Origin of the sequence: Burkholderia sp. NLJ2, assembly GCF_049487195.1 — a bacterium.
Lineage (GTDB): Bacteria > Pseudomonadota > Gammaproteobacteria > Burkholderiales > Burkholderiaceae > Burkholderia > Burkholderia pyrrocinia.
The window spans coordinates 916781-1032123 of the sequence record NZ_CP137810.1 but is presented as its reverse complement, the minus strand read 5'-3'; the positions used below and the strand labels follow the sequence as shown (position 1 = coordinate 1032123).

General features: G+C 67.6%; 98 protein-coding genes and 2 pseudogenes (2 of these 100 running past the window's edge). 32 read left to right on the top strand and 68 right to left on the bottom strand.

Annotated features, from left to right (window positions below):
* From tssI to tssM, 12 genes are all read right to left on the bottom strand, one after another.
* Positions 1–738, bottom strand: partial view of a type VI secretion system tip protein TssI/VgrG gene (tssI, locus tag R9B84_RS26955; protein ID WP_423763047.1) — the beginning only. It extends 1536 nt beyond the left edge of the window; the window shows 738 of its 2274 coding nt (coding positions 1–738); it begins with the start codon at positions 736–738; its stop codon lies off the left edge, out of view.
* Positions 735–3386 (bottom strand): type VI secretion system ATPase TssH, encoded by a 2652-nt coding sequence (gene tssH / locus R9B84_RS26950; protein ID WP_423763046.1) that lies wholly within the window; start codon positions 3384–3386, stop codon positions 735–737. The genes tssI and tssH overlap by 4 nt, the downstream gene beginning before the upstream one ends.
* A gap of 12 nt (positions 3387–3398) precedes the next feature.
* Positions 3399–4520 (bottom strand): type VI secretion system baseplate subunit TssG, encoded by a 1122-nt coding sequence (gene tssG, locus R9B84_RS26945; protein WP_423763045.1) that lies wholly within the window; start codon positions 4518–4520, stop codon positions 3399–3401.
* A complete protein-coding gene (tssF, locus tag R9B84_RS26940) occupies positions 4517–6388 on the bottom strand; it encodes a type VI secretion system baseplate subunit TssF (RefSeq protein WP_423763044.1) in 1872 nt (623 codons plus the stop codon). The genes tssG and tssF overlap by 4 nt, the downstream gene beginning before the upstream one ends.
* 4 nt (positions 6389–6392) lie before the next feature.
* Positions 6393–6941, bottom strand: coding sequence for a type VI secretion system baseplate subunit TssE (gene tssE, locus R9B84_RS26935; RefSeq protein ID WP_423763043.1), 549 nt, complete (start codon positions 6939–6941; stop codon positions 6393–6395).
* Between the two features lie 26 nt (positions 6942–6967).
* A complete protein-coding gene (locus tag R9B84_RS26930; RefSeq protein WP_027791618.1) occupies positions 6968–7459 on the bottom strand; it encodes an Hcp family type VI secretion system effector in 492 nt (163 codons plus the stop codon).
* A 71-nt stretch (positions 7460–7530) separates the two neighbouring features.
* On the bottom strand, positions 7531–9039 hold the full coding sequence (gene tssC, locus R9B84_RS26925) for a type VI secretion system contractile sheath large subunit (RefSeq protein WP_423763042.1): 1509 nt from the start codon (positions 9037–9039) through the stop codon (positions 7531–7533).
* Positions 9032–9586: a type VI secretion system contractile sheath small subunit gene (gene tssB / locus R9B84_RS26920; RefSeq protein ID WP_096475619.1), complete on the bottom strand. Its 555-nt coding sequence runs from the start codon at positions 9584–9586 to the stop codon at positions 9032–9034. The genes tssC and tssB overlap by 8 nt, the downstream gene beginning before the upstream one ends.
* Before the next feature lie 97 nt (positions 9587–9683).
* Positions 9684–10799, bottom strand: coding sequence for a type VI secretion system protein TssA (gene tssA / locus R9B84_RS26915; RefSeq protein ID WP_423763041.1), 1116 nt, complete (start codon positions 10797–10799; stop codon positions 9684–9686).
* Positions 10786–13125 (bottom strand): protein kinase domain-containing protein, encoded by a 2340-nt coding sequence (locus R9B84_RS26910; protein WP_423763040.1) that lies wholly within the window; start codon positions 13123–13125, stop codon positions 10786–10788. The genes tssA and R9B84_RS26910 overlap by 14 nt, the downstream gene beginning before the upstream one ends.
* A 52-nt stretch (positions 13126–13177) precedes the next feature.
* A complete protein-coding gene (gene tagF / locus R9B84_RS26905; RefSeq protein ID WP_423763039.1) occupies positions 13178–13873 on the bottom strand; it encodes a type VI secretion system-associated protein TagF in 696 nt (231 codons plus the stop codon).
* Complete coding sequence (gene tssM / locus R9B84_RS26900) at positions 13855–17481, bottom strand: type VI secretion system membrane subunit TssM (protein ID WP_423763038.1); 3627 nt, start codon at positions 17479–17481, stop codon at positions 13855–13857. The genes tagF and tssM overlap by 19 nt, the downstream gene beginning before the upstream one ends.
* An 88-nt stretch (positions 17482–17569) precedes the next feature.
* On the opposite strand from tssM, the gene R9B84_RS26895 reads away from it, so the two are divergent.
* Positions 17570–18622 carry an RNA-guided endonuclease InsQ/TnpB family protein gene (locus R9B84_RS26895; RefSeq protein ID WP_423763037.1) on the top strand — a complete coding sequence of 351 codons (1053 nt, stop codon included), beginning with the start codon at positions 17570–17572 and terminating at the stop codon, positions 18620–18622.
* 18 nt (positions 18623–18640) lie between these two features.
* On the opposite strand, the gene R9B84_RS26890 is transcribed toward R9B84_RS26895, so the two are convergent.
* The 3 genes from R9B84_RS26890 to tssJ are packed head-to-tail and all read right to left on the bottom strand — an operon-like array spanning position 18641 to position 21932.
* The gene (locus tag R9B84_RS26890) at positions 18641–19981 is read right to left on the bottom strand and encodes a DotU family type VI secretion system protein (protein ID WP_423763036.1); all 1341 of its coding nucleotides are present in this window, start codon (positions 19979–19981) and stop codon (positions 18641–18643) included.
* A gap of 14 nt (positions 19982–19995) precedes the next feature.
* On the bottom strand, positions 19996–21420 hold the full coding sequence (gene tssK / locus R9B84_RS26885) for a type VI secretion system baseplate subunit TssK (RefSeq protein WP_423763035.1): 1425 nt from the start codon (positions 21418–21420) through the stop codon (positions 19996–19998).
* Positions 21417–21932, bottom strand: coding sequence for a type VI secretion system lipoprotein TssJ (tssJ, locus tag R9B84_RS26880; RefSeq protein WP_423763034.1), 516 nt, complete (start codon positions 21930–21932; stop codon positions 21417–21419). The genes tssK and tssJ overlap by 4 nt, the downstream gene beginning before the upstream one ends.
* Before the next feature lie 632 nt (positions 21933–22564).
* Here tssJ and R9B84_RS26875 point away from each other — a divergent pair.
* The 3 genes from R9B84_RS26875 to R9B84_RS26865 all read left to right on the top strand — a co-directional run bounded on the left by R9B84_RS26875 (position 22565) and on the right by R9B84_RS26865 (position 25798).
* A complete protein-coding gene (locus tag R9B84_RS26875) occupies positions 22565–22951 on the top strand; it encodes a TssQ family T6SS-associated lipoprotein (protein WP_423763033.1) in 387 nt (128 codons plus the stop codon).
* 48 nt (positions 22952–22999) lie between these two features.
* Positions 23000–24478, top strand: a complete 1479-nt coding sequence (tagH, locus tag R9B84_RS26870; RefSeq protein WP_423763032.1) for a type VI secretion system-associated FHA domain protein TagH — start codon at positions 23000–23002, stop codon at positions 24476–24478.
* A 90-nt stretch (positions 24479–24568) separates the two neighbouring features.
* The gene (locus tag R9B84_RS26865) at positions 24569–25798 is read left to right on the top strand and encodes a phosphotransferase family protein (RefSeq protein WP_423763031.1); all 1230 of its coding nucleotides are present in this window, start codon (positions 24569–24571) and stop codon (positions 25796–25798) included.
* A gap of 152 nt (positions 25799–25950) precedes the next feature.
* Here R9B84_RS26865 and R9B84_RS26860 read toward each other — a convergent pair whose 3' ends face one another.
* The 7 genes from R9B84_RS26860 to R9B84_RS26830 all read right to left on the bottom strand — a co-directional run bounded on the left by R9B84_RS26860 (position 25951) and on the right by R9B84_RS26830 (position 34082).
* Positions 25951–27396, bottom strand: coding sequence for an NAD-dependent succinate-semialdehyde dehydrogenase (locus tag R9B84_RS26860; protein ID WP_423763030.1), 1446 nt, complete (start codon positions 27394–27396; stop codon positions 25951–25953).
* A 151-nt stretch (positions 27397–27547) separates the two neighbouring features.
* Positions 27548–28846, bottom strand: coding sequence for a c-type cytochrome (locus R9B84_RS26855; RefSeq protein ID WP_423763029.1), 1299 nt, complete (start codon positions 28844–28846; stop codon positions 27548–27550).
* 15 nt (positions 28847–28861) lie between these two features.
* A complete protein-coding gene (locus tag R9B84_RS26850; RefSeq protein ID WP_423763028.1) occupies positions 28862–31096 on the bottom strand; it encodes a molybdopterin cofactor-binding domain-containing protein in 2235 nt (744 codons plus the stop codon).
* Between the two features lie 84 nt (positions 31097–31180).
* A complete protein-coding gene (locus R9B84_RS26845; protein WP_128843452.1) occupies positions 31181–31636 on the bottom strand; it encodes a (2Fe-2S)-binding protein in 456 nt (151 codons plus the stop codon).
* Positions 31637–31775: 139 nt separating this feature from the next.
* On the bottom strand, positions 31776–32075 hold the full coding sequence (locus tag R9B84_RS26840; RefSeq protein WP_047903281.1) for a putative quinol monooxygenase: 300 nt from the start codon (positions 32073–32075) through the stop codon (positions 31776–31778).
* A gap of 93 nt (positions 32076–32168) precedes the next feature.
* Positions 32169–33227 (bottom strand): NADP-dependent oxidoreductase, encoded by a 1059-nt coding sequence (locus R9B84_RS26835; RefSeq protein WP_423763027.1) that lies wholly within the window; start codon positions 33225–33227, stop codon positions 32169–32171.
* A 234-nt stretch (positions 33228–33461) separates the two neighbouring features.
* Complete coding sequence (locus R9B84_RS26830) at positions 33462–34082, bottom strand: TetR/AcrR family transcriptional regulator (RefSeq protein ID WP_423763026.1); 621 nt, start codon at positions 34080–34082, stop codon at positions 33462–33464.
* Positions 34083–34391: 309 nt separating this feature from the next.
* Between R9B84_RS26830 and R9B84_RS26825 the strand changes: the two genes are divergently transcribed.
* Positions 34392–35963 (top strand): hypothetical protein, encoded by a 1572-nt coding sequence (locus tag R9B84_RS26825; protein ID WP_423763025.1) that lies wholly within the window; start codon positions 34392–34394, stop codon positions 35961–35963.
* Between the two features lie 157 nt (positions 35964–36120).
* Here R9B84_RS26825 and R9B84_RS26820 read toward each other — a convergent pair whose 3' ends face one another.
* Positions 36121–37140 carry a DNA-binding protein gene (locus R9B84_RS26820; protein ID WP_423763024.1) on the bottom strand — a complete coding sequence of 340 codons (1020 nt, stop codon included), beginning with the start codon at positions 37138–37140 and terminating at the stop codon, positions 36121–36123.
* 364 nt (positions 37141–37504) lie between these two features.
* Here R9B84_RS26820 and R9B84_RS26815 point away from each other — a divergent pair, with 364 nt between their 5' ends.
* Both R9B84_RS26815 and R9B84_RS26810 read left to right on the top strand, forming a co-directional pair.
* Positions 37505–38689 carry a thiolase family protein gene (locus tag R9B84_RS26815; RefSeq protein ID WP_423763023.1) on the top strand — a complete coding sequence of 395 codons (1185 nt, stop codon included), beginning with the start codon at positions 37505–37507 and terminating at the stop codon, positions 38687–38689.
* Positions 38690–38909: 220 nt separating this feature from the next.
* The gene (locus tag R9B84_RS26810) at positions 38910–39575 is read left to right on the top strand and encodes a cation diffusion facilitator family transporter (protein ID WP_423763022.1); all 666 of its coding nucleotides are present in this window, start codon (positions 38910–38912) and stop codon (positions 39573–39575) included.
* A 217-nt stretch (positions 39576–39792) separates the two neighbouring features.
* On the opposite strand, the gene R9B84_RS26805 is transcribed toward R9B84_RS26810, so the two are convergent.
* Positions 39793–40983 carry a helix-turn-helix transcriptional regulator gene (locus tag R9B84_RS26805; protein WP_096475620.1) on the bottom strand — a complete coding sequence of 397 codons (1191 nt, stop codon included), beginning with the start codon at positions 40981–40983 and terminating at the stop codon, positions 39793–39795.
* Positions 40984–41263: 280 nt separating this feature from the next.
* Here R9B84_RS26805 and R9B84_RS26800 point away from each other — a divergent pair, with 280 nt between their 5' ends.
* The 5 genes from R9B84_RS26800 (at position 41264) to R9B84_RS26780 (ending at position 46835) form a co-directional block, all read left to right on the top strand.
* Positions 41264–42202 (top strand): alpha/beta hydrolase fold domain-containing protein, encoded by a 939-nt coding sequence (locus R9B84_RS26800; RefSeq protein WP_423763021.1) that lies wholly within the window; start codon positions 41264–41266, stop codon positions 42200–42202.
* On the top strand, positions 42199–43323 hold the full coding sequence (gene ribBA, locus R9B84_RS26795) for a bifunctional 3,4-dihydroxy-2-butanone-4-phosphate synthase/GTP cyclohydrolase II (RefSeq protein ID WP_423763020.1): 1125 nt from the start codon (positions 42199–42201) through the stop codon (positions 43321–43323). The genes R9B84_RS26800 and ribBA overlap by 4 nt, the downstream gene beginning before the upstream one ends.
* Before the next feature lie 157 nt (positions 43324–43480).
* Complete coding sequence (locus R9B84_RS26790; RefSeq protein WP_423763019.1) at positions 43481–43912, top strand: helix-turn-helix domain-containing protein; 432 nt, start codon at positions 43481–43483, stop codon at positions 43910–43912.
* 2 nt (positions 43913–43914) lie between these two features.
* Positions 43915–45246, top strand: a complete 1332-nt coding sequence (locus R9B84_RS26785; RefSeq protein ID WP_423763582.1) for a type II toxin-antitoxin system HipA family toxin — start codon at positions 43915–43917, stop codon at positions 45244–45246.
* A gap of 353 nt (positions 45247–45599) precedes the next feature.
* Positions 45600–46835 carry an NADH:flavin oxidoreductase gene (locus R9B84_RS26780; protein WP_423763018.1) on the top strand — a complete coding sequence of 412 codons (1236 nt, stop codon included), beginning with the start codon at positions 45600–45602 and terminating at the stop codon, positions 46833–46835.
* 32 nt (positions 46836–46867) lie between these two features.
* Here R9B84_RS26780 and R9B84_RS26775 read toward each other — a convergent pair whose 3' ends face one another.
* Positions 46868–47995 (bottom strand): 4-hydroxyphenylpyruvate dioxygenase family protein, encoded by a 1128-nt coding sequence (locus tag R9B84_RS26775; RefSeq protein WP_423763017.1) that lies wholly within the window; start codon positions 47993–47995, stop codon positions 46868–46870.
* A 356-nt stretch (positions 47996–48351) separates the two neighbouring features.
* Here R9B84_RS26775 and shiA point away from each other — a divergent pair, with 356 nt between their 5' ends.
* Positions 48352–49659 carry a shikimate transporter gene (gene shiA / locus R9B84_RS26770; protein ID WP_423763016.1) on the top strand — a complete coding sequence of 436 codons (1308 nt, stop codon included), beginning with the start codon at positions 48352–48354 and terminating at the stop codon, positions 49657–49659.
* 203 nt (positions 49660–49862) lie between these two features.
* The gene (locus R9B84_RS26765; RefSeq protein WP_423763015.1) at positions 49863–51164 is read left to right on the top strand and encodes a UDP-N-acetylglucosamine 1-carboxyvinyltransferase; all 1302 of its coding nucleotides are present in this window, start codon (positions 49863–49865) and stop codon (positions 51162–51164) included.
* 127 nt (positions 51165–51291) lie between these two features.
* Here the strand turns inward: R9B84_RS26765 and R9B84_RS26760 are convergent, their stop codons facing one another.
* The 3 genes from R9B84_RS26760 to R9B84_RS26750 are packed head-to-tail and all read right to left on the bottom strand — an operon-like array spanning position 51292 to position 52596.
* Entirely contained in the window at positions 51292–51903 is a 612-nt protein-coding gene (locus R9B84_RS26760) for a hypothetical protein (RefSeq protein WP_423763014.1), read from the bottom strand.
* Between the two features lie 59 nt (positions 51904–51962).
* Entirely contained in the window at positions 51963–52376 is a 414-nt protein-coding gene (locus R9B84_RS26755) for a PIN domain-containing protein (protein WP_423763013.1), read from the bottom strand.
* Positions 52363–52596: an AbrB/MazE/SpoVT family DNA-binding domain-containing protein gene (locus tag R9B84_RS26750; RefSeq protein ID WP_262544652.1), complete on the bottom strand. Its 234-nt coding sequence runs from the start codon at positions 52594–52596 to the stop codon at positions 52363–52365. Before R9B84_RS26750 ends, R9B84_RS26755 begins: the two co-directional genes overlap by 14 nt.
* Positions 52597–52759: 163 nt before the next feature.
* On the opposite strand from R9B84_RS26750, the gene R9B84_RS26745 reads away from it, so the two are divergent.
* The gene (locus R9B84_RS26745) at positions 52760–53530 is read left to right on the top strand and encodes an IclR family transcriptional regulator domain-containing protein (protein ID WP_423763012.1); all 771 of its coding nucleotides are present in this window, start codon (positions 52760–52762) and stop codon (positions 53528–53530) included.
* A gap of 96 nt (positions 53531–53626) precedes the next feature.
* Here R9B84_RS26745 and R9B84_RS26740 read toward each other — a convergent pair whose 3' ends face one another.
* The 5 genes from R9B84_RS26740 to R9B84_RS26720 form a co-directional block, all read right to left on the bottom strand.
* Entirely contained in the window at positions 53627–55927 is a 2301-nt protein-coding gene (locus R9B84_RS26740) for an ATP-dependent DNA helicase (protein ID WP_423763011.1), read from the bottom strand.
* On the bottom strand, positions 55924–57618 hold the full coding sequence (locus R9B84_RS26735) for a VRR-NUC domain-containing protein (RefSeq protein WP_423763010.1): 1695 nt from the start codon (positions 57616–57618) through the stop codon (positions 55924–55926). Before R9B84_RS26735 ends, R9B84_RS26740 begins: the two co-directional genes overlap by 4 nt.
* Before the next feature lie 91 nt (positions 57619–57709).
* Positions 57710–58588 (bottom strand): MipA/OmpV family protein, encoded by an 879-nt coding sequence (locus R9B84_RS26730; RefSeq protein WP_423763009.1) that lies wholly within the window; start codon positions 58586–58588, stop codon positions 57710–57712.
* A gap of 203 nt (positions 58589–58791) precedes the next feature.
* Positions 58792–59103 (bottom strand): hypothetical protein, encoded by a 312-nt coding sequence (locus R9B84_RS26725; protein ID WP_423763008.1) that lies wholly within the window; start codon positions 59101–59103, stop codon positions 58792–58794.
* Between the two features lie 324 nt (positions 59104–59427).
* The gene (locus tag R9B84_RS26720; RefSeq protein ID WP_423763007.1) at positions 59428–59727 is read right to left on the bottom strand and encodes a hypothetical protein; all 300 of its coding nucleotides are present in this window, start codon (positions 59725–59727) and stop codon (positions 59428–59430) included.
* Positions 59728–59865: 138 nt separating this feature from the next.
* Between R9B84_RS26720 and R9B84_RS26715 the strand changes: the two genes are divergently transcribed.
* The 3 genes from R9B84_RS26715 to R9B84_RS26705 all read left to right on the top strand — a co-directional run bounded on the left by R9B84_RS26715 (position 59866) and on the right by R9B84_RS26705 (position 61509).
* Entirely contained in the window at positions 59866–60114 is a 249-nt protein-coding gene (locus tag R9B84_RS26715; RefSeq protein WP_423763006.1) for a hypothetical protein, read from the top strand.
* 338 nt (positions 60115–60452) lie between these two features.
* Entirely contained in the window at positions 60453–60884 is a 432-nt protein-coding gene (locus R9B84_RS26710) for a CBS domain-containing protein (protein ID WP_423763005.1), read from the top strand.
* Positions 60885–61002: 118 nt separating this feature from the next.
* The gene (locus R9B84_RS26705; protein ID WP_423763004.1) at positions 61003–61509 is read left to right on the top strand and encodes a PRC-barrel domain-containing protein; all 507 of its coding nucleotides are present in this window, start codon (positions 61003–61005) and stop codon (positions 61507–61509) included.
* A gap of 22 nt (positions 61510–61531) precedes the next feature.
* Here R9B84_RS26705 and R9B84_RS26700 read toward each other — a convergent pair.
* Positions 61532–62160: pseudogene (locus tag R9B84_RS26700) on the bottom strand (DUF4142 domain-containing protein).
* A gap of 121 nt (positions 62161–62281) precedes the next feature.
* A complete protein-coding gene (locus R9B84_RS26695; protein ID WP_423763003.1) occupies positions 62282–64252 on the bottom strand; it encodes an ATP-binding protein in 1971 nt (656 codons plus the stop codon).
* A 398-nt stretch (positions 64253–64650) separates the two neighbouring features.
* On the opposite strand from R9B84_RS26695, the gene R9B84_RS26690 reads away from it, so the two are divergent.
* A complete protein-coding gene (locus tag R9B84_RS26690; protein ID WP_423763002.1) occupies positions 64651–65682 on the top strand; it encodes a sigma-54 interaction domain-containing protein in 1032 nt (343 codons plus the stop codon).
* Positions 65683–65712: 30 nt separating this feature from the next.
* On the opposite strand, the gene R9B84_RS26685 is transcribed toward R9B84_RS26690, so the two are convergent.
* Both R9B84_RS26685 and R9B84_RS26680 read right to left on the bottom strand, forming a co-directional pair.
* The gene (locus R9B84_RS26685; RefSeq protein WP_423763001.1) at positions 65713–67512 is read right to left on the bottom strand and encodes a methyl-accepting chemotaxis protein; all 1800 of its coding nucleotides are present in this window, start codon (positions 67510–67512) and stop codon (positions 65713–65715) included.
* Positions 67513–67855: 343 nt separating this feature from the next.
* Positions 67856–68110, bottom strand: a complete 255-nt coding sequence (locus tag R9B84_RS26680; RefSeq protein ID WP_423763000.1) for a DUF3562 domain-containing protein — start codon at positions 68108–68110, stop codon at positions 67856–67858.
* Between the two features lie 564 nt (positions 68111–68674).
* Here R9B84_RS26680 and R9B84_RS26675 point away from each other — a divergent pair.
* Complete coding sequence (locus R9B84_RS26675) at positions 68675–69109, top strand: hypothetical protein (protein ID WP_423762999.1); 435 nt, start codon at positions 68675–68677, stop codon at positions 69107–69109.
* Positions 69110–69644: 535 nt separating this feature from the next.
* Here R9B84_RS26675 and R9B84_RS26670 read toward each other — a convergent pair.
* Together R9B84_RS26670 and R9B84_RS26665 are read right to left on the bottom strand one after the other, a co-directional pair.
* Positions 69645–70580: a universal stress protein gene (locus R9B84_RS26670; RefSeq protein ID WP_423762998.1), complete on the bottom strand. Its 936-nt coding sequence runs from the start codon at positions 70578–70580 to the stop codon at positions 69645–69647.
* A gap of 202 nt (positions 70581–70782) precedes the next feature.
* On the bottom strand, positions 70783–70914 hold the full coding sequence (locus R9B84_RS26665; protein WP_423762997.1) for a hypothetical protein: 132 nt from the start codon (positions 70912–70914) through the stop codon (positions 70783–70785).
* Positions 70915–71229: 315 nt separating this feature from the next.
* Here R9B84_RS26665 and R9B84_RS26660 point away from each other — a divergent pair, with 315 nt between their 5' ends.
* A complete protein-coding gene (locus R9B84_RS26660) occupies positions 71230–72180 on the top strand; it encodes an IS110 family transposase (protein ID WP_423761012.1) in 951 nt (316 codons plus the stop codon).
* A gap of 440 nt (positions 72181–72620) precedes the next feature.
* Here R9B84_RS26660 and R9B84_RS26655 read toward each other — a convergent pair whose 3' ends face one another.
* From R9B84_RS26655 to R9B84_RS26620, 8 genes are all read right to left on the bottom strand, one after another.
* Positions 72621–73388 carry a hypothetical protein gene (locus R9B84_RS26655; protein WP_423762996.1) on the bottom strand — a complete coding sequence of 256 codons (768 nt, stop codon included), beginning with the start codon at positions 73386–73388 and terminating at the stop codon, positions 72621–72623.
* 107 nt (positions 73389–73495) lie between these two features.
* Entirely contained in the window at positions 73496–73783 is a 288-nt protein-coding gene (locus R9B84_RS26650) for a PAAR domain-containing protein (RefSeq protein ID WP_423762995.1), read from the bottom strand.
* Between the two features lie 8 nt (positions 73784–73791).
* Positions 73792–75135 (bottom strand): type VI immunity family protein, encoded by a 1344-nt coding sequence (locus R9B84_RS26645; protein WP_423762994.1) that lies wholly within the window; start codon positions 75133–75135, stop codon positions 73792–73794.
* Between the two features lie 38 nt (positions 75136–75173).
* Entirely contained in the window at positions 75174–76439 is a 1266-nt protein-coding gene (locus R9B84_RS26640; RefSeq protein WP_423762993.1) for a VRR-NUC domain-containing protein, read from the bottom strand.
* 25 nt (positions 76440–76464) lie between these two features.
* Entirely contained in the window at positions 76465–79317 is a 2853-nt protein-coding gene (locus R9B84_RS26635) for a type VI secretion system Vgr family protein (RefSeq protein ID WP_423762992.1), read from the bottom strand.
* 473 nt (positions 79318–79790) lie between these two features.
* Entirely contained in the window at positions 79791–80816 is a 1026-nt protein-coding gene (locus R9B84_RS26630; RefSeq protein WP_423762991.1) for a DedA family protein/thiosulfate sulfurtransferase GlpE, read from the bottom strand.
* Positions 80817–81003: 187 nt separating this feature from the next.
* On the bottom strand, positions 81004–81510 hold the full coding sequence (locus R9B84_RS26625; RefSeq protein ID WP_423762990.1) for a cupin domain-containing protein: 507 nt from the start codon (positions 81508–81510) through the stop codon (positions 81004–81006).
* A gap of 371 nt (positions 81511–81881) precedes the next feature.
* Positions 81882–82352 (bottom strand): universal stress protein, encoded by a 471-nt coding sequence (locus R9B84_RS26620; RefSeq protein ID WP_423762989.1) that lies wholly within the window; start codon positions 82350–82352, stop codon positions 81882–81884.
* A gap of 317 nt (positions 82353–82669) precedes the next feature.
* On the opposite strand from R9B84_RS26620, the gene R9B84_RS26615 reads away from it, so the two are divergent.
* Together R9B84_RS26615 and R9B84_RS26610 are read left to right on the top strand one after the other, a co-directional pair.
* Entirely contained in the window at positions 82670–84784 is a 2115-nt protein-coding gene (locus tag R9B84_RS26615; protein WP_423762988.1) for a PAS domain S-box protein, read from the top strand.
* Complete coding sequence (locus tag R9B84_RS26610) at positions 84781–85428, top strand: response regulator (RefSeq protein WP_047903312.1); 648 nt, start codon at positions 84781–84783, stop codon at positions 85426–85428. The genes R9B84_RS26615 and R9B84_RS26610 overlap by 4 nt, the downstream gene beginning before the upstream one ends.
* Positions 85429–85497: 69 nt before the next feature.
* Here R9B84_RS26610 and R9B84_RS26605 read toward each other — a convergent pair whose 3' ends face one another.
* Entirely contained in the window at positions 85498–85902 is a 405-nt protein-coding gene (locus tag R9B84_RS26605) for a lysozyme inhibitor LprI family protein (protein WP_423762987.1), read from the bottom strand.
* 341 nt (positions 85903–86243) lie between these two features.
* On the opposite strand from R9B84_RS26605, the gene R9B84_RS26600 reads away from it, so the two are divergent.
* Genes R9B84_RS26600 through R9B84_RS26590 form a run of 3 tightly spaced genes read left to right on the top strand, consistent with a single transcriptional unit; the run spans position 86244 to position 88560 of the window.
* Positions 86244–86846, top strand: coding sequence for a DUF1326 domain-containing protein (locus R9B84_RS26600; RefSeq protein ID WP_262544635.1), 603 nt, complete (start codon positions 86244–86246; stop codon positions 86844–86846).
* A 23-nt stretch (positions 86847–86869) separates the two neighbouring features.
* The gene (locus R9B84_RS26595) at positions 86870–87658 is read left to right on the top strand and encodes a DUF2182 domain-containing protein (protein WP_423762986.1); all 789 of its coding nucleotides are present in this window, start codon (positions 86870–86872) and stop codon (positions 87656–87658) included.
* 8 nt (positions 87659–87666) lie between these two features.
* Positions 87667–88560 carry a DMT family transporter gene (locus tag R9B84_RS26590; protein WP_423762985.1) on the top strand — a complete coding sequence of 298 codons (894 nt, stop codon included), beginning with the start codon at positions 87667–87669 and terminating at the stop codon, positions 88558–88560.
* Positions 88561–89001: 441 nt separating this feature from the next.
* Here the strand turns inward: R9B84_RS26590 and R9B84_RS26585 are convergent, their stop codons facing one another.
* The 9 genes and pseudogenes from R9B84_RS26585 to R9B84_RS26545 form a co-directional block, all read right to left on the bottom strand.
* On the bottom strand, positions 89002–89595 hold the full coding sequence (locus R9B84_RS26585) for an SCO family protein (protein WP_423762984.1): 594 nt from the start codon (positions 89593–89595) through the stop codon (positions 89002–89004).
* Positions 89588–90020 (bottom strand): annotated as a pseudogene (locus R9B84_RS26580) (hypothetical protein); the annotation flags it as partial. The gene R9B84_RS26585 and the pseudogene R9B84_RS26580, both read right to left, overlap by 8 nt.
* A 26-nt stretch (positions 90021–90046) precedes the next feature.
* On the bottom strand, positions 90047–92419 hold the full coding sequence (locus R9B84_RS26575; protein WP_423762983.1) for an RICIN domain-containing protein: 2373 nt from the start codon (positions 92417–92419) through the stop codon (positions 90047–90049).
* A gap of 226 nt (positions 92420–92645) precedes the next feature.
* The gene (locus tag R9B84_RS26570) at positions 92646–92975 is read right to left on the bottom strand and encodes a DUF4148 domain-containing protein (protein WP_047903317.1); all 330 of its coding nucleotides are present in this window, start codon (positions 92973–92975) and stop codon (positions 92646–92648) included.
* A gap of 224 nt (positions 92976–93199) precedes the next feature.
* Entirely contained in the window at positions 93200–94075 is an 876-nt protein-coding gene (locus R9B84_RS26565; RefSeq protein ID WP_423762982.1) for a PilZ domain-containing protein, read from the bottom strand.
* A gap of 81 nt (positions 94076–94156) precedes the next feature.
* Positions 94157–96748, bottom strand: coding sequence for a penicillin-binding protein 1A (locus tag R9B84_RS26560; RefSeq protein WP_423762981.1), 2592 nt, complete (start codon positions 96746–96748; stop codon positions 94157–94159).
* Positions 96749–96921: 173 nt separating this feature from the next.
* The gene (lhpH, locus tag R9B84_RS26555) at positions 96922–97929 is read right to left on the bottom strand and encodes a trans-3-hydroxy-L-proline dehydratase (RefSeq protein WP_128842558.1); all 1008 of its coding nucleotides are present in this window, start codon (positions 97927–97929) and stop codon (positions 96922–96924) included.
* A gap of 65 nt (positions 97930–97994) precedes the next feature.
* Positions 97995–99116, bottom strand: coding sequence for a branched-chain amino acid ABC transporter substrate-binding protein (locus tag R9B84_RS26550; RefSeq protein ID WP_423762980.1), 1122 nt, complete (start codon positions 99114–99116; stop codon positions 97995–97997).
* Between the two features lie 121 nt (positions 99117–99237).
* On the bottom strand, positions 99238–99975 hold the full coding sequence (locus R9B84_RS26545) for a FadR/GntR family transcriptional regulator (protein ID WP_423762979.1): 738 nt from the start codon (positions 99973–99975) through the stop codon (positions 99238–99240).
* A 264-nt stretch (positions 99976–100239) separates the two neighbouring features.
* On the opposite strand from R9B84_RS26545, the gene lhpI reads away from it, so the two are divergent.
* The 3 genes from lhpI to R9B84_RS26530 all read left to right on the top strand — a co-directional run bounded on the left by lhpI (position 100240) and on the right by R9B84_RS26530 (position 102554).
* Positions 100240–101175 (top strand): bifunctional Delta(1)-pyrroline-2-carboxylate/Delta(1)-piperideine-2-carboxylate reductase, encoded by a 936-nt coding sequence (lhpI, locus tag R9B84_RS26540; protein ID WP_423762978.1) that lies wholly within the window; start codon positions 100240–100242, stop codon positions 101173–101175.
* A 178-nt stretch (positions 101176–101353) separates the two neighbouring features.
* Entirely contained in the window at positions 101354–101758 is a 405-nt protein-coding gene (locus R9B84_RS26535; protein ID WP_423762977.1) for a response regulator, read from the top strand.
* A gap of 16 nt (positions 101759–101774) precedes the next feature.
* Positions 101775–102554, top strand: a complete 780-nt coding sequence (locus R9B84_RS26530) for a helix-turn-helix domain-containing protein (RefSeq protein ID WP_047903324.1) — start codon at positions 101775–101777, stop codon at positions 102552–102554.
* 69 nt (positions 102555–102623) lie between these two features.
* Here the strand turns inward: R9B84_RS26530 and R9B84_RS26525 are convergent, their stop codons facing one another.
* The 6 genes from R9B84_RS26525 to R9B84_RS26500 all read right to left on the bottom strand — a co-directional run bounded on the left by R9B84_RS26525 (position 102624) and on the right by R9B84_RS26500 (position 106993).
* A complete protein-coding gene (locus R9B84_RS26525) occupies positions 102624–102974 on the bottom strand; it encodes a metal ABC transporter ATPase (RefSeq protein ID WP_423762976.1) in 351 nt (116 codons plus the stop codon).
* A 165-nt stretch (positions 102975–103139) separates the two neighbouring features.
* Entirely contained in the window at positions 103140–103379 is a 240-nt protein-coding gene (locus R9B84_RS26520; RefSeq protein WP_034179571.1) for a hypothetical protein, read from the bottom strand.
* 16 nt (positions 103380–103395) lie between these two features.
* A complete protein-coding gene (locus tag R9B84_RS26515) occupies positions 103396–103686 on the bottom strand; it encodes a DUF1488 domain-containing protein (RefSeq protein ID WP_423762975.1) in 291 nt (96 codons plus the stop codon).
* A 111-nt stretch (positions 103687–103797) separates the two neighbouring features.
* Entirely contained in the window at positions 103798–104196 is a 399-nt protein-coding gene (locus R9B84_RS26510) for a DUF488 domain-containing protein (protein WP_423762974.1), read from the bottom strand.
* 162 nt (positions 104197–104358) lie between these two features.
* Positions 104359–105561, bottom strand: coding sequence for an amino acid aminotransferase (locus R9B84_RS26505; RefSeq protein WP_423762973.1), 1203 nt, complete (start codon positions 105559–105561; stop codon positions 104359–104361).
* 46 nt (positions 105562–105607) lie between these two features.
* Positions 105608–106993 carry an amino acid permease gene (locus R9B84_RS26500; RefSeq protein ID WP_423762972.1) on the bottom strand — a complete coding sequence of 462 codons (1386 nt, stop codon included), beginning with the start codon at positions 106991–106993 and terminating at the stop codon, positions 105608–105610.
* Positions 106994–107316: 323 nt separating this feature from the next.
* On the opposite strand from R9B84_RS26500, the gene R9B84_RS26495 reads away from it, so the two are divergent.
* Entirely contained in the window at positions 107317–107790 is a 474-nt protein-coding gene (locus R9B84_RS26495) for an Lrp/AsnC family transcriptional regulator (RefSeq protein WP_263345195.1), read from the top strand.
* Between the two features lie 39 nt (positions 107791–107829).
* Here the strand turns inward: R9B84_RS26495 and R9B84_RS26490 are convergent, their stop codons facing one another.
* Entirely contained in the window at positions 107830–108741 is a 912-nt protein-coding gene (locus R9B84_RS26490; RefSeq protein ID WP_423762971.1) for an EamA family transporter, read from the bottom strand.
* A 339-nt stretch (positions 108742–109080) separates the two neighbouring features.
* Here R9B84_RS26490 and R9B84_RS26485 point away from each other — a divergent pair, with 339 nt between their 5' ends.
* Together R9B84_RS26485 and R9B84_RS26480 are read left to right on the top strand one after the other, a co-directional pair.
* Entirely contained in the window at positions 109081–110754 is a 1674-nt protein-coding gene (locus R9B84_RS26485) for a phospholipase C (protein WP_423762970.1), read from the top strand.
* A gap of 94 nt (positions 110755–110848) precedes the next feature.
* Positions 110849–112270, top strand: a complete 1422-nt coding sequence (locus R9B84_RS26480; protein WP_423762969.1) for a cytochrome-c peroxidase — start codon at positions 110849–110851, stop codon at positions 112268–112270.
* A 24-nt stretch (positions 112271–112294) separates the two neighbouring features.
* On the opposite strand, the gene R9B84_RS26475 is transcribed toward R9B84_RS26480, so the two are convergent.
* From R9B84_RS26475 to R9B84_RS26460, 4 genes are all read right to left on the bottom strand, one after another.
* On the bottom strand, positions 112295–113026 hold the full coding sequence (locus R9B84_RS26475; RefSeq protein WP_423762968.1) for a class I SAM-dependent methyltransferase: 732 nt from the start codon (positions 113024–113026) through the stop codon (positions 112295–112297).
* A 78-nt stretch (positions 113027–113104) separates the two neighbouring features.
* A complete protein-coding gene (locus tag R9B84_RS26470; RefSeq protein WP_423762967.1) occupies positions 113105–114415 on the bottom strand; it encodes an NAD(P)/FAD-dependent oxidoreductase in 1311 nt (436 codons plus the stop codon).
* A complete protein-coding gene (locus R9B84_RS26465) occupies positions 114412–115167 on the bottom strand; it encodes an amino acid ABC transporter ATP-binding protein (protein ID WP_047903334.1) in 756 nt (251 codons plus the stop codon). The genes R9B84_RS26470 and R9B84_RS26465 overlap by 4 nt, the downstream gene beginning before the upstream one ends.
* Positions 115164–115343, bottom strand: the final stretch of a protein-coding gene (locus R9B84_RS26460) for an amino acid ABC transporter permease (RefSeq protein ID WP_262544591.1). Its footprint extends 477 nt past the window's final position; 180 of the gene's 657 nt are visible here — the last part of the coding sequence; its start codon lies off the right edge, out of view — the gene reads right to left on this strand; its stop codon occupies positions 115164–115166. Before R9B84_RS26460 ends, R9B84_RS26465 begins: the two co-directional genes overlap by 4 nt.

Genomic DNA, 115343 nt, shown 5'->3' with positions numbered 1-115343 from the left:
GTGGCCGCGCGGGTCGACCTTCTGCGACGAAAGATCGGCGCGCGGCTTCGTGTAGTCGTAGTCGGTGGTCTGGTGCTTGCCGACGCTCACTTCCTGCGCGGGCAGCCAGCCGTCGATATGCTCCTCGTCGGCGATCGCGGTGCGGTCACGCGCGATGTACGGAATCGTCTCGTAGCCGGGCAGCGCGGTATGCGACGACATTGCGTCGCTGAGCATCAGCGTATGCGTGTCCTCCGCATGCCGGAACCAGTAATAGATGCCCTCGAACTCCATCAACCGCGACACGAACGCGGCATCGGTCTCGTTGTATTGCACGCAGTACTCGCGCGGCACATACGATTCGGCGAGGTGGTTCTCGATCGGAAAACCGTACGTCGACAGCACCTCCTGCACGATCTCGGGCACGGTCTTGTTCTGGAAGATCCGGCAATCGGAGCGGCGCGTCGCGAGCCACAGCCACGGGCGCACGACCAGCTCGTAGCCGTAGTACCGCTCGGCACGCCGGCCGGCAAGCGATGCTCGCGCAACGATCCCGTTCAGGTAGCGCGTCGACTGGTCCTGCTGTTCGATCCGGACGGTCACGGGCTTGCCGAGCATGTCCTTCAGCGACAGGCTGTGGCTGTCCGCGAGCGCCTCGATCCGGAATTCGAACAACCGGCCGAGTTCGTCGCTGCCGTCGAGCGTGTGGAATTTCAGGTCGTCGCCGTGCGGGCTGTCGAGGGTGAATACGCGATTCACGTCGTTGCCTCCTCGTCGAACCGGTAAGCGAATTCGCCGTCGGCCGCGCTCACCTCGATCGACGACAGCGTGCGACCTCCGAGCGTGGCCTGCAGGATCGCGCGGCTGATGCGCGGCATCACGGTATGCGTGAGGATCGCGTCGACCATCCGGCCGCCTGATTCGATCGTCCGGCAGCGCTCGACGATCAGCGCGGTCGCCGCGTCGGTGCAGCGCAGCCGGATGCCGTGATGCGCGTCGATCCGCTTCTCGATCCGTCGCAACTGCAACGCGACGATCCGCGCGAGCGTCGCATCGGTGAGCGGGTAATACGGCACGACGGTCAGCCGACCGAGCAGCGCGGCCGGGAACACGTCCAGCAGCGGCGCGCGCAGCGCATCGGCGAGCGTCTGCACGTCGGGCAGGCGCTCGGGGTCGCGGCATAGCTCCATCACACGATCGGCGCCGACGTTCGACGTCAGCAATATCACGGTATGGCGGAAATCGATGTCGCGCCCTTCGCCGTCCTCCATCCAGCCCTTGTCGAACACCTGGAAGAAAATCTCGTGCACGTCGCGGTGCGCCTTCTCGATCTCGTCGAGCAGCACGACGCTGTACGGCCGGCGGCGCACGGCCTCGGTGAGTACCCCGCCCTGCCCGTAGCCGACATAACCGGGCGGCGCGCCCTTCAGCGTCGATACGGTATGCGCTTCCTGGAACTCGCTCATGTTGATCGTGATCGCGTTGTGCTCGCCGCCGTACAGCGTGTCGGCCAGCGCGAGCGCGGTCTCGGTCTTGCCGACGCCGGACGGCCCGCACAGCAGGAACACGCCGTGCGGTTTCGTCGGATCGTCGAGCTTCGCGCGCGCGGTCTGGATCCGCTGGGCGATCAGTTCGACCGCGTGCCGCTGGCCGACGACGCGTTCGCCGAGCGTATCGGCGAGCTTCAGCACGGCTTGCGTCTCGTCGCGCACCATCCGGCCAAGCGGAATGCCGGTCCAGTCGGCGACGACGGCCGCCACTGCGTGCGTGTCGACCGCGGGCAGCACGAGCGGCGCATCGCCCTGCAGGTCGGTCAGTGCCTGCTGGGCGGTCGCGAGGTGCGCCTGGATATCGGCGCGCGTGGCGGCGTCGAGTTCGCGCGACGGATCGTCGTCGAGCAACGCGGCGCGCGATTCGACGATCGCCACCAATGCATTGCGTTCGGTTTGCCAGCGCACGTCGAACTGGTCGAGCGCGGCCTGCGCGGCGGCAATGTCGGACTCGATCGCGTCCCGCCGCGCGACTTCGCCGGTGCCGAGCGCGCACTCGCGACCGATCCGCTCCTGCTCGACGCGCAGGCTGTCGATGCGGCGGCGCGCGTCCTCGATCGGCGCAGGCACCGCGTGCTGGCTGACGGCGACGCGCGCGCAGGCCGTATCGAGCAGGCTGATCGCCTTGTCCGGCAACTGCCGGGCGGGAATATACCGGTGCGACAGCGTGACGGCGGCCTGCAGCGCGTCGTCGAGCACGAGCACGCGGTGATGGGCCTCGAGCTTCGCGGCGAGGCCGCGCAGCATCGTCAGCGCAGCCGCTTCTTCCGGCTCGTGCACGTGGACGAGCTGGAAGCGCCGCGTCAGCGCGGGATCCTTCTCGATGTACTGCTTGTACTCGGACCACGTGGTCGCGCCGATCGTGCGCAGCAGGCCGCGCGCGAGTGCGGGCTTCAGCAGGTTCGCGGCGTCGCCGGTGCCGGCCGCCCCGCCCGCGCCGACGAGCGTATGCACTTCGTCGATGAACAGGATCGCCGGCCGCTCGGACGACATCGCCTCGTCGATCACGCCGCGCAGCCGGCTCTCGAATTCGCCCTTCACGCTCGCGCCGGCCTGCAGCAGCCCGATATCGAGCAGGTACAGCGCAACGTCGCGCAGCGACGGCGGCACGTCGCCGGCGGCGATCCGCAACGCGAAGCCCTCGGCGACGGCCGTCTTGCCGACGCCGGCCTCGCCGACCAGCAGCGGGTTGTTCTGGCGGCGCCGCAGCAGGATGTCGACGATCTGGCGGATCTCGGCGTCGCGCCCGACGACGGGATCGATCTCGCCGGCCCGCGCGCGGGCGGTCAGGTCGACGGCGAAGCGCGCGAGCGCCGAGCCTTCGGCGGGCGCGGCGCGCGAAGCGTCGCCACCCTTCGAAGCCTGCGCGGCCGGTTGCGCCTCCGGCGAGCCGTCGACGATCGATTCGAGTTCATCGGCGAGCACGTCGGGCACGATGCGCTCGAATTCGCGCGTGATCGCAATCAGCACATTGCGCAACTGCGGCGTCTTCAGGATCGCGAGCAGCAGCATCGCGCCGCGAATGCATGTCGCGTCGTACTTCAACGTCGCATAGACCCACGCGCGTTCGACCGCGTCGTCGATGTGCACGGACAGGTCCGACACCGAGCCCGCGCCGCGCGGCAGCCGGTCGAGCGCGGCGACCAGCGCGCGGTCGATCGCGGCCTCGTCGATGTCGAAGCGGCGCAGCACGCGCTGCAGGTCGCCGTCGGGCCGCTGCAGGATCTGCTTGAACCAGTGCGCGAGCTCGACATACGGATTGCCGCGCAGCCGGCAGAACCCGGTCGCCTGCTCGAGCGTCTCGTAGAGGAACGGATTCAGTTTTCCGAACAGGTTGATGCGGCCGATATCGGACATGACGGTTCCCGTTTAGGCGGTTTCGCGATGAGGGTTGGCGCCTGCGCGCAGCGTGCCGCCACGGCGCACGTCGTAGCGGACGACGAGGTCGCGCGCGGGGCCCGGTTCGAGCCGCTGCCCGAGCCACGCGGTGCGGCCGATCCCCTGCGGCGCGCCGAGCGCGATCGCCGGCACGGCATTGGCCGCCAGTTCGAGCTGCACGTCCCAGTCGAACTCGATGCCGACGTATTCGCGCACCCATAACGCGAGCTGCCGCGCATGCGGGCCGCCCGGCAGGAAGCCTCGGTACGCGTCGAGCGACAGCGGGCCGAGCACGATCCGGAAACGCGACTGAGCGTCGCGCACCGCGACGCCGAGCGCAACGGCGCCGACGCGCAACGTCGGCCGCGTCGCGCGGATCGTGCAGCGCTGCGAGCGTTCGATTGCGACCCATTGCGGCACGTGCTCGACGATGCGCGCGTCGACGCCGAAATGTTGGCGCAGGATCTGCACGAGCCCTTCCGGGTTGCGTGTGTGCCGCACGAGATGACCCGCATGGAAATAGCGTGCATGCGGCGCGAGCGTGTCGGCGGTTGCCGTGGCTAACGCACCGGCTTGCGCAACCGGCCGGTCGCCGTGCGCCGCACGCCCGATCAGGCTTGCGATATAGCCGTCGAACCGTGCGCGCCCGGGGCGATCGAGGCTCACCGTCGGCTGCGCGTCGGCCCACGCACGGTAGAACAGCAGGATCAGCCGGTGATGGAACAGGTCCGCAAACGCGGCAAACGTCGGGTCGTCGTGCTGCGCCGCGCGCTCGTGCGCGTATTCGGTCAGGTGCGTCGGCAGCGGCCCGTTCGGCCCGAACAACCCGAAACCGTGGATCGCGATGCGTGGTGGCGCGGTGCCGTTCTCGTGCACGCCGGCCAGCATCGACGCCGCGAATGCGAGCGTCGGCTGCTGCCCGAGCCGCACGGGCTCGTCGCGCGGCCGCGCGGCATGGCCGAGCGGCGCGCGGCCGGGCGACAACGCGTCGAGCCAGCGCAGCGCCTGGAACAGGTCGTAGCCGTGCGGTGCGGCCCGCAGCCGTGCCCACCACGCATCGCGGCGCGCGGCTTCATCGGCCGGTCGAGTGCCGGGTGACGTGTCGCGTTTCATATCGCAGGTCGCCTGCCGATGCGCGCGGGCCAGTGCGCGAGCGTGCCGCGCTGCACGCTGGTCAGCACGCATTCGGCGAACGCGTTGATCGACACGTGACGCGCGAAGAACTGTTCGAGCACCGCGCCGAGCAGGAACGGGCTGTCGCCGGAGAACGCATGATCGTCGACGGTCACGTCGACCTGCACGCCGCGCCCGAACATCAGCGGCCCGGACGCCGGCAGCCGGCGGAACACCGGCGAGAACGCGACGCGTTGCACGCCGTCGATCTGCCGGCGCATCGCGGCATCGGCCGGGTCGGCATGCAGGCCGAGCAGCTCGCGCAGCGCATGCGCGCCTTCGTCGTCGTCGAGATCGGTCAGCGTGTGGCGTGCGAGCCCGAGATGGCGGATCAATCGCCACGCGGTTTGCGCGTCGGCGATCGGCGGGCGCGGCCGCGACGGGCCGCGGATCGCGACGATGCGCTCGATCGGGGCCGACACGCGCAGCGTGAACGTGTTCGCGTCGCCGGGCGGCTGCAACAGCACGAGATCGCGGTTCGTGCACAGCGTATCGGCGGACAGGTAGCGCATCGATTCGTCGTACGGCGCGCACTGGCTGTCGACGAGCGACACGTAGGTCTCGCTGCCGACGTAACCGGTGCGCGTGCCGTTCGCGCGCGCCGGCGCGGACACGAGCCGCGGCTCGCGCCGCACCGTGTAGTACGCGCCGTGGTTGCCGTCATCGCGGGCGAACGATGCGTGAAACGGCCGGAATTCGCGCGACTGGCCGTCGTCGCGCTGCTCGCTCGCGAGCCGCTGCACCGCATAGACCTCGTAGTCGAGCGGCCGGCTGCGGTCGACCACGACATGATGCTCGCGCGCGCCCGGCTGCAGCGGAATGCGGTCGGCGCGGCGCGCGAACAGGTTCACGGCCGGCGTGCAGTTCAGCGCGAGATGGCGCGCGTCGACGGCCGCTTCGAGCGCCGCGTCGTGGCGATCGAACAGCACGGTCAGCTCGCATTCGTCGCCGGTCGCGCGCGCGAGCGCGGCGCGCAGCCCGCCGATGCTGAAGAACAGGAAGCGCGCCGGAAACGCGAAATACTCGCGCAGCAGCCGGTAGCCGTGGAAGCTGCGGCCGTCGTCGGGCAGGATCGCCTGCGCCGGATCGAAACCCTCGTGGACGATCGCGTCGGCGTCGAGCGTATGCAGCCAGCGCGGCGGCTGCGCCGGGTCGTGGCACACGACGCCGAGCGCATGCGCGGCAATCAGTTCGAGCAGATGCAGCGCATCGCGCTCGGGGCCCGCGAGATGGAACGTCAGCCGGTCGAGCGGCAACTGCGCGAGTTTGGCGCCGCCGCGTGCCTTCAGCCGGATGCGCAGCGCGCCGCGCACGTCCTGCCGCGCGGCGACGGCGCCGCGCGGCAGCCACGACGGCGCACCGGTGACGGTCGCGTCGGTGAGTTCGAGCGGCCACAGCGTCAGATCGTGCGCGGTGCGGAATTCGCACGCGGTCTGCTCGGACGCGGCCGGCCGCGCGCGCAGCGCGGTGCCGGCCTGCAGCCGCCAGCCCTGCGCAAGGCTGCCCTCGTTCATCATCGGCGCGAACCGGACGATCGCCATCGACGGCAGTGGCGCGATATAGCCGGGGTACACGGCGTCGAGCAGCGCCTGCGTGAAGCGCGGGAATTCGGCGTCCATCTTCAGCTGCACGCGCGCGGTGAGGAAGCTGAAGCCTTCGAGCAGCCGTTCGACGTACGGGTCGGGCGGCCCCGATTCGTGCAGCCGCAGCCGCGCGGCGACCTTCGGGAACTGCTGCGCGAATTCGCCGCCGAGCTCACGCAGGTACGCGAGTTCGCGGTTGTAGTAGTCGAGCAGGCGCGTATCCATCGCGTCAGGCCCCCGCCGCGGATTGCAGCGACATCGCGCCCGTCTCGAGATCGAGGTCGGAGCGCAGCACGAATTCGAGCGGATGCGGGATCGACCACAGCGTGCCGCGGATCTCGAACAGCAGCACGTTGTGGCGCCGCTCGCCGGCCCGGCCGCCCGGCGCGTCGATCACGCTGCGGACTTCGACGCTGTCGGGCGCGATGCGCGGCTCGAAGCGCACGATCGCGTCGCGGATCGACGCCTCGACCGACATCCGCTCGACGCCCGACATCGGCTTGCCGACGAGCGGCCGCATCCCGTAGTTCAGCACCGACGCCTGCGCGTGCGCGAACGCGGACCAGTCGACGAAACCGTCCTCGGCGTTGCGCGTGTTGAGCAGCCACGCGAGATCGCGCAGCACGGCGGCGCGCAGCCGCTCGGTGCCGATCCATTGCGCGCCGGGCGCTTCGGCCGCGCGTTGCGGTGCGTCGTCGGTGAGGCGGTCGAGCAAGGCGGGCTGCAGCCGGTCGCGCAGGTTGCCGTCCCGGCCGTCGCGGGTTCGCGGGTCTTCCATGGTTGTCTCCGTGCCTGCTCGACCCGTCACATCTCGGTGTTTTCCTTGATGTTCCAGCCGACTGTCACCTCGGCGCCCTTGCCGCCGTTGTCGTTCTGCTGCCAGTACTGCTTCTTCACCTTCGCGGCCTGGAAGCCGTAGTGCATCATCAGCCGGTCGGCGACGTCGCCCGGATCGATACCCGCGACCTGCGCGGACGTGACGAGCACCTCCTGCAGCGTCACGCGCATGAACTCGACCTGCGTGCCGCCCGTCTTGCACGCGGATATCTCGACCGACGACAGGTGCTTGCCGTTCGCGCAGTTCTTGATGATCGCGGGCGCGCCCTTGTCCATGTACGCGGCGACGACGAGATCGTTGAAGCTCGCCTTGCCCGCGTTGCCGCCGCTGCCGCTCGCCATCGCGCCCGGCTGGCTCGCGCCCCACGTGAACGACTGGATGTCGGTCCAGCCCTTGTGCTGCGCGTCCGCCGATTCGCCGGTCACGCCGTCCACCTTCATAAACATTGCTACGCCCATTGCCGTCTCCGTTTCGGTTCGAGGTCAGGTTGAATGCCGTGTTGAATGCCGGTTGCCGCTCGTTTTTTCGCTCACTCGTTCGCCGCCTTCGCGGTCGGTAGCCGCGAGATCAGCCGCAGCGACACGGTGAGCCCTTCGAGTTGGTAGTGCGGCCGCAGGAAGAATTTCGACGAGTAGTAGCCGGGGTTGTCCTCGACCTCGTCGACGACCACCTGCGCGGCTGCGAGCGGCTTGCGCGCCTTGGTTTCCTGCGACGAGTTCACGGGGTCGCCGTCGACGTAGTTCATGATCCAGTCGTTCAGCCAGCGCTCCATGTCGTCGCGCTCGCGGAACGAGCCGATCTTGTCGCGCACGATGCACTTCAGGTAATGCGCGAAGCGGCAGCAGGCGAACAGGTACGGCAGGCGGCCGGACAGCCGTGCGTTCGCAGTCGCGTCGGGATCGTGGTATTCGGCCGGCTGGTACAGCGACTGCGCGCCGATGAACGCCGCGAAATCGGAGTTCTTCCGGTGCACGAACGGCATGAAGCCGTTCTTCGCGAGCTCGGCCTCGCGGCGGTCGCTGATCGCGATCTCGGTCGGGCATTTCTGGTCGATGCCGCCGTCGTCGGTCGGGAACGTGTGGCTCGGCAGCCCTTCGACCGCCCCGCCCGATTCGACGCCGCGGATCGACGAGCACCAGCCGTACTGCTTGAACGAGCGGTTGATGTTCGCGGCCATCGCGTAGGCCGAGTTCGCCCATGTGTAGCGGTCGTGGTTCGCGGCGTCGGTGTCTTCCTCGAAGTCGAATTCGTCGACCGGATTGGTGCGCGCACCGTATGGCAGCCGCGCGAGAAAACGCGGCATCGCGAGGCCGACGTAGCGCGAATCCTCCGACTGCCGCAGGCTGCGCCACGCCGCGTATTCGGTGTTCTGGAAGATCTTCGTCAGGTCGCGCGGGTTCGAAAGCTCCTGCCAAGAATCCATCTGCATCAGCTCCGGCGACGCGCCGGCGATGAACGGTGCGTGCGCGGCCGCCGCGATCTTCGACAGCTCGCCGAGCATCTCGACGTCGGGCGGGCTGTGGTTGAAATGGAAATCGCCGACGAGGCAGCCGAACGGCTCGCCGCCGAATTGCCCGTACTCTTCCTCGTAGATCTTGCGGAACAGCGGGCTTTGGTCCCACGCGACGCCCTTGTAGCGCTTCAGCATCCGCGCGACCTCGTTGCGCGACGCCGGCAGCGCCTTGATCTTCAGCAGCTCGTCGGTCTCGGTGTGCGTGACCAGGTAATGCAGGCCGCGCCACGCGCCTTCGAGCGTCTGGAACTCGTCGTGATGCAGGATCTGGTTGATCTGGTCGGACAGTTTCCGATCGATCTCCGCGATGATCTGCTTCACGCTGCCGTACGCGTCGGTCGTCATGCCGACCGTATGTTCGAGCGCCTGCTGCGCGAGCGTGCGCACCGCACGCTCGACCGATTCGCGCGCCTCGGCCGTCTTCGGCTTGAACTCCTTCTGCAGCAGCGCGGCGAACTCGTCGTGCGCAACGGCCGGCTGCGTGGCGTCGCGCGTGTCGGCGCGGGATTGGACGGGGTCATTCATCGCGGGCCTCCGGTTGGGTCGCAGCGCCGCCCTGCGCGGGTTCGTGCGGATTGCGCACGAGCGTCTTCAGCAGGTCGGGATCGTTGATCGCGCGCTCGATCAGTTGTTCGGCGCCGTGCTTGCCGTCCATGTACGACAGCAGGTTCGACAGCTCGGTGCGCGCTTCCAGCAGCCGGCGCAGCGCGTCGACGTTGCGCGCGATCGCGGCCGGCGAGAAATCGTCGATCTGCTCGAACGTCATGTCGACGTTGAGCATCCCTTCGCCCGTCAGCGTGTTCGGCACCTGGAACGCGACGCGCGGCGCGACCGACTTCATCCGCTCGTCGAAGTTGTCGACGTCGATCTCGAGAAACTTGCGCTCAGGCAGGTCCGGCAGCGGCTCGGCACGCTTGCCCGCCAGGTCCGAAATCACGCCCATCACGAACGGCAACTGCACCTTGCGCTCGGCGCCGTAGGTTTCGACGTCGTACTCGATCTGCACGCGTGGCGCCCGATTGCGCGCGATGAACTTCTGTCCGCTGCCTGCTGCCTTGGTTCTGTCAGTCATCGTCCACTCCTTCACTTTCACGTCGATCAGGTTGCGCAGTACGTTGCCGCCGCCCGCGTGGCGGCTTCCTTCGTTCGGTTCGTGCGTCCGGTTCGTGTCATTCGCTTCGCTCGCCGCTCAGCAGGTCCAGCTTCGGCAGGCTCTCCGGCGCAAGATCGCGGATGATTTCGTAGAAGTCGAGCGCAAGCAGCCGCTGCGCGCGCCGCAACAGCAGCGGCGCCGGATGGCTCGGCTCGTGCAGCTCGAAATAGCGGCACATCTTGTCGAGGCCGAGCCGGACGTCGTCGCGGCTCGTTACCTCGGCATCGCGCCAGGCGTGCGCGTTGGGCATGGCTGCGGAAGCAGCTGGTGCGATGCCGGCTTGCGATGCGTCACCGGATGCGGTCTGCGGCGTGGAACCCGGAACGTCCGGCGCACCCGGTTGCGGCTCGGGCATCGGCACTTCGCGCACGATCCGCTGCAACGCCTTTTCCGCATCGCCGGCATCGGGCGCCCACTCGCGGCCGAGCCTGTCGGTCACGGTCGCGCGGATCGAGTCGAGCGCTTGCAGCGCGGCGCGCGCAGCATCGAGCGGCGTCGTGCCGTCGCCGCGCACGGCCAACAACGCGGCAATCAGGCCGGCGCGGCCACCGGCTTCGTCGCGGCCGTCGAGCTGCCGTTCGGCATCGCGCACGCTCGGGCCGCCGTCGAACAGCGGCTGGCGCCGTGCTGCGCGTGCGCAGTCGTGCGCGCCGGCCACGTCGGCGAGCGCGTTCATCCGCGGCGTCGGGTCCGGTTCGCCGTCGGCGTCGAGCCGTGGATGCAGGTCGTCCCACCGGCGCTCGAGCAGGTTCGCGACGACCGCGAGCGCGTCCGCATAGCCGGGCATGCCGTGCTGCTCGATCCAGCTGCGCGCGAGATACGCGACGACGCGCAGGTCCTTCGTGCGCGCGGACAGCGCAACCGCGAGCCGCTCGACCGCGCCCCAGTCGGGCGCCTCGGCCGGGATCACGGTGTCGCCGTACTGCTGCTCGGCGCGCGGCGTCGCGCGCTCCTGCAACTGCAGGAACTCGGCGTCGTATTCGAGATTCGCGCCGCACGGTGCATCGGGCGCGACGTCCGCGAGCAGCCGGCCGATCAGGTCGGCGCGCGGCGACGCCGCCGGCAGGCCCGGCGACGCAGGGGAAAGCGCGGCGGCAGCGAGTGCCGTCTGGCTGACGTCATTCGAATGCATAGTCGATGTTGATCGGTTTGCTGCCGAAGTCGATCGCCACGGTGCGGCGCAACGGCGGCAGCGAGCCGTTGCGGATCTCGATCTGGTAGACGCCCGGTGTCAGCGACACCGAGCGCAGCGGCGGGCTTGCACCGCGCCGCGCGCCGTTCACGTACACGTCGCCCCACGGCTGCACGTTGAAGCGCACCTGGACGGTTTCCTGCGTCTTCGGCGGGCGCGGCTCGGCAGGCAGCACGTTCACAGCGGCGATGGCTGTCTCGGCTTCAGGCGGCGGCTTGGGCGTCGGGGTGGGCGTGGTCGCCGGTAATGCGGTGGCCTCCGACGGCGGCACGTTGACGACGCGCTCCGTCGCGTCGAGGCTGCCGGCCGGCGCGATGGCGGAACGGGAGCCGGCTTGCGCCGGCGCCGGGTTCGTGACGGTGGTCGCGACCTGCGGTGCGGCGGCGGTGGCGTCGACGGCCGGTGTGCTGGCCGGCGCGACGGCGACGGGCGGCGGCGGAACCTGCGCCGACGATCCGGCCGGCAGGCTCGACGGCGGCACGACGGTCGGCGTGGGCCCGTGCTGGGCCAGCGTGGCGTCCGGCGTGCTGGCGGGCGATGTCGCGCCGGCCAGCGACTGGCTCGCGCCGGGTGAGGTTTCGTCGGCGACGCGCGCGGGACGCGACAGATAGGTCGCGGCGAGGCCGACGGCAATCAATGCGACGAGCGCTCCGCCGACGTAGACCGGAATGCGGCGGTTGCGCGATCCGCTGGGTGCGGAGCCGCGTTGGGTGCCGGTCGGCGCGGATGCGCCGCCGGATGTCGATGCCGATGCGGCCGGAGGCGGTGCGGTCGTGCCGGCGGCGGCGTTCCCGTTCGTGTTCCCGGAATCCGCTGGGCTGCGCTTGCCGATGTCTGCGTCGGCATGCGTGGCTCGCGTATCTGCTTCGTCGTGCGCGTCGGTTCTTGCGACGGGCGATTCATTTGCACGCTCGGCGTTTCCGTTCGGCGCACCGGATTCAACCGGCTTCGCCGCCGGCTGCGAAGCATGCGATGCGGACGATGCCGACGCCGCCAGCGCGCCCGCAGTCGCAATCGCGGCGCCCTGCGCAGCTGCCTTCGACGCTGAAGGCTCACCCGCCTCCGGCTTGGCACCGAACACGGCAGACGAAGCCGATGCGGGATCCGATGGTGCGGACACATCGTCCGGACGTTCGCCCTTCGACGACGGCACATCCGACGCAGTGTTGCCCGCAGCGGCCCCGCCCTCGCCGATTGCCGCCGCGGCAACAGCCGACGCGGTGCCCGACGCAGCGGACGCATCGCCCTTCCGTTCCCCGCCGCTGCCCGCATCACCCACCGGCGGCACGACTGCCGCACCATATCCGCCGCCCGTGCGGTCGAAGTCCCGCAACCCGAGTTCCGCCGCGAACGCCGCGACCGATTCCGGCCGATCCGGAATCCGCAACTGCAGCGCATGATCGACGGCCGCGAGAAACGCCGGGCTGTACACCTCGCCGGCCGGCAATTCCCGTGACACGAGCGGGCGGTACGTGTCCTTGATGCTGCGCACGACGGCCGCGGGCGGCAACTCGCCGGCGATCATCGCGTGCATCACCGCGCCGAGCGCATAGAGATCGGTCCACGGCCCCTGGCTGAACGCCGGATCGTCGGTGTACTGCTCGATCGGCGCGTAGCCGGGCTTGATCATCATTGCGCCGTCGTCGACGAGATCGCCGATCCGTTTGCGCGCCGCGCCGAAGTCGAGCAGGATCGCGCTGCCGTTCGGACGGATCAGCACGTTGTCGAGCGCCACGTCGCGATGGAAGCATTGCGCGCGATGCAGCGTGTCTAGCGCGCCGAGCAGCGCGGCGACGATGTTGCGCAGTTGCGTCTCGCTGATCCGCATGCCGCCGTCGAGCAGTTGCTTGAGCGTGCGCCCCTCGTAGAACGGCATCACCATGTACGCGGTGCCGTGGCTTTCCCAGAAGTGCAGGACCTTGACGAGCCCCGGGTGATCGAATTGCGCGAGCAGGCGCGCCTCGTTGAGGAACGCGCCGCGCCCCGCGTCGAACGCCTGCGCGAACCGCTCGGAACGCAGCGACACCGTGTAGTCGCCGCCGCGCGTCGCGAGCATCGACGGCATGTACTCCTTGATCGCGACCGCGCGCCGCAACGTGCGGTCGAACGCGCGATAGACGATCCCGAAACCGCCGATCCCCAGCACCTCGTCGAGTTGCAGTTCGCCCAGGCGATGGCCGAGCGGCAGCGGCCGCACCGTGAATTCGGATGCGTCGCCGCGTGTCGCCGTGTCGTACTCGTTGTCTCTCGATCCAGCGTCCTTCATGTCCACCTCTTGAAACCGTGTGCCTTCTGCCCGCCGCGCTTCAGCCGGGCCGCTAACCGCCGCCGAACAGCGTCAGGAACAGCGCGTTGTCGGGCGTGCCCGTATGCGCATGCGTGCGCAGCGGCGATCCGTCGGCGCGGTTGGTCCACCAGAAGCTGGTCCCGCCGTGCGGATCGAAATAACCGGACAGCCCCGGCCACGCGGCGGGCGCCGGCTGCGCCGGCAGCGTCGCCGGCGGGCTGTCGACGCGATCCGCGTACCTGGCGCCGCCCGGCAAGAGCCGCACACGTTCGAGCGTCTGTTCCAGATGGCCCGGCGCGTGCGCATGGCGGATCGCATCGAGCAGCGCATGACCGACCTGCCAGTAGTACGCGTCGGCGGCGTCCGGCAGCCCGTTCCAGTAATCGGCCGCGCGCATCGGCAGCGTGACGATCACCGGGTAGTAGCGCCCCACGCGGTCGCAGCTCGGCGCGAGGCAGCCCGGCTGCACGCACGACGCGCCGGCGCCCGCCGGGATCAGGAAATTCCAGACCGGCGCGACCGTGTAATGGCGCTCGATCTCGTCCGCGCCGCGCTGGCGCATCGCGGCCATCCCCTGCTGGAGCCAGCGTTCCCACCACAGCGCGAGCGCATGCGGCAGCCGGCTGTTCACGAAGTCGCCGGCGCCGGGAATCTTCCCGTACCAGGCCGGCGCGTCGCCGGCGATGCTCGTGAGCGGCGGTATGGGGCTCATTGCTTCGGAGGGCATGTAAAGGACTCCATCTGGGCCAGCCTGAACGGGTTGCGGACGCTGCCCGCATTCACCTGCAGCACGATCGGTTTGCCGTCGACCGTGAAGCGCGCAATCATCTGGTCCGAGCCGCGCCCGGCCGATACGGCCGCGCGGTCGAACAGCCGGTGCAACGCCCACGGCCCGTCGGTCGTGTAGCCGTCGGCCGCGCCGGCCTGCCCCGACACCTGCAGCCGCACCTGGCTGCTGCCGCGCGGGCCCGGCCAGTCCACCGCGCTCTGTACGAGCGGGCCGTGCGCGTAGCGGACGATCTGCCCGTCGACGTCGAGCACCATCTCCGTGATCGACGGGTCCATTTCGAGCGGCTGGATCTGCACCTTCAGTTGCGCGGTGCGCGCCCCGCCGCCGAAATACGCGTCGCGGATCACCGCGGCCTTCTCGAACGACGCGAGCATCGCGGCCGCCGCCGGATCGGCGTCCGCATTGCGGTTCGCGAAGCGCCACGGGTGCGACGTCGTATCGACGATCGACTGCAGGTTCTTCTGGAAGAAATCGTCCATCAGGCCGCCCGGCGCGAACATCTGCGCGAAATCCGCCGGCGCGACGTCGCGCGACGATCCGCGCGCGAACGGATAGCGGCCCGCGATCGCCTGCCGGCAGAAATCGCCGACATTCGTGCCGGCCCGCAGCGCGACGGTGCGCTGCTCGACGGTCGCGACGCTGCCGTTCGCGACGTTCGACAGGTCGTCGAGCACTTCGCGGAACGGCGTCGGCAGGCGGCCGGCCTGCGCGCGCAGCCGCGCGGGCGCGTCGGACGGCGGCGGCTGTGCGCCGCTGCGCAGCGCGTCGTCGGTGGCCGTCAGGGTCGTGTACAGCGCGTCGATCGACTTCAGCACCGCGTCGAATCCCTGCGCCTGGTCGCCGCTGCCCGGCGCGAACGCACGCAGCCCGGCGAAGTGGCTGTCGACCACCTGCTCGGCGCTCGCGGGCGCCGCCGCGGACGGATTCGCGTCGCTGGCCTGGCCCGCGAAGATCTGCGACAGCGAACTGCGCGCCTCGTCGACCTTGTCCTGCGCACGCGCCGCGAGATTGCGCGCCCCGCCCGGCGCATCGCCGAGCGCCGTGTCGCGCGCGAGCGCGACCATCAGCCGCGTGAGCGGCGAATCGGCCGACGACAGCGCGCGCGCCACCTGGATGCTCTGTGCGAGTGTGGCCGTGCGCTGCAGCTTGATGTCCGCGAGATAGTCGTCCCAGATCTTCAGGTAGTCGTTCAGGTAGAGCTGGCGGATGTCGCGCGCCCACGCGGCCGCGTCGTTCGGCCCGGGGATCTCCGACAATCCGAGGTTCAGCACCCACACCTCCTCGCGCCCATACGCTTCGACTTCGCCGGCCAGGCGCGGCGCGAACACGTTGCGATAGCCGTTGCGCGTATAGAGGCCCGGCACGCCTTCCGACAGCGGCTTGCCGCTCTGGCGCCGGAACACCAGCGTCGCGTCGGGGCCGACCGCGCGCGCGACGCTGAAGTCGAACGCGGACGTCGCCGGGCGCAGCGTGCGCGTGAGCTGCCGGTACAGCCGCTGCGAAAACGGCACCTGCCGCAGCCGGTCGCGCACGTCGGCCACGAGCCGCTCGTTCATCGGATACGGCGACACCGCGACGCGGTTGCCGAACAGCGCGGCCAGATGCGCGCGCAGCGCGGAGCGTTCGGCCGGCGAGAAATCGGGCGGCAGCGAGCGCTCCATTTCCAGATCGACGACGGCCTGCACGAACGCGGGATCGTAGTGCGCGCTGTCGTACAGCATCAGGTACGCCTTCAGCGCCGCATACGCGTAGTCGGTTTCGTCGGGCCGCGCGTCGCGCAGCGCGGCCTCCATCCGGCTCGCGGCGATCGGCAGCAGCACGTCGTTGAGCGCGCGCCGGTACACGCCATCGACGGCCTCGTCGATCTTCTCGCCCTGGAACAGCCCCCACCGATACGCGAGCGGCGGATGCTGCAGGTCGACGCCGCCCGCATTCGCGAGCCCGCCGAGCGCGTCGAGCACCGGCAGCAGCCGGGCGATGTCGGATGCGTCGGAGAACTTCGCACCGGCGATCTGCGAATCGACGGCCGGCACGCGCGCGGCGATCTGGTCGAGATATGCGCGGTTGTTCGCATAGCTGCGCAGCCACGCGACCAGCACGGCCACGCATACCAGCGCAAGCAGCACGTAGCCGGCGATCTGCAGCACGCGCCGCTTCTGATGCCAGCGCAGGTCGCTGCCCGCGAGCGCGGCTTCGCGGAAGATGTGCTCCTGCAGCAGCGACTTCAGGAAGAAGCTGCGCCCGGTCGAGCCGACCTGCGCGACCGGCGGCACGCCCTCGATCTTCAGGAAGCGCTTGATGCCGCTCATCACGCGATCGAACGCGGTGCCCTCCTGCGTGCCGCTCGTCAGGTAGACGCCGCGCAGCATCGGCATCGGCTCGTAGCTCGATACGGAAAACACTTCGGCGACGAACTGGCCGAGCATGTCCTGCAGGTCGGCGATCTGCTGCGGCAGCAGGTACGTCATCTCGCGCTGGTGCGCATCGGTCTGCGCGGCGAGCAGTTCGGGCAGCGCGTCGTTCAGCCGCTGGTGCAGCAGCCGGTATTCGCGGTCGAATGCCGCGCGCAGGTCGAAGCCGGGCGCCTCGCTCTGCGCGAGCGGGAACGTGAAGCCCCACACCTGCGCGCATTCCGCGCGGCCGTAGTTGCCGAAATACTCGGCGAAGCCCGCGAGCAGGTCGGCCTTCGTCACGAGCAGGTACACGGGAAAGCGGATGCCGAGCTGCGCGCGCAGTTCGAGCAGCCGCTTGCGCAGCACCATCGCGTGCTGCGTGCGTTCGGCTTCCGACGCGCCGAGCAGGTCGGCCACGCTGATCGTCAGCATCGCGCCGTTCAGCGGCTGGCGCGTGCGGTATTTCTTCAGCAGGTCGACGAAGCCCTTCCACTCGGCTTCGTCGAGTGCGCGGTTGCCTTCGTGCGTCGTATAGCGGCCGGCCGTGTCGATCAATACCGCGTCGTTCGTGAACCACCAGTCGCAGTGCCGCGTGCCGCCCACGCCGCGAATTGCCGCGCGGCCGAACTGCTCGGCGAGCGGAAAGCTGAGCCCGGAATTCACGAGCGCGGTCGTCTTGCCCGAGCCCGGCGCGCCGATGAACACGTACCACGGCAGTTGATACAGATACTGGCGCGACATCCGGTCGAACCAGTGCGGCAGGCCCTTGCGCACCGTGTCGGCCTGCCCGAAACGGACTTTCTTCAGCAGCATCGCGGCTTCGTCGAAGCGGCTGCGCAGTTCGTCGAGCTGTGCCTTCGCAGGATCGTCGGCGGTAGCCGGCCCCGGTGCGGCCTCGCGCAACTGGTTCAGCAGTTGCGCGTTGAGGCGACCCGCGCGCCAGCTTCGCCACGCGACACGCGCGCCCCACGCGGCGAACAGCACCGCGATCGTCAGCCCGCGCGCCCAGGCGCTTTCCAGCGGCCGGACTTCGGCAAACGCGAACAGCGGGCCCGCGAGCCACACGAAGCACGCGAGCACGACCAGACCGGCGAAGGTCCAGATCTCCCGCGACGGCAACGGCCGGACGAAACGCGCGACAGCCTGGTTCATGTCAGTTGCTCCGAGAAATCTCGCCACTTATGGCGAAGATGAACGGAGCACCGTTGACAGACGGCATCCCAACGTTAGAGTGATCAGCATGATCCTTGTCTACCGATACCGCGTGAAGTCGCTTAACGGACTGCTTAACAAGCAGAGCCGTGCGGTGAACTATGTCTGGAACTTCTGCAACGACACGCAGAAGCACGCGCTCAAGTGGCGCAAGAAGTGGCCGACGGGTTTCGATCTGAACAGGCTGACGACCGGCAGCAGCAAGGAACTCGGCATCCATTCCGGTACGGTCAATGCAACGTGTGAGCAATACGCGAAGTCGCGCAGCCAGCACCGTCGCCCTTACTTGCGCTATCGCGGCAGGAAGTCGCTTGGCTGGTTGCCGCTGAAGGGCCGTGACCTGAAGCGTGAAGGCGATGCGTTTCGCTTTGCCGGCAACACCTTCCGCGTGTTCAACAGTCGGCCGCTTCCAGAAGGCAAGATCAAGGATGGGACCAATTTTGCGCAGGATGCGCGCGGCAACTGGTTCCTCAACATCGTGATCGAGATGCCCGATGTTCCGGCGCGCCCGATCCGTTCCGGCGTCGGCATCGATCTCGGCCTGAAAGACTTCGCCACACTTTCGACTGGCGAGAAGGTGCCCAACGACCGGTTCAGCCACCGCGCGGCCGAAAAGCTGGCGAAAGCCCAACGGGCGCGAAAGCACAAGCGCCATATCGCGAAGCTGCATGCGAAGGTGGCAAATGCCCGCGCCGATTTCCAGCACAAGCTCGCGCTCGCCCTGGTGCGGCGCTTCGATTACATCGCGGTCGGCAACGTATCGCCCACCAGCCTCGCCAAAACCAGGATGGCGAAGAGCGTCAACGACGTATCCTGGTCGTCCTTCCGCCACAAGCTCCGTTACAAAGCGACAGCGCACGGGGTCACGTTCGAGGAAGTGGACGAAAGCGGTTCTACCCAGTCCTGTTCGGCGTGCAGGTCGAAAGACAGCACGACGCGGCCGAAAGGTATCGCGGGGCTGCGAATAAGAGAGTGGGCCTGCAGTGGCTGTGGTGTCGTGCATGATCGAGATACCAACGCTGCGTTGAACATTCTCCGATGCGGACGTGCATCGCCAGTTGTGGGAATCCCCTGCCTTTAGGCGGGGGAGGACGTCAAGTCAGTTGGCCCCCTGCGTCGCGCCGACGGCGGCGCTGCCGGGCGCCGGCAGCAGCGTGATCTCGACGCGCCGGTTCAGCGCGCGGTTCGCCGGCGTATCGTTCGGCGCGACCGGATCGAGCGTGCCGCGTCCTTCCGCCGCGAGCCGCTCCGGACGGTCGAGCCGCGCGGCGATCATGCTGCGCACGGCTTCCGCGCGTTCGCGCGACAGGTCCCAGTTCGACGCGAAGCGCGCGGTATGCACGGGCGTGTCGTCGGTATAGCCGGTCGCGCGCACGTTGCCGGGCACCTTGTTCAGCGCATCGGCGACGCGCGCGAGCACCGGCACGTAGCGGTCGATCACCGACGTCGAGCCGGACTTGAACAGCCCGTCGCCACGCAGCACGATCACGCTGCGATCGGCATCGTCGCGCACCGACACGAGGCCGGCCGCGATCTCGGGTTCCAGGAACTTCGCGATGCGCGGCGCCGGCGCCGGGCGCGGCGGCGCCTGAGCGGGCTGCAGCTTCGGCACGTGCAGGGCGTCGATCGACGCGAACAGTTGATCCGAATGCCCGGCGAGCGCGATGCGCAGCCCGACGAACACGCCGAAGCCGATCAGCAGCGCGAGCGCCACGCACACCCACAGCGGCACGACGAAACGGCGCGCGACGTCGCGCGTGACGACGTCGCGCCAGTGCGGCGACAGCGCGGGATCGAATTCGCCGCGCACCGAGCGGATCGTCAGCGCGAGCTGGTGGCGCAGCGCATCGAGTTGCGCGTGGCCGTTGTCCAGCACGCGATAGCGGCCCTCGAAGCCGAGCGCCAGACAGAAATACAGCAGCTCGAGCAGGTCGAGATGCTGGCGCGGCTGCTGCGACAGGCGTTCGAGCAGGTGGAAGAATTTCTCGCCGCCCCAGGTTTCGTTGTGGAACGACACGAGCAGGCTGTGCGACGACCACACGCTGCCGCCCCACGGCGTCAGTGCGGCCGCCTCGTCGAGCGCCGTGCACAGGCAGTAGCGCGCGCCGATGATCGCCTCGGACGGCACGCCGGCTTCCTGCGCGCGTGCCTCGAACTGGCGGATTTCGACGACGAGATGCTCGCGCAGCCACGCCGGGTTCGGATGATGGACCGTCGAGCGGATCTGCGGCACCAGGTTGAGCAGCGGGTTCGCGGCTGCGACGAGCGGGTTCGTGCCGCTCGCGGCCCAGCGGCCGGGGCGCGGCTGCGTGGCCGTCGGCCCGGCCGCGCCGGACGCACCGGATGCGGCGGCCGGATGCATGCCGCCCGGATTAGGCGGCACAAAACCGCCCGCGCCCGCGCCTGCGCCGGTGGCGATCGAATCGGAGGAAGTATTCATCTCGATGCCCGCCCTCACCCGCGTATCGCCCAGAACTCCATCGAGAGCCCAGGGAATTCGCCGGCGAAATGAAATGCGAGACCGCCGGAACGCGCCAGCTGCTTCCACAGGTCGCTGCCCTTGTCGATCTCGAAGTACGTATGACCCGCGTGATACGGGATCTGTCGCGGCGCGACCGGCAACTGGCGCATCGTGATGCCCGGCAGTTGCAACTGCACCAGATCGCGGATCCGCTCGACGGGCCCGAGCTTGGCCTGCGCGGGAAAGCGCGCGCGCAGGCTGTCGGCCGGCACGTCCGCGCGCACCGCGAGCACGAAGCCGGCCGTGTCGCGCAGCGCCGGGTCGGCCAGCGTCGCGACGCGGATGCCGTTGCCCGCGTCGCGCAGTTCGATCTGGATCGCGTTCTGTTCGAGCACCGTCGACAGCGACCGGCGCAGTTCCGTCATCAGTTCCGCGAAGCTCGTCCTCAGGTCGTCGTGCACGTAGACCGCGAGCGACTGCGGGCGCCGGCCGGCCGCCGTGAACGTGCTCAGGTCGCACGCGAGCTTCAGCCAGTCGCAGAACAACGCTTCCGGATGCGTCGACACGTGCTGCTGCGCATGCCAGGTCAGCGCGAGATAGCGGTTCACGAGTTGCAGCAGCAGGAAGTCCGCGACTTCCGACACGCCGCCGCGCCCCGGCTCCGACAGCCGTTCCGCGAGCGCCTCGCTGCGCTGCGTGAGCAGCCCGTGCAGCTCGCGCGCATACGCCAGCAACACGGCATCGCGCTGCGCGACGAGCCGCGGCGGAATGTAGCCGTCGTCGACGAGCAGCCGCGCGTCGGTGCGCCGCTCGACGACCCGTGCGACGCCGAGCGCGTGCCAGTCGCCGGTCAACTCGGCTTCGAGCATCAGCCGCACGTTCAGGCGCCCCGTCTGCAGCAGCGCGGGGCCGAGCGCGACCGCGTTCGCGTCGGCCACTTCGTATTCGCGCACGACGTAGCGTGCGACGTCCGCGTTGCCGATTCCACCGTTTCCACCGATTCCACCGTTTGCGCCATGGCTATCGGTTGCTGCGCCCGCGCCGAACGACACCTCCTCGCCGCCGCCGCGCCACAGCGGCAGCGCGAGCATGACGAGCTGGTCCTTCGCGTCGGCCGGTACGTCGAGCGGTTCGGGGAGATCGTCCGGATGCGACAGGTCGAACGGCGTACCGTCGCGCATCACGCCCGACGCGGCGCGCAGCGCGACCTTGCCGAGCGCGAGTTGCTCGCGATCGATTTCCAGCGTGTCGAAGCCCCAGTAGAACCCTTGCAGCGGCAGGCAGCGCAGTGCGACGTAGCGTTCCCAGTGCCGTTCGAGCTGCTGGAAATGCTGCGGCCGCAGGAACATCCCCTCGGTCCACACCACGCGCTGGCGGAGTGCCGCGACCGGCGTCGCGGACATCGTCGGTTCGGTCATGGGCGCCCCCGGGCGTCGTTCAGTGCGATGCCGCCGTTCCGGACCGCGATCGCCAGCTTCAGCTCGCCCGGCGACGTCTGCCAGAACTTGTAGAGGTTGAGCTGCTTCGCGCGCGGCAGCGGCACCGTCAGCCGCCAGCGGTTCTTTTCGAGCATCCGGTATTCGGCGATCACGCCGATCGCGCCAGCCTCGACGTTGCCGCGATAGTGCAGCGTGCGCGATTCGCCCGGCCGCAGGATCACGCGGTCGGTGCCGAGCAGGTCCGCGCCGAGTACGTTCTCGGGCTTGTCCTGCAGCGAGAAGAAGTCCGCGCTGTCGAACACCGACGCCGCGCGAAGCTGGAACACCTTCAGCACGATCGGCGAAGGCTTGCGGTTCAGGTCAGGGTTGACGTCCGGCGCAACGTCGACCGTGATCGCATACGGCACCGCGGCCGCGTGCTCCGTCGCGCCGCATCCCGGAAACAGCAATACGCATCCCCATACGATGAAACTGCTCGACCGCCATTGCATATTCCACCCTCGCCACCCAATAGCCATCCGCCGGTTTCCAAGTTCGAAACCGGTTGATCGGATTAAAAAAAGGGACAATTAATTGACCGGTAATTATGTTGTTTACATATCCTTCCGTTGAAATTTTTTCCGGCACATTGTTCTCTTGGAAAAGCCGGGACAAATCATCCAGGGTTTATGAAAGTTGAATTATCGAGATGACAGGCAATTGAATCGGGATTGGTGAATAATCGAAAAAACTTGCCCGACCGGTTCGCCCTGGCGGCCCGGTTCTACGGCGTGGACACCTGTCGGATGGTCGCGGGGCGCAAGCCGGCCGGCCGCCGGGCAAGGGGTGCTCGCGACGCTGATGGTGTGCCAGGCTGTTCGTGCCGCCCGAACGGACGGTCCGGTTTTTCGTGCATTGACGCGCGCTGACAAAACAACTGACGAATCGGAAAAACACAGCGAACTATAGGTTGTTTTTTCGGATTAACAAGCCCTGAAATTCGTAGTCTATTTTCTGATTCAAATGGATTCGGGTCGGCCAGTTGAAACAAAACGTAACAGCGACTTCGGCGCCGATGATTGGCACTAGAATCCAACAGCGCTTGTGTGCCACCTTCCAATTACGCCAATTCTTCATTTCAAAAATGAAAGGCCGTTCATTGCTCGTTATTTTCCTCGGCGCCTTGTTGCTGGGGGCCGGCGGGTGCAGCACGTCCCCGACGCAGTCGGCCGCGCATGCGACGGTCGACAGCGCGCGCGCCGCGTACGCCGCCGGCGATTACGGGCGCACGATCGTGCTGCTGAGCCACGCGAAGGAGATCGACGGCGCCGACACCGACACGCAGGTCGCCGCGCACAAGCTGCTCGCGTTCAGCTATTGCGTGACGAACCGCGTCACGCCGTGCCGCGCCGAGTTCTCGAAGATTCTCGACCTCAACCCGCGCTTCGACCTGTCCCCCGCCGAGAAGGGGCATCCGGTCTGGGGGCCCGCGTTCGAGTTCGCGCGCCGCAGACATGCGTCGTCATCCTGAACGAACCGGTTTCCACGCGAGCGCTACATCCACCGAGCGACGTATGACATGCAACTGATCGTGATCGAACATGCCGGCGAACCGGTCGAAAACGACTCCTACGACGCCGTCGTGTTTCATCCGCCGGGCGGCACCATCGGCCGGGCCAACGACAACCATCTGGTGCTGCGCGACGACACGCGGCAGATTTCGCGGCTGCAGGCGCTGCTGCAGGTCGGCGACGACGCGTGCCTGCTGAAGAACCTGAGCAGCGTCTCGACGATCGAGGTGAATCGCGAGCCGGTCGGCTATGCGCAGGAACGCCCGCTCAATACCGGCGACATCATCCGCATCGGGCCGTACGTGCTGCGCGCCGAACGCGACGATGGCGGCGACGCGCCGGTCATCGACATGGCGCCCGATACCGATGTGCACATCGACAGGCGCGGCGCGCCGGCGGGTGCCGCATCGACGCAACCTTCACCCACGCACTCGCCTTCGCCTTCACCCTCGCCTTCGCGCGACGACACGAAAAGCGCCGGCAACCGGCTGTGGGGATTGCTCCAGGATCGTCTCGCTCCGCGCGGCAAGGCGGCGGATGCCAGTGCCACGCCGGGTGGTCCTGCCCGCGCGGACGCGGCGCAGCCCGCGAACCGTGCCGCAGCACAGCAGCCCGTGCCATCCGCACCGTCGCAGCGCGACCTGAATCAGCTATCGACCGATCCGCTCGACCTGTTCGCGCAGTCGTCGGCCGATATCGGCGCGTCGGGTACGGTGCCGTCGGGCGATCGCGGCAATGCGGATCGCGAAGCGTCGTCCGCGACGCAGGCCGACCACGCGCCAGAGTGGACGCAGCACGTACGCGTGCAGCCGGCGGCCGCGCGCGCCGATGCGCGGCCGGCCGACGAACCGGTGCCGCATGCCGCGCGTGCGCCGGCGCCGCCGACACCCGACGAACTGCTGAACGCGTTCTTCGAAGGCGCGGGGCTCGACACGGCCGCCGAATCGCACCAGTGGTCGGCCGAGCAGCTCTATATCGCGGGCCAGTTGCTGGCGCTGTTCGCGAACGGCACGGTCGAGCTGCTGTCGTCGCGCAGCATCCTGAAGCGCGAGGTGAAGGCGCACATGACGATGCTGCTCGATCGCGAGAACAACCCGCTGAAGCTGCTGCCGGACGGCGGCGCCGTGCTGCGGCAGATGTTCGGGCTGCCGCTGCCGGGCTTCATGTCGCCGCAGAGCGCGGTCAGCGATGCGTTCCAGGATCTGCACGCGCACCAGATCGGCATGGTCGCCGGCATGCGCGCCGCGCTGATGGACCTGCTGACGCGCTTCTCGCCGCAACGGCTGCGCGAACGCGACGATGCGATGCGCTGGTACGAAAAACGCGTGCCCGCGCTGTACAAGGCGCGGATGTGGGATCGCTACGCGGCGATCCATCGCGATACGGTGTTCGCAATCGAGGACGATTTCGCGTCGGTGTTCGGCAAGGCGTTTCTGGCGGCGTACGACGCGGAAGTGGAAAGCTATCGGGGCAGCAGCCGGCACTGAGTCGCGTCACCGCGTAACCCCCGTAGCCGCGCATTCGCGAATTGGGATACGCTCGCCCTGCACAGGCAACCGACGCCGGTCAGGAGCGAAATGAGCACGATGACGGGGACCCTCGATCCAGCGGCACCGCCGCCGCGCGTCGCGCGGCTGGTGCTGGTGACGCCGGATGGCGCGGTGGTCGGTTGCCTGCCGCCGATGCCGGTCGCGATCCCGTGGTGGCAGGAAGTCGAGTCGGTCGTGCGGGCCGCGCGCGAACGCCATGGCGTCGACGTGACGATCCTGCGCCTGCTGGAAACCGTTCGCGACCGCGCGCCCGGCGGCGAAGTCACCTATCTGGCCGAGATTGCGGAACCGGTGGCGGCCGAATCCTGGACAGGGAACATCGAGCCCCATTCGCTGCGCCGAAGTTACGCGCGGCCGGGCGGCCCGGCGGACGATCTCGGCTGGGCGGCGCGCGTGCTTGCCGGTCATGGCCTGTCGCCTACCGCCAAACCCGTGCAGGTCCGAACCTGGAACCTTTCGAGCGTCTGGCGTATTCCGATCGGGGCGCAATCGGCCTGGCTGAAAGTGGTGCCGCCCTTCCTCGATCACGAGGGCCGCGTCATCACGGCGCTGGCCGGCCGGCGCGTGCCGACGCTGCTGGGGCACGACGAATGCGGACGCATCCTGCTCGCGGAGATCCCCGGCAATGACCTGTTCGACGCAGCGCTGCCGCAACTGCTCGGCATGGTGACGCTGCTGGTCGACATCCAGGCTTCGTGGATCGACCGCGTCGACGAATTGCACGCGATGCGATTACCCGACTGGCGCGGCGCGGGTCTGGCTGCCGAGATTGCCGATGTCGTCGCACGGACCGGCGAAGGACTATCGCGCGCCGAACGTGCGTCGCTACGGCATTTCGTGAGCGGCCTTCAAGCGCGGTTCGCCGGGATCGATGCATGCGGACTGCCGAATACGCTGGTCCATGGCGACTGCCATCCCGGCAATTTTCGCGGCACGCGATCGGAACTCACGCTGCTGGATTGGGGCGACAGTGGAATCGGCCACCCGCTGCTCGACCAGTCCGCGTTTCTCGACGCCGTTCCGCGCCACTACGCGGCGGCGATCAAGGATCACTGGAATCGCGAATGGCTGGCGAGGCTGCCCGGCAGCGACCCGGTGCGTGCCGCCGCCCTGCTTGCACCGATCGCCACGGCCAGACGGGCGGTGATCTACCAGCGATTCATCGACAATATCGAGCCGTCGGAGCAGATCTACCATCGCGGCGATCCGGCCGACTGGCTAGGCCAGACGGCGGCGCTGGTCGCGACGCAGGATTGAACGCGGGATGGTCTTTGCCGATGCCGTGAATCGCCACGGCATGGAGATGTGAAAACAAAGAAAAAACGGCGCAGGCCGGGCACGATACCCGACCTGCGCCGTTCATGCGCGCCGCACCAACGGCGGGTGGCGCACACACGGACGATGGACCGTCAGACGGCCATCACCGTCACCGACTTCGTGACGAGGTACGGCTCGAGCGCTTCCGGCCCGCCTTCCGACCCGTAGCCCGAGTCCTTCACGCCGCCGAACGGCATTTCCGGCCACGGCGTCGCCGGCTGGTTGATCCACAGCATCCCGACTTCAAGGCGCTGCGTGAGCAGGTGCACGTTCGCGAACGAACGCGTGAACGCGTAGCCGGCCAGCCCGAACGGCAGACGGTTCGCTTCCGCGATCGCGTCTTCGAGCTTGTCGAAGCCGCGAATCGCCGCGACCGGGCCGAACGGCTCGTTGTTGAACACGTCCGCTTCGAGCGGCACGTTCGCGATCACGGTCGGCGCGAAGAAGTTGCCTTCCGAGCCGATCCGCTCGCCGCCCGTCTCGATGCTCGCGCCGACCTTGCGCGCGTTGTCGACGACCGATGCCATCGCGGTCAGGCGGCGCGGGTTCGCGAGTGCGCCGAGCGTCGTGCCTTCCTCGAGGCCGTTGCCGATCTTCAGACTTTCGGCATGCTTGACCAGCGCGCGCGTGAATTCGTCGCGGATGCTGTTGTGCACGAGGAAGCGCGTCGGCGAAATGCAGACCTGCCCCGCGTTGCGGAACTTCGCGCCGCCGGCGGCCTTCACCGCGAGCGTGACGTCGGCGTCTTCGGCGACGATCACCGGCGCGTGCCCGCCCAGCTCCATCGTTGCGCGCTTCATGTGCTGGCCCGCGAGCGCGGCGAGCTGCTTGCCGACCGGCGTCGAACCCGTGAACGTGACCTTGCGGATCACCGGGTGCGGGATCAGGTACGACGAGATTTCGGCCGGATCGCCGTACACGAGGCCGATCACGCCGGCCGGCACGCCTGCGTCGACGAACGCGCGCAGCAGCGCGGCCGGCGATGCGGGGGTTTCCTCCGGCGCCTTCACGAGGAACGAGCAGCCGGTCGCGAGCGCGGCGCTCAGCTTGCGCACGACCTGGTTGACCGGGAAATTCCACGGCGTGAACGCCGCGACCGGGCCGACCGGCTCCTTGACGACCGTCTGCTGCGCGCCGAGGTTGCGCGGCGGCACGATCCGGCCGTACACGCGGCGGCCTTCGTCCGCGAACCATTCGATGATGTCGGCCGCCGACAGCACTTCGACGCGCGCCTCGGTGAGCGGCTTGCCCTGTTCCTGCGTCATCAACTGTGCGATCGCGTCGGCGCGCTCGCGCACCAGTGCGGCCGCCTTGCGCATCGTCGCCGCGCGTTCGTGCGCGGGCACCTTGCGCCATGCTTCGAAGCCGCGCTGCGCGGCGGCGAGCGCGCGGTCGAGATCGGCGATGCCCGCGTGGGCCACCTTGCCGATCGTCTTGCCGGTCGCCGGGTTCACGACGTCGATCGTCTTGCCGCTCGCGGCGTCGACCCACTCGCCGTCGATCAGCAGCTGCGTATCCGTATAAGTCACGTTAGCCATCCAGACACCCCTACATTGCGTCGATAAAACGCGCGCTGCCGCGAGGCCGCACGCAGGTTGACAGAAAGAGCCAAGCCGCCGGGGGAGACAACCACCCGGCGGTGCAGACGGCAGGCGCATCGGCCTGCCTTCGTTCCGCATGGAGCCGCGCTCAGCGCGCGGCCGCCGTCGCCTTGCGGAGTTTCGCGACGTCCGCCGCCTGCACCGGCGGCGCGCCGTTGTTCCAGCCGGCGCGCATGAACGTCAGCACGTCGGCGATCTGCCGGTCGTTCAACTGGTTCGAGAACGCCGGCATCGGATACGCGGAAGGCACGCCGTCGATCACGAGCGACTCGCTGCCGTTCAGCGTCACGTTGATCAGCGACGATGCATCGGTTTCGAGCACGTTCGGATTGCCGGCGAGCGGCGCGAGCAGCGGCGCGTAACCGCGCCCGTCCGCGCCGTGGCAATGCAGGCAGTAAGCGTTATACACCTTCGCGCCCGGATCGGCTGCCGGCCGGCCCAGCACCACCTGCGTCGCCTTCGGATCATAGCTGTACGGCGGCGCGCCCGTGCCGCCCGCGGCCGGCAGCGATTTCAGATAGCGGGACATCGCCGCGAGATCGTCGTCGGTCAGCGCCTGCGTGCTGTGGTTGATCACGCTCACCATCGAGCCGAACGCGGTCGCGTGCCGGTTCGCGCCGGTCTTCAGGAACTGCGCGACGTCGGCCTCGTTCCAGCGGCCGAGCCCCGTGTTGTGCTCGCCCGTCAGGTTCGACGCGAACCAGCTGTCGATCGCCGCGCCCGACAGGAACGCCGTGCCGCCTTCGTCCAGCGCCTTCTCCTGGAAGCCGACACCGCGCGGCGTGTGGCACGACCCGCAATGCCCGAGCCCCTGCACGAGATACGCGCCGCGGTTCCACACTGCATCCTTGGCCGGCTTGTCCGCATACGGCGTCGTGTCGAGGAACACCGCGTTCCACAGCGCGAGCGGCCAGCGCATGTTGAGCGGCCACGGGATGTCGGAGGGCCGGTTCGCCTGCTTCACCGGTTCGACGCCGTGCATGAAGTACGCGTACAGCGCCTTCACGTCGTCGTCCTTCAGCTTCGCGTATGACGGATACGGCATCGCCGGATACAGGTTGTGGCCGTCTTTCGCGACGCCCTTGCGCAACGCGCTCGCGAAATCGGCTTCCGTATAGCCGCCGATGCCCGTCTCCGGATCGGGCGTGATGTTGGTCGTGTAGATCGCGCCCATCGGCGTGACCATCTTCAGGCCGCCCGCGAACGGCGTGCCGCGCGGCGCGGTGTGGCACGCGACGCAGTCGCCGGCTTTCGCGAGATACGCGCCGCGCGCGACGAGCGTGCTGTCGGCCGGTGCCGTCTGCGCGGCGTGCGCGACCGGGCCGGCCAGCAGCGCGGACAGCGCGAGCAGCGATGCGCCGATCGTGTTCAGGGTCAGGTTTCGCATGTTCGTTCCCGCCCCTCAGGCCGTCTTCAACTGGTTGCCGACCGGTAGCTTGCGCAGCCGCTTGCCGGTTGCCGCGAAAATCGCGTTCGACAGCGCCGCCGCGGTCGCGGCCGTGCCCGGTTCGCCGATCCCGCCCGGCGCTTCGCCGCTCTTCACCAGATGCACCTCGATCGGCGGCGTCTCGTTGATCCGCAGCATCCGGTAGTCGGAGAAGTTGCTCTGCGTCACGCGGCCGTCCTCGATCGTGATCTCGCCGTACAGCGCGCCCGTGATCCCGAAAATGATGCCGCCCTGCACCTGCGCCTCGATCGTGTTCGGGTTGACGACCATCCCGCAGTCGACCGCGCACACGACGCGCTTGACCTGGACCTCGCCGTCGTCCACCGCGACGTCGACGACGATCGAGAAGAAGCTGCCGAACGCATGCATCACCGACACGCCGCGCCCTTGCCCCTTCGGCAGCGACGGGCCCCAGCCGGCCGCCTTGGTCGCGACGTCGAGCACGTTGCGCGCGCGCGGCGTCTTGCCGAGCAGCGCGCGGCGGTATTGCACGGGGTCGGTCCTGGTCTGCGCGGCCAGCTCGTCGATGAAGCTCTCGACGACGAAGGTGCCGCGCGTCGGCCCGACGCCGCGCCAGAACGCGGTCGGCACGTGGCGCGGCTCCTGCCGCACGTAATCGATCAACTGGTTCGGCAGGTCGTACGGCAGGTCGGTCGCGACTTCGACCGCGTCGGGATCGACACCGTCCTTGAACGCGGGCGGCGCGAAGCGCGCGAGGATCGACGAGCCGACGATCCGGTGCTGCCACGCGACCGGCTTGCCGTTCGCGTCGAGGCCGGCCGAGATCCGGTCGTAATAGTACGGCCGGTACATGTCGTGCTGGATGTCCTCCTCGCGCGTCCAGATGACTTTCACGGGCGCGTTGACTTGTTTGGCGATCTTCACGGCCTGGCCAATCATGTCCGTCTCGAGCCGCCGGCCGAAGCCGCCGCCGAGCAGGTGGTTGTGCACGACGATCTTGTCCGGCGGAAAGCTCGTGAGCCGCTGCACGGTGTCGACCGCGCGTGCCGGCACCTGCGTGCCGACCCAGATCTCGCAACCGTCGCTGCGCACGTGCACCGTGCAGTTCACGGGCTCCATCGTCGCGTGCGCGAGGAACGGCTGTTCGTACACGGCGTCGACGCGCGTCTTCGCATCCGCGAACGCCTTGCCGACGTCGCCGTCCTTGCGCGCGACCGCGCCCTTGCCGTTCGCCGCGGCCTGCGCGAGATCGGCGACGATGTCCTTCATCGACACCTTCGCGTCCGCGCCTTCGTTCCACTTCACGACGAGCGCCGACGCGCCGCGCTTCGCGGCCCACGTGTGATCGCCGACCACCGCGACCGCGTTGTCGGCGCGCACGACCTGGCGCACGCCGGGAATCTTCTTTGCGGCGGTATCGTCGACGCTCGCGACCGTGCCGCCGAACACCGGGCTGTTCACGATCACCGCGTACAGCATGCCGGGCAGGCGCACGTCGAGCCCGAACTGCGCGGTGCCGTCGACTTTCTCCGGCGAATCGAGGCGCTTCGCGGGTGTGCCGATCAGCTTGAAATCCTCCGGCTTCTTCAGCGCGACGTCCTTCGGCACCGGCAGCTTCGCCGCGGCGTCGGCCAACTGGCCGTACGACGCGCGCCGGCCGCTCGGCGGGTGCTGCACTTCGCCGTTCGCCGCGCGGCAGGATGCCGGATCGACATTCCATTGCTTCGCGGCCGCCGCGACCAGCAGCGTGCGCGCCGTTGCGCCCGCGCGGCGCATCGGCTCCCACGCGTAGCGCACCGACGTCGAGCCGCCGGTGAGCTGGCCGCCGAGCAGCGGATCGAGGAACAGCTTCTCGTTCGGCGGCGCATGATCGAGCGTCACGCTCGACAGCGGCACTTCGAGTTCCTCGGCGATCAGCATCGGCAGCGCCGTATAGACACCCTGCCCCATCTCGACCTTCGGCATCACCAGCGTGACCTTGCCGCTGCGATCGATCTGCACGAACGCGTTCGGCGCGAATACGCCGGCACGCGCGGTTTCATCGCCGTCGCCGCCGATCACCGAACGGCGCGTGTCGTCGCCTGCCGCCGGCACGCTGAAGCCGAGCAGCAAGCCGCCACCGGCCGCCGCGCCGAGCGTGATCCCGAGTTTGAGAAACCCGCGGCGCGATACGCCGGTGCCAGCCGCTTGCCCGGCGACCTTGCCGGCTTCGATCAGTCCTCGCGACATGTCAGCCTCCGCAGAGCCGCCTCAAGGGGGCTGACCGCCCCCTCGGGGGGCAGTGAACAAAGTGAACGTGGGGGCTGTTTCATCTCAGGCCCCCTTGGCGGCTTGCTTGACCGCCGCGCGAATCCGGTTGTACGTGCCGCAGCGGCAGATGTTGCCGGCCATCGCCGCGTCGATGTCGGCGTCGCTCGGGTTCGGGTTCGATGCGATCAGCGCGGTGGCCGCCATCACCTGCCCCGACTGGCAGTAGCCGCACTGGACGACGTCGAGCTCGCGCCATGCCTGCTGGACCTTGTGGCCGGCCGGTGTCGCGCCGACGGCTTCGATCGTCGTGATCTTGCGGCCCGCGACGGCCGCGACCGGCAGCACGCACGAGCGCGCGGCGACGCCGTCGAGATGCACGGTGCACGCGCCGCATTGCGCGATTCCGCAGCCGAACTTCGTGCCGGTGAGGCCGACGACGTCGCGCAGCACCCAGAGCAAGGGCATGTCGTCGGGGGCGTCGACCGTGCGGTTCTCGCCGTTGATGTTGAGGGTGACCATTCAGCCTCCGGGGCCGGTGTATTGGGGAAGCGGCGCGCATGGCGCGCCGCGCGGGTCGTCGTTGTCATGGCCGTCGCGCGGTGCGCGACGGGTGCCGCGCGGCCCGGGTGGGACGAGCCGCGGCGGTGGTCCTGCGCAGTTACTCGGCCACGTCGACGCCCGACAGCACCTTGATGACCGGCGGTGCCGTGAACCAGTCGGCCGACTTCGTACGGAATTCGCCGAAATACGGGCTGGCGAGATGCGCGTCGAATGCGGCCTGGTCGTCGTAGATCTCGTACAGGTGCAGGTTCGGCGAGCCGTCCTGCTCGCGGAACAGGTCGTAGCGCCGGTTGCCCGGTTCGGCGCGTGTCTTGACGACCATGCTGCGCAGTTCGGCCTCGGCGGCCTGTGCGTGTTCGGGTTTCAGGAACAGCGAAGCAATCACGTGAAGCGCCATCTTGTCACTCCTTTCGAAACGGAATCGAGCATGCCACAAGCCGGCGTCGCGCGACGCCGGCGTGCAACCGCGGTGTGCTGCCGTGCCGTGGCATCAGGCCAGTTCGTCCGGGCCCACGCGCACGACGACCTTGCCGAAGTTCTTGCCGGCCAGCAGGCCGATCAGCGCTTCCGGTGCGTCGGCCAGGTCGGGGACGATATCCTCCAGCGTCTTCACCTTGCCCTGCGCGACCCATTCGCTCATTTCCTTCAGGAACGGCGCATAACCGGTCGCATAGTGATCGAGGATGATGAATCCCTGCACGCGGATGCGCTTGCGCAGGATCGCACCCATCAGCGCCGGCACGCGATCACGGCCGGTCGACACCGCGGTGTCGTCGTATGCCGCGTCGTTGTAATGCGCAATGATTCCGCACACCGGCACGCGCGCGTGATCGTTGAGCAGCGGCCACACCGCGTCGAACACCGCGCCGCCGACGTTCTCGAAATAGACGTCGATGCCGTTCGGGCACGCTTCCTTCAGCTTCGCGGCAAACGCCGGATCGTGGTGGTCGACGCACGCGTCGAAGCCGAGCGTGTCGGTCACGTACGCGCACTTGTCGGCGCCGCCCGCGACGCCGATCACGCGGCAGCCCTTCAGCTTCGCGATCTGGCCGACCACCGAGCCGACCGCGCCGCTGGCTGCCGCCACGACCACGGTTTCGCCGGCCTTCGGCTCGCCGATTTTCAGCAGCCCGGTGTACGCGGTAAAGCCCGGCATGCCTAGCACGCCGAGCGCGTACGACGGATGCGCGAAGTCGCGGCCGAGCGGAATCAGGTCGCGGCCGTCGGACAGCGCATAGTCCTGCCAGCCGGCGCCCGCGACGACGAGATCGCCTTCGCGGAACGCGGGCAGGTTCGACGACACGACGCGGCTGACCGTGCCGCCGACCATCACGTGGCCGAGTTCGACCGGCGCGGCATAGGACGGCGCGTCGCTCATCCGGCCGCGCATGTACGGGTCGAGCGACAACCAGACCGTGCGCAGCAGCACCTGGCCGGCGCCGGGCGTCGGCACGTCGCCGGATTCGGTGCGGAAGTTGCCCGGCGTCGGCGCGCCGACCGGGCGCGAAGTCAGGATGATCTGGCGGTTTGCGGTCTTGTTTTGCGGCATGTGAGTCTCCGTCAACAGGAATAAACGTGCTTCGTGGGCACGATCGGATCAGGGATGGACCAGCAGAAGACGCGCACGCGTGGCAGCGTCGGCGGTTTGGCCGTTGCGGTTGCACGCGTGCGGTTGGAGCAATCGGGACAGCGTAACGCGGAGCGAGGCGTTCGTCATGCGTGTGTAAGTAGACCAGTCGTCTAGAATCAGGGCAAAAACAAGGCGCGCCAATGCGCGCCCGGGTTACGACTGCGCTCCGTCATGCACGGCCGGTGGCAGGTTCAGCATGCGCCGCGTTTCGACCATTGCCCTTTCGAGCGGTTTGCGGTTGCGGTGAATCTTTTCCAGCAGCGTTGCGCCCAGCCACAGCTCGTAAAGGATCGCGGCCGTGTGCGGCGGATCGTCGACGGCGCTCAGCGAGCCGTCGGCCAGACCGGCCTCGATGCCGCCCGCGAGCCGTTCGATGATCTGGCTCGTGCCATGCCGCAGCACCGCGCGCATCGCTTCCGACAGGTCCGACACTTCCGCGCCGAGCTTTACCGCGAGGCACTTGCCTTCGGGATCGTCCGCGCATTGCGTGTGCAGCCAGTTGCCCCAGTACGTCATCAGGCGCTCGGCGCCCGTGCCGGCCTGATGCTTGAGCAGGTTGTCGAGATGCGCGAGATAGCCTTCGAAATACGCTTCGAGCAGCGCTTCGCCGAATGCCTCTTTCGAGCCGAAGTAGTGGTAGAACGAGCCCTTCGGGATGCCCGCCGCGGCGAGAATCTCGTTCAGACCGACCGCCGAGAACCCCTTGTGGAGCATGATCGGCTTCGCGATGTTCAGGATGTGCTGGCGGACTTCCGCGCCTGAAGATGCATTCATGATGGCGTATGGTAGCAACGATTAGACCGGTCGTCTAGTAACGTCGAACCGGCATGTTGAGCGGCACTTTACCCGATCCCCGCGTGGCACCCAATGGCCAGCGGGCGTTCCCTCGCCCGCGCTCCTGCGTTGCCGCATGCGCGGCGTCACACGAGCGACTCGGTTTCGTCGCAGGCGTTTCATCGATTTCCCGCATAAATACGCGCGGCGCATGTGCCGGCGAAACGCGAAGCTGCGGCCGGCATTGCACACGTGTGCAATGCGCCGGACCGTCGTTGCCTCTTCCCGAATCCGCGACCAGGAACGCTCATGACCGCTTCGAAACCCGTCCGCCCGACCGCGCCGAACCGTCGGCGCTTCATCCAGCGCGGCGCCGCGCTGACCCTGTCGCCGCTCGTCGGCACGCTGGCCGCGTGCGGCGGCGACGGCAACACGACGTCCGCGTCGTCGTTCGCCGCCAACGGCGCCGCCGATACGTCCGCGCGCAGCTACGGCATCGCCGACCGCTCGATCACGATCAACGTCGTCAACGCGATCCCGTCCACGACGCTCGCGTACGGCAACGCGGCGAGCCAGAGCGGCTCGCTGCCGCAGGCATCGCAAGCGCTGGTCGCGACCGGACAATCGACCGCCGTCAGCGCGTCGAACAGTTGGGGCGATTGCATCGGATCGTTCAGCCTGGCCGGCGGCGACGCATCGTTTGCGATTTCGTACACGCATCCGTTCGGATCGCAACCGACCACCGTCAGCGTCACGCCGTCGGCCGGCTATGTGTCGGGTGCCGATGCCGCCACGTTTCCCGGCCACGACTCGGTCGCGCATCTCAACCTGTATCGCGGCGTCGCGACCGCGAACGGCGCCTGGGTCGTCCCGCTCGCGCAGCTCGCGACGCCGCCGGCCAACAACTGCCAGGATTTCGCGAACAGCATGTTCGGCAGCAATGTGCGCACGGCCGCGGCGATCCAGTCCGCGTATCAGGGCACGGGCCCGCTCGGCTACGTGCCGCCTGCCGATTTCACCGGCGGCCAGCTCGCGGGCTTCGTCGCGCAATGGGTGCAGCGCTGGCAGAACGGCGCGTCATATACGGTGCTGCCCGGCGCCGATGCGCAACTCATCGACGCGCTGAAGCAGTATGTGTCCGCTGCATCGAGCGCCGGCCCGCTGACGATGTGGGTGCCGCAGATCGCGTGGCAGGCTGGCTCCGATCCGGCGGTGTTCGCGCTGACGGGCTATCGCGCGTTTCCGTTCGTCGATGCGCAAGGCAACTGGATCGCGGGCACGCTGTCCGCGTTCCTGACGCTGCTGGCGGCCGGTTCGCACATCGTCGCGATCAGCGCGACGAGCGACCTGCCGGCGGGTGTCACGATGCAGGCGTTCGACAGCTTCATGGGCGCGAGCGGGCTGACGACGTCGACAGATATCGGCAACTCGCACTACGCGTCGGTCGTGAACACGACGGGCCGCTATTACCTGAGCGTCGGCAGCGATTTCGCGCCGGCGAACTGCGGCCTGATCCTGTCGTTCCTGTACGGGCGCACGGTGAACAACCTGCTCGCGGGCGCCGGCACGTACAACACGTTCATCCAGCTCGAAGGCTGGCAGGCCGGCGGTTCGCGTCACAACGCCGACTACGCGACGTATCAGCAGACGCTGTGGAACATCTCGACGTACGGGGCGTCCGCGTACAGCGAGAAGCGTGCGACGTCGATCTTTCTCGCGCCGGCCGGCTGGACGCCGCAGGTCTATCAGACGACGCGGATGATGCCTTACGTCGGCGCCTATGCGCAGTCGAACGGCACGCCGCAGGGGTGGCTGAACACGTCGCTGGTCACGATTCCGGCGGATGCGCCGCCGCTGCCGTCGCGGTATGTGTCGAGCTGATCCGGATGGGCGAGCGTTGGCGTGTGTCGCGCTCGGCTGTTGGTCCGCCTGCCTGCTTCGGACGTGCGTCGCGATCGGTTGACGCACGCTTGCGGTTTCAGCGGTTTCAGCGGTTTCAGCGGTTTCAGCGGTTTCAGCGGTTTCAGCGGTTTCAGCGTCAGCGCGGTGCGTCGTCGGTGCGCTTTCTTGTGCGCGCCCGCCGCTCGCTTCGCTGCGCGGCGGGAGCCGTCTTGGCTCCGCGCACCGGTGCCCGCCGCGCAAGCACCGTCATCTCCCGTCTCAACTCATCGAGCTCTTTGACGCGCGCCGCATCGGTCGCCTGCGCGCCGTCGAGCTGTCCTTGAAGCACCCCGCATCGATGCAGCGCATCGCCCAGTTGTGCCTGCAGCGTCGCGACATCCTTCCGCTGCTGCGCATCGCGCTGCTCGGCGCGCGATGCTGTCGTGTCGAGCTCCTTTTGCAGCCGCGCGGCCGCGAGCCGCTCGCGATCGATTTCCTGAAGCGCCCGCTTTTCCGATGCGCGCAAGCGTTCCTCGGCCCGGCCCGCGTCGTCGCGCAGCCGGTCGAGCTGGGTCGTGAAATCCGCGCGCGCCTGCGCGAGTGCGCGGTCGCCTTCCGCGTTGTCGGCCTTCAGGCGTTCGATCTCCGCTTGCAGCGCGCGCCGCGATGCGTCGTCGGCCGCCCTCGCCTGCTCCAGTTCCTGGATGCGCACCTGCGCAGCCAGCAGCGCGGCCGTGCGTTGCTCGAGCGCGGTTTCGGTGCGCGCCAGTTCGGCTTGCAGCGTCGCGACTTCCGCCTTCGCCGTCGCCCGTTCGGCTTCGACTTCCGCGCGCAGGGCATCGAGCGCGGCGGCCGCGTCGTTGCTCGACCGATTCCACAACGCCGCGACCAGCTCACCGGCTGCCGCCTGCAGATCGGCCGGCAGGTCGGGATGTTCGATCCGCACGCGACTCTTTTCCCGCAGCTCGGCCCAGAACTCGCCGAGGACGGCCGTCGGCGTGCTCATGCTGCCCTTGCGGACGAGCTGGTACAGGCGGTTCGCGGTGGGCGTGATGCCGAAACGGAAGAACAGCAGCGCGCACGCCTCGCGATACAGCTCTCGGGTTTTCGGGAAGTCGGCCTTGAGGCGCTCGATTTCGGTGGTCAGGCGGGGTTCGTCAGCGGCGAGATCGGACATGGCGGGGATTCGTCGGGAATTTCGTGAATAATATAACGTAAACCGTTTGATATCCAATCATCACTGCCTATTGTTTTGACATTATTTCTATAATGTCGAGATCGTGGAATATCGGTATGTCCCCGCCGGAGTCGCCGCTTTTCCCTGATCGTGCTCAATAGCCTCGTTGACAGTATGCATATGCATAGATACCTTTCCCTCACGTAGCGGCCTGCGATCCTGGCATTGGATGCAGCCGCGCTGCTCGTTGCCGGCGGCCCTGCCGGCATCACGACGCAATCGAAACGGCGACGCGAAGCGCGCGGCGTGCCCCGTTCGCGACAGCCTCGCCCGCGCACCTTGCAACGTGATCCAGGAACGCATCATGAGTACACGCGAAGTCGTCATCTGCCACCCCGTCCGGACGCCGATCGGCACGTTCAACGGGTCCCTGAAGGACACCCCCGCCACCGAACTCGGGGCGATCGCCGTGCGCGAAACCTTGCGGCGCAGCGGCCTCGACGGCGCGGCGATCGACACGGTCGTGCTGGGCAACGTGATCCAGGCCGGCAACAAGATGAACCCGGCCCGGCAAGCCGCCATCGGCGCCGGCTTGCCGGTCAAGGTGCCCGCGCTGACGGTCAACCGCGTCTGCGGTTCCGGCGCGCAGGCGGTCGTCAATGCCGCGCAGGAGATCCTGCTGGGTTATGCGAACGCGGCGGTCGCCGGCGGCATGGAAAGCATGGAGCGTGCGCCGTACCTGCTCGACGGCGCACGCTCGGGCTACCGGATGGGCGACGCGCCGATCCGCGACAGCATGCTGCGCGACGGCCTCGTCGATGCGTTTTCCGACCAGCATTCCGGATGGCATACCGAGGATCTCGCGAGCCAGCTCGATATCTCGCGCGACCGCCAGGATCGCTGGGCGCTGCGCTCGCAGCAGCGTTTCTCCGCCGCGCTCGCGGACGGCAAGTTCGACGCCGAGCTTGTGCCGGTCGAGGTCCTGCAGCGCAAGGCGCGCGTCGCGTTTGCGCGCGACGAGACACCGCGTCCCGAGACGACGCTCGAAGCACTCGCGAAACTGAAACCCGCGTTCCGCCCGGACGGCACGATTACCGCAGGCAATGCACCGGGCCTCAACAGCGGCGCATCGGCGATGCTGGTTGCGGATCGCGCGTTCGCCGATGCGCACGGCATCGCGCCGAGCGCCCGGCTGGTTGCGTTCGGTGTCGCCGCCGTCGAGCCCGGCATGTTCGGGCTCGGCCCCGTTCCGGCCGTGAAGATCGCGCTCGAACGTGCAGGCTGGGCGCTGGCGGACGTCGAGCGTTTCGAGGTCAACGAAGCGTTCGCGGTCGTGCCGATCGCGGTGGCGGGTCAGCTCGGCATTGCCGAGGAGATCGTCAACGTCGAAGGCGGTGCGATCGCGCACGGTCATGCGATCGGCGCGACGGGCGCGGTGCTGACAACACGCCTGATCCATTCGATGCAGCGTGACGGCATCAGGCGCGGCGTCGTGACGCTGTGTATCGGCGGCGGCCAGGGCATTGCGCTGGCCATCGAGACGCTTTGAGCTGACACGGAGAAGCCGCGGGCGAAAACGTCCGCCGCGCGGGCTTCCCGGGAAACGGGACGGCCGGCAACCTGCGCCGTTCATCGCGTTTTGGGCTGACGGTCGGAGCGTTTGCCTGCGCATCCCGCGCGGATTCGGCGATTCCGCCCGTGTCACTGATCTGCCACCGTCGACCGGTAGCGTTCGGGGCTCACCCACGCTATCGACAGACGAATCCACCATGCAGCGCACGTCGCGCGCCACGTCCCATGTTTATGCGGCCACGTCCCGCGCCCTCGCCGTCAGCCTCGCGATCAACCTGCTGCTGCTCGCCGTCGAGACGGGCGCGGCATGGTCCGCGCATTCGTCGGGGCTGCTCGCGGACGTCCTGCACGCGGCGATCGATCTCGCGGCCGATGCATTGATCCTCATCGCGTGTCGGCTCGACGCGCGCCTGCCGCCGGAGCGGCGCCCGACCTACGAACCGCTTGCGCTCGCGGGCCTTGGCGCATTGCTCGCCGCGACGGGCGCGCAGATGATCTGGCATGCGGTCAACCGGTTCGACACGCCGCCCGTCGTGCAACCCGGTGCGACGACGCTCGCGCTCGTCGCCGTCACGCTCGCCGGCAAGGCCGCGCTGTCGCACTGGATGCTGCGCAAGGCGCGCGAGACGGGCTCCGCGCTGCTCGAGGCGAGCGGCTGGCATGTGCGTACCGATGCGCTGTCGTCGTTGCTGGCGGCGCTCGCGATGAGCGCGGCGCTGGTCGGCTTCGGCCGTCTCGACGACGTGGCCGCGCTCGCGATCGGCGCGCTCGTGATCCGCACGGGCGCCGGTTTCATCCGGCGCGGCTGCGCGCAATGGCCCGTGTTCGCTACGTGGGCGAATCGCTCGACGCGCGGTTCGTGAACGCGGCCGGCATCGTCGTGCATGCGCCGAGGCATGAAACATCCGATAGATACCCCGCTACCGGATATCGGCTGGGCGGAATGACAAAGAGGCTCGCGTAGTGCGAGCCTCTTTTGCGTGATGCCGTCATCTCCGTGCGTCACGCGACGCGTTGACCGACGTCGATGGTTCCCCAGACGAATACGGCCGGTTCCGATGGATCGACATCGGGAGCCGCTTACCCGAGCGGCACCACACTCCCGAGCAGGATCCGCACAAGCGTCGCCTGGCGCGTGACGCCCGTCTTCGAGAAGATTGCACGCAGGTGCGTACGCGCGGTGTTCTTGCTGATCCCCGATTCCTCCGCCGCTTCCTCGAGCGTCAACCCGTTCGTCAGCAGCAGCGCGAGCGACGTCTCGGCGGGCGTCAGGTCGAACAGCTTGCGGATGATTTCCTGCGCGCCCTGCGGCTTGCGGTCGGGGTCGCGCAGGAACAGCGTGACGGCAGGCCGCCGCTTGTTGTCCTCCGACCAGTCGGACAACAGCACCGTGCGCACCAGCAGCCCGAGGCGCGGCTTGTCGAAGCTGCGCGTGATCGGCATGGCCTCGACGGTCGCCGCGGCCGTGCCGTGGTGCCCCATCACCGCGTGGCGGATCAGCCGCTTCAGCGTGCGGTTCTCCTGCGCGTCGGTGGCCTCGATCGTGCCGCGCGCAATCGTCAGACCGTTGTTCTGCTTGAGGATCTCGTCGGCGACGCTGTTCAGGTCGATGATCGTGCCGTTCTCGTCGAGCGTGATCGTGCCGATCTGCATCCGGTTGATCGCGTTCGCGTAGATCGAGCGTTCGACCTCGGCCGTGTCGAGCCGCGAATGCAGTTCGACCGCGCGCTTCAGGTGCGGCAGCAGCAGCGCGCAGATCGCCTTGTCGCGCGCGGAGAACTGCTTCGACGCATGGTTGCGGCACACGCGGAACCGGCACTCGACGCCCGACGGCGTGCGCAGGTCGGCGCCGAGGATATAGCGCACGTCCTGCGGTTTCAGGAACTGCTTGTACAGTTCGCTCGACAGCCAGCCCGTGTCGCCGAACACGTCGTCGACCGTGACCACGCGATCGGCCGGCAGGCCGACGAACGGGTCGAGCGAATAGTAGTAGTTGTTGTACGAAGCCTCGCCATCGCCCGGGACGACCGGGCCGAATTCCGATGCATGCACGGACAGCGGCGCACGGCGGTCGCTCGCGGCCGCGCGCAGGATCAGCGTCACGTAGTTCGCCTGCAGCCAGCGGCGGACCAGTTCGAGCGCACCGGCCCACGGCGGCGTCTCAAGCGGCCCCTGGTAGATGCGCGCCATCAGCTCGCTGAAATCCGCGACGCCGATATCGGCCTCGTCGCTTGTTGCCTGGCTCTCTTGCGGAGCCCATCTCGTCTCCATCAGCACGCTCCATCCTCCATACGACATGTTTCCGGTGCGACTCAGCCGCGCCGCCTTGATTAAGACGCGTCTAAATTCCGGCGTCATCGGGAGATTTACTGAATGGTGAGAATTGGCCATCCAGGCGTGCGAACCATCGTCCAATCGGATGATGTGGCGCCCTGCCCGCTGCGCTGGAATGCCCGTCAGGCCGTGCCGGCAAGCATCCGGTGCGGACTCAGGGAAAACCGCGACACGGGTTTACCTGATTCAGACGAATCCGATTCAGACAGGAGTTCCCATGCCGCTCGACCCCCAGGCGCAGGCGCTGCTTGCCGCGTTCGCCCAGGCACCCGCGATCGATTTCGCGCAGCTCACCGTTCCCGCGTACCGCGCGAGCCTCGCCGCGGGCGGTGCCTTCGCGCCCGGCGACGCCGTCGCCGCCGAAGAACACTGGCAGATCCCCGCGTCGGGCCGTCAGTTGTCCGCGCGGCTGTATCGGCCCGATGCCGACGGGTCGTTGCCGCTGACCGTGTTCTTCCACGGCGGCGGCTTCGTGTCGTGTGGTATCGATTCGCACGCGAACCTGTGCCGCAGCCTCGCGAAACGTGCGCGCACGCTCGTGCTGTCGGTCGACTACCGGCTCGCGCCCGAGGCGCGTTTCCCGGCGGCCGCGCACGACGCGTGCGATGCCGTGCGCTGGGCCGCCGCCAGCGCGCGCGATCTCGGCGCGCGCGCCGGCGCGGTGGCCGTGGCCGGCGACAGCGCCGGCGGCAATCTCGCGGCGGTCACCGCGCTGCAGTTGCGCGGCTCGGGCATCGCCATCGCGCATCAGTTGCTGCTGTATCCGGTCGTCGATTGCGCGACCGAGCATCCGTCGTACGAATCGCTCGGCGACGGCTATTTCCTGACGGCGGACATGATGCGATGGTTCAAGGGCCACTATTTCGACGACGGCGCCGATCGCGCGTCGCCGCTCGCGAGCCCGCTTGCCGCACCGGACGTCGCGGGCGCGGCGCCGGCGACGATCGTCAGCGCCGAATTCGATCCGCTGCGCGACGAGGCCGAAGCGTACGCACTGCGTCTCGCGCAGGCCGGCACGCCGGTGACTCTCGTGCGCTGGCCCGGCCAGTTGCACGGTTTCGCGAGCATGCTCGGCGCCGTCGATGCAGCCGACCGCGTGCTGACGTTCGGCGCCGACGCGCTGCACCGCGCATTCGACGCGACGGAGGCGCAATGACGCTTGCCGGCACGCTGGAGATCGTCGACGAGCTTCGTGCGGGCCGCATGGTCCTGCTCGTCGACGAAGAGGATCGCGAGAACGAAGGCGATCTCGTGATCGCGGCCGATCACGTGACGCCCGACGCGATCAATTTCATGGCGCGCTTCGGGCGCGGGCTGATCTGCCTGACGCTGACCGCCGAGCGCTGCGAGCAACTGCGGCTGCCGCCGATGGCCGACCACAACGGCACGCCGTTCGGCACCGCGTTCACCGTCAGCATCGAGGCGGCCGAAGGCGTGACGACCGGCATATCGGCGGCCGATCGCGCGCATACGATCCGCGCGGCGGTCCGTTTGGGCGCGCGCCCCGACGATCTCGTGCAGCCCGGCCACGTGTTCCCGATCGCCGCGCGCCCGGGTGGCGTGCTCGTGCGCGCGGGGCACACCGAGGCCGGCTGCGATCTCGCGGCGCTGGCCGGGCTTACGCCCGCGTCGGTGATCTGCGAGGTGATGAACGACGACGGCACGATGGCGCGGCTGCCGGAGCTGAAGGCGTTCGCCGCGCATCACGGGCTGAAGATCGGCACGATCGCCGACCTGATCCACTACCGCCGCGAGCACGAATCGCTGGTCGAACGCGTCGGCGAGCGGCCGCTGCACACGCCGTGGGGACGGTTCCGCGCGATCGAGTATCGCGACAGCGTGCACGGCGCGCCGCATCTCGCGCTCGTGCGCGGCGAACCCGATCCGGCGACACCCGTGCTGACGCGCGTGCACGAATGCCATTCGCTGCTCGACCTGCTCGACGCGGAGCCGTCCGCGCATTCGTGGCCGCTGCACGCCGCGCTGCAACGCATCGATGCGGCCGGCTGCGGGGTCGCGGTGCTGCTCGACTGCGACATGCGCGGCGACGCGATGCGGATGCCGGCCGGCAATGTGCGTCGCGACGGACGCGTGACGGGGATCGGATCGCAGATCCTGCGCGATGTCGGCGTGCGGCGGCTGAACGTGCTGTCGAGCCCGTTCCGGCTGCCGGCGCTGTCGGGGCACGACCTGGAGATCATGGCGTTCATTCCGCTCGGGGACGACGATCCGGAAAGCGCGCGGGGCGCGCACGCGAACCCGCTTCGGGCGGCGTGATGTGCGGCTGATGCGCGGGATGGCCGGGCGGCATTCCGAGAAACAGGCTATCGTTTGTTTTTGTTAAATACAGTCTTGGGTTTGTATTTTTACAATACATACCATAGACTGTATTTTCCGATTACAAACGATCGCCTGTCATCCTGCGGAGCGCCCGATGGCCTTTCCTGTCCAGACCCTGACCCAGTTGCGCCCGATACTCGTCGGCTTCCGGAAGTCCGCGGGGCTCACGCAAGCGCAATTGGCCGCCCGCCTGGGCGTCACGCAGCAATCCTATGCGCAGCTCGAAGCCAATCCGTCGGCGGTCAGCATCGAACGCCTCTTCAAGGTGCTGAACACGCTCGGCGTTCGAATGACGCTCGATCTGGGCGTGCTGCATGAATTGGCGGGGCCCGACGATACCGAAGCCGATGCCGGGCCGGCGGCTCGCAAGCCGGCCGCGAAAAAGCGCATGCCGGACCCGGCGCGCGGTGTAACGGCAGCAAAATCCGCAAAAGCCCAAACCAGAACCCCGACCGTCGCCGCGCGCAAGCGGCCGGCGACGGCGGCACCGGGCAAGCCACGGGCCTCGACGCGGGAGGACTGGTGACAGTGGCCGCGCGCGCCCGCCACGACCGGCTCGACCTGTGGATGAACGGCATTCCGGTCGGCTACTGGGAAGTCCGGCGCGGCGTCGAGCGCCTCGTCTACCTGCCGGGCTGGCTCGACGATCCCCAAGGGCGGCCGCTGTCGCTGTCGCTGCCCTTCACGCCCGGCAACCAGCCGCACCAGGGCGCGATCGTCGCCGACTACTTCGACAACCTGCTGCCGGACAGCGAGCCGATCCGCCGCCGCATCGCGCAGCGTTACCGGCTCCGCTCGACGGCACCGTTCGAACTGCTCGCGTCGATCGGCCGCGATTGCGTCGGCGCGATCCAGATGCTGCCGCCCGGCGAGACGCCGGTCGACCTCGAGGCGATCGACGGCGTGACGCTCGACGACGCAGCCGTCGCCGACGTGCTGCGTCACGCGACCGCCGCGCCGCTGCCCGGCCGCGCGGAGCCGGACGTCGACTTGCGCCTGTCGATCGCTGGCGCGCAGGAAAAAACCGCGCTGCTGCGTCAGCGGAACCGCTGGTTGCGGCCGTCGGGCAGCACGCCGACGACGCACATCTTCAAGCTGCCGCTCGGGCGCGTCGGGAACATGCAGGCCGACATGCGGACGTCCGTCGAGAACGAATGGCTGTGCTCGAAGCTGGTCGCCGCATACGGCCTGCCGGTCGCGCCGTGCGAGATCGGCCGGTTCGACGACCAGAAGGCGCTGATCGTCGAGCGCTTCGACCGGCGCCTTTCGCGCGACGGCACGTGGATCCTGCGGCTGCCGCAGGAGGACATGTGCCAGGCGACCGGCACGCCGTCGGGCGCGAAATACCAATCCGACGGCGGCCCCGGCATCGAGACGATCATGGGCATCCTCGCGAATTCGGCCGACGCCGCGCACGACAGGCGGAATTTCTTCGTCGCGCAGCTCGTGTTCTGGGTGCTGGCGGCAATCGACGGCCATGCGAAGAACTTCAGCGTCGCGCATCTGCCCGGCAACAGCTACCGCAGCACGCCGCTGTACGACGTGCTGTCCGCGCATCCGATCGTCGGCACGCGCCGCAACCAGCTCCCGCCGCGCCGCGCGCGGCTCGCGATGGCCGTGTGCGGGAAGAACCGGCACTACGTGATCGGCGAGATCCAGCCGCGTCACTGGATTGCGCAGGGCCGGCGCGTCGGCCTGACCGAAGACGACGTGTGCGCCGCGATGGCGGCCGTCGCCGCGCGCACGGAGCCCGCGATTGCCGAAGTCGCCGCGCAGATCCCGGCGGATTTTCCGGCGGATGTGGCGGACGCGATCTTCGGCGGCATGCGTCGCCAGAGCCGCAAGCTTGGGGGTGGGTGATCGCGCGCGATGTTGCTCCGCGGTGTGCCGGGCTTGGGGCGTGATGCGGCGCTTCAACGCGTCGAATCGATGGTTCGTCCTGATTCGCCCGAATTCGCGCGATTGCGCGACATGGTGCTCGCGCTTTGGACGACAGCGAACCGCCGCGTAACGATTGCGCGGACGGCAAGCACATCGACACGTCGCACGCGCACCGGATCGGACGTTGTCGGCAATTCATCCCGGCGGGCGGTGAAGCCTGCGGGCACTTCATTTCAGGCCGGTCCGGACGAAAGGCTCATCCACCCGGACGATGCGCGCCTGCACCACCGCCGCACAATGGTCGCCGTGCCCATCCCGACGCCCGCGCCCTCATGGAATCCGCCGACCTCACGACCGCGTTCAGCCCGCTGCAGATCGGCCCGCTGACGCTGCGCAACCGCCTGATCAAGTCCGCCACCAACGAAGGCATGACGCCGAACGGCGTGCCGTCGCGCGCGCTCGCCGGCTTCCACGAGCGCATTGCCGAAGGCGGCGCCGCGCTGACGACCGTCGCGTACTGCGCGATCAGCGACGACGGCCGCACGTTCGTCGACCAGGCGCGACTCGACGTGCCGACGGTCCGGCAATTCCGCGCGCTGACCGACGCCGTCCATCGCCACGGCGCGGCCGCCTCCGCGCAGATCACGCACGGCGGCTGCTTCACGTTCCTGCCGTCGCTGTCGACGAAACGCCCGTTGAGTGCGTCGGGCGGCTTCAACAAGGTCGGTGTGATGAGCGGCCGCTTCCTGAAGCAGGCGATGACGCGCGACCAGATGTCGGCGATCGCCGACGAATTCGCGCAAGCGGCGCGGCATGCGCGCGACGCCGGCTTCGATGCGGTCGAAATCCACATGGGGCATGGCTATCTGCTGAGCCAGTTCCTGTCGCCGCTGTACAACCGCCGCCGCGATGCATACGGCGGCGACGCGGCGCGCCGTGCGGCGTTCCCGGTCGAGGTGCTGCGCCGCGTGCTCGATGCGGTGGGCCGCGATCTCGCCGTCGTCTGCAAGATCGGCGTGACCGAAGGCGTGCGCGGTGGCGGCACCGCCGACGACGCATGCGAGATCGCGCGGCGGCTGGAAGCCGAAGGCGCGCACCTGCTGGTGCTGAGCGGCGGGATGAACGTCGAATCGGTGTGGCAGCTATTCGGCAGCCCGCTGCCGGGCGAAGCGCGCGCGAACGCCGACAACGCGATCGTGCGCACCGCGATGACGCTGCAGAAGCTCACCGAGCCGAAGATGGGCGCGTTTCGCGAGATGTATTTCCTCGAACATTCCAGGAAGGTGCGCGCGGCCGTCAGGATGCCGCTCGCCTATCTCGGCGGCGTGCGTTCGCGCGAAAACGTCGAGCAGGCGATGCGCGAAGGTTTCGACGCGGTTGCGCTTGCCCGGGCGCTCGTGTTCGAACCGGGTTTCGTGAACGGGCTGCGCGACGGCCGGCTGACTCAGTCGGGCTGCACGTCGTGCAACTGCTGCGTCGTGTCGATGTACACGCCGGGCGGCACGGCGTGCGTACTGCGCGAGCCGAACGACCCCGCGCCGAACCGCGTGCCGGCCGCCGCCGCATGAAACTTGACGCGTGACGCGGGTGCGCAGGCGGCTCAGCCGGCGTCGCGCGCGCGGGCGAGTGCCGCGAGGTTTCCTTCGCCGAACCCGTGGTGCCCCTTGCGCTGCACGATCTCGAAGAAGATCTCGCCGGGCCGGCGCTTGACGAAAGTCTGGAAGAACAGGCGCGGCACGCCGTCGCTGCCGATCTCGCCATCGACCAGCACCGCGCGGCGGCGCAGCGCGTCGAGATCGACGCCGTGCCCGGGCAGCCGCGCATCGACGTCGTCGTAATAGCGTGCGGGCGGCTCGATGAATTCGACGCCGTTCGCGCGCAGTGCATCGACGCACGACAGGATGTCGTCAGTCGCCAGCGCGACGTGCTGGACGCCCTCGCCCGGATGGTCGGGCAGATACGCGTGCATCAGCTCGGTGCGCCGCGTGCCTTCCTCGTAGACCGGAATCCGCACCGCGCCGCACGGCGACACCATTACGCGCGAGTCCTCCGACACATGCCAGTGCGCGTCGATTTCGTGGATTTCGCGAAAATGCAGCAGGTCGTGGTAGAAATCCAGCCACTCCCGCATGCGCCCCGCGCCGACGGTTTGCGTGAAATGGTCGACCTGCTGCAGGCCGACGCCCACGCATTCGAGATCGGTATGCGCGGTCGCGATGTCGATCGGGCGGAAATCGATGTCGAAGATCGAGATGTCGCCGACGCCGCCGCGCTGACCGTCCCGCCCGCGCCAGCGGTCGACGAAATACAGGTGCGAATCGCCGATGCCCTGGATCGCCGGGATCTTCAGCTCGCCGACGCCGACCCGCTCGCCCTCGAATGCCCACGCGCCGAGCTCGATCGCACGCTCGAACGCGCGCCGTGCGCTGGCCACGCGCAGCCCGATCGCACAGACGCCCATCCCGTATTCCTCCGCGTAGCGCGCAGCGAACGATTCGGGCTCGGCGTTGATCAGGAAATGCATCTGCCCTTGCCGGTACAGCGTGACGTTCTTGCTGACATGTCGCGCGATCGCCTTGAACCCGAGCTGCTCGAAGCGTTGCGCGAGCGCTTCCGGCACGGGCGCCGCGAATTCGACGAATTCGAGGCCGGCCATCCCGAGCGGATTGGCGGCCGGATCGGCGACGGGCGGCGTATCGCTGGACAGGGGGTGGGAATTGCCGGGCATTCCAGTCTCCGGGGGCATGCGGTCGATGGGGATGGCGCCCGGCGCGTGCGGCATGCGCGGCCGATATGGCGACCGCGCATCCGCCCCGGACGGGCGAGTTTTCATGCTGCAGATTTTAACCAGATCGTTCACGGCGGCACACCCTGGCCGAATGGGATATCGTCGCGTCGCCTAGTGCAAACCCGGAAAGCGTCCGATAATCGCACGAATCTGAACGATAATCGCGCACTTTGTCCGGTTGGCCAATTGCCGCCGTGCGGCGTGCGCCCTATTCTCCGTTCACCCATCGACTTCAATGCAGCATCGGACGCGGCGCCGCCACGAATCCACGATGCGCCGAGCCAGGAGACACCGCCATGACCCCAACCTTCGACACCCTCGACGCCGCTGCCGGCATCCGCGCGCGCAGCCAGGCCCGCAAGGCCGCGATTGGCAGCTTCGTCGGCGCCGTCGTCGACTGGTACGACTTCCTGCTATACGGGATCGTCGCCGCGCTGGTATTCAATTCCGAGTTCTTCCCGAAAGTCAGCCCGACGATGGGCACGCTCGCGGCGTTCGCGACGTTCGGCGTCGGCTTCCTGTTCCGGCCGCTCGGCGGCGTCGTGTTCGGCCACTACGGCGACCGGCTCGGCCGCAAGCGGATGCTCGTGCTGACCGTGATGCTGATGGGGCTGTCGACGGTCGCGATCGGCCTGCTGCCGACCTTCGCAACCATCGGCTGGTGGGCGCCGGTGCTGCTGGTGCTGATGCGCGCGGTCCAGGGTTTCGCGGTCGGCGGCGAATGGGGCGGCGCGGCGCTGATGGCCGTCGAAAGCGCGCCGAAGCAAAAGAAGGCGTTCTACAGCAGCGGCGTGCAGGTCGGCTACGGCGTCGGGCTCGTGCTGGCCACGGGCATCGTGTCGATCCTGAGCCACACGCTCGGCGAAGCCGCGTTCAAGTCGTGGGGCTGGCGCCTGCCGTTCGTGTTCAGCATCGTGCTGGTGCTGATCGGGCTGTGGGTGCGCAAGAGCATGGACGAATCGCAGGAGTTCGTCGAGAAGGTCGAACACGGCAATCGCAAGCTGCGCCTGCCGGTGCTGGAAGCGCTGACGCGCCATCCGAAGGCGTTCCTGCTGATCATCGCGCTGCGGCTCGCCGAACTGTTCACGATGTATATCGTCACCGCGTTCGCGCTCAGCTATTCGACGACGAACCTCGGCATGTCGCGCGACCTGTTCCTGAACATCGGCCTGCTGGTCGGCGCGGTGAGCTGCATGACAATCCCATGCTTCGCGTGGCTGGCCGACCGCTACGGCCTGCGTCGCATCTACCTGATCGGCGCGCTGATCGGCCTCGCGTCCGCGGTGCCGTTCTTCGTCGCGCTGGAAGCGCGGTCGATCGCGTGGATCGTGATCTTCTCGATCCTGCTCGCGAACGCCGCGCACGACATGGTCGTGAGCGTCCAGCAGCCGCTGTTCACCGAGCTGTTCGGCGCCGAGTACCGCTACAGCGGCGCAGGCGTGGGTTACCAGTTCGCGAGTGTCGTCGGCGGCGGGTTCACGCCGTTCATCGCGGTCGGCCTCGTCACCCTGGCCGGCGGCTCGTGGCACCTCGTCGCCGGCTACCTCGCGGCGGGCTGCCTGATCTCGCTGGTGGTCGCCACGCGGATGCGGGCGGCGCAGTGACGAAGTGAGCGCGTGGCCGGCCCGATTCGCGGCCGGCCATTTCCTTGCGTCGGCCGCCAGCCGAACGGCGGTCCCCCCGACTCAACGTCAAACACCGTCAATCACGCGCGCCGATCCCCCGTTTCCCCTCCGAACATTCCACGCCGCCCGCCGACCAATGGCATCATATGGGCCTACGTCAGTCACCGATACGCCCCCATATCATGTCGAATCTCATCGTCCACGGCGGCACTCCGCTGCGCGGGGACATCAAGCCGTCCGCGAACAAGAACGCCGTCCTGCCGATCCTGTGCGCCACCCTGTTGACCGATCAGCCGCTGCGCCTTGTCGGCGTGCCGGACATCACCGACGTACGCAAGATCCTCGACATCTTCCGCACGCTCGGCAGCGATGTGTCGGTCGACTTCACGACGGGCCTGCTCGAACTCCACCATCGCAATACGAAGTTCGATCCGACCGTCCACCGACTGCCCGAGGCGATGCGCTCGTCGATCATGCTGATTCCGCCGCTGCTCGCGCGCTTCGGTGTTGCGCGCCTCGAGAACGACGTGAAAGGCTGCACGCTCGGCGTGCGCGAAATCGATCCGCACGTCGAGGTGTTCGAGCGCTTCGGCGCGCACATCGAACGCACGCCCGATTCGCTGATCGTCCGCACCGACGGCCCGCTGACGGCCAACGATCACTGGCTCGACTACGCGTCGGTGACGACCACCGAGAACTTCGCGCTGTGCGCGACGGCCGCGAGCGGCACGTCGACGCTGATGAACGCGGCGTCCGAGCCGCACGTGCAGGAGTTCTGCCAGTTTCTCGCGATGATCGGCGTCGCGATCGAAGGCATCGGCACGTCGCGGCTCTGTGTGACGGGCGGCCGCAAACTCGGCGGCGGCGAGTTCCGCTTCGCCGAGGATTTCCACGAGATCGCGACGTTCCTCGCGCTCGGCGCGATCACGGGCGGCGACATCACGGTGCGCAACTCGTCGCCCGAGCATTTCCCGCTGATCGACCGCACGTTCGCGAAGTTCGGCGTCAACGTCACGCACCGCGACGGCTGGTCGCGCGCGGAACGCGACGGCCCGCTGCGCGTGCGCCGGCCGTTCACGCAGAACATCCTGACCAAGGTCGAGGCCGCGCCGTGGCCGTACCTGCCGGTCGACCTGCTGCCGATCTTCATCGCGCTCGGCGTGCGCGCGGAAGGCAGCGCGATGTTCTGGAACAAGGTCTACGACGGTGCGCTCGGCTGGTCCGGCGAACTGTCGAAGTTCGGCGCGCACGTGCTGTTGTCCGATCCGCACCGGCTGATCACGTTCGGCGGGCTGCAACTGACGCCGGCACGCGTCGAAAGCCCGTACATCATCCGCGTCGCGATCGCGCTGCTGATGGTGGCCGCGAGCATCGAAGGCCGCTCGGAAATCATGAACGCGCTGCCGATCCGCCGCGCGCATCCGCATTTCGTCGAGAACCTGCGCTCCGTCGGCGCGAACGTCGAGTGGACGAGCAGCGAATAATGCCGCTCGGGCGGGTGCGGCTCGCGTGAAGTCGGCGCCGCATCCGTCTTTCCCCTTCCCTGGCCGGTATCGGCAGACTGCTCGGCAACCGGCGCGCCTTGAAGGATCGCCGCTTCGCTTCCCGGCGTTACTCCCCGTCCCCGCACTCGACGTCGCCCGCTCCCATGTGGTCGAAGCCGTACAGCATCACGGCAGTCGTGCCGTGCGCGGGATCGCTCGGCCGCCTGCCGAGGCTGTTGTCGGTCGGGCTCGACGGATACTGGATGCTCGTGTCCATCAGGTTGTCCGGCTGCTTGCGCAGTTCCGCTTCGGTCAGCTTGCGCCCCTCCGCGCGCGGCAACCCGAACGCCTTGCGCACGTCCGCTTCGTTCCACGTTCCCTTCAGCGTGACGGTGACCATCTGCAGGTCGCCATGCTCCCAGTCGAGCTCGACTTTCGTCGCGAGCGGATGCACGCGGGCCGCGAGCCGGTCGGGGAATGCCGGGCCTTCGTAGTACGCCTTCGTGTTCTTGCACGCGTCGCCGGCATTCCTGTACTTCTTCAGCGTGCAGTTGAAGCGCTTGTCGCGGTAGTCGAATGTCGTTTCGACGTAGCAGCCGAATTTCGGCGACGTCATGCGCGGCCATGCACGGATGTCGACGGCCGGACGAGCCAGTCCGGCGTCACTTGCAGGACTGGCGCCAGCGAGCGCCGGCACGGCCGCAGCGAACAAGGCCACCGAGAATTCACGAAATTTCATGTTGGGTTCCAAAAACGATGATCGTGTCCTGCCGGTAGCACGCCCGGAATTCGCGACGTTCAAGCAAACGGATTTCGCAGTACCGGACCGCCGTCCACGCGCAGGCCGTCGTGCATGTCCTCGGTGTACAGGGTCTCGCAGCCCTCGAGCGACGCGGCGGCAACGATGCACGCGTCATAGAAGGACAAACCATGCCGTTCCGCCAGCCTTCGCGCCAGGTCATGCGTATCGATCGTGACCGGTACGACATGGCACAAGCTCCTGATCGGTTCCAGAAACTGCCCCACGTCGCTCCACGGCATCCGCAATTTTCGGCTGCAAACGCTGGCGACTTCGTTCAGTACCTGGACACTGATGGTGGGCCGCCGAAGGAACAGTGCCTCCGCCCGATTCGCTTTGGTTTCGTCCTCGGACAGCAGATAAAGCACGACATTGCTATCGACGAACGATTTCGCCGACTCAATCCCGCTCATTCGCGTCGTCCCGGCTGAACTTGAAATCGGCGGGCAGCTTGCCCCTGAAACGCCGCAACCGTTGCAGAAGTTCATCGGCCCGCGGCTTGCGGCTGACGGCAAAAACGCGCGGGCTATCGACCACGATTTCGATATCGTCCCCTTCGCGAAGCTCCAGTGCATCGACCACACTGGCAGGGAGACGGACGGCCAGGCTATTGCCCCACTTTGCGACCTGCATACGGACCTCCTCGGATATACATCGGTGATTGTATATCTTCCATGTCTCACCTGCAAAATCGGGGCATAACGCATGCGTCGGAAGCCATCGCCGTTCGAATCGCGCGATAATCGCCCACTCCCGCGCGATCACCGCGCATCATGGCGCCGCGCCCCTCCCGACGATGAAAAAGCCCGAACTCGACCGACGCGACTGGATTGCCGGCCTCGAAAAAGGCCTGATGATCCTGGAAGCATTCGACAGCCAGCACGCGCGCATGACGCCCACGCAGGCCGCCGCGCGCACCGGCCTCACGCGCACGGCCGCGCGGCGCTACCTGCTGACGCTCGAATCGCTCGGCTACGTCTACACCGACGGCAAGCTGTACGGCCTGACGCCGCGCGTGCTGCGGGTCGGCTGGTCGTACTTCGATTCGGCGCGGCTGCCGCGCACGGTCCAGCCCTATCTGCAGCAACTGAGCGCGTCGCTGAACGAATCGGCTTACGTGAGCGTGCTCGACGGCTGGGAACTCGTGTTCATCGCGCGCAACGGCGTGTCGCGCGTGATGACGACCGGCTTCGTGCTCGGCGCGCGCGTGCCGGCGCCGCTGACGTCGCCGGGCGTCGTGCTGCTCGCGCATCATCCCGATCGCGAGGCCGTGCGCGCGTGGCTCGACGACACCGAGCTGACGCCGTTCACGCCGCACACGATCACCAACAAGGCGCGCCTGCTCGAACAGGTCGACCAAGCGCGCGACGCCGGTTTCGCGGCGATCGAACAGCAATTGCAGGTCGGTGTGCGCGGGATCGCGGTGCCGCTGAAGAATCGTCACGGCGAAGTCGTCGCCGCGCTGAGCACGAACATGCCGATCGGCACGGAGACGACCGACGCCGCCGTGCGGCGCGTGCTGCCGCACCTGCAGGAAGCCGCGCTCGCGATGCTGAACGTGCTGTAGTGCCGCCCGGCCCAGGGTGGCGCCTGCGACACCGCTACGCGACGGACAACACCGCTGCGCCGCAACCGGCAGTCTGCCGGCCGGGCTTCCTCCCGTTCACCCGATCCGCCACCAGCGCGGCAGCAGATCGCGCACCTCCCGCCGCCGATAACGATCGTCGATCAGATGCACGACGCCTTCGTCGTGCTCGGTGCGGATCACGCGCCCGGCCGCCTGCACGACTTTCTGCAAGCCCGGATACAGGTACATGTAGTCGTAGCCGTTGCCGAAGCGCACGTCCATCGCGCGCCGCATCTGCTCGTTGACATCGTTGACCTGCGGCAACCCGAGCGTCGCGATGAATGCGCCGATCAGCCGTTCGCCGACCAGGTCCACGCCTTCCGAGAACGCGCCGCCCAGCACCGCGAAGCCGACGCCGCGCCCGCCCGCGTCGAAGCGCGCGAGAAACGCATCGCGCTCGCTTTCGGCCATGCCGGGTGCCTGCGCCCACACCGGCACGTCCGGGTGACGCGTCTGCATCAGCGCGACCACGCGCCCCAGGTAGTCGAAGCTGCTCAGGAAACCGAGGTAGTTGCCGGGCCGGGCCGCGTATTGCGCGGCGATCAGGTCGACGATCGGTTCGAGCGAACGGTCGCGGTCGCGCCAGCGTGTGGACACGTGGCTCGCGACGCGCACGGTCAGTTGCTCGGCGCGGAATGGCCCGTCGACGTCGAGCCAGCCCGTGTCGCCGGGCAGCCCGAGCGTGTCGCGGTAGAAATGGAACGGGCTCAGCGTGCCCGAGAACAGCACGGTCGCACGCGCGGCTTCGTAGCGCGGCGCGAGAAATCCGGCCGGGATCACGTTGCGCACGCACAGCGTCGACTGGACGCGGCGCCGGCTGCCGGCCGACGCGACGCCGTCGAGCGCCGTCTGGCGCGGCATCGGTACGCCGTGCAGCGTCGCGTCGAAGATCGACGCGCTGTCGAAGGCTTCGGCGAGCACGCCGAACTGGATCGCCTCGAAATGAAAGCGCAGCAGCGCGTCGCCGTTCGCGCGCGGCGCGTCGGTCAGGTGTTCGCCGATCGCCGCGACGAGGTTCTGCACGGCCGACACGATCGGGCCCGGAATGTCCGGATACGCCGCATAGCGCTCGGCCTGCGCGCGATTGATCGTGCCCCACGCGCGGGCGAGCCGGTCGAACGCCTTGCGCAGCGCCGCGGGCGCGGCTTCGCGCGCGGCTGCGAACGCGAACGGATCGAGCGACGCGCTGTACATCTTGCGCGCGCGGTCGAGCAGGTTGTGCGCCTCGTCGACGAGCACGCCGACGCGCCACTGGTTCTGCTGCGCGAGCGTGTGCAGCATCGCGCTGCCGTCGTAGTAGTAGTTGTAGTCGCCGATCACCATGTCCGACCAGCGCGCGAGCTCCTGCGCGAGGTAATACGGGCAGACGTCGTGCGCGAGCGCGGCCGCGCGCACCGTGTCGCGATCGAGCAGCCCTGCACCGATCGCCGCGTCGCGCGCGGCCGGCAGCCGGTCGTAGAAGCCTTGCGCGAGCGGGCACGATTCGCCGTGGCACGCTTTGTCCGGATGCTCGCACGCCTTGTCGCGCGCGACGAGCTCCAGCACGCGCAGCGGCAGCGCGGGCGTGCCGGCGCCGAGCGCCGTCGCCGCTTCGAGCGCGAGCGCGCGGCCGGGCGTTTTCGCGGTCAGGAAGAACACATGGTCGAGCTCGCCCTCGCCGCACGCCTTCAGCAGCGGGAACACGGTGCCGAGCGTCTTGCCGATGCCGGTCGGCGCCTGTGCCATCAGGCAGCGTTCGTCGCGCGCCGCACGATAGACGGCGACCGCCAGCTCGCGCTGGCCGCTGCGGAACTGCCCGTGCGGAAACGCGAGCGCGCGCAGCGCCGCGTCGCGCGCCGCGCGATGGGCCGTCTCGCGCTCGGCCCAGCCGACGAAGCACGCGCACTGCTCGGCAAAGAATGCCGCGAGCGTGCTCGCGTCCAGCGTTTCCGTCAGCACGGTCTCGCGCTCGGACACGATGTCGAAATACACGAGCGCGACGTCGATTTCCGCGAGATCGCGCGCGTCGCACATCAGGTGCGCATAGACCTTCGCCTGCGCCCAGTGCAGCGCGCGGTGGTTCTCCGGCATCGCGTCGAGGCTGCCGCGATAGGTCTTGATTTCCTCGAGGCGGTTCGCCACCGGATCGTAGCCGTCCGCGCGGCCGCGCACGGTGAGCGTGCCCCACGTGCCCGTCAGCGCGATCTCGGTTTCGTAGCGCGCGCCGCGGTTCGACGTGACCGCGCCGTGGCCGGCGATGCCTTCGAGCGCGGTCGGCGCGGGCGTGAAGCGCAGGTCGAGATCGCCGCGCCGCGCGGTGAACTCGCACATCGCCCGCACCGCGACGACGTAGCTCACGCGGACAGCCCCGCCGCCTCGGCGTGCGCGACACTCGCGCCAGCCCACTCGACATCGACGACGCGCACCGGAATGCCGTGTGCGACGCAGTACGCGAGCCAGCGCGTCTGGTTGTCCTGCAGCCGGTCTCCCGGGCCCTTCACCTCGATCAGCTCGTAGCGGCGCTCGCCAGGCCAGAAGCGGACGAGATCGGGCAGCCCCGAGCGGTTGCTGCGGATATCCGCGAGCAGGCGCGCGAACCACAACCGCAAGTGCTCGGGCGGCAGGCACGCGAGCGCCTCGTCGAGCAGTTCGTCAGTCAGCACGCCCCAGAACACGAACGGCGACTGCAGCCCCGCCTTCGTCGCAAAATGCCGGCGGATCGTGTCGCGGTACGCGCCCGAATCGAGCTGCGCGAAACAGGCGGCGAATGCGTCCGCGCGGCGTGCGGCGAAATCGGGCGCGTGCAGGTCGGCCGGGCCGCGCTGGAACGGGTGGAAGAATGCGCCGGGCACCGCCGCGAACACGGGCTCCCAGCACAACAACCCGAACAGTGAATTGATCAGCGTGTTCTCGACGTAATGGACCGGCGACGCCGGTTGCGCGAGATGGTCGCGCACCGCGAATTCGACGCTGACGAACGCGTCGGGGCGCACCAGCACGAGCGTTTCGCGCGGCACGTCCGGCGCGGCGGCCGCGCGTTCGACGCGCTGGCCGACGCGGCGCTGCAGGCGCGGCAGCATGCGCTCGACGCGCTGGCGCTCCTCGTCGCTTTCGAAACCGCCGCGCGCATCGAGCACCAGCGCGAGCGCGTCGTCGTCGCGCCCACAGCGCTCGAGCACGCGGATGCGCCGATGGCGGCTGCCGGGCCATGCGCTGCGCGTGTAAGCGTCGAGCGCGGCGGCCCAGTCGGCGCGGCGCTCGCTGGTCTGCCCGAGCGCGAACAGCAGCTTCGCGCGACGCGTCGCGAGCCACGGCTGCGCGCAGCCCACCGCGTCGATCGCGCGCAGCAGGTCGTCGAACGGCAGATCGTCGGGCCACGCGTCGAGCGCATCGCGACACATCTGCAGCGCGAGATACGCGTCGACGTCGCTGCGCTGCTGGAACGCGCGAGACGACGGCGCGATCGGCACGCTTTCGTACTGGAACACGCCGAGATCGGCGAGCACGAATTCGCTCCAGTCCTGATGGAGATTGCCGAAGAACATCAGGCGCAGCCGGTCGCACAGCGCGCCGACCGTCACGCGCAGCACGCGGTCGCCGGCCTGCGCGCACCAGGCATCGAGCGGCTGCGCGGCATCGTGTGCGGGCCGCAGCCGTTCGAGCCATTCGGGCTTGCGCTCGCCGGCATGTGCGGCGAGCGACGGGAAGATGCGCAGCAGGTCGGCCTTGGTCGACAGCGCGAACAGCTCGTCGAGCGTCAGCGTGGGCGCCGGATCGACCCAGCCGAGTTCGACCAGCGGCGCGGCCGCATCGAGCGTGCAGCCGATTTCGTCGTATGCGAGCTTGCTGGCGCGGAAGTCGGATCCGTTGCGCATCAGCATCCGCACGAGCAGCGCGCGCGACGCCTGCGGCAGCGTCGCGAAATCGCGAACGAATGCCTGCTCCTGATGGTCGAGCAGGTCGTCGTAACGCTCGCCGAGCCAGGCCAGCGCACGTTCGAAATTGGTCAGGTAGTAAAACGCCGGGGGCGTCGTCGAAGCGGGCGTCACGGGAATCGATCACTGTACGTTTGTACAGGTCGGAATCATATCAAATGTGACGGGAATTGCCGCATGCCGCCGCCCGGCCAGGACGCCGGGATCAGAACTGGTAATTCACCGACATGTCGAACACGCCGTTGGTCGACTGCTGTGTAATCGGGCTGCGCGCCGCGCGGCCGACGAGCTGTTCGATGGCGCCGTCCATCGTCACGAACCAGTGCTTGTTCACGAACCAGACCATCGTCACGCCCACGCCAGCCGACTTGATCCCCGCACCCGACGAATAGGCCGGCAGCCTCGAACGCGCGGCGGCACCCTGGCTCACACCGAACCAGCTGTTCATGTAGCGCGAGTCGGCGAACGACACGGTCGGCCCCGCGAACCAGAAGAAGTTTTCGTTGCTGCCGGGCATCGGCATGTACGCGGAGACATCGCCGGTCCAGCCGTTCGAGCCGCCGAGGCTGCGCCGGACATCCGCGCGCAGCACGAGCGGGAATTCCTTCGAGATCACGTAATCGGCCGCCAGCTTCATCACGGGCGCCGCGTTGATGTTGTCGAGGCCGTTCAGGTGGCCGAGATCGTCGGCCGAGCGGCGCCCGAGGTCATAGCCGACCGACAGGCTCACGCGCCAGTTCGGCCCGCGCAGCACGTTCGCGCCCAGCCCCTCGCCGGTCGACAGGAAGAACAGGTCGCGATAGCGGATGTCGAGATTCGGGCCGCCCAGCACGCGATAGCGGTCGGAGCCCGCATAGCGTGGTTGCAGCGTCATCGCGGCGCCGACGCTGACCTGCCACGTGGAGATGGTCGGATCGAACAGTTTCTCGAGCGGCACGCCCGCCGAGTATTGCCACTCGCCGAGCGGCGAAGGTGTCTGGGCCGACGCGTCGTGGGCGCCGGCCGCGGCGAGCGCCGCGCATGCGGACAGGCCGGATACGAACCGGCGTGCGCCGGGTGACAGCAACAGGCGAGCAACAGTCATCAAGGCGTCTCCGTCGGTTGCGCGAAACGAACCTGCGGGAAAGCGCGTCGCGCCTCTTCGGCTGCAGCAGCTGGAAGCCGGCGGCGCGAACGTAGCGTGCGCTGAATTAACGGACATCCTACGCGACACGCGCGCAGACGCAAAGCGCCCGCTGCGCGCGGGCACTTTGCCTCGTCGGCGTGGAGGCGCGCAGCGTCGCCGGATCAGAAGCGCTCGACGTGATAGTCGCCGGCCAGCGCGGCCGGGCTGCGCGTCGACATCATCCGCGAGAAGCCGTCCGCAAGCCGCCCGAGCGCGAGCTGTTTCTGGCTGGCGTCCCAGTGCGTATAGGTGTCGTATGCGGCATCGTCGAACGATACGGTGACGGCGACCGGGCGGCCGCTGGCGCGAAAACCGATATACAGTACGCCGCCCGGCAACTCCTCGATGTGATAAAGCAACGAGCGCGATTCGAAATAGCGGCCCAGCACCTGAGCGATCGCGCGCTTGTCAGGCGATTGCACGTGAATGTCCATGAGGGTCCTCCTTTCAGTGATCGTGCGGCCGGTTGCGGCGCACCGCACCCGCCCGGCATCCGCATCGGCGGCGGGTGCGACGGCGGGGCGCCGTGCGGCAGCCCGTCGGGCACGGGCGGATCGACGGGATCGTCGTATCCGGGCTGCGTCGGATCGGAGTCGACCTCGGGTGTCGGTTCGGGGCGGTGCAGCGTGAATGGCGTCTTCATGTCGTTCCTGCGCGGGCAGCACGTGCATCTCGATGGCGCTGCGACCGCGCGCAAGCGGTATGCCTGCTGCCGTGCCGTACGCGTTGACCGATCCGGCACGGACGCTGCCGTGCGGTCAGTCGTCGTAGGCGGCCATCACCAGCCACATCGTGCGCCCTTCCGCGTTCAGCCGTACCGCGAGCGCAAACGGATCGGACGGCGCGCATTGCGCGACGAGCGCCTGCTGGGCGTGCTCGGGGCCGTCGTGAACGGTGTCGTTCAGTTCGCGCACCTCGTGCTTGCCGTCGAACATGCGCCGTTCGGGCCGATAGACCAGCGATTCGCGCTTCCACGCGTCGAACCGCTCGCGCACGTGGCCGAAATCGCCGCCGCATACGTTCGCGTCGTAACGTATTCTTTCCTTGGATGCATTCATCGCGATGTCCTCTCGTCCAGCCGACGGCGTGCGGGTCATGCCCGGCGCACCGGTCGGCGTCCCCCGCGCAAGCGCCGTGCCGCCGATGCCGCGCAGGTACGGCGCTTGCACCCGCACTATCCGCAAGGAGGTTCGACCATGACCGTTCACGCCCCCGGCCGCCGCAACGCCGTGTCACCGGCTGCCGGACTGCTCCGGCTTGCCACGTCCCGCCCGCCGCCCGAAGACAAGACGGAGGAGCGTATCGACGAAGGGCTCGACGAGTCGTTTCCGGCCAGCGACCCGCCCGCCGTCGGCGGTGCGACGCGTATCGACCCCGCCAAGCCGTCCGGCAAGCACGAACGTCGTGCGCCGCACGTCCCTTCCCCGCCCAGCGATCACGGCTGACGGCGGCACCCGGCTCGCGATGCGCTGCGGCGCATCGGCGCGCCGGCGAAAACCGGAGCGATCTAATGAAAATCCTTGAACGCCGATGGCATGAAATCAGCGGCGCCGCGGGCGTCGCGACGCTGGCGGCGATCGAAAGCGCCGTGGTGCTCGCGATCATCGCGATGACTGGCATCGGCCACTGACATCTCTTGCCGCCCGTTCGCGACTGCTGCCGTGGAAGATGTACAAGCGGGCTGGCAAATTTCTCCGTCGTCCGGCCGACAAGGGCCGGCGTGCGCGGCGCGCGCGCGGCACGGTATCTGCTCCCGAATCGATTCGCTCACGAAGGAGGCTTCATGTATCGCATCAACGAGATCATGTCGCGCGACGTGGTGTGCGTCGCGCCGACCGATACGATTCGCCATGCGGCCGAACTGATGCAGCGCTTCGATATCGGCGTGCTGCCCGTTTGCAACGGCACCGAACTCGTCGCGATCGTGACCGACCGCGACCTCGCGGTGCGGGCGCTGTCGCACGGCCATTCGTCCGATACGTCCGTGCTGGCGGTCGCATCCGCGCCCGTGCAGTGGTGCGTCGAGGACGACGGCGTCGGTGACGTCCAGCAGCGGATGGCCGACGTGCAGTTGCATCGGCTGCCGGTGCTCGACAGCAGCCTGCAACTCGTCGGCATCGTGTCGCTCGGCGACATCGCGACGCGGGCAGGCGGCCCGGAGCGCGACGAGCTCGCCAATACGCTCGAGGACGTGTCGCTGCCGCGTCGGCGCTGACGCGCGCGCGCCCCCTTGTTCCGCACGGCCCGCTGCCCGGGCGCGACGCGCACACGCACGCGTTTCGCGCGTGCGCCGGGTTGCCGCCCGGGTGGCCGTTTCGACCAGGAGGTTTTCGATGACAACGGACAAACCGTCGCGCGACGCCGCGCGCATTGTCGGCCCCGGCCGCCGCACGGCCGCGGGCGGGCCGGGGCCCGACGTGATGGCCGCCCGCACGCTCGAAGGCGATCGCGTGCTGACGACGGACGGCGACGACATCGGCAAGGTCACCGACATCATGCTCGACATGCGTTCCGGCCGGATCGCGTATGCGGTTGTCGCGTCGCCCGGCATGCGCGGGAGCGGCGACAAACTGCTCGCTGTACCGTGGAACGCGCTCATGCTCGACGTCGAGCGCAAATGCTTCGTGCTGCCCGTTGTCGCCGAACGGGTGCGCGAAGCACCCGGCTTCGACAGGAACCGCTGGCCGGCAATGGCCGATCCGGACTGGGCCGAGGCGCTGCATGCGTACTACGGCAGTGCGCCGTACTGGCTGATCGAGGAAGGCGAAACGGCGCTCGACTCGCCGCCGTACGAGGCGTCGCCGGGCGGCCCCGAAGACGACGGACGGCGCAAGCATTGAAATCGGCCGGCTGCAACGCGATTCAGTGCGCGGCCGCCACCGTCCGAGCGAGCTTCCGCGCGGCGGCCAGATGCGCGTTCAGCGTCGGCAGCGCGCGGGCCGCGAATGCGCGAAGCTGCGGGTCGCGGCCGTTGCGCGCCTCGGCTTCATAAAGCCGGATCGCCGCCTCGTGCGCGCGCGGGCCCGCCAGCGCGATATAGGCCGTGTCGAACGCATGGCCATCCTTCGTTCGCAATGCCGTCACCGCCGGATCGACAAGCATCCGCGTCTGAACCGGTACGCCCTTTTGCGCGCCAAGCTGCCGCAATTCGCCGGCGATGCGCGTGAGATCGTCGATCATCCGGCGCGCGAATGCCTTCACGTCCGGGTCCAACGAGCGTCGAGCGCGAGCTGGCTGGCCTGTCGTTCGACCTTGCAGAGCATCGCGGCCTTGTCGACGAATTCGGCATCGATGCCGGTCGGCCGCTGCGTCATGGCGGCCTCGTCGGCGGTCGGGCCGGGGCTGACGACGCCCGGCGCGACCTGCGCCGACGAAGCAGGCGGCGCCTGCGCGTGCGCGTGCGAGAGCGCGAACGCCAGCGCGCCGGCTGCGGCTGCCAGCGCGCATGCCGCCGGCCGGCGTCCGTCCCGGCTTATCCGATTCGTTTTCATCCGGGGACCTCCGTATGCGAGACAGAGCGGGCCGGTCGCGCGGTTTCCCGCACTTGGGACGCTCGGTCGACGTAAAGAAATCGGTCCACGCCGTTGCGCCACGCGCCCGCTGTGTCCGCTGCTACCGGTCGCGCGAATCGTCCCGCGCGACGTCGACGATCACGCTCGCCAGCGTCGGCATGTCGACCGGCTTGCACAGATACGCGTCGAAGCCGGCGGCCAGCACGCGGTGGCGGTCGGCCTCGCCGGCGTGCGCGGTGACCGCGACGACCGGCAAGTGTCCGGCGCCGCCCGGCAAATGCCGGATGTGGTCGAGCAGCCAGAAGCCGTCGCCGTCGGGCATCGCGAGATCCGACAACACGACGCTGGGCGGATGCCGTTCCACCGCGTCGAGCGCATCGTGCCCCGACTGCGCGGTCGATACCTGCGCGCCCATCGTTTCGAGTGCTGCGGCGAGGCTGGCGCGCGACGTCGCGTCGTCGTCGACGACGAGCACGCGGCGGCCGTCGAGCGCGATCGCGGCGGGCCGGCCCGCCTTGCGCGCCGGTGGTGCGGCCGGATCGTCTGCGTCCCAGCCGGCCGGCAGCATGACCGTCACGGTCGTTCCGCGTCCGGCACCCGCACTCGTTGCGACGACGTCGCCGCCGTGCAGTTGCGCGATGTTGCGCACGATCGACAGGCCGAGCCCGAGGCCGCGTTTCGGCGACGCGAACGCGCCTTCGGGCCGGTCGAACGTTTCGAACAGATGCGGCAGGTATTCCGCCGCAATGCCTTGCCCCGTATCGGCGACCGACAGCCGCACGCGCTCGCCCGCTCGCGTCAGCGACACGGTGATGCGCCCGCCCCGCGGCGTGAACTTGATCGCGTTCGACAGCAGGTTGGACAGGATCTGGCGCACGCGCTCGCGGTCCGCCGGAATCACGCAGGTCGGCATCGTGTACTGCGTCGACAGCGCGAGCCCGTTCGCCTGTGCCGTCGCGTCGAGTTCGCGCGTGGTGTCGCGCACGACCCGCACGAGATCGACCGGCACGCGTTCGAGGCGCAGCCGGCCCGTCGCGAGCGACGACGCGTCGAGCAGGTCGCCGACCATGTGCGACAGCGATCGCGCGCTGCGATCGATCGCGTCGATCGCCTGCTGCGCGAAGCCCGGCCCTTCGACGTTGCGCAGCACCTCGACCCAGCCGTAGATCACATTCAACGGCGTGCGCAGTTCGTGCGACACCGTCGCCAGCAACTCGTCCTTCAGCCGGTTCGACGAGTCGGCCTGCGCACGCGCGTCGCGCGCACCGCGCAGCGAGCGCAGGTCGCGCCGCTCATCGCGGCGGCGTTCGCGCGCTTCGCGCAGCGTCATCGACAGGCCCGTGCAGTTGCCCTGCGCATCGACGATCGGCGACGCCGCAAAGGTCGCACGAAAGCGGCCGCCGTCGCGGCGCATACAGAGCACGTCGAGCGGCCCAACAGGCGCATGCAGGTTCGCGAACGACGCGGGTACCGGATGCCGCCGCAACCAGCGCGGCGCGATCATCGAAGCGATGTCGCGCCCGGTCGCCTGTACCGCGTCGATCCCGAAGATCCGCCACGCGGCCGGATTCCAGTTCGTGATCCGCCGCGCGGCATCGACCCCGACGATCGCATCGGGCGAAGCGTCGACCACACGGCGCAGCAGGCTGTCGTCGGGCTCGCGCGCGGCGGGCGCGGGCTCGCCGTGCGGCGAGCGAGCATTGACGTTGCCGCCATCATCGATTTCGCGCAGACGATCGTTCGCGAGCAGCGGTTTCACGGCCGTCACGAGCACACACTCGACGAAGCTGATCGCGACGAACGCGCCGGCCTGCGCGAGCAGCGTGGCCAGCGATGCATCGCGCCACCACAGCGTGCCGATCACGGCTACGCTCGCGGCGGTCGCGGCCAGTCCGCCGCCGAACGACGTCAGCCACGCGGCAGCCGCAACGGCCGCATAGAAAGGCAGCGGCGCAAATGGCGCGTGCTCGCCGACGACGCGAATCGCCCACGCCTGTAGCGCGGACGCCAGTCCGACGGCCAGCACGACCCATGCACCCTGCCGTAACAGATCACGGGTCAGGTTCCTCATTGCATCCTTGCATCGCGCCGGCTACCGTCGCGCGGCGTTCTGCCGCTTGTCGGCCATCCGGCATGCGGTCGAGCGTGCCGGGCGAGCATGGATTATTAGCAAGCAACATGCCCGATGCGGAGCTGGAGTGGTGTTCCGACGGAGGATGATCGGACGGCACGCCATGCCAGCTGTCTGTTTGGCCACATTCGGCGGCACCCGTCGATGTCGCGGCACGCCCAGGGTGTATGAGCTCGCAACCGGCTTTTTCATCGGGTTTCTGTAAAAAAGCACCGGTAGACCCTGGATGGCACGGTCGTGCCCCACTCGCGGAAAGACCGATGGACGATCCCTTCCGCCCACGCCGCGCACATTGGAAATTTCTATTCAGCGGCACCTTCGTGGCTGTTTCGCTGTCGATGATAAATATTGCAATGAACGGAACGCGTGATGCCGATTTTCAAAACGGTCCGCTAACGCAGATGGGTGAAACCGCAAACCGGTCGAAGCAGCGCTCAGACGGCCGCCGGCTGTCCGGCCGGTCCTCCGCGATGCGCACGCTGCTCGCCCGCATCGAGAAAATCGCACCGACCCGCGCCAGCGTGATGATTGCCGGCGAAAGCGGGGTCGGCAAGGATATCGTCGCGCGCCGGCTGCACGATCTCAGTGCGCGGCGGAGCGGCCCGTTCGTGCCCGTGAACTGCAGCGCGATTCCGCCCGATATCGCCGAGTCGCAACTGTTCGGTCACGAGAAAGGCAGTTTCACAGGCGCGATCGCACAGCGGGAAGGTTTTTTCGAAGCCGCACGCGGCGGCACGCTGCTGCTCGACGAGATCGCGGAAATGCCCGCGGCGCTGCAGGTGAAGCTGCTGCGGGCAATCGAGTCGAATGCGATCGTGCGGGTGGGCGGCACCGAGCCGATTCCGCTTGACGTGCGCATCGTATCGGCCACCCGCCACAACCCGGCCGAAGCCGTGCGCGACGGCCGGCTGCGCGAGGACCTGTTCTACCGCCTCGCCGCGTTGGCGCTGTACGTGCCGCCGCTGCGCCGGCGCGACGGCGACATCGAGACGATTGCGCAGGAATTCGTCGATACGCTGAACGCGCGGCACCGCTCGCACAAGCGGCTGACCGACGCGGCGATCGCGGCGCTGCGCGCGTATTCGTGGCCCGGCAACGTGCGCGAGTTGCACAACGCGATCGAGCGCGCGTACATCCTGGCGGACGACGGCATCGACGTCGCGCTGCCGACGCAGCCGATGCCGCCCGACCGCACGTCGGAGCACGCGATGGCGCTGCCGCTCGGCGCGACGCTGCACCATGCGCAGCAGCGCTTCATCGCGGCGACGCTGCGTCATTTCGACGGCAACAAGCCGCGCGCGGCGAAAGCGCTCGGGATCAGCCTGAAGACGCTCTACAACCGGGCCGCGCTGATGCGCGACTGCTCCTGATCGGTGCGGCCGCGCATCCGGCGTGCCACATCACGCGACCTTGAACCGCCCGACCGTGGTCGCCAGCGCGTTCGCCTGCGACTGCAGCGCGGTTGCGGCGGCCGTCGACTGTTCGACGAGCGCCGCGTTCTGCTGCACCATTTCATCGAGCTGCGTGACCGCGCGATTCACTTCCTGGATGCCGCGCGTCTGCTCGTTCGCCGCGTGCGTGATCTCGGAAATGATCGTCGTCACGTTCGACACGTTGGACACGATCTCGCGCATCGTGTCGCCGGCCTGGCGCACCTGGCCGGATCCGGCCGACACGCTCGCGACCGTCGATTCGACCAGCACCTTCACTTCGCGCGCGGCCTGCGCGCTGCGTTGCGCGAGGCTGCGCACTTCCTGCGCGACGACCGCGAAACCGCGGCCCTGCTCGCCCGCACGCGCCGCTTCGACGGCCGCGTTCAACGCGAGGATGTTGGTCTGGAACGCGATTCCGTCGATCACGCCGATGATGTCGCCGATCCGGCCCGACGCTTCCTCGATCTTCCCCATCGTCGCGACGACGTCCGACACGACCACGCCGCCGTGCGATGCGATCCGCGACGCGGCCGCCGCGCGCTCGTCGGCCTGGCCGGCGGCCGCCGCCGACTGGCCGACGGTGGCCGTGATTTCTTCCATCGATGCAGCCGTTTCCTCGAGGCTCGCCGCCGCCGATTCGGTGCGCGACGACAGGTCCTGGTTGCCCGCCGCGATTTCGTTCGCGGCCGTGCGCACCGATTCGCTCGCGTCGCGGATCTGGCGCATCACGTCGTTCAGCTTGTCCACGAAGCTGTTGAACGAGCGCGCGATGTCGGCGACTTCGTCGCGGCCGTCGGCCGGCAGGCGCTGCGTCAGGTCGCCCGCGCCCGAGCCGATCGCGGCCATTGCCTGGCGCACCTGCGACAGGCGGCGGAACGCGGTCGCGGTGATCGCGCCGATGATCAGCGATGCGACGCCGACGATCACGACCAGCGTGATCAGCGACGCGGTCAGCAGCGAGCGCATCCCGGCCGTCGCCTCGGTCTTGTCGAGCAGCACCAGCGCGTACCAGTCGGTGCCCGGCACGGGCCGCGCGCGCACCAGCTTCGCGTCGCCGCCCACGCTGACCTCGACGGGCGCGGTCGCGGCCGCGACCGACGCGACGCTCATCGCGCCGAGTTCGGGCGACACGTCGGCGACCGGCTTCAGCGTGAGCTTCGGGTCCGGGTGCGCGACGACGTGGCCGCTGCTGTCGATCAACATCCCGAAGCTCGCGGGCGTCGGGCGGATCGACTTCACGTTCGCGATCACGCTGTCCATCGCGACGTCCGCGGCGACGACGCCCTTCAGCGCGCCGTCGCGCAGGATCGGCACCGCGAACGTGACCACCAGGTTGCCGGTGCCGGCATCGACGTAAGGCGGCGTGACGACCGGCTTGCCGGCCTGCGCGGCCTGCTTGTACCACGGGCGGCCGGTCGGATCGTAGTCGGGCGGGATGCCGGTCGGGTCGGAGAAGCGGAACGCCTTGTCGGCGTAGCCCGCGTAGACGTTCGTGAAACCGCCGGCCGTGGCCATCTGCTTGAACACCGGCAGCGGATCGGGCGCCAGCGCGGCATCCTGCAGCGACGCGATCATCCGGCTCCGGGTGGCGACCCAGTCGGCGATCCCGACCACATGGCCGCTCGCGACGGAGGTCAGGTTGCGGTCGATCGCGTCGTCGTTGTACGAGCGTGCGATGACGTAGTTGATCAGCGTGGTGGCGACGAGCGCGAATACGACAATGGCGACGCACGCGGCTAGGATGCGGGCGCGGATGGACGAGAGCATGGCAACGACTCGGTAAGGGAGCGCGAACGCCCGATGGACGAATTCACCGGGTAAACGGCAATCGCGCGGCTTACTTGAGGCCGTTGTGACAATTCAGTGAAATGTAAGGCGGAAGGCGCCGCCGGATGTCAGCGGATTGTCAGGACTGCCGCGCCCGCCCGGCCACCCGTGCGCGGGTTGTCGGGCGAGGCGACAATGCCGACGACCTCGCGCGCGGAGATCAGCGGGCGTTTCGGGTTGGCCGGCTCGCCATCGGCCGCCCGCGTGAAGGTCGAGCGGGATTTGGCCGCGGCCCGGCGACGCGTCGGGTAACGCCCGCAGCGTCAGCCGCGGCGAACGCCCGTCATAGACGATGGCTCGGGCGCGGATCGGATGCCGCGGCCGGCGTATCGGCCCGCGTGTCGCTGTCGAGATCGTCCTGCTGGCGCATCCGTTCGCGCAGGTGCCGGATCGCGAACACGTGGATGTAGTCGTGCACGCGCGCGCCGGACGACAGCGCGCGCACTTCGTCGTCGAGCATCGCGCGCAACTGATCCGCGCCGATCGCACGCTGTTCGGCGGCTTCCTTGAGTGAATCGAGCAAATTGTCCTTGGACATCGACGAACTCCTGACAGTCGAGGGTCGAAAAGATGACGGTACTGGAAGCTTAAAGACTGGACGGCTGCGCGACGTACGATGCGCCGGAGCATATTTGCGCGCGATCAACGGCACGTTGCGTGCCGCTGTGCCGATCCGCCTCCGGACCGGCCGCGCTTGGTTCGCGGCGCAAACTGCCCGCGAACGAGACTGGAAGCCCTGCCACGCCACCCCGGCGCGCGGCACCGGCAGACGAGCGGACGGTGGAACGCCGCGCGACGCCGATGCAGTGGGCAACTTAGACCGGCCGAAATCATGCGTCAAGCGACGTCCGACGCACCCTGTCCATTCGTCGGAACCAACGCGCCGGATCACCGCCGATACCACCGCACCCGCCGATCGGCCGCCGCGCGTGTCAGCGGATTCCGATACGTGCGCGCAATGCCTGACAGCGACTTCAGCGCACGCTGCTTGGCAGCACGTGTTCGCCACCCGATACTGATTGCATGGACGAAGCGTTCATACCGGGTCATCGCCCAGCCGGCCGTCAAGCCGGCATGCGGGGTCCGGCGCAGGAGACCAACCATGAAACATAGCAACTTCCCGGGCCGGGACGGCCAGCGGCGCGCGTCGGGCAACACGCGTGCCCTGCCCGCCCAGGCCGTGTCGGCCGGCAATCGTCCGTCAGACGACCTCGACACCTTGCTCGCGCTCGCACGCGAAGCCGGGCTGCTCGTCACGCTCGACGGGCAGATCGGCCGCGAAAAATACCAGAGCGTCGCGGGGTCGGTACTCGCGCTGCAACGGTTCGCCGCAGCCCTCTGCGCGCGGGCCACCCCCGACGCTCCCGCCGTTTCCGAGCCACGCCGCAAGGCGCGCCCCGGCTGGCCGCATGCGAACCGGCAGCGCAGTCGCACGTCCGTCGCGCGCGGACCGATGCATGTCGTGCGTCAACGTCCACGTGTACGCCGTGGCGCCGGCCGCCGGCACGACCTGCGGTCGATTCTTCGCACCTTCTGAGCGCGCGCGCAGCCGGCACGGTACGGGCCGTGCCATGGCTGCGTGTGACAGAAGCGTCTGCAGGGCGTGCAGTGGCCGCGCGTGTATTGCGACGCCGCGCATGCCGCGACCATCACCGATCCGCATTGGCGCGAACGCGCGCCGTCCCGCGCCATGACGGCCATCACGCGCCGCTCCACACGGCAGCATTCACGACGATTCCTGCGGGGAAAAGAAATCCGACGGGGCCAGCAACGCGGAAAGCGGACGGGGTGACTGCACCCCGCCCGTCCTCCAAGGCAGCCGTCGGCTGCCTACCCTCGTGCCAGAGAGTTCCCGGCGGATGACGCGCCATGCGAGGCGTGGCGCGGCTCCTGAAAAGATGGGGCGGCGACCAACGCGCCGTCGATCGATGCCGCGTTCATGCGCGACTGTCATTGCATTTGCACGACAGAGCGGCCGTGCAGGCAGACGTTCCATGAAATTCTCATGCGATGTGCACGACGTTTTTGACGCAGATCAACCCAAGCCCGCTTCGTGCGCGACACCGCGCCATTCACTCCGCGCCACGCACGAGCAAAACGGGCACTTGCGCGAGGTGCGCAACGCGGCGCGCGACGCTGCCGATCAACCACGCAGCAATGCCGCGCCGGCCATGCGTGCCGACCACCAGCAGTTCCGCACGCCAGTGCACGGCGTCGCGCATCAGTGCATGCGCCACGTCGTCGCTGGTCGGGCGCGTTTCGACGACACCGCGCTTGGTCGGGTTGCCGGTCGCCTGGAACAGCGGGCCGATCTTAGCAAGTGCATCCTCGCCCTCCGCGCGGTACGCGTCCTCCAGCGCGCGCACCGGCACGATATCGGTCAGACGAACCGCGCGATCGATCACGTATGCGGCATACAGCAACGTCGTCGGCGCCGCGAAGCCGAGGCCGACGCGCACCGCGTTCAGCGACGGCTCGCTGCCGTCGACCGCGAACATCAGACGTTGCAGCGTGCCGTCCGACGGGCGCGCATAGCCGACCGGCACGATCAGCAGCGCGCACCTCGCGCGCGTCGTCAGCGTGTCCGAGATCGCGCCTTCCACGAGCCGCAGCAGCCCGTGATGCGGATTCGCGCCGACCACGAGCACGTCCGCGCGCCACGCCAATGTGTCGTTTACCAGCGCATCGGCGACCGTGCCGCCCGTGACCGACGTATCGACGACGACCTGCTCGATCTCGATGCCGCTGTCGTCGAACAGCGCGGCGATCCGCGCATTGGTGGCTTGCGCTTCGCGCATCATGTCCTCGCGTGCGGAAGTCAGCAGCGCGTCGATACGCGGGATGTCGGGCAGGACGAGGCGCGGGTTGTCGATTGCGCAGACGATGCGCAACCGCATGCCGGCACGCAGCAGCGTGCGCGCGTAGCGCGCGGCGGACAGCGATTCGGGCGTCGGATCGACGGCCAGCACGATCCGGGCGAGCGGCGGGATGGACTGGACAGGCTGCATGGCGAAGGTCTCCGTGCGTGCGCGTCGCCGCGGAACGACGACGGGAGCTTCGCGGCGACGCGCGGCGGCCGGACAGCCGCCGCGGTCGCAGGCATCGGCGGGTAGCCACGCGAAGCGCGGACTAGCAATGGGTTCAGCATAGGTCGTCCGGCCCGCGCCCGCATGATCGCGATCAACGATCGCGCAGCCCTGCCCTTACCGCTTACGACTTCGTCGGTACCGATGCCGCCGGTCGGTTCGCGTAGAACAGCGCATACGCGATGCCGACCAGCACGATCCATACCGGCCCGATCACGAGCGCGACGCGCGTGTCGGGCGTGAACGCCATCAGCACGACGACTTGCTTTTTCGTCGAGCTCTCCTCGCCTCTAGGATAAGAGAACCCACTTGCCGTTTGGCTACACGATCCGTCTTGTATGTTTAAACCAGATCAGCGCGGTACAGTCTGGTTACCGCTAAGGTGACCGGACCGGGCCGTGTAGCCTGGAATCGTCTAGAGTCGGCGAGTCTGCTTGCCAGTTCGTACCTGAGTCGATTGCGCACGTCCTCCGTGCTGGTCTTCCCGATGCCCGAACGGTTAGTCGAGCGGTTTGATACCAGCTCGCATGCACAAGAAAGGGATATGAAGACCATGTCTGGATCATCCGTAATGGTGGGCATCGATGTGGCGAGTACCCATGTCGATGTGGCGTGTCTCGGGGCAACCTTGCCAGCCGAACTGACGCATATCAGCAACGACACCGAGGGGCACGTCGTTCTGGCCGACGCTCTGGCGAAGCTGCAACCCGGACTCGTGCTGATGGAGGCCACGGGTGGCTATGAGGCGGCATTGGCGTGCACGCTGCAGGCAGTCGGGCTGCGCGTGGCGGTGATCAACCCGCGCATGGCTCGTGACTTCGCTCGTGCGATGCAGCGCCTGGCCAAGACCGACCGCATTGATGCCGCCACCCTAGCCGAATTCGCTGCCGTACTGGCCCAACGTCCTGACTGCGAGCGCTTCGTGCGTCCGCTGAGCGATCCCGCGCAGCAGGATCTGGCGGCTCTGGTCACCCGACGACGCCAGCTTGTGGCTATGCGACTTTCCGAGCGGCAGCGCCTGCGCCTGGCTCGCCCGGTCACACGCCCGAGCATTCAGGCATTGCTCGAAGCCATTGCGTGTCAGCTTAACGACGTCGACGCCAAGATGCTCAGTCACGTCGAGCAGCACCGCGCCGTCATGTCCAAGCTGTTGCAGGACGTGGCGGGCGTGGGCCGTGTCGCCGCGACAACCTTGATTGCGGAATTGCCTGAACTGGGTCATCTCAATCGGCGCCAAATCTGCGCCTTGGTCGGCGTGGCACCTTATGCCAAGGACTCTGGTTCCATCAGAGGCCGTAGACGCATCGCCGGCGGGCGCTTTGAGGTACGACGTGCGCTGTACATGGCGACGCTCACCGCGACTCGATTCAATCCGGCCGTCCGCGCTTTCTACGAACGTTTGGTTGCCGCAGGCAAACTCAAGAAAGTGGCCTTGATTGCCTGCATGCGCAAGCTCATCACGCACCTAAATGCCATCGCCCGTAACCACCTGAATGCTCAAAATCAACCTCTCACAGCTTGACATTCAACACGGTTACTCAGGTCAACCGCTCTCCCGGTATCCGCCCCTGCTAACGCCATCGGAATCGTTGCAGCCAACAATCCAGTGCTTGCTCGGAGACTGATATGCCCGGCCAAAGAAGTCGGGCTGCGTTACTGTCGACCAATCGTCCCGCACGACGGCATTACGCACCATGCGTTGCCCACTACTACGCGGTTTCTCCATTGACGCGACTTCGGGCATGGAGATAGTCTCCATGGATTTTTTGAGCCACCTAGCACTGCTTCTCGTAGTTTCGAGAACAAACCCATCGAAAAATCCTCAGATTTCAATTTGCTCGTATATTTGGGCTGGACGCCGCCTTGATTTATCTGCCCCCGAAACTCCCCTGCAAGGAAAGCGCTAGAACAATCTTGTAGCCTACCTTAGCGGTAACGCCGTGCATGTCAGACAGCGTGCAATCAAACCACTTCAGATTCATTTCGCAGAGTCGAGTGATTGGTTCGGTTACGAGGTCGCATCGCTGCACCGTTAGAGGATTTCGTCCGCCTCATAGCATCATTGTGAGGGCGATTCGATAGTTTGATGCTGCGCTTTTCGGTCAAACGTGATTCCGAGCCATACCCATATTTCGGCAGAGGAAATTTTTTATTGACGTTCATCAAGGCGCTTGCGGATTTCGCCCCTCTAGCCAGAAACATCAGAACAAAAGTGGAACCCGATCCGAGAAGCATGAGCGTCACAGCCGCAACCGGATGGATTGCTCTCGAATCAGGTAGCGTGAGAAATGTGACAAAATAAATCAGTAGAGACAGAAATAGGAATGCCCAAAAATTTTGCCCCACCGTAAATCTCTTAAGCCACTTAAAGCGATTATCCTTGTAACCTCCTTCTTCGGGGCAAAATTTCACATATTTACCAGCATATTCCAGCGAGCGAAATAAGGTGAGCGCGTTATCTCGCTCGAATACAAATCTAATTTCATCCCCACTCAATTGCATCCCATACGCCTCTTTAACTGCGAGTTGTAGCGCGCCAGATGAGATTACACGCCAACCCTGATCCTTCATCTTCATTATTTCATATAATCGCTTCGTGCGTCCTTGAGAAAAAATCTGGCTTCCGGAGCGGTAATTTTTGAATAGCATGATGACGCCACCAACTCCAGTGACAATCGCGATGACAGTGCTAACCGTTCCCAGGGAATTGACAATCGTTTCGATAATCACGCCACACCCCACAAATTTAGTTAATTGCGGTATCCCGAATTACCTTATGCCGCTATGTGACTCCATTTTTCCAATCATAATGCGATGCGCCATCAACACAATCAACATCACACATCGACTGACATGACGTGCTGCGATGGGATGAGTAACGGCGGCACCGGACACGTGCAAACGCACAGATCGTCACTCAACGCTACGCGGCGACCGTCCGGCCCTGTCATCGGAATTCGCGGGCCGACACATTGAATCTTGCCGATCGTCTTGCACACCGGGCAAAACACATCGTCATCCTCATGCGCGATGTACCTACCGTCGAGTGCGAACGGCGTCGCCTTGGCTTGGACCGTTCCTGCAACCGTCGTATGGTCGCCGTCGAGAACCAGGAATCTCGTCATGGTCGGTTTTATCCGTCTTGCTTCTCAGTTGGCGACCAGTGCCAGTTCGTCGTACCCCAAGAACTGCCCTCGATCACCGGCATGATTTCGCCTGCTTCGAAATAGCGACGGCTTCCTGCCTTAGCTGGCGTATGCCACCACCCCGCTTCCGGGCATGCACTGCCGCCCCGCACACTTTGGCGGGCCGGTTCGCGATTCACTGGCAGTGGGACGATAGTCGGCGGCTCAGGAATCGGCGGAGCCTCAGACAAATCGAAACGGGCTACCCACTTCCGCGCATTTCTCATATCTGCGCTCGGAAGATCGGGGATGTAGGTATGCAGCGCATCAGGCTTCGGATCGCGCAACATACGCAAGGCGCTGTTCACGAACACGTACGGCTCAGGCAAGCCCTCTTCAGGAGCGCCGAGGCGCGGGAAGTCGCCAGCACGAACCATCAGGCATGCATTCGCGCGCTCGATATGAATGTCGGGGCGATCAAGCTTTTCCCGAATCGCCGCCTCGCCCCCCAAACGCTCGATGAACAGTTCACCTAGGATCGTGTACCAATTCACACCCTTGATGAAGCCCCACCGACCAACTTTCGCGCCGGGATGCAGATGATCATAGGAGGCGGTTAGATCGTCCTTGGATTCACCTTCGTAGGACACCGGGTCGTACTCTTGCTTCTGCAGGTGCGCGGTACTGTCAATGTCTAACCCGCTGAAACGTTCCGCAAGTGCCCATTCTTGCGGCATATATCGGTGGTAGCTATACGCAAGAACAGGCGCAAGCCCGCCATAGCCTCCACGCACTACGAGCTTGTTACACGCATAACGCAGAAATTCCTCGTACTTCGCGACGCCTTCGTCGGTAGTGACCAAGTTCATCGGCACATTGAATTTCAAATGCGATAGACCCGTCTCCCGTCCCTTAGGCACTCTCAATCGTCCGGTGGGCGAAACATAGTCTTCTTGGAGTGCCGTCCCGGTTAGCACCCCGATATTGTATTCCGCAGCTGTGTCTTGGTCGGTTGCACTGGAACGCAACACGCTGACTTGCATATATGACGGTGTATCGGAAATTGCACGGCGTATCTTCTCAACACCCTTTGCATTTCGCGTCGTGAATTTTCCAAGGTCGGCATCCTTCCCCCCCTTCAGATGCTCGCCGAACATTTCGTCAAAGCGGTCAAAGCAGTCAAGGATCGCTTGCCGTACCTCAGGTTGCGAGCCACGCTCAAAGAACACCGTACCGATGACACCCGGCAACACACCCATCGAGTTGTCGGCTAGGCGCACGCTCAAATCTTCCTGATAGAGGGAAAGAGCCTGCAACGGTGTCAAGACAGGTTTCGAATCGCTCAAAGTCATAACCGGAACGTTAATTGATCAGTCGCACATGAATTCAGTCAGCTTGCGGACAGCGCTGCGACTGCACTCCCACCTCCAAGCACTACCCCAAGGGTTGCAGCCAGTGCAGCAGCGGCCTCTGCACCAGTTGCGATAATCGCACACAGAGCAGCGAAAATCGCAATCAACTCAGGCAACAGCAGGATGACGATCGCGACGCCGACGACAATGGCTACTGCGACCGCAGCCCCTTTCAGCAACGTCACACCGACCTGCGCCCAATCGATATGCGTGAGCACATCCCACGTCATATCGGTCATTTGCACAATTGCTTCCCATCCGCCCTTCAACTGCGCCGCCGTATAGCGAAATAGCTCGTGCCCTTTCTCATCCACCCAAACCCAAGCACCATGCGCCTTGTCGGCAACCCACTGACCGGCGGTAAACATCCACGCCGCATGCTGATGCAGGAAGGCACTAGTCTCAGCGGACACGTAAGAATATCCACGTTGAACGGCATCCCAAACCGGGGCAACAGCCTGCTCAATGTCCTTGCCGTACTCATGTGCCTTTTGCCACCAGTCCTCATACCAGACGTGATGCGGAACAGCGGGAACGCTACGAATGGGTACGCGTTGTCGCTCCTTCTCATCTTCGGTTTTCGGTGCAGGAATGGGCGCGGGCTTAGGGATTTTCTGCAAGTCCCCATTGCAGTCAGTCACATCAATAACGGTCATGCGGTTTTTGAAGTCGCCGGAAATCGCCCGGTAAGCTTCCTCTTGCCCCGGCCCCCAATTGTCACCCGGGAATTTGACTTCGACCAATCGCAACATATTGTTGGCATGATGCCCGCCTTCGCGATCGACCGTTCCACGCCCGGGCCAGAGAATCGCCTCACTTTCCACAATGATCACGTCGGGTCGCCGAAGAGCACCTACCTTCGCTCCGGGCGGAAACGGGTTCCGGCTTCGACGACGCTCTGTCCCGTGGGGCTTTTCATTACTCAAGAAGGGAATCGGAGCGGCAACGCCGCCTGTCGCGAAGAACGGCATCATGTCGAAGCTCACTTCAGCCTTGTACTTGAATAGCCACTTCCACTTGAACTCTTCCTCGATCATCATCGGCACACTCATCGCGGACTGCATGAGCAACCGGTGAACGATCGACCCATCGCGCAACTTCACGGGAATGTATTTCGCCGTTTTTAGCGCCTTCTCAACCTTCTCCCGCAAGTACCCCTTTGCGTCTGGCGGTAGAAGCGCGTATTCAGGTACACGCTCTTTGATCGTCTCGCACGCGCCCGCCGGTTGAAGTGATCCGCCCATTATGTTCTCCTGGTATCGTCGGCGCTCACGTGCGCTCGTCGGGGTCAACCTTCAGGTAATCGGCCCAAATGTCAGGTTCCCCACCGCCTGCATACTTCCACGGCTCGACATCCTGCTTTTCCTGCTTGAACGCCTTGAGGCTCACACTCTGTGCATTCGGCGTAAAGACCGGCACTGTCTCGCCAAGATCGTTCGTGTGGCCGAGTACTGTCCGGCCTGATGGAAGCTTCAGTTCGTAGGCGTGTCGAATCATCGGCGTGCCGTCCGCCTCGTTTTTCAGGACGTATTGCGCCTGATACGACGGCTTGAACTGCGGCATTGCGTACGACTCACTGACCGGTCCTGCGAAGCTGAACGACGCGCCCTTGAAGTCAACGTTGCCCGGGGCATGTATCGAGACGTTGCCACCCTTAACGCGAATCGTTGCACCGCCGCAGTACAGGACTAGCTCCTGATCGGCCGCGATTTCCATCCGTCCGGCCACCGACAACAGTTTCACAAGTTGCTGCGCGATCATTTCCAGATCGCTGTCCTGTGCCTGTATTTCGACCTTGCCTTTACCCGCAACGGCTTTGATGCCCTGATTGCGAGCGAACAGGCTTAGATGTTCAATCGCCGCCGCGTGCATCGATCCGCCCGCCGCGAGATACGAGTCCTGTCCGCTAATCCAGTTCGCCTGTTGGTCTGCACTGGCATGGAGCGACTGATGTGTGGACAGGCCGATACCGGCCGGACTGCCGAGCAACAACAGCGGTGCTGCGAACGCGTTCGCGTTACCCGTGCCGCCGCCCGCTGTACGACCTCCTGACGCTTCGCCGGATGCGGATTGCTTCGTCGCATCGGTGAACGTCGCCAGCGCATCGACGCCGGATTTCAGGCTCTCGGCCTGGTGCTGTTCACTCGCATCCGAAATACTGCCGAGCAGGTCTTTTGAGCGCGTAAGCTGCTCGCGCGCTTCGTCAACGTCAAGTTGATCACTGTCGCGCGACACGGGATGCGCACTGATCGAGACGCCCCGGCTGCCGCGCACCGACGCGTAATGGTCAGCGTGCAACAGCAATCCCGAGCCGAGATATCGTCCGCGTGTGTTTCCGCTCTGCTGAATCAAATAGCCCTGCGCGATCGATGCGTAGCTGCTGCCGGTGTAGCTGACGAGCCGCGTACCGCTTTGATTCGTGGCGTCATCATGGACGAACGAATTGAACGCGCCGGTACCGCCGAACCCCTGCGACTGGAAACCCGACAGCAGGACATTCGAATGCCATTGAGAAGGCGTCGTGCCGCCGTTGACGCGACCCAAGATAAACGGCTTGTCGCAATCGTTTGCCCAATAGGCAATTAAAACCCATTCACCGGCCCGTGGCACGTGTACCGATCCGTAGCCGTTCCCCGTATCGGCCTGCATGGTCGACAGCAGCGGCGACGATGCAAACGTGCCATCCGGGTTCTTGCGGTCCCATGCGAAATGCACGCGTACCTGGTTCCGCTCGTTCGTCCACGCTTCCGATCCTTGCTGCGTCACGACGATCGCGTGCTCGATGGTCATGGTCGGCTTAGGATGGGCGAGCGGACTGCGATATTCGACGCTCGCCTCTTGTGCCTCAACCTCGATGGCGAAAAATCCGGCTGTCCCGTCTTGCGGGTGTTCCGGTGTCTTGAAACGCGCTCCGTGTATCGCCTGTTGCTCGGCCAGCGTCGCACGCAGACTGAGAGGATATTCCGTCGCCTGTTGACCAATCGACACGTTGTTTTCGATATACCAACGCGCCTCGATGACGAGAAATTCCCGCTTCTTCGGATCGCTGTCGGGATGGCGTGGATGGTTGTTCAGCGTGAACCTCAATCCGGCATCGAGCCATCGCAGACCTCCAACACCGAAATATCTGCGTGCCCGCGAATCCCACCCCTCAACACGCCGACGCGCGCGGGCCTCGCCGCTGTCCGAATCGGGATAGCCGTACGCGGTCGGCTGGTAAACCGTCATCGGTGCAACAGGGATGCTGCGCGAATCCGACTGCCGACCGCCGTCCGTTGCGTAGGTCGTAGATTGCAGCGCGCTGTCCGTCTGGAAATGGGACGTCGGTCGCTTGTAGTCGAACGCACGCGACATGTAACGCAGACTCTGCATCGTCTGCCTGATCGCCCATTGCGTGAACCCGTCCGCTTCGTGATCGGTGTTGCCGCGATAGTATTCCGCCGGTTTCGCTTCCGGCAGCGACGATACGCGGTCGAGAATGACGAGCGTAGTGTTCGGCGGCTCCCCCTCTTTCGTCGCCTCGTGCAGCCAATAGAAGTACCAGCCTTCATCTTCAAGATGGCGGTGCACGAAATGAAGATCGGATTCGCTTTGACGGCACCATGAGCGCACGGCAGGTTCGCGCGACAGATCGAAACGGAACCGCCCTTGGAGTTGCGGATATCGATTGAACACGTCGGAAACGATTTCGCGCGCGTCCTTTTCGAGCCACCCCTCGTCATTGTGGGTCTTGCTCAAGAAAATCAGGGCGGAGGAAAATTCGAGCTGGTACGTTGATACGCTACCGTCACCGCCCAAATATCCGACCTGATGCACAAAACCGTGCACGGGTCGATAGACCGAATCGGCAAAGGGAGCCGTACGCTGTTGAATCCACAGGGTGACTGGCTGATGCATCAGCGACAGCAGCGCCGTATCGTCGCGCAGAGACGCGACATCTACAGTCCAATGATAATCACCGCCAATCCCGGATGATCCGCGCGCCCGCAACGGGGTCAACGCGTTCTTGCCGAGCGGCGTATCCAGCATCAACAGCCGGTCGTGCTGCAACAAGCCGCGATGGACGGCCTCGTACAGGTCGCGACTTTTCAAATCCCCGGGTGCGGGTGGTTTAAACCCCATTTCTTGTCGTCCTTCTCTCAGGTTCGACTACCGTCAGAGAAACGACACAACGACGGCCAGCCAGCGGCGACGCAAGGTCGCTCTGGCGCAATTCTACCTAAAGTCTGAGGAATATTTGCCGACTCGACAAACGTTGACGCTGAGCGGCCAAGACAAAGTGCGGCCGCGTGGCGTGCGCTTCTCAACCGCCACTACGCACGGGCAGCGCTTGAGTCAGGGTTGATTGAACTGTGCGGGAGCACAACTCCTGCCTGATCAGCCGAGACAACGTCGCGAAGTAGACCGACGGAACCGCCCTTGCGAGCATGCCCAACGCCGCGCCATGTCGTATCGCAATTGCAGCATGCGGCCCAACACCGAGCATCGCTTCGAACGATGGCCTTCCCCACTGGGAGGTGGCAATGCTGGTTCGTCACCTGCCCCGAATTAGGTGCACCATTTGGACACTTTCCATTGGGAGCGACATCCCAGCATCACTTCGACAGCGTCGCGCGCACCGTATATTCGCCTTCGAGCGTGCCGTGTTCGGGACGCACGAAATAGCGCGACGAATCGAGATCGGCCGGCATCGGCTCGACCGGATAGCCGTGCTTCTCCCATGCATCGAGGCCGCCCTTCAGCGCCCGGATGTTGTGGATCATCTTCTTGCGCTGCATCTTCGCGATCAGGCGCTTCGCGGTCGCCTCGTTCGGGCACACGCAATAGACGACGATCGGCCGTTTCAGCAATTCCGGGTCGAGCAGGTCCGGCGAATCGAGATCGACCGGCACCGCGCCGGCGATCCGGTACGGCTCGCGCTCGCGGATCGCGCGCGGCCGCGCGTCGAAGATCAGCGGCGGTTCGTCCGACGTCATCATCTCGACGAGCTGCGGCGGCGAGATGCGCACCTGCGCAAGATAGCGGCGGAACTGCACGCGGCGCACCCAGCGGTACAGCAGGAACGTGATGAAGATCGCGAGGAACGCGTCGAGGATCGTGCCGCCGCTCGCGCGCACCCACAGCACGAACTGGACGATCTGGTCGTGAATGGCCGCGCCGCCGACGAGCCAGAACGCGGCCCACAGCGACGCGCCGGCCAGATCCCAGAACAGGAATACGCCGACGCCGATTGCAGTCGTGCCGAGCAGCGGCGCCGACACGAGGCCGAGGCCCGGCAGGAATTTGGACAGCACGAGCAGCGGCGCGCCGTATCTTTCGAATACGTTACGCGCGAAGCGCAGCGTGGTGTCGAGCGACAGCGAGAAGCGCACGAGGCCGTTCAGCAGGCGCCGGCCGCGCGTGCGGCCCATGAAGAACCACAGCGAATCGGCGAGCATCGTCGCGCCGATCGCCGCCGCGAACATGCTGGCCCACGACGCCTGCCCCATTGCCGCCATCGTGCCGCCGAGAATCAGCATCGGCACGGCCGGCACCGGCACGCCGAGCTGCGTGATCAACACGCTCGCGAACACGGCCCACGGGCCGAGCGACGATGGAATTGCAATGGGAAAGTGCCACACGGCGGCGCTCCTGGAAGACATGCGGGCCGCGCGACGGGGGCCGTCGGACCGGCTGTGCAACGGCCGCTGCGGCACGTCCGCAGCAGGCCTTGTGCATCACGGGCATTCTAAACGGGTTTGGCCGGGATCGCGCGGAACACACGCCATCGGCGAGGGCTTCGGGCCGACGGTTGCACCGCTTTGACAATCACGCGTCAGGGCGATGCGCGAGCCTTGCGACGTGTTCCGCGTAGTCGGGAAACGCAACAGTCAGCATGGCCGCGTCGGCCAGCTCGAATTCCGCGAACTCGAAGCCCGGTGCAACCGTGCAGCCGACGAGTGCGACGTGCTCCGGCGACGCGCAGCGCGCGCCGAACCAGCGTCCGGCCGGCACGACCGTCTGGAACACGGTGCCCGGATGCGTGAGCGGGTTGCCGAGCCGGTGGATCGTCAGCCCATCGCGCTCGTCGAGCACCCACACCTCGAGCGGATCGCCCGCGTAGAAATGCCAGACCTCGTCGGACCGGATCCGGTGCCACGACGAATAGGCGCCATCGCACAGCAGGTAGTAGATCGCGGTCGATGCGGCGCGCGGCGCGCCGTCGGCCGGACGCACGACCGAATCGGTCGCGCGATAGGTCTCGCGGAAATAGCCGCCCTCGGGGTGCGGCTGCAGGTCGAACTGGCGGATCAGGTCGGTGGCGGAAATGGGCATGGCGGATGACGTCGATAAGGTGAGAAACCGGCATCCGGCGTACGGCCCGGTTCATCGCGGATGCGACCGGGTGCCGCCGGATACCGCTGCGTCGATCGCCGGGCCATGCGCGCGGCGAGGAAGCGGACACGGTCGATGCTGCCAGAACTGCGTGTCGGGATGCAACCGTGGGCATGCAATGGCGGGCATGCGGAGGCCGTCCCGGGCGCCCTCGTCCGGACGACGCACGCGTCGAACGCGACGGGCGAACTCACGCGCGCCGCGCCGATCAGCGCGTCGCACGTTCCAGCTGGCAGGCATCCGGCAAAGGCGCGCGGCAGTCTCCTGCCGGCAACCGCAACCGCTCAAGCGTCAGCGCGGCACCGCGTGCATCACGCGGCCGCCGGCGTGCCCGGCTCGTTGTGCCGCACCAGCAGCACGGGCCGGTCGGCTGCGCGCAGCAGCGATTCCGCGACGCTGCCGAGCAGCAGACGGCGCAGGCCGTGCCGCCCGCTCGTGCCCATCACGATCAGGTCGGCGTCGGTTTCGGCCGCCGTACGCATCAGTACCGTCGCGATGTCTTCGCCGTACGCGTCGAGCGCTCGCACGGTGCCCGGCACGTGTTGCTGCGCGAGCACCGCTTTCGCGTCGTCGAGCACTGGCGTCGCGGCAGCGGTCGCGGCCGCATCGCCGTCGCGCTCGGCCGCGAAGCCCGCATCGACGTCGACGAGCTGCGGCCGATGCTCGACGACATACGCGCAGGTGACCTCGCCGCCGGACGCCGCCGCGATCCGGATTGCCTCGTTCAGCGCGAGACGCGCATTCGGGCTGCCGTCTAGCCCGACGAAAATCCGCTTGTACATGGTCCGTCCCTCCGACCGGGCACGCGCCGCGCATCGCGCAACGGCGGCCCGTTACCGCAAGCCGGCCCGGTGCCGGCTTGCCTGCCGAACAGTCTGCTCCACGTGTCGACGCACTCGTTGACGCGCGTCAAGCGCGGCCGGCGTGCCCGCTGCTCCGCGCCGTTTGCCGCATTTTCAGGTGACCCTATTACATAAAACGTGTAAAACGCGCACAATTTCATCTTGAAAATAGACGTTGCACGCAGCCGGTGCGAGTTTTGCCCGGTTTTGCCGCGCTGCCCGAGTGCCAAGGGCCCCGACAACTGAATGGCCATTGAATGACCGCCGGTGGAACCCCGACGCGTGATGCCCGAGAGCACACGCGCCTCCAGACCATGTTACGCCAGCCGCTCGCGGCCGGCGTCGTTGCGCTGTTTGCCGGCGCGGTGCTGTCGCTCGGCGTCGCGCTGCTGGTGCGCGGGCAGTGGCAAAGCGCCGTCCATACGCGCTTCGAACGCCGCACGGCGCACGTGACCGCGATGCTGCGCCACGAACTGCAGTCCGGCGTCGCCGTGCTCGAAAGTGCGCGCGGCGCGTTCGGCCTCGTGCCGGACATGACGCGGGAACAATGGCGTCGTTATGCGGAGACGCTCGCTCTCGACAGCGGCCGTTCGCCGATCCGGCAGCTCGGCTATGCGCCGTTGCCGCCCGCCACGCGCAGCGCCCTCGCCGGCGCGAACCCGATGCCGGCCAGCCCGCTCGCGGTCGCAACGCTCAGCGCGCCCGTATCGAACTCGCCCGTCGTGCGCTTCGCTGCTTCCGACGCCGCGCCGCTCGCGCGCGCGCTGCAGACCGGCGATATCGCACTTGGCGTCCACCCGGCCGACGACGACGCGTCCCGCGACGCGCGCACCCTCACGCTGTTCCTGCCCGTGACCGCGTCGCCGCATGCGGCAGCCACGCCGTCCGGCACGCGCGAAGCCGGCGCCGACGGCGTGCTGTTCGCGGCGTTGAGCCCGCGGCGCCTGGTCGAGCGTGCGCTCGACGCGGAACGCGGGATCGACCTGTGGATGACCGCCGGCGGCGATTCGCGCGCGATCGTCAGTGTCGAAACGACGACCGACGAGGCGTCGGCTTCGCCCGACCTGCTGCGGCGCATCGAGGTGCTGAATTTCGGCGGCACCATGCTGACGCTCGCCTATTCCGCTGACGGCCGCCCGAGCGCAACCGGTGCGCAACGCGCGGCCGGCACCGTGCTGGCGGCCGGGCTGATCGCGTCGTTCGCATTCGCGGCGCTCGTCCATGCGCTGGTGCGCAGCCGGTCCGGCGCCACGGCCGATTCCGGCGCGAGCAGCCGCGGCATCCTCAACGAGGCGCGGATGATGGGCATTATCCGTTCGTCGATGGAAGCGATCATCACGATCGACGAAAAGCAGACGGTCGTGATCTTCAATCCGATGGCCGAGCAGGTGTTCGGCGTATCCGCGATGGAGGCGATCGGCGCGCCGTTGTCGCGCTTCATCCCCGAACGGTTCCGTGCCGCGCACGCGAAGCACGTCGACCAGTTCGGCGTGACGGGGGTTTCGGAGCGGCAGATGGGCCGCCAGCGCGTGCTGTTCGGGCTGCGCGCCAACGGCGAGGAATTCCCGATCGAGGCGTCGATCTCGCAGATCCGCGACGCGTCGGGCAAGCTCTATACGGTGATGCTGCGCGACATCACCGAGCGGCTGCGCGCCGAGAACGCGCTGAAGCAGTCGCGCCAGGAATTGCGTGAACTGTCGGCGAACCTGCAGAACGTGCGCGAAGAGGAAAAGACGCGCATCGCGCGCGAACTGCACGACGACCTCGGCCAGCAGCTCACCGCGCTGAAGATGGACCTGTCGGTCGTCGAGCAGCAGTTGCGCGTGCCCGGCCGCGCGCAGCCCGACGCGGGCATGCTGTCGCACCTGCAGGGCATGCGGCGGCTGATCGATGCGACAGTCGCATCGGTGCGGCGCATCGCGGCCGACCTGCGCCCCGTGATGCTCGACGATCTCGGCCTCGTGCCCGCGATCGAATGGCTCGCGAACGATTTCACGAACCGCTACGGGATCGATGTCGAGCGTCACGTCGAAACGGGCGGCCTCACGTTCACCAGCGCGGGCGCGACCACGCTGTTCCGCATCGTCCAGGAAGCGCTGACGAACGTCGCGCGCCACGCGGATGCGACGCGCGTCGCGTTGCGGCTCGATATCGAGGACGGCTTCTGCGTGCTGCGTGTCGCGGACAACGGCCGCGGCGCGGCGCCCGGCGGCCCGGCTCACGAGGACAAATCGTTCGGCCTGATCGGCATTCGCGAACGCGCACACATGCTCGGTGGTACCGTGACGATCGATACCGCGCTCGCGCGCGGTTTCTCGATTACCGTCGCGTTCCCGCTCAGTACCGTTCAACAGGAAACTCTCATCACATGATCACGGTGCTCATTGCCGACGACCATACGCTCGTGCGCGACGGTCTGCGGCACATTCTCCAGAACGCCACCGGATTCGAGGTGGCCGGCGAAGCCTGCGACGGCCCGTCGACGATCGCGCTCGTGCGCTCGACGCCCGCGCAGGTGCTCGTGCTCGACCTGTCGATGCCCGGCCGCAACGGCGTCGAACTGATCAAGCAGATCAAGGACGAGAAGCCCGCGCTGCGGGTGCTCGTGCTGACGATGCACGCGGAGCAGCAATACGCGGTGCGTGCGTTCCGCGCGGGCGCGTCAGGCTATCTGACGAAGGAAAGCGCCAGCGCCGAGCTGGTCGGTGCGGTCACGAAGGTGGCGTCGGGCGGCGTCTACGTGAGCCTCGCGATGGCCGAGCAGTTCGCGCAGAGCCTGAACGAGCCGGCCGAGACGCTGCCGCACCAGCGGCTGTCCGATCGCGAATTCGACGTGTTCCGGCGGATCGCCGCCGGCCAGACGCTGACCGAGATCGCGCAGGCGCTGTGCGTGAGCGCGAAAACGGTCAGCACCTACAAGACACGGATCCTGGAAAAGATGCAGATGCCGCACGAAGCGGCGCTGGTGCGTTACGCGATGCGGCACAAGCTGCTCGACGAAACGGACGACGTGTAACGGACGACTCTGGCAGCGGATGGCGGGCTTGACCGACCGCGCGGCATGCGGCCGGTCAAGCGGTGCATGTTACTTGCCGGGCACCGGGCACGCGAGATCGCCTTCCTCGCAGGACAGATAGCCCTTCAGCGTTTCGGTGCGCGCTTTCGTCAGATCGTCGAGGCAGGTCGATACGACCATCGGGTATACGCTGCCGCCCTCTGCATTCGCGCTGGAGAAACTGCATTCGGCATCGCGGTACGCGATCCACGCGCGCTGCACGTTCACGAGTTTGTCGGCAAGCGGCCTTGCATCGCGCAGGCGCGCGGTGACGGCCTGGTAGGTCCGGTTCAGCTCCCCGTCGGATTTCTTGTACGCGCGATCGGCACATGACGTCATCGTCGCCTGATCCGTTGCGTCCGCACAATTCGCCTGTGCATGGGCAACGCTCGCCGCCAGCGCCAGCGAGCACAGCAGACCGGTCAAGACACGCATGGATGCTCCTTGTTGTTCGTTGAAGTCGTGGAAGCCGGTGCGGAGCCTGACGCCCCTGCCGCGCCTCGGCGCGCGGCCACACCGTCCGCGATGCTAGCGCACGCGCGTTCGCTTGTCAGCCGGCGTCGCGCTCCCGTGCCGGCTTGCATATCGTCCGCGCGCGCCTACACTGGAAAATCGATACGCCGCTTCAGGCCCGCGCTATCGCATCCATCCCGTCCCGCTTCCGCGCATTCTTCCGCGCATTTCGCGTTCGTGCCGTCGAGCGGGCATGACGTTTCGTCAGCCGGTTTCCTCTGCCCTGCGCACCGCGCAATCGCCGTCGCTCCCTGGAGGAAATCATGAGCTATCACCTGGAAGGCCGTCTGCTCGAAGTCTGCAACTGCCGCGTACTGTGCCCGTGCTGGATCGGCGAGGATCCGGATTTCGGCGTGTGCGACACCATCGTCGCCTGGCATGTCGACAAGGGCACGGTCGACGGCGTCGACGTCGGCGGTAACACGATCGCCGCGGTGTGCCGCGTGCCGGGCAATATCCTCCAAGGTAACTGGACGGCTGCGATCTACGTCAGCGACACGGCGTCCGACGAGCAGGAGCAGGCGCTCCTCAAGGTCTACACGGGACAGGCCGGCGGCCCGATCGCCGAACTCGCGAAACTGATCGGCAAGGTGGTGTCGATCGAGCGCGCACCGATCCGGTTCGACGTCGAGGGCGCGCGCGGCACGCTGTCGATCGGCACCGACTATCACGCGGAACTCGAGCCGTACCTGGGCCCGAGCGGCGCGCAGACGACGCTGACCGACACCGTGTTCTCGACGGTGCCCGGCGCACCCGTGTTCGTCGGCAAGGCGCCTGTCTACCGGTCGAAGAATGCGGCGATCGGCATCGACGTCGATCTGAAGAATCACAACGCGTTGCAGAGCACGTTCCTGTTCGACGCGTGAATCGCGGTCGCACGGATACGGCCATGGCAGCGTCGCTGCACCGGCGCCTGTTCCCGCTCGTGCTCGCGAGCCTCGTTGCATTCGCGTGGGTCACGCTGTGGGCGTGGACACGCAGTCCGTACGGGCGTTATCTCGAGCACGGCGACGGTACCGCCTCCGACCCGTTCAGCACCCTTTGTCGCGCGCTGCCGGGCGGCTCGTTATGGCTGCCGGCCGTGCTCGATGCGGCCGCCTGGACGCTGATGATCCTGGCGATGATGCTGCCGACGACGCTGTCGCTGTTCGATGCGTTCGCGCGCGTCGTCTCGAACCGCCCGGACCAGACGCGCCTGCTCGCGCTCGTCGGCGTCGGCTACGTCGTCGCGTGGAGCGGATTCGGCCTCGTCGCGCACGGCCTCCATGCGCTGGTGCTGATGGGCGTCGCGCATGTGCCGGCGCTCGCGTGGCGCGGCTGGCTGATCGGCGCGGCCGTGTTCGCGCTCGCCGGCGCATTTCAGTTCAGCCGGCTGAAGGAACACTGTCTGGACCGTTGCCGCACCCCTTTCGGTTTCGTGATCAGCCGCTGGCGCGGCCGCACGCCGTTGCGGCATGCGTTTGCGCTGGGCGCAAGCCACGGGCTCTTCTGCGTCGGGTGCTGCTGGGCGCTGATGCTGCTGATGTTCGTCGTCGGCGCCGGCAGTCTCGGCTGGATGCTGTCGCTCGCCGCGCTGATGGCCATTGAAAAGAATGCGGTGTGGGGACGGCAGCTCACGGCGCCGCTCGGCGTCGCGCTGTTCGGCGTGGCCGTGCTGATCGTCGCGAACCACGCGTGAGGCCCGCGATGCGCCCGCCCGCCTCCGCCTTCGCGCTGCACGTGCGGCCAGGCGTGCGGGTTGCCGCGCTGACGTCAGTCGCAATGCTCGCATTCGCGTCAAATTCGCTGCTGTGCCGACTCGCGCTGCAGGCCGGGCGGATCGACGCGGCCAGCTTCGGCAGCGTGCGCCTCGTGTCGGGCGCGCTGATGCTCGCGATCGTTGCGCGCGCGGGTGCGCGACGGCCCGCCCCGCCCGCGGACTGGCCCGCGGCGGCGATGTTGTTCGCCTATGTCGCGTGCTTCTCGTTCGCGTACCTGACCGTCAGTGCCGCAACCGGCGCGCTGATCCTGTTCGGCGCGGTGCAACTGACGATGTTCGCGGCGGGATGGCGCGCCGGCGAACGGTTTGCCCCGGCGGGCTGGGCCGGGTTCGGCGTCGCGCTCGGCGGGCTGCTGTATCTCGTGTCGCCGGGGCTCGCGGCGCCGACGCCACAAGGCGCCGCGCTGATGACGGCCGCCGGCGTTGCATGGGGCATCTATTCGATACGCGGCCGGAAGCCTGGCGATCCGGTCGCGGCGACCGCCGGCAACTTCCTGCGTGCCGCACCGCTCGCGCTCGCGTTGAGCGTCGCGCTCGCCACCCGCATGCACGTGACACCGGCGGGCATCGCGCTTGCGGTGCTTTCCGGTGCGCTCACATCGGGGCTCGGCTACGTCGTCTGGTATGCCGCGCTGCGGCACCTCACGGCCATGCGCGCCGCGGCAATCCAGTTGTCCGTGCCGCCGATCGCCGCGTGCGGCGCCGTGCTGTTCCTGTCGGAACAGCCGACCTGGCGGCTCGGGCTCGCATCGGCCGCCATCCTCGGTGGCGTCGCGGCGGTGCTCGCGACTCGTGCCCGCCGCACGGGTACCGCGCCGTGACGGCAGGCGGGCGCACCGCACTCGCCCTGGCTCGTTCGTGCATGCAGAAACGAAAAACCCGTACACGGATACCGTGCACGGGTTTCGGGGGAAGCGGCAAACCGGGCGCCATCGCAGGCGCCGGCTGACTTACTGGCCGCCGACGTACACCGAATTTCGATTGGCGGCGGCCGGCACGACCACGCGCAGGCCCGACTGCGACGTCGCGGCTGCATTCGCGCCGTAGCCCGTCGAGTCGCCTTGTGCACCGGTGTTCTGCGCGGCGGCGATCCTTGCCTGCGCAGATTGTCGGCCGGCGCGATGCGTCCCGTGGACGGGCCGCCTGGCAGCTCGCCCACGGCCTGGTGAAGTCGAGCGCGCCGCCCATCGACGCGGCTTCATGGCGGCAAAATCGGAGCACGATCAACGACGCGCAAGTGCGTGTCATCTTCGGCGCGCTGCTCACGCACGCCGCAAGATGTCCGCGACCGATTCGGCCGACGGCAATTCGTAGGTCCGCCAGATCAGCGCGCCAGCGCGGTCGACCACCTGGACCTGCGTACTGTGATTGTCGAGTCCTGTGAGGCCGCCGCCAAACAGCGCCTGCAATGCGTCGACATCCTGCAGTTCCGGCGCGGCCGCGATCCAGCCCGGCCTCGCATCGAAGCGCGCGAGCCACGCGCGCATCCGCGCGGGCGTGTCCTCGAGCGGACTGATGCTGAGCGACAGCAACTGCACGTCGGGGTGCCTGCGCGGCCCCAGCAATCCTTGCACGCGCTGGAACACGGCGCCCTGGATAGGACAGGTCGACGAACAACCGGTGAAGAATAGCTGCAATGCCGTCACCCGGCCGTTCAGCAGCGCGTGCAAATGGGTCGCGCGGCCGTCTGCGGTGTGTACCGGTACGTCCGGCACCGGTACCGGCGGCGTGACGCGCCCGCCGTGATAGCCGACGATCGGCACGGCGGGCGCCGGGCCGGGTCGCAGCGCCGCGAGCGCGAGCGCCGCCGTCAGCCACGCGCGCCGCCGACGGGCGTGCTCGTCGAGCGCGCTCATGCCCCGCCTCCGTTCAAATATCGCCAGAGCGCAGTGCAGTCGCGTTCATTGAGCGTGTAGCGCGGCATCGCGACGTTAACGAGGACAAAGGCAGGATCGAGGCCGGTGCGCAACAGCACGCAGAAGGCGTCGCGATCGTAGCGCGTCAGCGGGCCGCCGCGCCGGCCGCGCGGCGCAGTCAGCCAGTCGTGCGTGAGACGCGGCGCAAGCGAGTTCGGCACGGCTGGCCCCGCGCCCGCCGCATGGCAGTTCGCGCAGCGCACCACAGGCGGCGGCAGGCTGTCCGGATGCGTCGACAGCCGCCCTTGCAGCGGCGCGGCGCCGTCGAAGAGCGCCTGACCGCGCGCGGCAGCATCGCCGGCCGCGGCGGCGCTCCCGCCGGACATCACCATGGCGACGCACGCGCCTGCCAGCCGCGCCGCCACGCGCCGCCCGAAGCGCGGATGCGGCGTCACGAGATCTGCAACGACGTCGACACGCTCGGCACGCCCTTCGCGTCGAGCGCGAACAGCATGTAATAGCCGGGCAGCACCACGCCGGCGTCCGACGGGATCGCGAGCCGGTACGATGTCCCGCTCGCATTGACGATGGACAGCGGAATGCGGCGTTGATCGTTGTTCGTCGTGTGCGTCACCGACGACAGGCGCATCAGCACGAATGACGCGACCGGACCACGCGTCCCGACCTCGATCGATGCGCCGCGACTCGTCGCCGAAGGCGCGCTCGCGATTGCGGGGCGCGCGGCCGGCGAGCCATCGGCATTGAGCAGATAGGGCGGCGTGAGGATCTCCGCGTTCAGGTGATTGTTCACGCAACCGGTGCCGCACTGCCCGCCGCCGCCCGCGAACACGCGGCCGTCCGGCAGCAGGATCGCCGTGCTGTGATAGGTGCGTGGCGTCTGCATCGGCTTCAGCAGATTGAAGCGCTGGGTCTTCGGGTTCCAGATCTCCGGAACCATGATCGCCGTGGTGTCGGTGAACGGCATCGGCAAGCTCTGGCCGCCGATCATCACGATGCTGCCGTCCGGCAGAATGACGCTGTTCGCGAACGCGCGCTGGTAGGTCATCCCGTTCAGGCGTTGCACCGTGACCGGCTGGCTCGGCCCGCGCGTGATGTCGATCTGGTAGACCGCATTCGATGCATAACTCGACGCGCTGCCGTTCTGCTGGTACGACTTCGCGCCACCGGCCTTCAGGATCTTGCCGATGTCGTATAGCGACGCCGTGCCGTTGATGCTGTAAGGATCGGCGCCGCGCGTGCCGGCTGACTGGATCGTGCCGCTGCCGTTGGTCGAGATCCAGTTCATCTGCGCACTCGGGCCGGCGTGGAACACGCTGCCGTTGCTCTGCGCGAACAGCCACAGGTGGTTATCGCCCCGATAGATGCCTTGCGGATCCGGACCCACGATACCGGTTTCCGGCACGCCGGACAGCACCGTCCAGTTGGCGCCGTTCCAGACTTCTGCGCTCTTGCCGCCCTGGCCGCCGCTCCACGAGCCGCCAAGCGTCAGCACCGAGCCATTCGACAACAGTGTGTCGCCCTGATAGCCGCGCGGAATGTTCATCGTCGCCGATGCGCTCCACGTGTTGCTGTTCCAGTCGTACAGCGTCGTCTTCGGACTGCTGTCGCCGCCGTTCACGAGCAACCTGCCGTCGGACAGCATCGCAGTGCCCGGGCAGAACATGTCCGAGCCCGCGGACGTCTCCAGGAATTGCGTCGCCCGGTTCGTCGCGGGGTCGAACAGCGCTGTCTGCGTCTGCGTAGCCGTGTTGCCGACGTCGTTCTGGAAGCTGAAGGTCTGGTCCGACGACCACATCACGAGCTTGCCGTTCGGCACGTTCGCAATGCCGATCGGATTGACCGGCAGCGGGATGACCGCACTCCACGCCGACGGCAGCGTAACCGGGAAACTCTGCGGCAGGCCAAGCGTGAACTGGTCGTTCAACGCGGTCGCACCCTGGCACGGGTACTGGACCAGCGCAGCGCCGTCCGTGAGCGCGCCGCCGCTCACGTTCGCACACATGCCGCTCGCGACCGACACCAGCCGGTAGTTCGAGCCTGACGCGGCAGCGACGGTCCACTGGTCGTTCGTTTGCGCATCGCCTTGGCACGGATACTGGATCACCGGCGTGCCGCTCCCTCCCGTGCCGCCCGACACGTTCAGGCACTGCCCGGTGCGCTGGGACACGACGTGATAGCCGCTGCCGGCCGGCAGCAGCGACCAGCCCGCGTTGCTCTGGGTCGAGCACGCGCCCTGCACGATCGCGGCGCCCGCATTGGTCGAATTGCCGCTGACCGTCAGACAACGACCGCTGCTCGCGGACACGATGTTGGAGAATGCGGCGACCGGCAGATACAGGTTGAACTGGTCGTTCAGCGCGGTCGCGCCCTGGCACGGATACTGGATCAACTGTGCGCCCGATGCGCGCGAGCCGCCGTTGACGTTCAGGCACATGCCGCTCAAGACCGACACGATCCTGTAGCTTGCGCCGACGGCCGTGATGGTCCACTGGTCGTTGGTCAGGTTGTCGCCCTGGCACGGATACTGGATAAGCGGCGTGCCGATGGCACGCGAGCTGCCCGGCACGTTCAGGCACAGGCCGCTGCCCTGCAACACGATGTGATAATTCGCGCCGACGGGCACGAACGACCACGTCGTATTGCCCTGTCCCGCGCACGAGACCTGCACGACGCCCGCGCCGGGGGCGGCCGAGTTGCCCGCGATCGCGACGCACTGCCCGCTGTCCGCAGACACGATGTCGGAATAAGACGCCGTGACGGCCGCTGCGACGCTCGACGGCAGCCACGCAACGAAAATCGACACGCACACGCACAAGAACGCCTGTCTCCAGGAAAGCGCAGACACTTGCATGATTCCCCCATGGTCCCGTTTTAATTTCCGGTCGTATTAAAACGTCGAATCCCTGGATCGGGATGTACGGTGGGCCACTCAATGGAGACGACGCAAAAAAAGCCCGCACTCGTTACGAGCGCGGGCTTTTCGATACCACTTTGGCCGCGGCCCCGAAGGCCGCTATCCGGCCACCGGCTTAGTGGCCGAAGTACACCGACGTACGATCGGCGGCGGCCGGCACGACCACGCGCTGGCCCGACTGCGACGTCGCGGCTGCATTCGCGCCGTAGCCCGTTGCGTCGGCTTGCGCGCCGGTGTTCTGCGCGGCGGCGATCTTTGCCTGGGCGGCCTGGATGTTTTCCGGGTAATTGATCCAGTCGTTCGGGTTGTAGCCGGCCTTTTCGAGCTGGACCAGTTCGGCGCGCACTTGCGCGCGCGTCAGCGGCTGCTGGTTCGATTGGGCAAACGAGACAACCGGTGCGGCCACGAGAGCGGCCAGTGCAACTGCCTTGATCAGCGATTTCATGATGCGTTACCTCCAGGATTGTTTTGTCAGGCGCTTCGGACTCGGGGTCGTTGCGCATGAGTAGAAGTCTAGGAGGCGCGACTATCAGGGTAAATACTTAAATCGCGAATTCACTATTGACGGGAAGAGCACAATCGCGCGGGAATAACCCCATTCATCAGATGATTATCGGCGCTCATGTGCCGAATGCCGCGATACGGCATCCGGCGCGCGTTGCCCGTGCGTCAGCGCGATTGGTCGATGTCCGCCGCCGCCATCAGCCTGTCGAACAACAGTGCCTTGAGGCGGACCAGGTCGTCGGCGCCGATCTCGCCGAATGCGGCGTGATGAAGCGTCAGCGCCGCCGCCGACGGATCGGCATGCACGGCCCGCACCGTGCCGTCGAGCGCCAGCCATTCGACGCGGTCGCCCGCCTCGTACGGCAGCAGCACGCGCAACGGCTCGCCGGCCGCGGCGATGGTCCGGTCGAACGCGACCGACAGCCCGCTCAGGCTGATGTCGTGCACCATTCCGATGCTTTCCGTGCCATCCGCTCCACCCGTGCAGCAGGCCGCGATCCGCGCCGGCACGCGCGGCTCCGCGCGCGTGCGCAGCCGGTCGACGAAGCCCGGCGGCGACAGGATCATGAACGGCGCGGCGTCCGACACCTGCACCGACTCGACCGTCGCGCCGAAACGGGACACCGCGGCCCGGCCGATCGCCACCGCCTCGATGTCGTCGCCGCGCGCGAATTCGAGCACGGCCGCCGGCTGCGGTTCGACGAACAGCGCGCCCGACGCGGCGACCCCGATCAGCCGGCAGCGCTGCAGCGTGCGTGTCGTGCCGACCCGGCGGCGGATGCCGATCGCGGCGCCGGCCGCCAACCCCATGCGCCTGGCGGGCGGCACCGCGCCATGCACGCGCGGATCGGCATCGGCGTCATCGCGCACGCGCACGGGCCGGAAATGATCGAACAGGAAAGCATGCTGCGCCGCATCGCGCAGTGTCGTGCCGGCCGGCAGCAGCGCGGCGCCGTCGGCATCGTAGAGATCGACGCCGAGCGGAACGCCGGCGGAGAGATCGTCGCGCACGAGCGCGACGTAGTCGGTGGGAAGCCGCATCGGAGAGGCGCGCGGAGCGACCGCGCGAGCTGTCGTGACAACCTGATTACGGCAGCTTCGCGCGAAATCTGAACGGCGTCGTTACTGCGAGGCGCCCGTCGTGTCGGGAGCGACCGGCGCGGTCGGCTGGGCCGGCGTGGCGGGAGGTGCGGCTGCCGGTGCGGCGCCGGTGCCCGTGCCGACACCGCTCGTCGTACTCGCACCGGCTGCCGGCGGCGGTGCCGGCTGCGGTTGCGATGCGCCCGCCGACAGTGCCGCGGCCGATGCGGCCACTTCGGACGCCGGTATCCATTCCTCGACGATGCCGCCGGACGCCGCTTCGGGCGCCGATGCCGCCGACGCGGCCGATGCTGCGCCTTCGTCGGCTTCCGATGGCGGCTCGATACGCTGCGTCCTGACGGGCATAGGCGTCTTCTTCGGCTCGGACCTGAACCACGTGTCGAACAGGTCGGTCGCACGCTCGCGCAGCGACGCGAACCAGCCGGGCGACGGCTCGGTATCGAATCTCGCCTTCGTGTCGACGATCCGGGCGCGCTGCGCGCGCTGGAAGAAATCGCCGACGATCGGCAGCGCGCTGTGCGCGCCCTGCCCCCAGTAATCGCTGCGCAGCGTCACGCGGCCGTCGTCGAAACCGACCCACGCACCGGCGACGAGGCCGGGCTGCATCAGGATGAACCAGCCGTCCGCGTTGTCCTGCGTCGTGCCCGTCTTGCCGGCCACGTCGCCACGGATCCCGAAGCGCGTGCGGATGCTGCCGCCCGTGCCGCGCGTCACGACATCGCGCATCACGTCGAGCAGCGTCTTGTCAGTTTCGGCGTCGAACGCGCGCTCGGGCGGCGCCGGCGCGTATTCGGCAAGCACGTCGCCCTGGCGGTTTTCGATGCGCGTCACCATTTGCGGTTCGACATACAGCCCGCCGTTCGCGATCGTCGCGTACGACGCGACCATCTCCTTCAGCGTGACCGGGCTCGTGCCGAGCGCGAGCGACGGTACGCGCTCGAGCGGGCTTTCGCGCACGCCCATGTCGCGCGCGAGCCGGGCGACGGCCGCGGGCCCGACCTTTTCCATCACCTGCGCAGTGATCCGGTTGCGCGACAGCGCGACCGCATCGCGCAGCGTCATTGGCTTACCGGTCGGCGGCACGTCGTCGTTCGGTCGCCAGATCTCGCCGCCCTTCAGCGGGATCTCGACCGGCTGGTCGATGAACGTGTCTTCCGGCTTCATCCCGCTCGCGAACGCCGCGCCGTAGACGAACGGCTTGAACGTCGAGCCCGGCTGGCGCCGCGCCTGCGCGACGTGATCGAACGGCTCGTTGGTAAAGTCGCGGCTGCCGACCCATGCGCGGATCTGCCCGTCGCGCGGATCGATCGCGAGGAAGCCGGCCTGCACGTCGGTCTTCGCCTTGCACAGCGCGCGCATGAAGCCGCGATCGGCCGCGAGCAGTTTCATCGCGGCCGCGTCGCCCTTGCCGGCGTCCTGCGCGGCCTTGTACTCGGGCGACTCGCGCATGAAGGTGCGGAACACCTCGTTGTCGGTGCCGCAGCCGTCGCGGCCGCTCCATGCGTTGTTCGCAATGCCCTGCAGCTGATTGCCCTGCTGCGTGAGCGCCTGCGTCGCCATCTGCTGCAGCCGCGCGTCGATCGTCGTGCGCACGATCAACCCGTCCGAATAGATGTTGTAGTCGTTGCGGTCGGCCCACGCGATCAGCCATTTGCGCAACTGCTGCGCGAAATGCGGCGCCGGCCCCGGCGGCTCCTTCTGACGCTCGAAGTCGATGCGCAGCGGCCGGCGCTGCAACTGCGCGAACTGTGCCGCCGACAGCTTGCCGTACTTCACCATCTGGCCGAGCACCGTGTTGCGCCGCTGCAGCGCGCGCTCGGGATTCAGCACCGGGTTGTAGTAGCTGTTGCCCTTCAGCATCCCGACGAGCGTCGCGCTGTCGAGCACGTCGAGCTCGTCGGCCGACTTGTCGAAATAGGTGCGTGCGGCCATCTCGACGCCGTACGCGTTGTACAGGAACGGCACCGTGTTCAGGTAGGTCTCGAGGATCTGGTCCTTGCTGTAGACGGCCTCGATCTTGAGCGCGGTGATCGCCTCCTTCACTTTGCGCGTGAGCGTCGGCGCGCGGCCGATCTCGTCCGGATACAGGTTGCGCGCGAGCTGCTGGGTGATCGTCGAGCCGCCCTGGCGGCTGCCCGAGAACGTATGGAGCGCGGCCGACGCCGTGCGTTTCCAGTCGAGGCCGTGATGCTCGTAGAAGCGATGGTCCTCGGTCGCAATCAGTGCGTCGACCATGTGCGGCGAGATCTGCTTGAGCGCTACCCACTCGCGGTTCGACGGCTTGAATTCGGCCAGCAGCTTGCCGTCGGCGGACAGCACCTGCGCGGGCTGGTCGACGCGCGCCTTGCGGATGTCGCCGATGCCCGGCGTGAACGGGATCAGCACGATCACGTACAGCACGAACAGCGCCGGCACGGCAGCGGCCGTGAGCAGCGCGCCGCGGCGCGTCGGATGACGGAGATGGTGCCACGCGGTGGCGGCGAGAGGCTTGACCCTCGCGACGGCGGCAGCCGCGACGGGTTGGGCGCGCGCGATCCATCTGGCACAGAATTCACGCACTGACGACACGTTTCGGCGATTCACGCGGGTGGGGCTCGGCTGAAAAGGGTGCATCGTACCAAAACTCGCGCGGCCCGCCGGCCCGTGGCGGCTTTGCGTCGGCGTGCACGGCGCGGTGTCACGACCGTTCGCACGCAAAAAAGGCGCGTGCCCCGCAACGGGAGCGACGCGCCAAGCCTGGTACAACAACCGGGAAGCCGCGCGAGGCGGCCGATCGGCGCCGATGCTCAGCGCACGAGAAAACCGTAGGTCAGCGGATCGCGCTCGTCGACGATCCAGTTCGCGAAACCGCAGATATGCGCGCTGCCCTCCACTTCCGGGATCACGGCCGGGATGTCGCCGACCGTCGTCTCGCGCAGCACGCGCCCCTTGAAGATCGTGCCGACGATCGATTCGTTGACGAGCGTGTCGCCGGCCGCGAGCAACCCGCGCTGGTACAGCTGCGCGACGCGCCCGCCGGTGCCGGAGCCCGTCGGCGAGCGGTCGACCTCGCGATCCGCGAACACGCAGCAGTTCGCTTGCGTCGAGCCAGGATGGCGCGGCGCGTTCGCGATGATCGTGCCGTAGATATGGTTGATTTCCGGAATCTCCGGATGTACGACCGGGTACTTCGCGTTCGCGGCGGCCTTCACTTCCGCGCCGAAGCGAATCAGCTTTTCCACCGCCGCTTCGCGCACCGGCAGGTCGAACGGCGCGCCGTCGACGTAGAAGTAGAACGCGCCGCCATACGCGATGTCGCCGGTCACGGTGCCGAACGACGGCGTGTCGACCGACACGTCGCGCCGCCAGATGAACGACGGCACGTTGACGAAGCGCACGGGCCCCGCATGCTCGCCGTCCCACTTGACGAAGGCCTCGATGAAGCCGCACGGCGCGTCGATGCCGACCCGCGTTTCCGGCACCGTGCGCTGCACCCAGCCGAGTTCGACCGCGGCGGTCGACAGCGCGATCACGCCGTGCCCGCAATGGTCGCTGTAGCCTTCGTTGTGCACGAAGATCACGCCGAAATCGGCGTTCGGCGACACGGGCTCGGTCAGGTAGCCGCCGTACATGTCGGCGTGGCCGCGCGGTTCGAACATCAGCGCGCGGCGAATCTCGTCGGCGTTCTCCTTGAGCCATGCGCGGCGCTGGACGATCGTGTCGCCCGGCAGACGGGGCAGCCCGCTCGTGACGATGCGGAACGCTTCGCCGCCCGTATGGACTTCGACGGTGGAAAGGGATCGGGAAATTTTCATGGTCGATCGAATGCGTTGAAACGAAGGACGGCGGCCAGGCCGCCGTCCGGTGGCAGGCTGGCCGGTTACTTCGCGTACGGCTCGGGCAGGCCGTTGCGGATCACGTAGACGGTCGTCGGCGCGCCCTTCAGGTCGCCGTTCGCGTCGAACGAATAGGTGCCTGCGACGCCCGCATAGTTCGACTTCGCGAGCTGCGCGATCAGCTTCGCCTTGTCGGTGGTCGTGCCGGCCTTGACCATCGCGTCGGCGAGCAGCTTCGCGCCGTCGTAGTAGTTGACGCCGTAGACCTGCGGATCCGTGTGATAGGTGTCGTGGTACTTCTTCAGGAATTCGCGTCCGGCCGGCGTCTTCTCGAGCGCGACGCCGCCCTGCGCGCAGTAGACGATCGACGCCGCTTCGCCCGCGACCTTGCCCATGTCGGCCGAGCAGATGCCGTCGCCGCCGAGCAGCTTCGCGCGCAGCCCGCGCTGCTTCATCTGCTTGGCCATCGGCGCACCCTGCGCCGCATAGCCGCCGAAGAAGATCACGTCGGGGTTGCTGGCCTTGATCTTGGTGAGAATGCCGAGGAAATCGGTAGCCGACGAGCTCGTGAATTCCTGGTCGACGATCTTGATGCCGTTCGCTTTCGCGACGTTCATGAACTGCTCGGCAACGCCCTGCCCGTACGCGGTGCGATCGTCGATGACGGCCGCGGTTTTCGCGTTCAGCGTCTTCGCGGCAAACGTGCCCATCGTGCCGCCGAGCTGTTCGTCGCTCGCGCCGATCCGGAAGATGTTCTTGAAGCCCTGCTTCGTGAGTGCCGGATTCGACGCCACCGGCAGGATCGGCACGCCGGCAGTCGAATACACGCGTGACGCCGGGATCGCGACGCCCGAGTTGTACGGGCCGAGCACGGCGACGACGCCCTTGTCGACGAGGTTCTGCGCGACCTGCACGCCGGCCTTCGGGTCGGCCTGGTCGTCGTCTGAAATCAGCTTGAAGGTGACGGTCTTGCCGGCAACCTTCACGCCGGCCTTGTTGAGTTCGTCGATGGCAAGGCGCGCGCCGTTTTCATTGTCCTTGCCGTTCGCGGCCTGCGGGCCCGTCAGCGGCGCCGAATGGCCGATCATCACGACTTCCTGCGCGTGCGCGGAAGTCAGCGCGCCGGCGGCAACGGCCACCGAGAGCGCGGTAACGAGGTGTCGCATGATGTCTCCTGATTGGTTTTGTGTGAAACCAATGTAGGACACGCGTGGTCACATCGCAAGCAATTTCAAAATAATTTTCGCGATTCTGGTCATATTTCAGACCAGAACGAGGCCGTGCCCATCACTTCGGCGCGATGTCGCGCCGCACGCGGCGGATATGCTGCTCGACGTAGAACGCGGCCGCATCGGCGTCGCCGGATACGATCGCCTCGTAGATCAGCCGGTGTTCGGACACGTAGAGCCGGATCCGGCCCGCATCGTAGATGCCGTCGTCCTTCAGGCGCTTCCATAACGGCTGGTCCATCGTCTTCGCGACCTCGTCCGCGATCCTCACGATCAGCGGGTCGCCGGTCATCAGCGCGAGCTGCCGGTGAAACAGCCGGTCGCTCTCGTTCCACAGCGCGCGCTGGTGCGGATCGTCGACGTCGGTGATGGTTTCCATCTGCGCGAGATAGCGCTCGGCGCCCGGGTCGCCGCGGCCGTGCGACGCCGCGAGACGCGCAATCGCGGGTTCCAGGATCAGCCGCACGTCGAGCGTCGACGTCGGGCTGAAGTCGGCTTCGGATGCCGCGCGCATGTCGCCGCGCTCCGCGAGCACGTCGAGCGGCGACGCAACCACATAGGTGCCCGAATTGCGCTTCGTGAACACGAGCCCTTCGTTCTGCAGTGCGCCGAGCGCCTCGCGCACGGCCGGCCGGCCGACCTGGAACAGCACCGCGAGCTCGCGCTCGGACGGCAGCCGCGAATCGGCCGCGTAGCGCCCCGCGCGAATCTCGTCGCGGATCTTCTCGGCGACCTGCTCGTAGATCTGCAGCGGCCTGAAACCGCCTTCGAGTGATTCGGGACGCGCAGACATCATCGTTTGGCTCCTGCCCGGTCGCGGGCGTGGACTTGGAATGGGTTCGCACTATACCGGAGCGGCGCAGACATCGAGACCACGGCGACCCTTCTGGACAGATATTAGAACCAAAACCGCCCCTTTGCTTCCTTTCTCGGGTTGCGGGTGGGGCTGAAAGTGGTATAGATTCGATCCACGCTGCCCTGTATCACCGTACCCGGCAGCCCCTTGGCGGGCGCGTCATGCGCCCGTCGCCCACGCTCACCGACGCCTGCGACGTACACGATGACCGCCCTTTCCCGGATTCCCGTTTTCGATGCGGCCGATACGGCCGCGCTGCTCGACTACCCGGCGCTGCTCGCCACGCTCAGACAAGCCGTCGCCGAGTACGCGGCGGGCGAGATCGTCAGCCCCGAGCGCCTGGTCGTGCCGCTGCAGGCCGGCGGCGTGATGCTGTCGATGCCGTCGAGCGCGCGCGACCTTGCCACCCACAAGCTCGTGAACGTATGCCCCGGCAACGGCGCGCGCGGGCTGCCGACGATCCTCGGCCAGGTGACCGCGTACGACGCGACCACCGGCGAGATGCGTTTCGCGCTCGACGGCCCGACGGTCACCGGACGCCGCACGGCGGCCGTCACCGCGCTCGGCATCGACGCGCTGCATGGCGCCGCGCCGCGCGACATCCTGCTGATCGGCACCGGCAAGCAGGCGGCCAATCACGCGGAAGCGCTCGCGGCGATCTTTCCCGATGCGCGCCTTCACGTGCGCGGCAGCAGCGCCGACAGCGCGGCCGCCTTCTGCGCCGCGCACCGCGCGCAAGCGGCTCGGCTCGCACCGCTCGACGGCGACGCGATTCCCGATGCGATCGACGTCGTCGTCACGCTGACGACGAGCCGCACGCCCGTCTACCGCGACGCCGCGCGCGAAGGCCGGCTCGTGGTCGGCGTCGGCGCGTTCACCGCGGATGCGGCCGAGATCGACGCGAACACGGTGCGTGGCAGCCGGCTCGTCGTCGACGATCCGGTCGGCGCGCGCCACGAGGCCGGCGACCTGATCGTCGCGCAGGTCGACTGGCAGCAGGTCGCGTCGCTCGCCGACGTGCTGAGCGGCGCGTTCGCCCTCGGCGGACCGCTGCTGTTCAAGAGCGTCGGCTGCGCCGCGTGGGATCTCGCCGCGTGCCGTACCGCACGCGATGCGCTGGACGCGCGCCAGGCCGGCTGACCCGGCAGCAAAGCCCGCCGGCAGCGGGCGCGCCGCCGGTGCGGCACGCAACATCCGGAGCGCCCCGGTACTTTCCCGTACGCGTTGTAGGAAACGCCCTACAACACGTCGAAGCGGCCTACACCAACTTCCAATTCGGCCGATTTCATTTTTGGTGGCGCAACACGATACTGCCGGCATGAATGCCAGCCTGTCACCCGCCCCGCTCAGGGTGTTTCTCGTCGATCACGCCGTTGCCGTCCGGCAGCGGATCGCGCTGCTCGTCGGCGCGATCCGCGACGTCGCCGTCGTGGGCGAAGCGGAAGACGGCCAGGACGCGTGGACGCAGATCCGCAGCAGCCGGGCGGACGTGGTGATCGTCGACCTGCGGCTCGCGGACGGCAGCGGCCTCGACCTGATCGGGATGCTGTCGAAGGCCACACCGCGCATCGTCACGATCGTGCTGACGAATCATTCGGCACCGGCATTCAGAGAGGCATGCGCGACGGCCGGAGCCGACTACTTCTTCGACAAGACCGTCGAATTCGACGCCGCGTGCCGTGTCATCGAATCCCTGGTGCACGCTCGCGTGCACCACCCCTGACGAGCCGGAGTGACTCATGTCCACAGCCACCGCCTGCGCCGCCGACGTACCTATCGCGCCCCGCCCGACGATTCCGCTTCGTGCGGTGACGCGCGCCGACGCCACCAAACACCCCGCCGCGCGTTGCTCGGTCTGCGCGATGCGTTCGATGTGCCTGCCGCCGCACCTGACGGCCGCCGAATACGGCCGTCTCGACGCAATCATCTGCACGACCCGGCACGTTCGCCAGGGCGATGCATTGTTCCGCACCGACGATCCGTTCCAGAGCATCTATGCGGTGCGCGCGGGTTCGTTCAAGACGGTGATGATGCATCGCGACGGCCGCGAACACGTGACGGGGTTCCAGATCGCCGGTGAAACGCTCGGAATGGACGGTATCGGCGGCGGCCAGCACTGCTGCGACGCGATCGCGCTGGAAGACAGCGTCGTGTGCATCATCCCGTTCGGCGCGCTCGAAGCAGCGTGCCGCGAGATCAAGCCGATGCAGCATTTCCTCTACCAGATGCTGAGCAGCGAAATCGTGCGCGAATCGAGCCAGATGCTGCTGCTCGGCACGATGTCGGCCGAACAGCGCGTCGCGCACTTCCTGCTGAACCTGTCGTCGCGCTTCGAGGCGCGCGGTTATTCGGCGACCGAATTCAACCTGCGGATGACGCGCGAGGAAATCGGGTGTTATCTCGGGATGAAGCTCGAAACGGTCAGCCGGATGTTCTCGCGGTTCCATCGCGATGCGGTGGTCGAAACGCGCGGCAAGCGCGTCCGCATCATCGACGCGCAGGCGCTCGCGCGGGTCTGATACGGGGCTGATTCAGGTCTGAAGTACGCACCGGGATCGTCCGCGCGGCGTCATGCGTCGCGCCGTGCGTCACCGAGCCGTGCCGTCGGTTGCGGCGTCGGTCAGCATGGCCCTTTCACCACCGGCCTGCCACGCGATCAGCACCTGTTCGGCCTGACCGAACGCGCGGCGCAGCGCGTCGTCCACGTCGTCGCCGATGCACGGCGGCAGCGGCCTGAGTGCCGCATCGTGCGAGACCAGGTCGAGCCGTACGTCGTATGTGCGCGCGCCGTCGGCCGCCACGCGCGATTCGATTGCAAGGTGGCAGCCGCCGATCAGCGCGCGAAACCGTTCGAGCCGCACCAGTTGCGCGCCGGCTTCGGCTTCGACCGCGGCGGAACCCGTGAATCCGAGGCAGGCGATCTGCATGCCCACACCCATGTTGTTTCTCCTGACTCCTGACGGCGCCGCCCGCTCGTCGACCCGCCTTGCATGCGCCGCCCGCACCGAAAGGCGGCGGCACGCGTTTTCCGTGGCATGGCGCGGATTCTTCGATCGCTGGCCTGCCGACAGGGTTCGCCCGCGCCTCCATCGGCGCGGGACCGTTCATACGTTGAAGACCTGCGACGTCTTCATCTCGATCCACGTCATACCGGCCCGCAGCCCTTCGATCATCGCTTCGCGCTCGGTCGGATATGCGTGGCTGTGCTCGAACGTATGATGAAAGCGCGCGGCTCCGCTGCCGTGCTCGACCGACACGCGGCAGCGGAATTCGCCCGATTCGCACGGGCGCGTCTCGACTTCGACCGACCAGTCGCGTTCGTGAATATTGCCCTGCAGTGTCATGCGCCCTCCTGCGGTGTCAGTCGCCGAGCCGGAAATGGCCGCTGTGCAGCAGCACCGGCCGGCCGCCGATTTCCTCGAGCATCCGTCGTGCCATCGCCTCGATCGCCGAACGGTGCGCGTCGAACGCGGCCAGCAGGTCGCGTTCGAGCAGCGACGGCGCGCCGAAATGGTCTTCCAGTGCCTCGGCTGTGACCGCGCACTGCACGCAACGTCCGTCGACCAGCGCCGAAAACGCGACGACCAGGTCGCGCGCGCAATATTCGGGCGGCTCGGGCGGGAACACAATCTGCATCTGTCCGCCAGTCATTGTCGTGATCGCTCCATGACGAGAGCATAGTGGCGCGCGCGGCCGCGCACTTGACCCACGTCAACCGGTTCGCCGCACCGCACGATCGCGATACGGCTTCGTACCTCCGCGTCAGCCCGCGTCGGGCTCGATCGCCGCGCCGCGCGCCGCGAGCAGCTCGCGCAGCACGCTGCGGTGGCAATGGCGCTCGTCGTCGCAGTAACAGCCGATCGAGAACGCGGTAGTCGCCGACAACGCCGCCAGCAGGTCCAGCACCTTCGCCGGATCGCCATGCGCCATCTCCGCGCGGAAGTGGCGCTTGAACGCGTTCCATTCGGCGTCCGTCCCGGCCGCCTGCGCCTGCGCGACGAGCTCGGGGCTCGGCGACAGCGTCGGCAACCATACATCATAGTAGTTGCGCGACGCGAATTCCGCCTTCGGCACGCCGCGCGGCGGCCGCCGCACCGTCCCGATCCGCAGGCCCTCGCCGGCCGCGCGCGGCGTGCCGAGCTGGATGATCCGGATGCCCATGTCGCTCCTCTGTCCTGTGTCCGATTCCGTGATCGTACCGCCGCGGCCGCGCGTGCGTCAGCCGGGCAGCCTACATAGCGACCGTGCAACAAAAAACCGGCTGCCTCCGCGACGGGAGACAGCCGGTTCGGCCAGCCGCATTGCGCGCCGGGCGCGCGACGCTCAGACGCCGCTCTTCAGCACCTTGCCGATTGCGTCGGCGACGATGCCGACGTTCGAGTCGTTCAGGCCCGCGACGCACATCCGCCCCGAACGCAGGATGTACACGCCGTGCACTTCGCGCAGCGCGTCGACCTGCGATTCGGTCAGCCCCGTGTAGGTGAACATCCCGCGCTGCTTCACGTAGCGCGTGAGCGCTTCGCCGCTGACGTGGTCACGCAGGCCGTCATGAATCGACTGGCGCATCCGCGCGATGCGGCGGCACATCGCCGACAGCTCCTCTTCCCACTGCTTGCGCAGCGCCGGCGTGCCGAGCACGGCCGCGACGACCTTCGCGCCGTAGGTTTGCGGGTTGCTGTAGTTCGAGCGCACGGCGCCGGCCAGCTGGCCGAGCACGCGATCGGCCGCGGCCGCATCTTCGCAGACGACGCTCAGGCCGCCCACGCGCTCGCCGTACAGCGAGAAGTTCTTCGAGAACGAGTTCGCGACCAGCGCCGGCACGCCGCGGCGGGCCAGCTCGCGCACCGCGAATGCGTCCGCGTCGAGGCCTGCGCCGAAGCCCTGGTACGCCATGTCGACGAACGGCAGCAGGCCGCGCGCCTCGATCACGTCGATCAGCTTTTCCCACTGGCCTTCGTCGAGGTCGACGCCGGTCGGGTTATGGCAGCACGCGTGCAGCAGCACGATGCTGCGCGCCGGCAGCGCGTCGATCGCCGCGAGCATCGCGTCGAACTTCAGGCCGCCGGTCGCCTCGTCGTAGTACGGGTACGTGTTCACCGTGAAGCCGGCGCGCTCGAAGATGAAGCGGTGGTTTTCCCAGCTCGGATCGCTGAGCCACACCTGCGCGTCCGGGAAGTAGCGCTTCAGGAAATCCGCGCCCACCTTCAGCGCACCCGAGCCGCCGAGCGTCTGCAGGGTCGTGATGCGGCCGGCCGCGCGGGCCGGGTGATCGGCGCCGAACACGAGCGCCTGCACGGCGTCGCGATACGCGGCCAGGCCGACCATCGGCAGGTACGGCTTCGGGCCGCTCTCGCGCTGCAGCGCGGTTTCGGCCTCGCGCACGGCGCCCATCACCGGAATCCGGCCTTCGGCATCGAAGTAGATGCCGATGCTCAGGTTGACCTTCTGGTCGCGCGGATCTTTCTGGAAGTTCTCGTTGAGCGTCAGGATCGGATCGCCCGGGTACGCGTCGATGTGTTCGAACATGGCTTGAGTCGGTCTCGTTTGGAAGAATGGTCGGTCGTGGCCTGCGTCAGCGTGCGGACGCGCCGTCGCGCATCGCATAGCCTGCATTCTTCTGACGGAAGCGATACCCGATCGCGAGCACCGCGAGCCATACCGGGATCAGGTACACCGACAGGCGGAGATCCGGCGTCAGGTACATCACGACGAGAATGCCGGTCATGAATGCCAGGCACAGGTAATTCGTGAAAGGATAGCCCAGACTGCGGAAGGAAGTCTTCTCCCCGGCTGCGCGCTTGGCCTGGCGGAACTTCAGGTGGATCAGGCTGATCATCGCCCAGTTGATGATCAGCGCCGACACGACGAGGCCCATCAGCACCTCGAACGCCTTGCCCGGCATGAAGTAGTTGACCAGCACGCACGCGCCGGTGGCGAGCGCCGACGCGCCGAGCGCGGCGAGCGGAATGCCGCGCTTGTTCACCGAGCACAGCACCTTCGGCGCGTTGCCCTGCTGAGCGAGGCCGAACAGCATCCGGCTGTTGCAGTACACGCCGCTGTTGTAGACCGACAGCGCGGCCGTCAGCACGACGACGTTCAGCACGTTCGCGACCAGGTTGCTGCTCAGCGCATGGAAGATCAGCACGAACGGGCTGCCGCCGCTGACGACCTTCTCCCACGGATACAGCGACAGCAGCACGGCGAGCGCGCCGATGTAGAAAATCAGGATGCGGTAGATGACCTGGTTGGTCGCGCGCGGGATGCTGTGCTTCGGATCGTCGGCTTCGGCCGCCGTGATGCCGACGAGCTCGAGCCCGCCGAACGAGAACATGATCGCCGCCATCGACATCACGAGGCCCGACACGCCGTTCGGGAAGAAGCCGCCGTGCTGCCACAGGTTCCGGACGCTGGCCTCCGGCCCGGCATTCCCGCTCGCGAGCAGCCAGCCGCCGAAGCCGATCATCCCGACGATCGCGGCGACCTTGATGATCGAGAACCAGAATTCCGTCTCGCCGTACGACTTCACGCTGGTCAGGTTGATCAGGTTGATCGCGACGAAGAACACGAGCGCCGACACCCAGGTCGGCACGCCCGGCCACCAGTACTGCACGTAGATCCCGACGGCCGACAGTTCGGCCATGCTGACGAGGATGTACAGCACCCAGTAGTTCCAGCCGGACAGGAAGCCCGTGAAGTGGCCGAAATACTTGTTGGCGAAGTAGCTGAACGAACCTGCGACGGGCTCGTCGACGACCATCTCGCCGAGCTGGCGCATGATGAAGAACGCAACGATGCCGGCCACCCCATAGCCGAGCAGCACGGACGGGCCAGCCATCTTGATCGTCTGCGCGATGCCGAGGAACAGCCCCGTGCCGAGCGCGCCGCCGAGCGCAATCAGCTGGATGTGCCGGTTCTTCAGCCCGCGCTTCAGGCCGTCGCTCTCGTTTCCAGAAACCATGTCTTCTCCACTTTGTCCGCCTCCGCCGGAAGCGGTGCGGCGCGCCTCGGTGTGCCGGGCGCTGTTTTTGCTGTGCCGGCGGCCGTTCGTGGAGCCGCCGGGGTTGGGGACTTGCAATTTTCGCGTGGCGGCGCCCGATTTGCGTCGGCGTGTGCCCGCCAGACCGGCCGCCGACTTGTCGCTCACGCCGCATTGCTGCGGCCGCACACGAAAATCCGGGGTCAGTTTAGCGTCGCGACGATGAAATCGGGTTGCGTAACCCGTTCATGCAAACCCTACATTATGAGATAAGATTGCGCCCAGGAGACATATGAGGAAACAAAATGCCTGAACCGGATCTCGACCGCATCGACCGCCACTTGCTGTCGATCCTGCAGGAGAACGGCCGTGCGTCGAACCTCGATCTGGCGAAGGCCGTCGGCCTGTCACCCGCACAGACATTGCGGCGCCACCGGCGGCTGGAAGAGATCGGCGCGATCCGCCGCTACGAAACCCGGCTCTGCCCCGACACGCTCGGCTTCGGCGTCACCGCGTTCGTGCACGTGACGATGGAGCGCGGGCATATCCGCGACCTGTCGAAGTTCCAGAAACTCGTGTCCGATCTCGCGCAGATCCAGGAATGTTTCTCGGTGACGGGCGACATCGACTACGTGCTGAAGGTCGTCGCGCACGATCTGAAGGGGCTGTCGCAGTTCCTGCTCGAAACGCTGATGCGGATTCCCGGCGTGAGCGGCGTGCATTCGAGCGTGTGCCTCGACGAGATCAAGTGCACGAGTGCGATGCCGGTGGAAAGCTGATTGACCAGGGCGAACGCCCTGCACGTTCGGCTGCCGCGCTCAGCGCACCGCCTCGAACACACTGATCAGCAACGCCCCTGCCGCGATCACCAGGCAACCGGCCGCACGGCGCGGCGTCAGCCGCTCGCCGAGATACACGCGCGCGATCAGCGCCGCGAACACCACGCTCGTTTCGCGCAGCGCCGACACCGGGCCCATCGGCGCGCGATCCATCGCCCAGATCACGATGCCGTACGCGAGCGCCGCGAACACGCCGCCGCACGCAGCCTTCGCCGTTTCGCCGACATCCTGCGTCAGCCGCAGCGGCCCCACGCGCAGCCGGTAGTACGCGGCCATCATCGCCCCCGTCAACACGAACATCCACGCGGTATAGCCGACCGTGCTGCCGCTTTCCCGCACGCCGATCCCGTCGACCACGCTATAGGCCGCGATCGACACGCCGGTCGCGAACGCGGTCGGCAGCACCTGCGTCATCCGGTGCTTCGCGCCGCGCCCGCCCTCCAGCCCGATCGCCACGATGCCTGCGCAGATCAGCACGAGCCCGCCTTGCGCGCCGGCGTTCAGGCGCTCGCCCGCGAACGCCGCCGCGCCGAGCGTGACGAGCAGCGGCGCGGTGCCGCGCGCGACCGGGTATGCGACGGTCAGGTCGCCGTGCTCGTAGGCGCGCACCAGCAGCAACGTATAGGCGACGTGGATCACGGCCGATGCGACGACGCAGAGCCAGCTCGCGGGCGTGATCGGCGCGGCGGCGGGAAGGAACAGCAGCGCGAACAGCCCGATCGCGATCTGCAGCACCGTGGCCGACCGCAGCCGGTCGCCGCTGCTGCGGACGAGCGCATTCCAGGACGCGTGCAGGAACGCCGCACACAAAACGGCAAACAGAACGGGGATCGGCACGCTGAATTCTCGGTAACGGTCGGCAACATGACATCGTCGTCGCGGGGCATCCATCGTATGAATCCGTCATCCGATTGTCAAAAACCCGGCACGCGCCGCCTCTCGCCTGAACCGGCCGACCGCGCCCTTTCACCCGCCCCGCGCGGCAGCGGCCCCGCGCGCCGCGAAACGGGCTCCCAAAGTTGCACGCGATCCGCCCCTTTCCGTTCTCTTTCGCGCCGCGTTGCGCCGTAATGGAATCGATACCGCAGCGCAACCCTCGCGAAACCACTCCGTCCCCATATCTTCATGCGGGACTGTTCCAATGCGCGTGCCCTCTTGCGAGCCCCGCGCCGAACCGACACGGCGACGGGGCCGCTCTCCACCATCGAAGACCTTACCTGGAGTTGCCCGATGTTCCGTCAAGCCTTGCTCGTCACCGCCTGCGCAGCCGCAGCGCTTGCGCTGTTCGCCTGCGGCGGCAGCGACGATCCGACGTCGACGCCCGCGGTGTCGTCGCAGGATGCGCTGCAGACCGCCACGCCGATCAAGCACGTGGTCGTGATCTACGGTGAAAACATCTCGTTCGACCACTATTTCGGCACCTACCCGAACGCGACGAACCCGTCGGGCGAACCGGCGTTCACCGCGAAGGCCGGCACGCCGACGCCGAACGGCCTGACGGGCACGCTGCTCACCGCGAACCCGAACTTCACGAACACGGCCAACGGCACCGACGCGGCGAACCCGTTCCGCCTCGACCGCACGCAGGCCGCGACCGCCGACCAGAACCACGCGTACACGGCCGAGCAGCAGGCCGAGGACAACGGCCTCGCCGACCTGTTCCCGAAGTACACCGGCAAGGGCTCGTCCGGCGGCGCCGGCGCGTTCGGCACGAAGGGCCAGGTGATGGGTTACTTCGACGGCAACACCGTGACGGCGCTGTGGAACTACGCGCAGCGCTTCGCGATGAGCGACAACATGTACACGACGTCGTACGGCCCGTCGACGCCGGGCGCGCTGAACGTCGTGTCGGGGCAGACCAACGGGATGCAGATCGTGAAGACGTCGAAGCAGCCTTCGACGCTCGCCGCCACCTCGTACTACATCAATGACGGCCAGGGCGGCTTCACGATGATCAACGACGTCGACCCCGGCAACGACGTGTGCTCGAGCACGACCGACCAGGCGTTGATGAGCGGCAAGAACATCGGCGACCTGCTGAACGGCGCGAAGATCACGTGGGGCGGCTTCATGGGCGGCTTCAACCTGTCGACGACCAACGGCAACGGCACGACGGGCTGCGCGCGCAGCACGGTCGCCACCGCCGTGAACGCCGCGACGTCGGACTATATCCCGCACCACAACTGGTTCCAGTACTACGCGTCGACGTCGAACCCGCAGCACACGCGACCGAGCTCGGTCGCAGCGATCGGCTCGAGCCTCCAGACCGACGGCAAGACCGCCGAACCCGCGAACCACCAGTACGACACGGACGATTTCTTCGCGGCCGTGAAGGCCGGCAACTTCCCGTCGGTCAGCTACCTGAAGGCGCCGGCCGCGCAGGATGCGCATGCGGGCTATTCGGATCCGCTCGACGAGCAGGCGTTCGTGACGAAGGTCGTCAACTTCCTGCAGCAGCAGCCGGACTGGCAGAACACGGCCGTGATCGTCACGTATGACGACTCGGACGGCTGGTACGACCACGTGTACACGGCGCCGACGCGTGCGTCGTCCGACCCGGTCGACCAGCTCAACGGCAGCGGCAAGTGCGGCACGGGCGGCACCACCGGCGTGAACGGCGCGACCGTGAACGGCCGCTGCGGCCCGGGCGTGCGCATTCCGCTGATCGTGATCTCGCCGTATGCGAAGCAGAACTACGTCGACCACACGATGCTCGACCAGTCGTCCGTCGTGCGCTTCATCGAGGACAACTGGCTCGGCGGCCAGCGCATCGGCGGCGGTTCGTTCGATGCGACGGCGGGCGACCTGCGCGCGTTGTTCGACTTCACGTCGAAGCCGAACACGACGCCGCTGTACCTCGACCCGACGCTCGGCACGGCATTGAGCGCGGCGCCGGCGATCTGACCGGTATTGCATGACCGCAAGGCCGGCGCATCACGCGCCGGCCGTTTCCATTTAACGCGCCGCTTCGTGCGGTACCCGATTTCCGACCGACAGCATGACAGCTCGCCCCGCGTTCCCGTCTCCCGACGCCTCCGGCACCCCCGCGCCGCGTTCCCCTTCCCGCCTGCTGCGCCGCGCGGCGTTCGTGCTCGGCGCGGCCGCGCTCGGTTATGGCGCGTTCGCGATCGCGTTCCCCGCGCAGGTGCCCGCGGCGATCGGCACCGTCGTCGCCGACTGGACGGGCGCGAATCCGCATCCGGTCGTGCTGCAGCGGCCCGCCGCGCAGCCGCTGTCGGCGGTCGCGCAGCTCGGGCGCGCGCTGTTCGCCGATCCGTCGCTGTCCGCGTCGGGCAAGCAGTCATGCGCGTCGTGCCACAGCCCCGATCGTGCGTACGGGCCGCCGAACGCGCTCGACGTGCAGCCGGGCGGCCTCGCGATGACGCAGCAGGGGTATCGCCCGCCGCCGTCGCTGATGTACCTGTATCGTCAACCGAACTTCAGCATCGGCCCCGATGCCGGTGAAAACGACGCCGCACCGAGTGTCGCGCAGCAGGCCGCGTCGGCGGCCGGGGTCGTCAAGGCGCAGAAGGTGGCCGGCACGTCGGCCGCGCCGCAGCTCGTGCCGCAGGGCGGGATGTTCTGGGACGGCCGCGCCGATACGTTGCAGCAGCAGGCGTTCGGGCCGCTGCTGAATCCGGTCGAGATGGCGAACGCGAGCATCGACGACGTCGCGCGCAAGCTCGCGCAGTCGTCGCACCGCGCGCAGCTCGAGCAGTTGTTCGGCGCGCGCGTGTTCGACAGCCCGCAGCTCGCGGTGTCGGAGGCGATGTTCGCGATCGCGCGGTATCAGGTCGAGGATCCGTCGTTCCATCCGTACAACAGCAAGTACGATCGCTGGCTCGAAGGCCGTGCGCGCCTGTCGCAGGCCGAACTGCGCGGGCTGCGCCTGTTCAACGATCCGGACAAGGCGAATTGCGCGGGCTGCCACCTGTCGAAGCCGGGCAAGGACGGACTGCCGCCGATGTTTACCGACTACCAGTACGAGGCGCTCGGCGCGCCTCGCAACAAGCAGCTTGCGCAGAACCGCAATGCGGCGTTCTACGATCTCGGCGTGTGCGGGCCGTTCCGCGACGACCTGAAGGACCAGACGCAGTATTGCGGGATGTTCCTCACGCCGACGCTGCGCAACTCGGCGACGCGCCAGGTGTTCTTCCACAACGGCGTGTTCCACACGCTCGACCAGGTGATGGCGTTCTACAACGAGCGCAGCATCTCGCCGCAGAAGTTCTATTCGCGCGGTGCGGACGGCAAGGTCGACGAGTACGACGACATTCCGCCGAAGTATCGCGCGAACGTCGACGTGACCGATGCGCCGTTCGATCGCAAGCCCGGCGACAAACCCGCGATGACGGCGCAGGATATCAAGGATATCGAAGCGTTCCTCGGCACGTTGAACGACGAGCCGGTACGGCACTGAGCGCGGGTTGAGGGGCGCGCCGCGTCAGCAGCGCGCGCGGATGCACAGGAAGGCCGGCGCCAGCGACAACTCCGCATGGAGCCGTTCGGACGCGGCCTTCATCTCCGGCAGCGGCTTCGGCTCGACGAACCGGTCGAGCTGCCAGCCGCCGTCGGCTACCGCGTTCAGGATGTCGGCGAGCGGCCGCCGCCAGGCCTCGACATACGGCTTCGGTTCGCCGAAGCCCGACCAGTGAAAGCCGAACCGGGACGTGTCGAAGTAAACGCCCTCGCCGCGCGTGCGTTCATCCATCCAGTCGCGCATCGGATGCGCCATCGAGAACACGAGCGTTGCACCCGGCCGTGCGACGCGCCGGAATTCGCGCAGCGTCGGCGCGAGATCGCGCACGTAGTCGAGCGCGAGCGCGCACAGCACCTTGTCGACCGCACGGTCGGGCAGCCAGTCGAGCGGCGCCGCCAGATCGCCTTCCACCACGTCGACCGCGAGGCCCGCGCAGCGCGTTCTCGCGAGCGCGACCATCTCCGGCGTGACGTCGAATGCATGCATGGTCGCGCCGTGCCGCGCAAGGTGCTCGCTGCAGATGCCGGGCCCGCAGCCGGCATCGAGCACCGTCAGGCCGTCGACATCGCCGAGCAGCGCCATCGTCGCCGGACGCTCATAGAGCGCGTTGTGCGCCTTCGTCGGCGCGATGTCCGCATAGCGTTGCGCGAAGCTCGCGTACGCGCGGCGGCCGGGGGCATCGTTCGGATCGGTCATGCGGCATCCATCGTCGGAAACAGGGAGTGTGGATTCTGCCCGATCGGACGACCGATGGCGACCCGCGTCCGCGCTCCGTCAGGAAAGGCTGTCGAGCAGCCGATACCAGGCCACCCCGGCCGCGATATAGAAGCGCTGCAGCCCGTGAAACGGAATCGGCCGGATCGGCGTGGCCCGGAACGGCAGCGGCAATTGCGCATCGCCCGACAGGTGCGCGGCCAGATGCTTGCCGAGCGTCGTCGCCATCGCGATGCCGCGGCCGTTGTAGCCGAGCGCGATCGTCACGCCCGGTGCGGGCTCGTGCACGTGCGGCATGAAATCCGCGGTGATCGCGACGCGCCCTGCCCAGCGATATTCGAACCGGACGCCCTTCAGTTGCGGATACAACAGCGTCGTCGCACGCTCGAGATGGCGCCAGTCGCTCGTCGCGCGCGGCTCCGCGAACGGGCCGCGGCCGCCCATCAGCAGGCGGCCGGCCGCGTCGCGGCGGAAGTACAGCAGCAGGCGCCGCGCATCCGATGCGACCTCGCCGCCGGCGAGAATGTCGCGACCGAGATCCGGCGGGAGCGGCTGCGTCGCGACGATGAAACTGTTCGCGGCGATCACCGACTGGCGCAAGCCGGGCCACAGCCCGTCCGTGTAGCCGTTGGTCGCGATCACGACGCGATCCGCCGACAGCGTCGCACCGCCGGCCGTCGCGATCCGCCAGCGGCCGTCGGCACGCGTCAGCCCGACGGCGCGCGTCAGCCCGTGCACGACCGCCCCGCTCGCCTGCGCGGCGCGCACGAGGCCGCGCGTATAGCTGAGCGGCTGCACGCTGCCTGCGCGGCGATCGATCCAGCCGCCCGCGTAGGCGTGCGTGCCGAGCCGTCGCGCGACGTCGTCGCGGCCCAGCACTTCGACCGGTGCGCCGCGCGCGGCCCACTGCTGCGCGCGACGCGCGACCGTATCGAGCATCGCGGCGGTCGGCGCCGGCTGGATCCAGCCGTTGCGACGCGCATCGCAGTCGATCCCATGCCGCGCGATCAGGTCGAACACCGTGTCGGCCGCGCCGCCGACCACGCCGGCAAGCTGCTCGCCGGCCTGGTCGCCGAACCGGCGGATCAGTTCGTCGGGGTCGTATTTCAGCCCGGGGATCACTTGCCCGCCGTTGCGGCCCGACGCACCCCAGCCCGGCTGCGCGCCGTCGATCACGCGCACGTTCGCACCGCGTTCGGCCAGGTGGAGCGCAGTCGACAGACCCGTGAAGCCGGCGCCGACGATCGCCACGTCGCACGACGCGGACGCATCGAGTGCGGGGGTGTCGGGCGCCGGCGCGGCCGTCGCCGCCCACAGCGAATCCGGCCACCGGGAGTCGGGCCACGCGGGTACCGCTTTCCTGTCGCTCATGTTCGATCCGGGTTGGCGGCGCCGTCCGACGCCAGCAGACGGCGCAGGAATTCCTGCGTGCGGGGATGCTTCGGCTGCGTGAGCACGTCGCGCGCGGGCCCGCTTTCGCAGATGGTGCCGTCGTGCAGGAAGCACACGCGATCGGCCACCTCGCGCGCGAACCCCATCTCGTGCGTGACGACCACCATGGTCATCCCGTCGCGCGCGAGCCCGCGCATCACGCCGAGCACTTCGCCGACGAGTTCGGGGTCGAGCGCCGACGTCGGCTCGTCGAACAGGATCGCCTGCGGCTCCATCGCCAGCGCGCGTGCGATCGCGACGCGCTGCTGCTGGCCGCCCGACAGCTCGGACGGATACGCATTCATCCGGTGCGCGAGCCCGACCTTGTCGAGCAGCGCGCGGGCCTGCTCGCGCGCTTGCGCGGCCGGCACCCGCCGCACGTGTACGGGACCTTCCATCACGTTCTCGAGCGCCGTGCGGTGCGAGAACAGGTTGAAGCGCTGGAACACCATGCCAACCCGCATCCGCAGCTCGTGGATACGCTTCGAATGCGCATCGACCTTCACGCCGTCGATCGTGATCGAGCCTTCGTCGTAGGTCTCGAAGCCGTTGATACAGCGCAGCACGGTCGATTTGCCCGAGCCGGACGGCCCGATCAGGCACACGACTTCGCCCTGCTGCACGTCGAGACTCACGCCCTTCAGCACGGCGTGCTGATGGAAGCGCTTGTGTATCGAATCGATCCGGATCATGCGCTTCTCCTCAGCGCGAGCCGCTTGCCGAGCCGGTTCACGCCGAACATCAGCGGCAGTCCGAGCGCGAGATACAGCAGCGCGACGAGCGTATAAACGCTCATGTTCTGGAACGTCGACGACGCGATCAACTGGCCGGCGCGCGTGATCTCCGCGACCGTGATCGTCGACGCAAC

What these genes read in the sequence shown, in the direction of transcription:
- tssK (WP_423763035.1), bottom strand. Translation starts at nt 21,420, where the DNA reads ATGACCGAACCGACGATGTCCGCGACGCCGGTCGCGGCACTCCGCCAG.
- tssE (WP_423763043.1), bottom strand. Translation starts at nt 6,941, where the DNA reads ATGGAAGACCCGCGAACCCGCGACGGCCGGGACGGCAACCTGCGCGAC.
- R9B84_RS26560 (WP_423762981.1), bottom strand. Translation starts at nt 96,748, where the DNA reads ATGCACCCTTTTCAGCCGAGCCCCACCCGCGTGAATCGCCGAAACGTG.
- tssJ (WP_423763034.1), bottom strand. Translation starts at nt 21,932, where the DNA reads ATGCAATGGCGGTCGAGCAGTTTCATCGTATGGGGATGCGTATTGCTG.
- R9B84_RS26495 (WP_263345195.1), top strand. Translation starts at nt 107,317, where the DNA reads ATGCCTGAACCGGATCTCGACCGCATCGACCGCCACTTGCTGTCGATC.
- R9B84_RS26680 (WP_423763000.1), bottom strand. Translation starts at nt 68,110, where the DNA reads ATGTCCAAGGACAATTTGCTCGATTCACTCAAGGAAGCCGCCGAACAG.
- R9B84_RS26910 (WP_423763040.1), bottom strand. Translation starts at nt 13,125, where the DNA reads ATGAAGGACGCTGGATCGAGAGACAACGAGTACGACACGGCGACACGC.
- shiA (WP_423763016.1), top strand. Translation starts at nt 48,352, where the DNA reads ATGACCCCAACCTTCGACACCCTCGACGCCGCTGCCGGCATCCGCGCG.
- R9B84_RS26790 (WP_423763019.1), top strand. Translation starts at nt 43,481, where the DNA reads ATGGCCTTTCCTGTCCAGACCCTGACCCAGTTGCGCCCGATACTCGTC.
- R9B84_RS26605 (WP_423762987.1), bottom strand. Translation starts at nt 85,902, where the DNA reads ATGCGTGTCTTGACCGGTCTGCTGTGCTCGCTGGCGCTGGCGGCGAGC.
- R9B84_RS26890 (WP_423763036.1), bottom strand. Translation starts at nt 19,981, where the DNA reads ATGAATACTTCCTCCGATTCGATCGCCACCGGCGCAGGCGCGGGCGCG.
- tssH (WP_423763046.1), bottom strand. Translation starts at nt 3,386, where the DNA reads ATGTCCGATATCGGCCGCATCAACCTGTTCGGAAAACTGAATCCGTTC.
- R9B84_RS26705 (WP_423763004.1), top strand. Translation starts at nt 61,003, where the DNA reads ATGACAACGGACAAACCGTCGCGCGACGCCGCGCGCATTGTCGGCCCC.
- R9B84_RS26465 (WP_047903334.1), bottom strand. Translation starts at nt 115,167, where the DNA reads ATGATCCGGATCGATTCGATACACAAGCGCTTCCATCAGCACGCCGTG.
- R9B84_RS26810 (WP_423763022.1), top strand. Translation starts at nt 38,910, where the DNA reads ATGCAGCGCACGTCGCGCGCCACGTCCCATGTTTATGCGGCCACGTCC.
- R9B84_RS26510 (WP_423762974.1), bottom strand. Translation starts at nt 104,196, where the DNA reads ATGGGCATCCGGATCATCCAGCTCGGCACGCCGCGCGCGGCCGGCGAG.
- R9B84_RS26685 (WP_423763001.1), bottom strand. Translation starts at nt 67,512, where the DNA reads ATGCTCTCGTCCATCCGCGCCCGCATCCTAGCCGCGTGCGTCGCCATT.
- R9B84_RS26505 (WP_423762973.1), bottom strand. Translation starts at nt 105,561, where the DNA reads ATGTTCGAACACATCGACGCGTACCCGGGCGATCCGATCCTGACGCTC.
- R9B84_RS26825 (WP_423763025.1), top strand. Translation starts at nt 34,392, where the DNA reads ATGACCGCTTCGAAACCCGTCCGCCCGACCGCGCCGAACCGTCGGCGC.
- R9B84_RS26780 (WP_423763018.1), top strand. Translation starts at nt 45,600, where the DNA reads ATGGAATCCGCCGACCTCACGACCGCGTTCAGCCCGCTGCAGATCGGC.
- R9B84_RS26650 (WP_423762995.1), bottom strand. Translation starts at nt 73,783, where the DNA reads ATGACGAGATTCCTGGTTCTCGACGGCGACCATACGACGGTTGCAGGA.
- R9B84_RS26485 (WP_423762970.1), top strand. Translation starts at nt 109,081, where the DNA reads ATGTTCCGTCAAGCCTTGCTCGTCACCGCCTGCGCAGCCGCAGCGCTT.
- R9B84_RS26865 (WP_423763031.1), top strand. Translation starts at nt 24,569, where the DNA reads ATGAGCACGATGACGGGGACCCTCGATCCAGCGGCACCGCCGCCGCGC.
- R9B84_RS26845 (WP_128843452.1), bottom strand. Translation starts at nt 31,636, where the DNA reads ATGGTCACCCTCAACATCAACGGCGAGAACCGCACGGTCGACGCCCCC.
- R9B84_RS26610 (WP_047903312.1), top strand. Translation starts at nt 84,781, where the DNA reads ATGATCACGGTGCTCATTGCCGACGACCATACGCTCGTGCGCGACGGT.
- ribBA (WP_423763020.1), top strand. Translation starts at nt 42,199, where the DNA reads ATGACGCTTGCCGGCACGCTGGAGATCGTCGACGAGCTTCGTGCGGGC.
- tagH (WP_423763032.1), top strand. Translation starts at nt 23,000, where the DNA reads ATGCAACTGATCGTGATCGAACATGCCGGCGAACCGGTCGAAAACGAC.
- R9B84_RS26645 (WP_423762994.1), bottom strand. Translation starts at nt 75,135, where the DNA reads ATGACTTTGAGCGATTCGAAACCTGTCTTGACACCGTTGCAGGCTCTT.
- R9B84_RS26565 (WP_423762982.1), bottom strand. Translation starts at nt 94,075, where the DNA reads ATGCGGCTTCCCACCGACTACGTCGCGCTCGTGCGCGACGATCTCTCC.
- R9B84_RS26720 (WP_423763007.1), bottom strand. Translation starts at nt 59,727, where the DNA reads ATGAATGCATCCAAGGAAAGAATACGTTACGACGCGAACGTATGCGGC.
- tagF (WP_423763039.1), bottom strand. Translation starts at nt 13,873, where the DNA reads ATGCCCTCCGAAGCAATGAGCCCCATACCGCCGCTCACGAGCATCGCC.
- R9B84_RS26480 (WP_423762969.1), top strand. Translation starts at nt 110,849, where the DNA reads ATGACAGCTCGCCCCGCGTTCCCGTCTCCCGACGCCTCCGGCACCCCC.
- R9B84_RS26930 (WP_027791618.1), bottom strand. Translation starts at nt 7,459, where the DNA reads ATGGGCGTAGCAATGTTTATGAAGGTGGACGGCGTGACCGGCGAATCG.
- R9B84_RS26670 (WP_423762998.1), bottom strand. Translation starts at nt 70,580, where the DNA reads ATGCAGCCTGTCCAGTCCATCCCGCCGCTCGCCCGGATCGTGCTGGCC.
- R9B84_RS26875 (WP_423763033.1), top strand. Translation starts at nt 22,565, where the DNA reads ATGAAAGGCCGTTCATTGCTCGTTATTTTCCTCGGCGCCTTGTTGCTG.
- R9B84_RS26745 (WP_423763012.1), top strand. Translation starts at nt 52,760, where the DNA reads ATGAAAAAGCCCGAACTCGACCGACGCGACTGGATTGCCGGCCTCGAA.
- R9B84_RS26620 (WP_423762989.1), bottom strand. Translation starts at nt 82,352, where the DNA reads ATGTACAAGCGGATTTTCGTCGGGCTAGACGGCAGCCCGAATGCGCGT.
- R9B84_RS26550 (WP_423762980.1), bottom strand. Translation starts at nt 99,116, where the DNA reads ATGCGACACCTCGTTACCGCGCTCTCGGTGGCCGTTGCCGCCGGCGCG.
- R9B84_RS26595 (WP_423762986.1), top strand. Translation starts at nt 86,870, where the DNA reads ATGGCAGCGTCGCTGCACCGGCGCCTGTTCCCGCTCGTGCTCGCGAGC.
- R9B84_RS26530 (WP_047903324.1), top strand. Translation starts at nt 101,775, where the DNA reads ATGTCCACAGCCACCGCCTGCGCCGCCGACGTACCTATCGCGCCCCGC.
- R9B84_RS26660 (WP_423761012.1), top strand. Translation starts at nt 71,230, where the DNA reads ATGGTGGGCATCGATGTGGCGAGTACCCATGTCGATGTGGCGTGTCTC.
- tssC (WP_423763042.1), bottom strand. Translation starts at nt 9,039, where the DNA reads ATGAATGACCCCGTCCAATCCCGCGCCGACACGCGCGACGCCACGCAG.
- R9B84_RS26490 (WP_423762971.1), bottom strand. Translation starts at nt 108,741, where the DNA reads ATGGATGCCCCGCGACGACGATGTCATGTTGCCGACCGTTACCGAGAA.
- R9B84_RS26775 (WP_423763017.1), bottom strand. Translation starts at nt 47,995, where the DNA reads ATGCCCGGCAATTCCCACCCCCTGTCCAGCGATACGCCGCCCGTCGCC.
- tssM (WP_423763038.1), bottom strand. Translation starts at nt 17,481, where the DNA reads ATGAACCAGGCTGTCGCGCGTTTCGTCCGGCCGTTGCCGTCGCGGGAG.
- R9B84_RS26820 (WP_423763024.1), bottom strand. Translation starts at nt 37,140, where the DNA reads ATGTCCGATCTCGCCGCTGACGAACCCCGCCTGACCACCGAAATCGAG.
- lhpI (WP_423762978.1), top strand. Translation starts at nt 100,240, where the DNA reads ATGACCGCCCTTTCCCGGATTCCCGTTTTCGATGCGGCCGATACGGCC.
- R9B84_RS26600 (WP_262544635.1), top strand. Translation starts at nt 86,244, where the DNA reads ATGAGCTATCACCTGGAAGGCCGTCTGCTCGAAGTCTGCAACTGCCGC.
- R9B84_RS26800 (WP_423763021.1), top strand. Translation starts at nt 41,264, where the DNA reads ATGCCGCTCGACCCCCAGGCGCAGGCGCTGCTTGCCGCGTTCGCCCAG.
- tssF (WP_423763044.1), bottom strand. Translation starts at nt 6,388, where the DNA reads ATGGATACGCGCCTGCTCGACTACTACAACCGCGAACTCGCGTACCTG.
- R9B84_RS26545 (WP_423762979.1), bottom strand. Translation starts at nt 99,975, where the DNA reads ATGATGTCTGCGCGTCCCGAATCACTCGAAGGCGGTTTCAGGCCGCTG.
- R9B84_RS26805 (WP_096475620.1), bottom strand. Translation starts at nt 40,983, where the DNA reads ATGGAGACGAGATGGGCTCCGCAAGAGAGCCAGGCAACAAGCGACGAG.
- lhpH (WP_128842558.1), bottom strand. Translation starts at nt 97,929, where the DNA reads ATGAAAATTTCCCGATCCCTTTCCACCGTCGAAGTCCATACGGGCGGC.
- R9B84_RS26840 (WP_047903281.1), bottom strand. Translation starts at nt 32,075, where the DNA reads ATGGCGCTTCACGTGATTGCTTCGCTGTTCCTGAAACCCGAACACGCA.
- R9B84_RS26535 (WP_423762977.1), top strand. Translation starts at nt 101,354, where the DNA reads ATGAATGCCAGCCTGTCACCCGCCCCGCTCAGGGTGTTTCTCGTCGAT.
- R9B84_RS26715 (WP_423763006.1), top strand. Translation starts at nt 59,866, where the DNA reads ATGACCGTTCACGCCCCCGGCCGCCGCAACGCCGTGTCACCGGCTGCC.
- R9B84_RS26615 (WP_423762988.1), top strand. Translation starts at nt 82,670, where the DNA reads ATGACCGCCGGTGGAACCCCGACGCGTGATGCCCGAGAGCACACGCGC.
- R9B84_RS26625 (WP_423762990.1), bottom strand. Translation starts at nt 81,510, where the DNA reads ATGCCCATTTCCGCCACCGACCTGATCCGCCAGTTCGACCTGCAGCCG.
- R9B84_RS26815 (WP_423763023.1), top strand. Translation starts at nt 37,505, where the DNA reads ATGAGTACACGCGAAGTCGTCATCTGCCACCCCGTCCGGACGCCGATC.
- R9B84_RS26765 (WP_423763015.1), top strand. Translation starts at nt 49,863, where the DNA reads ATGTCGAATCTCATCGTCCACGGCGGCACTCCGCTGCGCGGGGACATC.
- R9B84_RS26725 (WP_423763008.1), bottom strand. Translation starts at nt 59,103, where the DNA reads ATGGACATTCACGTGCAATCGCCTGACAAGCGCGCGATCGCTCAGGTG.
- R9B84_RS26690 (WP_423763002.1), top strand. Translation starts at nt 64,651, where the DNA reads ATGATAAATATTGCAATGAACGGAACGCGTGATGCCGATTTTCAAAAC.
- R9B84_RS26850 (WP_423763028.1), bottom strand. Translation starts at nt 31,096, where the DNA reads ATGTCGCGAGGACTGATCGAAGCCGGCAAGGTCGCCGGGCAAGCGGCT.
- R9B84_RS26710 (WP_423763005.1), top strand. Translation starts at nt 60,453, where the DNA reads ATGTATCGCATCAACGAGATCATGTCGCGCGACGTGGTGTGCGTCGCG.
- R9B84_RS26500 (WP_423762972.1), bottom strand. Translation starts at nt 106,993, where the DNA reads ATGGTTTCTGGAAACGAGAGCGACGGCCTGAAGCGCGGGCTGAAGAAC.
- R9B84_RS26520 (WP_034179571.1), bottom strand. Translation starts at nt 103,379, where the DNA reads ATGACACTGCAGGGCAATATTCACGAACGCGACTGGTCGGTCGAAGTC.
- R9B84_RS26750 (WP_262544652.1), bottom strand. Translation starts at nt 52,596, where the DNA reads ATGCAGGTCGCAAAGTGGGGCAATAGCCTGGCCGTCCGTCTCCCTGCC.
- R9B84_RS26640 (WP_423762993.1), bottom strand. Translation starts at nt 76,439, where the DNA reads ATGGGCGGATCACTTCAACCGGCGGGCGCGTGCGAGACGATCAAAGAG.
- tssG (WP_423763045.1), bottom strand. Translation starts at nt 4,520, where the DNA reads ATGAAACGCGACACGTCACCCGGCACTCGACCGGCCGATGAAGCCGCG.
- R9B84_RS26755 (WP_423763013.1), bottom strand. Translation starts at nt 52,376, where the DNA reads ATGAGCGGGATTGAGTCGGCGAAATCGTTCGTCGATAGCAATGTCGTG.
- R9B84_RS26895 (WP_423763037.1), top strand. Translation starts at nt 17,570, where the DNA reads ATGATCCTTGTCTACCGATACCGCGTGAAGTCGCTTAACGGACTGCTT.
- tssA (WP_423763041.1), bottom strand. Translation starts at nt 10,799, where the DNA reads ATGCATTCGAATGACGTCAGCCAGACGGCACTCGCTGCCGCCGCGCTT.
- R9B84_RS26860 (WP_423763030.1), bottom strand. Translation starts at nt 27,396, where the DNA reads ATGGCTAACGTGACTTATACGGATACGCAGCTGCTGATCGACGGCGAG.
- R9B84_RS26635 (WP_423762992.1), bottom strand. Translation starts at nt 79,317, where the DNA reads ATGGGGTTTAAACCACCCGCACCCGGGGATTTGAAAAGTCGCGACCTG.
- R9B84_RS26695 (WP_423763003.1), bottom strand. Translation starts at nt 64,252, where the DNA reads ATGAGGAACCTGACCCGTGATCTGTTACGGCAGGGTGCATGGGTCGTG.
- R9B84_RS26830 (WP_423763026.1), bottom strand. Translation starts at nt 34,082, where the DNA reads ATGAATGCATCTTCAGGCGCGGAAGTCCGCCAGCACATCCTGAACATC.
- R9B84_RS26590 (WP_423762985.1), top strand. Translation starts at nt 87,667, where the DNA reads ATGCGCCCGCCCGCCTCCGCCTTCGCGCTGCACGTGCGGCCAGGCGTG.
- R9B84_RS26570 (WP_047903317.1), bottom strand. Translation starts at nt 92,975, where the DNA reads ATGAAATCGCTGATCAAGGCAGTTGCACTGGCCGCTCTCGTGGCCGCA.
- R9B84_RS26835 (WP_423763027.1), bottom strand. Translation starts at nt 33,227, where the DNA reads ATGCCGCAAAACAAGACCGCAAACCGCCAGATCATCCTGACTTCGCGC.
- tssB (WP_096475619.1), bottom strand. Translation starts at nt 9,586, where the DNA reads ATGACTGACAGAACCAAGGCAGCAGGCAGCGGACAGAAGTTCATCGCG.
- R9B84_RS26525 (WP_423762976.1), bottom strand. Translation starts at nt 102,974, where the DNA reads ATGGGTGTGGGCATGCAGATCGCCTGCCTCGGATTCACGGGTTCCGCC.
- R9B84_RS26760 (WP_423763014.1), bottom strand. Translation starts at nt 51,903, where the DNA reads ATGAAATTTCGTGAATTCTCGGTGGCCTTGTTCGCTGCGGCCGTGCCG.
- R9B84_RS26475 (WP_423762968.1), bottom strand. Translation starts at nt 113,026, where the DNA reads ATGACCGATCCGAACGATGCCCCCGGCCGCCGCGCGTACGCGAGCTTC.
- R9B84_RS26515 (WP_423762975.1), bottom strand. Translation starts at nt 103,686, where the DNA reads ATGACTGGCGGACAGATGCAGATTGTGTTCCCGCCCGAGCCGCCCGAA.
- R9B84_RS26730 (WP_423763009.1), bottom strand. Translation starts at nt 58,588, where the DNA reads ATGACTGTTGCTCGCCTGTTGCTGTCACCCGGCGCACGCCGGTTCGTA.
- R9B84_RS26855 (WP_423763029.1), bottom strand. Translation starts at nt 28,846, where the DNA reads ATGCGAAACCTGACCCTGAACACGATCGGCGCATCGCTGCTCGCGCTG.
- R9B84_RS26675 (WP_423762999.1), top strand. Translation starts at nt 68,675, where the DNA reads ATGAAACATAGCAACTTCCCGGGCCGGGACGGCCAGCGGCGCGCGTCG.
- R9B84_RS26470 (WP_423762967.1), bottom strand. Translation starts at nt 114,415, where the DNA reads ATGAGCGACAGGAAAGCGGTACCCGCGTGGCCCGACTCCCGGTGGCCG.
- R9B84_RS26585 (WP_423762984.1), bottom strand. Translation starts at nt 89,595, where the DNA reads ATGAGCGCGCTCGACGAGCACGCCCGTCGGCGGCGCGCGTGGCTGACG.